The organism is Parendozoicomonas haliclonae (assembly GCF_900174585.1).
Classification (GTDB): domain Bacteria; phylum Pseudomonadota; class Gammaproteobacteria; order Pseudomonadales; family Endozoicomonadaceae; genus Sansalvadorimonas; species Sansalvadorimonas haliclonae.
Window position 1 is genome coordinate 288,358 of the sequence record NZ_FWPT01000003.1, and the last position, 115,343, is coordinate 403,700.

Genomic DNA, 115,343 nt, shown 5'->3' on the forward strand with positions numbered 1-115,343 from the left:
GATCAGGCTTCTTCCTGACCCAGGCCACGGTACTCTTTTTCCAGACGCTTCATTTCCTTTTTGGAAACACCGCCCAGAACTTCAACCGCATGACGCAGACGGGCACGGGACATATCCGGGCCAAGAATCGCCATGGAGTCCACCACAGACCAGCTGTTTGGTGTGCCGGCGATAGCCACAAATACTGGCTGCATGCAGTCACCGATCTTCAGGCCCATCTCCTTGGAGAGGGTTTTGATCTCGGCAAAGATATTGTCTTTATTCCAGACGCGCAGGGCTTCCAGGCGCCACAGGATGAACTGCACCAGCTTGCGAACGTCAGCTTCTTCCAGCTTCTTGTGAGCAAAGTCTGCAGCGGTCAGGTTCAGCTGACCAGAGAACATAAAGGCCGCCATTGGCGCGACATCGGTAAAGGTGGAAGCACGTTCTTTGGCAAATGGCAGGAACTGCTTGATAAACGCTTCGTTCATCAGCCAGTTGTGCAGGCGCTCGCCAAACTCATCCACAGACAGATTCTCACGAATCCAGCTGCCGTTCAGCCACTGCAGTTTTTCCTGATCAAAGATCGGGCCACCGAGGGAAACACGGGTCAGATCGAAGTTATCGATCATTTCCTGCAGAGTGAACTTTTCACGTTCATCCGGCATGGACCAGCCCATACGGCCGAGGTAGTTGAGCAGAGCTTCTGGCAGGTAACCTGCGTCACGGTAGTAGGTGATGCAGGTTGGGTTCTTACGCTTGGAGAGCTTGCTCTTGTCCGGGTTACGCAGCAGCGGCATATGGCACAGCACCGGCATATCCCAACCAAAGTATTGGTACAGCAGAATGTGCTTGGGCGCGGAGTTGATCCACTCTTCACCACGGATAACGTGGGTGATTTCCATATAATGGTCATCCACAACGTTGGCCAAGTGATATGTTGGCAGACCATCAGCCTTCATCAGTACCTGCATATCGACCTGTTTCCAGTCGATCTCAATCTCGCCGCGCAGCATATCCTGCACTTTGCAGATACCTTCCGCCGGAACCTTCATACGAATAACGTGCGGCTCGCCGGCAGCCAGCTTGGCCTGCACTTCGTCTTCTGACAGGTGCAGACAGTGGCCATCATAACCAGAACCGGACTTAGTCTCTTCCTGCTCTTTACGCAAAGCATCCAGACGCTCGGAGGTACAGAAGCAACGGAAGGCGTGGCCTTTTTCCACCAGCTCAGCTGCATGCTTGGTATACAGCTCGGAACGCTCGCTCTGACGATAAGGGCCGTGTGGACCACCAACATCGGGACCTTCATCCCAGTTCAGGCCCAGCCAGCGCAGTGAGTCGAGAATCTGCTGCTCGGACTCACGGGTGCTGCGCACCTGATCAGTGTCTTCAATACGCAGCAGGAACTGTCCGCCCTGGCTCTTGGCGAACGCCATATTGAACAAAGCGATGTAGGCAGTACCTACGTGTGGATCACCTGTTGGAGAAGGTGCGATACGTGTACGAACTGTCATAGTACTGTTCTGGATCAAGTCCGGTTCATTAAAATGGTGCGCATTATAATGTCATTCCGGTTCAGACTCACTCCCGGTGCGGAAAATTACCGTTTTCACCGGATTTTTAGGTTGAGTCTCATACTTGTGAATGTAGAATAACGACCCCATCGGGCAACTACCAGTTCAGGTAGCCCCTGGGGCCTACGGCCTCTGGCAATACGGCGCACATCTGTTTAAAAAACAGCAGTGTTGCTGTTTGCCCACACTGAAGTAAAAAGTACAGCATGCACAAACCCTGGAGGCGGCATTCTTTGATGCCTGCGGATTGTCGTGCTGTGTTATCTGGATGGCCTGTGTCTACGGACAACAACAATAATAGAAAGTGCGCCAGTGCCGAGAACAACCTGAAAGGGTTGTTATTTTTTGGATAGGATATGAAACATCGCCCCCTGCTGAACAAAGGACTACCCATATCCCTCATGGGACTTGTCGCAGCAACCACCCTTTTCTCCCCAGTGGCCATGGCGGCCTCCGGACCGGGTGATCTGACCGGCTACGGCCTGGCCTTCGTCTGCCTGTTTATTTTCACCATCGCTTATCTGGCGGTCATATTTGAAGAAAAACTGCACCTGAGAAAGTCCAAGCCGATGCTGCTGGCCTCCGGTATTATCTGGGCGCTGATTTCGGCTCTCGTAACCGCCGAAGGTCTCCCGACAGAAACCATCGAACAGGCCGTCATGCACGACCTGGAAGAGTATGCCGCTCTGTTGCTGTTCCTGCTGGTCGCCATGACCTATGTAAATGTGTTGGAAGAGCGCGGCGTATTCAATGCCCTTCGTGTCTGGCTGGTTGGCCAGGGTTTCAGTTACCGCCAGCTGTTCTGGGTAACCGGCACCCTCGCCTTCTTTATTTCCCCTGTTGCCGATAACCTGACCACTGCTCTGGTGATGGGTGCGGTGATCATGTCGGTGGGCAAGGATGAACCCCGCTTTGCCGTTCCTGCGCTGATCAACGTGGTTGTGGCGGCGAACGCCGGCGGTGCCTTCAGCCCGTTTGGCGATATCACCACCCTGATGGTCTGGCAGGCCGGTAAAGTCGAGTTCTTCGGCTTCTTCGCTCTGTTCCTGCCATCTGTCGTGAACTATCTGGTTCCGGCCCTGCTGATGACTCCGGCTATCCCGAACCACCGTCCGGAGCCGATCACCAGCAAGTTCCGTATGAAGAAAGGTGCCAAGGGCATGAGCCTGCTGTTCCTGGTGACCATCGGTCTGGCTGTAACCTTCGAGAAGGTGTTCCACCTGCCGCCATTCCTGGGCATGATCACCGGTCTCTCCCTGCTGATGTTTTACACCTGGCTGCTCAAGCTGCGGACCGGTGGCTATGTTCTGGCTCACCGCGAAGCACACCTGCGCAAGTACGGTCGTCTGGATACCTTTGAAAAGATCTCTCACGCTGAGTGGGATACTCTGTTCTTCTTCTTTGGCGTTATGTTTGCCGTTGGCGGCCTGAGCTACCTGGGCTACCTGCAGCTGCTATCCGTGAATATGTATGGCGAATACGGTCCGTTTATTACCAATGTGGCTGCCGGCATCATGTCTGCGGTAATCGATAATATTCCGGTGATGTTTGCCATTCTGGATATGAGCCCGGAGATGGATCAATTCCAATGGCTGCTGATCACTCTGACCGCCGGCGTCGGCGGCAGCCTGTTGTCCGTTGGTTCTGCGGCAGGTGTTGCTCTGATGGGTGTTTCCAAAGGTCAGTACACCTTTATGTCTCACCTGCGCTGGAGCTGGGCGGTTCTGCTGGGCTTTATCGCCAGTATCGGTGTGCACTGGCTGGTTAACGGCTAAGCTTATCTCCCACAATTAGCCACCGGCTAAAACTCTTTAAAGGCAAGCGATGATATCGTCATCACTTGCCTTTATTATTTATCCCGTCTCGTCTTTATCCGGAAATAACAAGAATGCCTGTACCAGCACCTGTCGCACCGAAAGTTGACCATATCATCAAGCAGCACGGGACTGAGCGTAACGACCCGTACCACTGGCTGCGCGATGATAACTGGCAGAAATTTATTGCCGGTGATCTGGATTTCGCCAACCCGGCCGTCAAAACCTATATCGATGCTGAGAACGCCTACAAAGATGACTTTATGGCGGATTACAAAGGCATCCAGAAAGACGTCTACAACCAGATACTTTCGCGCATCAAGGAAGACGACCAGTCCTGCCCTTTCAAAAAGGGTGAGTTCTTTTATTACTCACGGGAAGAAAAAGGGAAAAACTACCCCATCCTGTGTCGCAAGTTTCAGACTCTGGACGCTCCGGAAGATATCTACTTTGATGTCAATGCCGAAGCCGCCGACCATGAGCTTTATATGTTTGGCGACGCCCGCACCAATCGCAGCCAGACATTCTTTGCCTACAGCTTCAACCTGACCGGTTCCATGGAACGTACCATCAAGGTACGCGATCTCACCACCGGTAAGGATCTGAACTGGGAATTTGCCAACAGCACCGGCTCCTATCTCTGGGATGGCGAAGAGCACCTTTACATTGTCGAGCGGGATGAGAGTGCCCGTGGTCGCGATATCTTCCGGGTTAACATTCACAGTGGTGAGCGGGAGCTGATCTTCTCCAAGCCAGAGAAGTACGACAGCATGTTTCTAAGCCTGTCCCAGACGACAGATCGAAAGTACATGCTCGCTTACCTCTCCAGCGGTGCCTCACACTGTGTATTTGTCTCCAAAACGGGCACTCATACCTTTGATGAGTTTGCTTTTGGCAGCGATGATGTGTCCTTTTCGCTCGATCATTACCAGGGGGATTTCTATATCCTCACTAATGATGGCGATGCCACCAACTTCAAAATTATGAAGTGTCCGGTCGACAAGAATCATTGGGAGCGTGAGCACTGGCAGACGTTTGTCGCTGAACATAAAGAGCTGTGCCTGAACAGCCTGAGCTTTTACAACCACTTCCTGATCACCGAGCGCCGCAACAATAACAAAGCGCTGGATGAGCTGGTCGTGCTGGATATGAACTCCGGCAAAGAGCAGATCATCTCCATGCCGGATGAGGCTTACAGCCTGGGATTGATTGGTGACTGTGATGATCAGTCCACCATCGTGAAATTTGATTACGAATCCCCGACTCAACAAGGACAGGTGTTTGAACTGGATCTTGTCTCAGGTGCAACAACCAATATCTTCACCAAAGAAACACCCAACTTTGATGCCAGCCAGTACGTGGTTAAGCGGGAGTTTGCCAAAGCGCGGGATGGTGAACTGGTACCGCTGACCATTATCCACCGTAAGGATCTGCCTCTGGATGGCACAGCCAAAGCCATGGTTTATGGCTATGGCTCCTACGGTTTTGGCATGCCGGCCTTTTTCTCGGCCAAACGCTTCAGCCTGGTTGACAGGGGCTTTGTCTTTGCTGTTGCCCATATCCGTGGTGGCGATGACAAGGGCTACCAGTGGTACCTGAACGGTAAGATGCAGAAAAAGATGAACACCTTTAATGACTTCATCGACAGTTGCGAGCATCTGATTGGCAACGGTTATACACGTCAGGGACAGATTGCCATTAACGGCGGCAGTGCCGGCGGCCTACTGATGGGTGCAGTCACTAATATGCGTCCCGAGTTGTTTGGTTGTGTGATTGCCGATGTCGCCTTTTCGGATGTCATTACCACTATCAGCGATGCTTCTCTGCCGCTGACGCCTCCTGAGTGGGAAGAGTGGGGTAACCCCATCGAGAGCAAGGACGACTTTGACTATATCCGTCAGTACTCACCGTACGACAATATTACCGCCAAAGATTATCCGCCGATGCTGTTCAATTCCGGCATCTCTGATGAGCAGGTCACCTATTGGGAACCCGCCAAAATGGTGGCCCGCCTGCGGGAGCTGAAAACCGACAACAACCCGGTATTGCTCAATATGAAAATGCATGCCGGCCACGCCGGCGCCAGCAAGCGCTATGAGTGGATTGACGAAGCGGCGTTTGATTATGCCTTTGTGCTGAAATGCTTTGATATGAAATAAAGCTTTGGTATGAACTAAAACGCTGGGGCGGAGCATCTCTGGAGAAAAGCATCTCCGCCCCAACTTCTTCCCACGGGCTGAATCTATACGGCTTTCAACTGCGTAAAAGCTCCCAACAAGAGGAGAAATTTATGCCTAAAACCATTCTGGCTGTGGCCACTCTGCTGACCAGTTTTATCGTTGCCCCTGTTTCTGCAGAAACGCCTTCCCCCAAGACCAGTGAAGCTATCTTTGCCGGTGGTTGCTTCTGGTGCACAGAATCTGATTTCGAGAAGGTGAAGGGCGTACTGTCTGCGGAAAGCGGATACATCGGTGGCAAGGAAGAACAACCGACCTATCCACAGGTCTCTTCCGGCGTAACCGGCCATACTGAAGCCGTACGGGTCGTATACGACCCACAGCAGGTAAGCTACCCCGACCTTCTTTATGTGTTCTGGCGCAGTATTGACCCGACTGTTGAGAACCGTCAGTTCTGTGACCGGGGCGCCCAGTACCGCAGTGGTATTTTCTACAACTCTTCTGAACAACAGCAGGCTGCCGAGGATTCCCTGAAAACCCTCCAGCAATCAGGAAGGTTCGCCAAAATTTATACCGAGCTGACCGAGGCAGGCACCTTCTGGCCAGCTGAGGAATACCACCAGGATTACTACAAGAAAAACCCGATTCGCTATAACTTCTACCGCACCCGCTGCGGCCGGGACAGCCGTCTGGAAGACCTTTGGGGCAAAGAAGCCGGAACCCACCCGGCTTCCATGAGCAAAAACAGCTAACCGCCCGTCATGTAGAGCACCCCGTGGCCGATAGATAGGTCTCGGAGGTGCTTATGCCAATTACCTGGACCAATGGTTATCCCTTTTTCTACCGTGTTGTGGGCCGTAAAACCCAGCAGCCCCCGATTGTTCTGATTCATGGGCTGGCTTCCAGCCACAAGGACTGGCTTCTGCAAATGCCGGCTCTCTGCCAGAACCGCCAGATCATTCTGGTCGACCTGCCCGGCCACGGCCGCAGCGGGTGTAAATCCAGCTACAACATCCCGGCCATGGCCGACGATATTTACCGCCTTTTAAATGAGCTGGGCATTCCGCAATGTGATGTGATGGCGATCTCTATGGGGGGAATGGTGGCGATGTCTCTGGCCTCCGCCCGCCCGGCTCAGGTTCGCAAGCTGATTCTGGTGAATACCGCCCCGTCTTTGCAGGATCTGGTGCCTTCCATGCGTTACCTCTTGCCTCTGCGTAATATTATGGGTTTTATCCCCATGCCCATTCTGGCCAGAGCCCTGCTGCGCCATATGCTGCCGGGCCGAAAGCATGCGGCTGTTCGTCACCATGCTCTGAAATACTGGCAGCAGAATAACCCGACCCGACTGGCGCATATTCTGGGCTGCCTGACTGGCACCGATCTCTGGCCACAGCTTGAGGATATCCGGGCAGAAACCCTGATCATCCATGGCCAGCATGACAGTTTCAGCCTCGCCTCCGCTATGGCCATGTGCCGCACCATTCCCAAGGCGGAGATGATTACCGTCAAGAACTCCGGCCATGCCACCGTGGCTGATCAGCATGCTCGCTTTAATGAACTGATGACCGGTTTCCTCAACCATAAGCATCAGGTATTGGAGCCTTTTCTACCTTAGAAAAGATTCTTCCCCTGAAAGGGCAGTGTTATAGTCGCGCTATGACACTGCCTGATTTCACGCTTCCAGCTCCCACTGCCCTGCCGCAGTCCTCACCCGCTCCGAGCCACCAGCACACCAATAAACTGGGGGTCACCAGCGATCGGGATGCGCTTGCCCTGTTTTTACGTCGCGCCTCACGCCGCTCTGCGGAAACCCTGCGCCGCTACACCCGGGAGCTGGTCCGTTTCACCCTGTTCCTGCGCCGGGAACGCCTGAAGAGCTATCAGGATTGTACAGTGGCGGATATCGAAGTGTATGTGAATTTCCTGCACCACCCTTGGCCTCACTGGCAGCAGCCCGGCATGGATCAGAGCAATCCTGAGAAGGTGTTCTTCCCCAACGCCATCCGGCCCGGCAAGAGCACCGACCAGATCATTACTGTGCTGAACAGTTTTTTCAGCTATCTGCAGGCCACCGGTTATTTGTCCGGCAACCCGGTACACGGCTTTGATAAAAGTGGAGAGAAGGTTGCACGAGGCCATGGCGAAACACGCTTCTTCTATGAGGATGAGTGGCAGCTGATCACCCAGGCGATCAGCCACTACCCGGATCACAAGCCCCGCCACAAGCTGGAGAAAGCCCGGCTGGCCTACATTCTCGGCATTGCCTATGGGCTGGGTCTGCGACAGTCGGAAATGACCGGACACACCTGCAAGGACATAAAGCGTGACAGCTCCGGCCAGCTGGTGCTGGTGATTCACGGTAAAGGCCGTCGTCTACGACAGCTTCCAGTCAACGACAATGTATTGAAGACCATTATCCGCTATCGCTCCCTGCACGGACTGGAGCCGTTTGCTCAGGATGATTTCCCACTGGCGCCCTGCCTGCGACCGGTTGCATCTGATGGTAGCTTCCGCGCGATGAGCTCGCGCCAGATGCGTAAGTGGTTTACCCAATTTATGGAGCACTGTGCCGAACAGACCGATGAAGATGGCGCAGAACTGGCCAGCCGGTTGCGCAGTAAAAGCTTTCACTCTCTAAGGCATACGACGCTTTCCCATCTGGCCCGCAGTATGGATATCGAAGATCTGGCCCTGTTCGCAGGCCATGAGGCGATCACCACAACGCAGCAATATTACACGCCGGAGAAACAACGTCTGCGTGAATTAACCCGCGACCATGGACTGCTATCCGAGTGATAGATAACCGAAGCTTATTAACAGTCCGCTGTTTATCTGTTTTTTTCCCTTAAGGAAGCTACCCGCACCACTATCTTTCGTGTATTATCGCGCCCTCAAAACTTTTCGTGTAGTAACATCAGGACTCGACATGAACAAGAAAGAGCTGATTGAGGCAGTTGCCGAACAAGCTGATCTGCCAAAGAGCAAAGCTGAACAGGCTGTGAATGCGTTCCTGAGCGCAACCCAGACTGCACTGGTGAACGGTGAATCCGTTCAGCTGATCGGCTTTGGTACTTTCGCAGTTGCTGAGCGTGCAGCGCGTAAGGGCCGTAACCCTCAGACTGGTCAGGAAATCGAGATCCCTGCATCTCGCGTTCCACAGTTCAAGGCCGGTGCCAAGCTGAAGGAAGCTGTTAACGCTTAATCGTGTTAACAAAAACAAAAAAAGAGCATTTTATATGCTCTTTTTTTGTATCTGCTTTTTGATATCGGCAATGTGCCAAAGCGATCTGCGGATCAGTGCATAACCTTGATAACGTCCAGCAGGGCTTTCTTGTGGCGGGTGTTGAGGCGGGGCAGCATGCGGTTGATTTCATCATCCAGATCATCATCGCTGACTTCATCATTATTGGTGGTGATGTACTGGTTACCACGTCCTGTTGCCAGCCATTCAAAAGAGACTTCCAGCACTTCAGCCATCTTACGGAGATTATCCAGGCTGGGGCGGCTCATATCGGTTTCCCACTGCGCCAGAGCACTTCTTGAGACCCCGATCAAATCGGCAAGTGCCTGCTGAGACAGACGCTTCTCCCTCCGGGTCTTTATTAGTCGAATAGTCAGAGTCATAACTGCGCTCCCTTGATCCTTGTATGTGTTACAGCTCCTTCCAGCACTCCTGACTCCCCGACCCGTCTGACTCTTCCCTTATCCCTGCCAGTCTTCATCCAGCACAGGTCTGATCTATAGTCCAGAGACAAGCTTGTAACGGGTCAACCGGAAAGGCTGAAGCCATAAATCGCTCACAGGATTAGAATGCCGTTCGATCAAGAAGTTCCCTGCAGAAGACAGCGGCAGTCAGCCAAGCTGCTGATCTGGTTACTGTTACTGTCCCTCTGCCTGCCGGTCTGGGCGAACAAAGATCACCAGAAGGCGGCAAACAAACCGGATTCACTGCGCATCGGTACGTGGAACCTGGAGTGGTTTCGCCCTGACTATCGCCCTGATCAGCCCCAAAGACGCTCAAACAAGGACTTTCAGGCGCTGGCCGCGATTATCCATGAGATCGAGCCCGACATCCTGGCGATTCAGGAAGCCTCCTCTGAAACCTTTTTGGGGAAAATTATCAACCCCGACCAATATACGACGGTTCTTGAAAATAGAGACAACGACCAGCGGGCCGGGTTTCTCATACGAAAGTCTATAGCCTGGACCCGCCACCCTGATCTCAATCTGGATCTGGGTCATCAAGGGCTGCGCCGGGGTGTTCATATTGAAGTGCCGTTAAAACAGGGAAGTCTGCATTTGTTGTCTATTCATCTGGCTTCCGGCTGCTGGCAGGGCTCACCGGACAGCAGCAAGAAAGGCTGCCTGAGACTGAAGCGCCAGTTCCCGGCACTGAAAAACTGGCTCAGTTCGGCAGCAAAAGACACTGACCAGGTTGTTATCCTGGGTGACTTTAACCGTCGCCTTTCCAGGCAGGATACCCTCTGGAAACAGCTCTCCTCGGCGGCAAAATCACACCACAATCTGCAACTGTTAACGGAACAGATCACCAGCCACTGCCCCTCTAAAAGAAAACCCGGCCGGTTGATTGACCATATCCTGCTCAGCTCAGTATCCAAAACTGCCCCTCAGGTGATTGAATATACCTGGCCAGCCAGCCTGCACCGTGAGCGTCACCTGTCCGACCACTGCCCTCTTTATATGGACTTCCTACCTTGAGCCTCTGAGCTAGCCGCAAGAAGAGAAAAGGCGTAAGGTCAAAACTCACGACCAGATACGATTGTATAAAATGGATAATCAGACTGCGGCCCGTATTCAAATACGCGATCAGCTTATCGCCCTCATTTCCGCCAAGGACCATTTCCGGGAAGCGCTTCTGGCAGATCAATCCCTGCCAATCTGGCTTATGGAGGAGCACTGCGATGACGGTGGCGGTGGCGATGGCCATACCCGCAACGCAGATTTGCGAAGACATGTTGCGGATATCTGCCTGCGGCTGACCTATGCACCAGATCAGCCCGGGCAGGAAACCCAAAAGCTGACCGGTCTGGTTGGCATCTCCGCCTCAACACTGAAGCTGGGTGAAGACCTCAACACCAGCAAACTGCTGTTCAAAGAGTCCATCCAGGCCTATCGAAAACAGTTTGGTAGCAGTTTTGAGATGACCGACCTTAGCTCAAGGGAGCTACGGGAAACTATTCTCGGCCGCATGAATATTCAACATATTCATTTTGTGCAGTGCTACCGGCAGTTAAAGCTATTCCCTATTCCGCCAAAACGGGTTGGCTTTAGCTGGGCCAATGCCACCCATGGCAGTGTCCGACTGACGGCAACAAAAGCCATTGACCACCTGCGCAGCAAATACACCCCCGGTCAGGGATTGTTTGAGGATATTCAGATTTTGCAGAACCTGCCTGAGAATCAGGAAGTGGTTATCAAGCGGCCACTAGTACCCCACTTGCGAGCCAATCTGACCTGGCCAGAGGAGATCAAACGCCTTAGGGCCAACAACCCAGAGATTCGTAAGGACTGGCCAGGGCAGGTAAATGCGCCTCTGCCACTGTTTATGCAACTCGAAGAAGGAGAAGAGCTGCCGGCCTTTAACCAGATCAAACCCAGAGATCCGGATAATAAGCCGGAGCGCCAACAGCGCAATGATCGTCGGCTGGTACCACTCTCCAACCGACCAGGATCACTGATCTTTACCCGAATCGGTTAAACCCCTTCATCCAAGCGCAGACGGGTAAAAATAGCTTCGACCACCCCCCAGTCCTTATCCCAATACTCGGACTGGGTCTCGAAGGTAAACACATAGAGAGTTCCGGTCTGGGTATTGCGGATCAGCAGATTAAATTTACGCAGTGCCGCCGGTACCCGCTCCACATGCAGTGATGTGGCCGCAGTACTGCGTAAAACTCCCGATTTGTGGTTCCAGATATCCAGCACCTTGCCGTTACGGCCTAGCTCCTGCATAAACAGCTCGGTATGGCGTTCGGCAGAAAGACCAGTCTGCCCTTCCATATTGGTCAGAATATTAATGCGAATCTGGGGTGGAACCTTGCGATTGTGCTGGTCTGGCATCAGTTGATATTTCAGCACCTTGGCATTATCAAGCTGCTTCAGTTGCCAGCCATCCGGCACCAGAAAATAACATTCGATGGATTTACAGGCTTGCCAGGAGTAACCGGGAGGAGCCAGATCATTCGCCCCGGCAAAAGACCCGATTAAAGAGAGAAGAAAAAGAACAGGAAGACACCGTGCCGGCAATGATTGAGTCATAACACTTCCACTGTGTTTAATAGGCAGACGATGTTTTTAGTTTAGGGGCTAATGGCTTTTCTGAAAGTCAGCCGCAGTTCCCCTTCTTGAACTTACATCCTTCCCAACATGGTAGCGATTTCCATATAGGCGTAACGGCCAAGGAATAACCCAACGATACCCATAACACCAGCCAGAGCAGAAGGAGCAGGTATAGGCAGCTTTAACCAGCTAAACAGTATGCCAATAAAAAAGCCGGTCACTGTTGCCAGAAAAACATCATACCAATACATACCTGCCCCCAGTTTTATGCAACCAACCTCTTAAATAAACAGACCAGCCAACGCGCCACTCATAAGGTTGGATAAGGTACCGGCCAACACAGCCTTCAAGCCGAGCCCAGCGATATCGGCTCGACGATTCGGTGCCATAACGCCCAAGCCACCTAACAGAATCGCAATGGAAGACAGGTTGGCAAAGCCACACAGCGCAAAGGTGATAACAGCCTGAGTCTGTTGCGACAGGGTGTTTTTCACGTCGATAAAATCTATAAACGCGACAAACTCATTCACAATCAGCTTCTGGCCAATCATGCTGCCGGCAATATTGGCTTCACTCCAGGGAATACCCAGCAGCCAGGCCAGAGGTGAGAACAGATACCCGAGAATTTCCTGAATATCGAGCTCCTGCTGGCCAAACAGACCACCAGCCCAGCCAACAATGCCGTTTAACAAGGCGATCAGGGCAATAAACGCCAGCAGCATGGCGCCGACATTCACTGCCAGCTTAAGACCGGAAGAAGCACCTGTGGCGGCAGCATCCAGAAGATTGGCATGCTCAGCGGAATCCATAGGACCAATAGCATTCTGCGGCGTATCGGTTTCGGGAACGATAATCTTGGCCATCAGCAGGCCACCAGGGGCCGCCATAAAGCTGGCTGCAATCAGGTACCCCAGATCAACCCCAAGACTGGCATAACCGGCCAGTACCGAACCAGCCACCGAAGCCAGACCACCTACCATCACGGCAAACAGTTCAGAATGAGTCATGGTTGGAATATAAGGTCGCACCAGAAGCGGCGCTTCAGTCTGACCGACAAAGATATTACCTGTTGCAGAGATAGACTCGGTGCGACTGGTTGCCAGAAACTTCTGCAAGCCACCACCAATAAAGCGAATCACCGCCTGCATAATGCCCAGGTGGTAGAGCACCGAGATCAGGGCTGAGAAGAAGATAATCATCGGCAACACTTTAATGCCGAAGATAAAGCCCACCTTGGATGGGTCCGCCAGATTGCCAAACAGAAAGCTGATCCCGTCGTTGGCGTAATTCATCACGTTCTGCACGGCACCGGATAAGCCGTTGAGCACATCCCGGCCAAAAGGTACCGCCAGTACAAAGCCTGCCAGCGCCATCTGAATCAGCAAGGCGCCACCCACCGTGCGCCAGTTGATCGCCCTTCGATTCTCAGAGAACAACCAGGCAATAAACAGAAGTACCAGAATTCCAACCAAACTACTAAGGATCTTCATGGCGGGTATGGCTCACAGAAATAGAAGACCAGGGAAGGATTCAGGCTGGCAAACCACATCAACTGCCATAACCGACAGCACCAGACAGAACGACACAGCCGAATCAAACATCCACGCAGAATAATAAGGGGACAATATAGGTGGTGATTTTTGATTGCGCCTGCAAAAGGCATATTCCCGAAAGTTATCAGCCGAGATATCCGACTTGCACGGTGACAGCGGATCACGTACCGTCTTCCGATGACGCTGACGAGTTATCTAGACGAAGTAAGCTTTGATTCCGAGATCGGGGGCTGGGTGTCGTGCTTGTGGGAAACTTTCAGTTGCTACAAATAGAAATGTCGCTATGCAAATCTGCTCTAAGCTGGGTGTCGTGCTTGTGGGAAACTTTCAGTTGCTACCCAGACGAAGTAAGCTTTGATTCCCGAAATCAGTGGGGTCTTGGCAAGGCTATCACCCCTTTCAGTTGCTACCCAGACGAAGTAAGCTTTGATTCTCAAGGCTTTGGTTGATTCTTATAGGCCGGATGTCTTTCAGTTGCTACCCAGACGAAGTAAGCTTTGATTCATCCGGGGCTTCGACCTGAATATAACCTGGGTAGTTCTTTCAGTTGCTACCCAGACGAAGTAAGCTTTGATTCCGGCAACGAAGACGACTTCCTCGGCTGGTATACCGACTTTCAGTTGCTACCCAGACGAAGTAAGCTTTGATTCGGCCAAAGGCCTTCGTACACGCATTAACCAGGTGACTTTCAGTTGCTACCCAGACGAAGTAAGCTTTGATTCCTGGGAGACTCCAACCGAGAAGCTATGAGCCAGAAGCTTTCAGTTGCTACCCAGACGAAGTAAGCTTTGATTCCTTGGACACGCTGATCGGTATGGTGAACAAGACTTTCGCTTTCAGTTGCTACCCAGACGAAGTAAGCTTTGATTCAAACTTAATCCTGTTGGTAGTGACAGTATGCAAACTTTCAGTTGCTACCCAGACGAAGTAAGCTTTGATTCTGATTCACGCAGGCAACAGGGCGAAGCATGTTGAGCTTTCAGTTGCTACCCAGACGAAGTAAGCTTTGATTCCGGTGGCCCGCTGGGTTTTGCCTACCGTCCGGAAGCTTTCAGTTGCTACCCAGACGAAGTAAGCTTTGATTCGAAGGTACGGGCACCAATGGCAGCGTTTTACCCTCTTTCAGTTGCTACCCAGACGAAGTAAGCTTTGATTCAATCCAGTCCATCAGGCAAGCCCCGGGAATCGATCACTTTCAGTTGCTACCCAGACGAAGTAAGCTTTGATTCCCTGCGGCTAACCTCATGATTTGCAATGGAGAATTGCCAGAGTGGGGAGGGCAGTTTTCCGAAAATAGCCAGTCTGCACAAAATCATTGGTTATTTTCGGAAAAGGCTGCATAATGTTTATACTTCGTTTGGTATGCACTGAAATCACCAAAAGTCGCGATAAGCGAACCAGCTCTCCAGACTATCTGGAGCCCTCTGGAATGGCCATGCTGGTATTTATTTACAATTAGTCCCTATCGTTGCAGGTGTTCAGATACTCACAGGAACTGCACTGTGTGTTTGATTGCGCAGAGCTTTCTGGGAGTACAGAATCAGCAAGAGTTTGCTGAATCTGAGTCACCTTGTCTGCCACTTCCTGTCTTCTCTCTGCCGTCAGGTAGTAATGATGAACCTTTGCCTTTTTACCCGTTGCTACAAAGAATTCTGGACAGGGGAGAGCAAAGGTCTGCTCTGCTGCAATGGCATAGGCTGCGGCCTGAAGAATCTGGCCAGGCACTGGCTTTCCTTCTCCTAGTTTAAACTCCACTATCTGGACCCGATCTTTTCCTTTCAGTACAAGGTCTATTCGTCCATGTATTGAAGGATTTTCGCATCCTACGGGTTGGTCAAACAGTAGTTCGGCATCTTCTGTACTGTAGCGGGATAGCTTCCTCCTTCTCGACAAAAACTCCTGCCGGGCATGATAACCTTGCCCCTGTGTCACCCAGATAGGTCTGAGCGGTTGCATGGCTGCCACTTCCTGCAGCCAGGGAATGCGTGGGCAGAACAAAAACTGCCGCAGGTGGCGGATCGGCAGGCTGTTAGAGGATGTCATAGGCTTGTGGCTCCTTGATATCGGTCGGAACAGTACCCGCAAACTTATTCAGCTGTTTGGTCAGGTTGGCGCGGATTAGAAATGCACGGTCCGTTTTCTCCAACAGTTCCTCATAAATACGCATAACTGCACTTTGTTCTGCTTTACTGAGATAGCCCCACATCACTGACTTTTGTATGGGTACCAGCCCCAGATCTTTAAGCTGATCCACCAGCTTGTTTCGGTTCTTATTGTTGGTCACATCGTATGCTGCGAGCATTTCATCCCGCGTCCCCATAATTCACCACCGGAAGAGATAAGGTTTATAAGTTTTTTGCCCGGAAAATTCACCGGCTAACCGGTAAACCTGGCGCTGTAAAATTGATTCCAGAGAAACTTTCCTATTCTTGTATGGGTATTTTTTGCGGAAAGTCTCGTGAATGGATGCCCCCAGTTTGCGTTTGAGTTTACTGTCGAAGCCGCGCTTCTCACTGGCCTGGTCTCGAAGCTTGATAACATTTCTGTCCACCACCCAGGGCCGGTACTCCTCCATAATATCCAGCACAAGAGAGGGTTTGCCGGGCCGCTCAGTGTGCAGGCCCCCGGCGAATCCCTCCAGCCCGGCATTGATAACACAGTGCCAGATATAGGAAGACAGAATGGCATAGCCATAATTGAGCATAATGTTGCCAACATCCGGGGCACTCCTGCCCAGTCGTCCAGGAAAACTAGCGGGCAGCAAGCTGCACTCCCTTAAAATCTGCCAATAGGTTTTTGCGGACTGCCCTTCATACCCCATAAGTTGGCTACGCCAGTCGCTACGAGGCCCCAATCCCAGCTTTTTTACGGCGTCGGTATACCTTGCGAGCGAGAGAGCGCCATCATCGATAGTCTGTTTCACTACCGGATCACGGGCGCTGTATTTGCCGAAATATTTCAGGACGCCTCGCTGGTTTTTGATTTTCCCAATGATCATCTGCTTGCAGAGGGAGAGCTGATTCTCTGGTTGCCCCAGATACTCAAACTGCTTTTGCCGAATCCGGACAACGGCATGTTGTTGTGAGCCTTGCAGACAGACAATCCCCCTTGGTCGCCAGTCCAAAACAAAGAGTTTGATACCCCTCAATGCGCAGGCCGTTATCAGATTGCTGGAGATGCTAACACCTCCCTTGGCCACGCTGATGGTTTTGATTCGGCTAAGAGGATATTCCTGTATACAGTGGCCTTTTTCGCTCACTGTGAGGCGGGCACTGGTGACACCCAGTGCCTGGCCATATTCCGAAATAGTTATATGCATTCCGGTTCGCCTTGTTCATAGGCTTGTTGCAATGCTTTGTTAGCCTTTGAACTTGCAAAATATTCAATAAGAACTGTTTTTCCTAAACGCAGAAACCTTGCTTTGTGTTTGTTTGGTTTCTTTGTTTCAGTCCGAGGCTTTGGTAACAATGGGCATGAAAATATATCAAAACCAGCTAACTGCACATTAGGAATTTCCATGGGCAACTCCCAGCTAGACTTATATTTTGAACCACTTGCTGCATTGATCTTTTTGATAAACTGACTTTCCAACATCTCAAATCGAATGTAAGGTCGACCTACTGTTCCAGGTGCACATGCAACCTTAATGACCCCATTCGGCAAAGCATCTGCTAAAGCACATAAGCTACGCCACTCATCAAAATATGTGATGCTTTGAGGATTCTTTTCTAGTGAACGATTAAGGCTATGTAGATTTTTGCTTTTAGCAAAGTGAGGTATTTCAACAACCTTATTCCATTGGGTTTTGCCATCAATTTTTGCGAAGCCCGCCGCCCCAAAATCACCTACTGACATTCTTTGCCAGACCGAAGCTCCTTCAGGTGTATGTCGCCGAACTCTATAGCTGCCCTCTGATATTTTTAATGGTAACGAATAGACCTTTCTAGTCTTCTTGTGTTGGTGGTCTTCGTTATGGATGGAAGGAAATAACGAGCTGCCAAAGTTGCGCCAGAAGTTATTAGGCAGCGTTTGTTTGGTGCCTAGAAAATTTTTCAACTCATCAGTATCACAAAGTTCTACCCACGCTTGCTTGAAGGGTAGAGTAAGATCCTTTTTCTCAATACGGGCAACAGTGCGGGGGAAAATAGGTCTGTTATTTTTATGGGTTTCAAAAATAAAGAACTTGTCGGCCAGAATATCCTCATCCTTTTTGAAGGTCTTTTTATCCTTATTATAGATATGTGCATCAATCTTCTTTTTCTGGACACAATAAAGTAAGGCTTCAATCGCGAGACAGTTGTCATTATGTGTGGGGGACTGACCAAACTCATGCAGGTAGGCAAAGGCTTTTTGCCGATTTATATTTAAAATCTGCCTTTGGCCTAAAGCCAAACTTTCCTGTAACTCCGCAAGGGTGGAGGGCAGCTCGTGAGAATCCTTGCAGACCAGAACGGGCCGCAGCAAAGCGTAGAGATTGTCGGCGTGATCAAGGACTTTGGCACTGTTGGGCAAGGTAAAGCCAACCCGCAATTCGTCATTCATAACCAGCAGAGGCAGGAATCTTTCACCATAGAGGCCGGCTTTGAAGAGTGGTGAGCTTGCCGGGGCATCTTTACGGTAGAGTGGTTTTTTCCGCAAAATTTGAATATCAATCGTCTCTGGCAACAGCCCCTTCAACCATTCGGCTTGGGTGGTGGTATCCACGGGGGCTAAAGACAGACTGCGAGCAATTGCGGGCTCCATCAACAAACTGCCACTGACCAGTGCTGCATCAATCGCGTGGCTGGCCACGGGTTGGGGTGATTGCTTCGCCATGGCTGGGAAGCGGGAGGCCAGAACACCTCGGCAGAAGCGGACAGAGTCTGTAGGAACCTTGATGATATCGAATTCAATCGTTGCGCTGGCCCCCTGTCGAATATGATGGATAATCCGCTTGGCCAACCATGCCTGGGTGCCATTCACTTTGGCCTTACGCTGACCTGCCAGCAGTTGTAAGACTTGGTCCCGTAGTCCGGGAACAAACAGAGCGTGGCGGATCATGCGCTGTTCCTGAAGGCCTAGATTATGAAAACCGATCAGTTCACCTTTGGTCAGGAAGGGGGTTACAGCATCCTGGACAGCCTGGGCGATCTGCTGCCTGTTTGTGCTGCCGAACTGGCTAGTGAGATAGCGATCATCAAGCTCTGCCAGAGTGTAGAGTTGATCTCTCTTTTGCTGATTACCTCGACTGCTAACAAAAATCAGGTTGGCTTCGCTGTTGAAGATTGCTCCGGTTCGTTTCTGGGTGTAGGAACGAGGGATAATATGGTCGAATTCCCCATACCGGCCTAGATCTTCGCCGGTATAGGCACACATCCCCTTGCTGGCCTTGCAGATGCGTTGCTCTTTATCTTCAAAGCGTATGAAATCACTTTCACAGGACTTTTGGGCATCCTTCTTTTTACGGGTGTTTTTCTTGATCGTTTGCAGGTCTTCAGCGAACTGGAAACGGTTCTCCTCAATCAGGATTGGAACCCTTACTTTGGCACTCGTCATCTCGTGGCTTTCAATTTGTTTGAGTTTTCGTTTGGCAATAGAATAAGCCTGTTTTTCCAGAATTCGGCTGAGCATGCCATCAAATGGACGGATGCTGTCTGCGCTCAGGACACTGGCGCGTGCGCAGTCCTTCCCATCAACGCTCTGCTCATACTGCATACGCCAGAGGTTTTCGTGGGCGGAGGGTTTGGACACATGGCTAAAGCCTGAAGGGTCGGACTCCAGCAGGTTATAGATTTGTGCCAGGGAGAAGGGATTGGCGAAGCGTGCGCTATTTTCTGCAGCAAGCCCCAGCCCTTGAGCGATAAAACGAGCTACGTCTGGCAGAGCAGCTTCAAGGGCAAGCAGTTTTTTGGCCTCTGGTAGAAGCTTTTCTTCCGTATCCCCAGCTTTGATTCTGGCCTGTAGTTGTCGGTAAGAACGAATTGTCTCTTTCAGCCCGTTGCCAAAGTCTTTTTGTGCCTCAGCAGCAAATTTACACCAGCCTTTTGGTGTGCGAGCCCCTTTGATAACGCCTCGTTGGGACCACTGTTGCTTGAGCGACTGGATATGCTCCTGCCCATGACTGCCAAGGTCACCGACTATTCGACCAAGCAAGGTGGGCAGCTGTCGAGCTTTGCGCTGGGGTGTCCTGTTCAGGCAGAGAAGTAAGGAATCTTCTTCTACCCATAAACCCTGCCGTGCTTCATTAATCTGCAGGTAATAAGGACGGGCAATGCTCTGTATAAACGGTTCAGCATGCTGGTTGAGTCGCAGACGCAGATTCTCACTGGCAACCTTCAGCTGGTTGCCTCTATCGGGCCTTCCCATTGCCAAAGCTCTGATTTTGTATAGATCAAGACCTGATGTGCGATCCAGCATCCGTTGAAGAAGAATGCAATCCTGATCCAAGGCTGCGTCCATGTGAGCAATGGTAGAAGCATGGTCGCTATCCAGCTCGGGATGGGCTGCGACAAGGCGCTTTACAATTTCTCGCCAGAGCGGGTAAGCCTTATTCAAGGCAACAGGGTTTAAAAACAGGGTTTTATCTTTCGGTGGTCGCCGGTTGTTCTGATCTTCATAAGGGGGAATGGTTAACTCAGGCTGAACCGTTAGCATCAGCTTGAATACGCTTCCGCCCTTTTTCTTGAATTTGATCAGCTCATGCCAGCGGCTTTTTGTCTGTTCATCACAGTGCCAGGATTTGATCCAACGCCAGAACTGCTTGCTGAAATGATCTTCACGCCAGGCGTCAGTCTGTCCGTTTTGCGGTTTAGCGTTTTGATCATTGAAGTAGCGCCTGAGTACACGCAGTTGCAGATTGCTGATATGGCCAACAAGGTTGGCGAATTGATCGGGGGTAATGCCAGAGTTTGTTTGGAATAAACTCGCCAAACGTCCATGTTGCTCAAGGATAATATCGGCTGCGATATTGCGCAGGTATTTACGACGATGAAGATGTCCTTCCTCACTGGCGTTAATGCTGGTTTCAAGGAAATGAATAATATGTTTATGGGTGGCTTCGATAGATTTTTTTTCTTCTTTCCATATCTCAGGAAGCGTTTTCAAAAACTCTCGAGTTCTTCCAAGTCTTTGTAAAGCCAAGCGGCATTCTGCAGCATTTTCAGCCAGAGCCTGCAACCATTCCTCAAGGCCCTCATAGCCAGCGATATCCGGTAGCACGCTCTCAAAGACAGATAGATCACAGAACTCAATTTCAATAAGACTATCATCATCAAATCTGTTAAAACCCCGGCGGTTAATCAGCCCAAATAAAAATTCGCGATTCTTTACCGGCCATTGCCAGACATCCTGATCAAAGCAGTCTTTCAAGATAACTATAAGTAGGCGACGGGCTAGATCTTGGCGCTTGTAATTGCGGGACTGATGCCTTTTTTGGGTGCGGCCAACTTGAGATAACTGAAGGTTATCATCATCCATTACCAGCACACAGCCCGTGTTTTGTACACTCCCCCTGGGATCCTCACCTTCGAGATAGTGCATGTTATGGATGCCAGTGTATTTGGCACCAAAATCAATCGATATTGGGGAAATGTATCTCATTGCTCATACCTCAAGGAATCGTAAGGGATTCCAAATTATTATCGTTATTACGTAGGGCAAATTAGTTTTGTAACCATAGATCCCCCCATACACAAACCTGATAGATAGTCTTTTCTGGAGAAAAGCATACCGCTATCACGCTTTTGAACTATAAAGTCTGCCTATGTGGAACTTTTCCTATATTACATACTTTCAATCGCCACTCGAATGAGATGAACGCAATCATTAACAGTCTCAGGCTTTGTTGTATAAATTGAACGTCTTAAGGCAACCCTGTGCCAATTAATCTACATGCAGCGAAATAATCAAAAGTCGCGATAAGCGAAGCAGCTTTACAGGAGTATCTGGTGCCCTCTAGATTGGACATACTGACACCTGCAAATACTCAACAATTTTCAGATAGATTGGCATTGGTGGATAAATAGATCGTTAATTGAAGTAAGCTCTGGTCTGCCGAAAGTTATGAGCAGAGACATCCCTCTTGCACGGTGACAGCGGATCACGTACCGTCATCCGCCTTTGTTGACTAGCTACCCATACGAACACCCCATGCAGAACTCCGGCCAACTACAGCCCGCCCCTCTGAGTCGTCGCCTTTCCGTGGCCCCGATGATGGACTGGACTGACCGTCACTGCCGCTACTTCCTGCGTCAGATTTCACACAGCACGCTGCTTTACAGTGAGATGGTGACCACCGGTGCCCTTATCCATGGTGACCGGGAGCGTTTCCTGCAGTACAACCCGGAGGAACATCCGCTGGCGCTGCAACTGGGTGGCAGTGATCCTGCTGAGCTGGCCCAGTGCAGCAAAATGGCGGAAGAATGGGGCTACGATGAGGTCAACCTCAATGTCGGCTGCCCGAGTGACCGGGTTCAGAATGGTCGGATTGGTGCCTGTCTGATGAAAGAACCGGCTCTGGTCGCAGACTGCATGAAAGCCATGCAGGATGCCGTCTCTATCCCGGCTACTATCAAGCATCGTATCGGAGTTAACGGCCATGAGAGCTGGCAGGAGCTGGTTGACTTTGTTGGCCAGATTGCCGATATCGGCTGCAAAACCTTTGTCGTCCATGCCCGCATCGCTATTCTGGAAGGTCTGAGCCCCAAGGAAAACCGGGAAATTCCGCCACTGAAATATGATTGGGTCTATAAACTGAAGCAGACCTTCCCGGAACTGGAAATCATCCTGAACGGTGGCGTGATGACGCTGGATGAAACCGAACAGCACCTGCAACACGTGGACGGTGTCATGATTGGTCGGGAGGCCTATAACAATCCATGGATCCTCGCGGATGCTGATCAGCGCATATTTGGCGGTTCGGCCAATTCACAAACGCGCCACGATGTGATTGAAAAGATGATACCCTATGTGCAACAGCATATTGCTGACCACGACAAGCACACTTTGAGCCATGTTTCCCGCCATATGCTGGGGCTGTTTAACGGTATGCCGGGAGCCCGGCGCTTTCGTCGACTTTTGAGCGAAAACGCCTACAAACCCGAGGCCATGGCAGAGCTTCTTCGCGAAGCCAGTGCTTTTTGCGTGGTCGAGTAGGCCGATTCAGGATTGATACATGAGTAACCAGCTCGAACAGCTCAAGAAATACACAACAGTTGTTGCCGACACCGGAGATATCGAGGCGATTCGCCGCTATCAGCCGGAAGATGCGACCACCAACCCAACACTGTTGCTCAAGGCAGCCTCGCTGCCGACCTATAGCCACCTGTTGCAGGAAGCAATCACCTATGGAAAGGTGCACGGCCGTGGCAACACCGACATGCTCCACAACGCCACTGATAAATTTGCCGTCCTGATTGGCCGGGAAATTCTTCAGCTGATCCCGGGTCGTGTATCCACAGAAGTGGATGCCCGCCTGTCGTTCAGCTCCCGTGGCACCTTTGATAAGGCTCTGCGCCTGATTGATCTTTATGAACAATCCGGCATCAGCAAGGACCGGGTTCTGATCAAGATCGCCTCCACCTGGGAAGGCATCAAGGCAGCTGAAAAGCTGGAACGCCAGGGCATTCAGACCAACCTGACCCTGCTGTTCGGCTTTGCCCAGGCTTCTGCCTGTGCCGACGCCGGTGTCTACCTGATCTCCCCGTTTGTTGGCCGTATTCTGGACTGGTACAAGAAGAGCACCGGGCGTGACTATGCACCGCATGAAGATCCAGGTGTTGAATCCGTGACCCAGATCTTTAACTACTACAAGTCCCGTAACTACAACACCGTTGTTATGGGTGCCAGCTTCCGCAATACCGGTGAGATTCTCGAATTGGCCGGCTGTGACCGTCTGACCATCAGCCCGGCCCTGCTGGAAGAACTGGAACAGAGCAATGATCCGGTGATCCAGAAACTGGATGCCAGTAACCCACAGCCGGTTGTTGATGGTCACTCTCTGGCAGAAACAGCATTCCGCTGGGATATGAACCAGGATGCCATGAGTACCGAGAAGCTGGCAGAAGGTATCCGTAACTTCGCCGCAGATCAGGTGGCTCTGGAGCAGACTCTGGCGGCACTGGCGAAAGCCTGATAGCTCTTTAACTTGAAGAGCAATCCATAAAAAATGCCGCGCAATTTGAAATAAATTGTGCGGCATTTTTTTGTAGGTTTGTTTTTGGTTCAGCTGGCCTTACGGCCCTTTTCCAGCTGCTGCACCAGATCTTCAAACTCCAGGCGGTTACGATCGTTCATATCCATCAGGGTTTTATGGGCACAAAGCACCTTGTCCATCACATCCTGATCGGTACTTTCTTCACAGCAGGGAAGGTCATGGAGAACAACCGGATCACGCCCCTCTTCCGCTTCTGTGACAATCACAAAAACCTGATCGAAACCCATGGTAATCAACACCCGGTTAATATCTTCATTGGTGGACAAGATCGTAGGCACAAAACCAAGAAGGCTGCGGGACTGCAGCGACAGGCGAGCCAACAGCCCAAGCGATGTACTGTCGATACACTGGGCGTCACTCAGGTCGATAATCACCGACTCTATGCCATCATGACCCAGTATGGCTTCCAGCTTTTTGTCGAGAGCTGAACATAGCGTCAGCCTGACATCACCGATAAATTTGAGAATAAATGCGCCGTTTGCTTCGGCGTACTGAATTTTTCCTGAACTCATCCAGCGTTTCCGCCCAACACCAGCAAGGCAATATCGTCCGGTGCTTCCCGCAAAGAGTTGACGTTCAACCCGGACATAACCGCATCTGCTGAGTCAGCTTGCTCGTTAATGACTGATAACAGGTACTGTTCTTTTTCTTTCAGAGTTTCCTGAGGCAACACCTCAAGAATGCCATCTGAGAAGATAGTTAATGTAAACGGACCGGACAAGTCAATGGTTATGTCGGTGTAGTCCACATCGGGGAACAGCCCTACCGGCAACCCCCGGTCTTCAAGATACCGGGATTGCCCTCCCATAGACAGTATGGGCTGGGGAAAGTGCCCGCCAACGGAATAGGTCAGCTGATTGGTGCGGGTATCCACGACCCCGCCAAAGACGGTGACATGCTTACCCAATTCGCTGGCCAGTAAATTTTTATTAATGGCTGACAGCACCACGGAAGGCCGGGCCAGCCGATCCATGTCACCCGCCTGAAACTCCTGCAGCAGCGACAGCGACATATGCTTCAGCAGAACCGTAACAAAGGCAGAAGAGGCACCATGCCCGGAAACATCCGCCAGATAGAAACCAAAGCTGTGTTCATTAATGGCGAAGTAATCAACAAAATCACCACTCAGGTAGAGTGATGGCCAGATCTTGTAATCGATGAAATAGTTGCCCATAAGAAAGGGCTGCGGAGGGAGCATCTTCAGCTGAACCTGACGACCAGCCTTCTGGTCTTCCCGGAGAACATCCAGACTTTCCCGCAATGAGGCGATGGCATCTTCCAGGCTTTCACGGTAGATCTGGTTCTGACGCACCAGCTCAGCATTATCCAGCGCCCGGTTGACCGCATGCTCAAGCACTTCCAGATCAACAATCGGCTTAATGATGTAATCACTGGCACCAAGACGCAGGGCTTCAACCACATCGGCCATCACCCCGGCACCGGACACCACAATAAAGGGAGTATCCGGAGACTCTTCACGAACCCGGCGCAGCACGCCCAGTCCATCCAGACGGGGCATACGCAGATCGCAGAGAATCAGATCCGGCGTGTGCTGCTGGAAGACTTCCAGGCCATGCTCACCATTTTCAGCTTCCAGCACCTCAAAGCCACTGTCCTGCAAATAGGCCACAATGCTGTCACGAACTATCGCGTCATCATCAATCACCAGCAACTGACTGTTGGCTTTGCTCATAAATCTGCTGTTCCGTTAACTTTCACAGACCTTACTCCCCCAAAAGGCTGCCTGCAACCGGCAGCAAGTGAAGGCCAGAAACGAAAGAAGGGCAACCAAGTGCCCTTCTGATCTTTCCTGTGAGAATTTTAGAAATCATCCCGCGGCGCTTCGCCGGTAATCAGGAAAGCGCGACGCTGCAGATAGGCATCACGAATAAAGGTGTATTTGTCACCGACAACCAGTCCTTCCTTATCCAGCAAATCAGCCCGGAAGTTCACGGTATCAGTCACCTGCAACCAGGTTTTATCATGACTTGGCGTTACATAAGTCACAGGGTCCGCGGCAGAATCCGGCAGCAGACCAGCCGTTGAACGCACGGTACGAGGGCCAAGCACCGGCAACACCACGTAAGGACCGGACGGCACATGCCAGCGGGCCAGAGTCATGCCAAAGTCGTTGTACTTGTGATCCATGCCCACAGCGGTACCCACATCCACCATGCCCAGCATACCGACAGTGCTGTTCACCAGAAAGCGACCGGTCGAGACACCGGCCTCTTTCAGCTCAAACTGCAGCAGAGAGTTGGCAACATTACGAATCTCACCGAGGTTCTGGAAGAAATTGGTTACCAGCCCCTGAACCGGCTTGGGAGTGACGGTATCGTAGCCTTTGGCCACAGGCTTCAGCACCCAGGTATCCAGCGTATCGTTAAAAGCAAAAGTGGCACGATTCACCTTTTCCCAAGGATCGTCGTAAGACACAACATCTTCACTGGCCTGTACTGAGGCGCCAGCGGCAACCAGCATAAAGCATCCCGCTCCCAGCCAGCCACGTAAATTGTTCAGCATACTTAACCTCTCCACAGACCGTTTTCTCGAACAATAATATCGTCCTGATATCTCCGAATTATACCGACAAAGCCCTCTGCGGACAGTTTTTCATGCCAGACTGCCTCAAATTCCTACAATTGCCCGCACAAAGACACCATTTGACACTTCTTTGACGAAATCAGACATGTGCGTAGAAATTCTTATCCTTGAGAGTTGGTCTATATATGAGGGCGCACTGAAACAAACGTACAGATAAAGCAGATGAGTATATTTAGCGGCTGGCGATTCCTACCTTACCTATTCACCCCATTATTTTTCTTTCCCCTTTGGGCTCAGTCACAACTGACAACCTTCCAGCGTTACAAGGTCACCCAGAGCCAAAGTACAGCAAACAGCACCGCCACCAGCCTCCTGCAGCAATATGTAAGACCGTCCGGCACACAACAGCCTGCAACCGTCGTTCATGGGGGAGTCGATACGGAAAATCTTGCTGCTCAGCTGGCGACACTGGTCATGGAACTTAAAAACAGCAAAGGTAACAGGTTCAACTTACAACCCGTGGGGACTATCCATTCTGATACAACTCCACTATCGCAGGCAGGAGCAAATACCCTGCCGGTTCAGGCAGAGCCTGCTGTATCCCTTACTCCCGAGGAAAGCGTCAACCTAAAACTGGAACGCATTACGCTTTACCATCCAGGCAAAGATCCCAGTCTTAAGCCAGACTGGTTCAGCTCTCCAGATCTAACCGTTCAAATGGTACGCTCATCTGGTGGGTTTTCGGGATCATCCACCTCTGCCCCCGACCATAAGCTGTATGTTGAGCATGGCAAGGATTATGCGACTGCGGATAGAAAATACCGTCAGTACATGCAGGTCAGTGAATCTTTGCCGCACCTGACCACAACAACCAGCGATCAATCACTGACCTTTGATAAGCTCAGACTCAGCCATCTTGCAGGATCAGCAGCCACACTGGCCATGACTGACGATAAAACCAAAACCGCTTACCACAGGCTGACCGAGTTCTCGGGAGACTGGTCCAAGCACCTACATGCCATAGGTCTGATCAATGACTGGCTTACCTCCGATACGCCAGTCTCACAAATATCCCTGCTGTTTTTAAGCGAACCTACCGCAGAGTTGCTTGATACGGTAACAGTTGGTGAAGGCACCGGACACATCACCGCCGACGCTCATGAACTGTTTAAGACCAAACTGACCTTTCTGGGGCTGGAATACATCTATGCCACTCAAAATGCAGAGGCAGGAGCCTCGGCATCACAAGCTCAGGAAGTTTATTGGGATATAGAAAAATCAGTGCAAGAGAAACTGTTCGCAGAGGTGAATAATGTCGAACTCACCCAAAAGCGCAGTCGCGCGCTGACCAAAAATGCCGAGATGATGCGTAAAGCCCGCGTGGAAAGAGGATCCCAGAAGCATCGCTTTGATAGACAACATGATCTTGCCAGTGCAATAAAAGCCAGGCTTCAGACGGATTCAGAGGAAAGCAATGGCCTAGCTGACACGGTCAGTCAGTTTGCACTGACCAAAACACCCACACCATCCCCCAGAACATCTCCGGGGGAGAACAGAAAGCACAGGCCTGCTCCAGTACAGTCTTCGCTGATACCTCCTCCCGCCCATCCGGGAGTTCAGTCTCACTCTTCGTCACTACAGGTGCCCAAGCAAAGATAAACTGTCAGCTCAACGGTTGTTCCATGGAAATGCTCAGCATATCCAGCACCGAGATAATGCCGATCAATCTTTTATCTTCTGTCACCAGAACACGATGAATATGAGCCCGCACCATGGCATCGGCAATCTTGCTTAGAGGCATACTGGCATCCACGCTGAATGCTACCGGCGTCATAATATCTGCAACCATGGCCGTTTGATCAATATCTTCATGGAACATACTCATCTCGTCAGCAGACAGTGGGCTATCCTGCAGACCAATACCCAGCTCACGGCTGTATAAGGCACGCTGGTTGGTATCGAGAATACCGTTAGCGGTGTGATGAACAATATCAGTCGCGCTGACCACGCCACATAGCAGGCCGGACTCATCAACGACAGGCGCGCCGGAAATATCGTGATCAGTCAGAAAAGATGACAGCTGCTCCACACTCCAGTCCAACGGCACGGTATAGACCTTACGGGTCATAACATCTCCGGCGGTCAGATTGTGCCAGACAGGGTTATGGGGGTGATGGGCAAGACCTGATGAGGCAGGAACAAGAGAGGCATCAGGAGTAACTGTTTGCATGATTATAAACTCCTCAGGAAAGCACTCACCGGGAGCCATAAAATTATTTGCGTTGTCCCGGATAACGTAACAACCAGTTACGTATTAACCAGTATGCCCAACGCAAAACAGGCTTTATTGATACGCATCAATAAAGCCTGTTGGAATGTGCTGCCAAACCGATAGCCGGTATCAGGCCGTGGAGTCTTCACCAATTCGGCTGGCTACGGCACTCTTCTGGCCTTTGTATTTGGCGTTATCACGTTTGTTGTAGGGCTTCTCACAAGGGCTGCTCAGGGTTTCAAAGTTAATGGCACCAATCTGCATTCCCGGCCGCAGAGCGAGAGGCAATTTGCCGCCATTGAAGAACTCCAGAACAATCTGCCCACTCCAGCCCGGGTCAATCCGGTGTGCCGTTACGTGCACCATCAACCCCAAACGCGCCAGGGAAGAACGCCCGTCCAGCCAGCCCACCAGATCATCCGGCAGAGTAATGGACTCCTGGGTAACAGCCAGCGCCAGCTCACCGGGGTGAAGGAAAAAAGCATCGCCCTTATCGAGAATAATCTCGGTACTCATAATCGAGTTCAGGGTGCCTTCAATCGCTTCCCGGTTGCCGGAAAGATCCACATAAGGAGCCACATGGTCATTAAAAACCCGGAAGCTGTTACCCAGGGTCAGATCCAGACTGACACCGGAGATATGATCATTGCCGGGCCGTGGGTCTACCACGATTTTGCCGCTATCCAGAGCCGCTTTAATATCGCGATCACTCAGTCGCATAGTATCCCTCGCCCCAGAGTCAGACCGGGGCAGGGAAATCTGAGCAACCCCGGTCAGCCCTGGTGATTGTCAGTCGTCAGATATTGTTATGGTCGGGGCCGGAGCTGAGTCCCGGTTCCGGGCAGCCAGCTGAGCAGCGGTACGACGGGCCATATCCAGATACAACTGGGTTTCTGCAGAGTCTTTCGCAGAATCCCCCTTAAAGGCTGCTACCGTTGGCAGGCCGGCATCGGCATGCTGACGGATAGACATAGAAAGAGGCAGAGCACCCAGCAACGGTGTCTTGTATTCATCCGCCATACGACTGCCGCCGCCTTCACCGAACAGATGCTCGGAGTGGCCACAGTTGCTGCACACGTGCACAGCCATGTTCTCAACCACACCCAGAACCGGCACATTAACCTTATTGAACATTTCGATACCCTTGCGGGCATCCAACAATGCCAGATCCTGCGGCGTAGTCACAATCACACTGCCAGCGACTGGTACTTTCTGAGCCAGAGTCAGCTGAATATCACCGGTACCCGGAGGCATATCCACCACCAGGTAATCCAGTTCACCCCACAGGGTCTGGTTCAGCATCTGCAGCAGAGCACCACTGGCCATAGGGCCACGCCATACGACCGGGGTCTGTTCCGTCACCAGGAACGCCATACTGTTGGCCTGAAGACCCAGCGCTTCAACCGGCTTGAAATACTGCTGACCGCCGACTTCGTCCACACCCGGACGTTCGCCATCTTCCACACCCAGCATCTTGCCAATGCTTGGGCCATAGATATCCGCATCCAGGATACCAACGCGAGCACCCTCGGCCGACAGTGCCAGGGCCAGGTTCACTGCAGTAGTGGACTTACCTACACCGCCCTTACCGGAAGCCACAGCGACAATATTCTTGACCGCTTTCAGGCCCGGCTCATCACTTTGCCGCGGTGCCGGAGCCACCTGAGTTGTAAAGGTCACAGCAACCGGTGCCGGTCCGGTCAGCGTTTTCAGCTTGTCCTGAACCAGACGCACCAGCTGCTCCTGACCACCATCGCAGGCGTACTGGAGAGCCAGTGTCAGCCACAGGCCATCATCGGTAATATTCAGAGACTCAATCTCCGCTACCTTCAGCAGTGAGTCTTCCAGCCAGGGATCCTGGAGTTCACGCAGCGCAGCGACAACACTGTCTCGGGAACAAATAGCCATCGTCGTAATTACATCCTGATCAGACATTGTTCATAAGGCGTTTAAAACACTACAGGTCTGACAGGGTCTTCAGAAATTCAGCCCGACCACCGTCCGGATTGATTCCATGCTCGACCATGTCATGACGTAACTTTTGCTCTGCTGCCATATCGGCCTGACGCTGGGCATCACGGCGGGCATGGTTTTCCAGCCCCTTATGAATGCCATCATCCAGGTTTTCACCCGCCATCAGGCGGTTGCAGAGAATCTCGTAGTTTCGCTCGAAGATCGGGTAAACCACAGTTTGCGGCTCACCTTCCAATAACTGCCAGCCGGTTTCCCGCGCTGCAAGATAGACAGCAATATGGCTCCAGAAACCTTCGCGGGTGCGGTTCGTGGCACCGCAGGCTTCATAATAGGCCTGCAGCGGGTCTTTAAGACCAAGATCTTCGTAACGATGGGTAGAAGAGAGTCGGCGCAGCTCACTCAGGCTGGGCAGGAACTTGCTCTCTTTGATAGCCCGGATGGCGGCTTTCTTGATCTGCTGCGGATGCAGATCAGCCAAACCTTTGGCCCAAAGGCTGCGTGCCCGATCCCGGGTATCCTGGGTAGGAAAGGCATTAATAAACTGCTGTGGAAAGGCATCCCGCATCAGCATAAAGACAAAGTTCACCGCATCCAGCACATCGGCCTTGCTGGCCTGCTGGTTTTGCGGCTGGGCATGCTGACCGTCTCCGGCATCAGTCAAAGTCGAAGTCGTACCGGTCGGCCCAGCTGCGGTCTGTAAGTTCCTGAGTTGTTGGCTGGCTACGTGCTGTCCTTTCTTCACCTTGACCCTGACCTCTCTCCCTCTGCCACTGATAGATAACATGCTTCACGAAGCGATAGTCCCACGCCTTGCGGGCTTCTCCCGTGCTCAGCCAGTACATTTTAAAGTCTTCCAGCTGTTTGTGCGCATATTCCTGGGGAATCCCTTCATGCTGCTGCAGCTTCTGAAAACACCAACCCGCAGGCTGATAGTTTTCGGGCAGCGGGGTGACCCGGGCCTGCGCCGGGACGTTGGCCCGCTCGCGGGTTCGGGCCAGAATATTCTGTTGCATTCGGGCCGGCATACCACGCAGCCCCTGATTCGGTGCCGCTTCAGCAGGCACTTGCGCAGGCATTCTTTGTGGAACAGCCTGGGCGGCGGCCTGACGTTGCTGTTCCTGTTGCGCCTGCTGCTGGCGCAGGTCATTCTGAAGCTGCTGACGAGCCGATTCCATCATTTGACGATGGCTGTTTAATTCATCCTGCTTTTTGCTGAGCTGGTTCTGGTGCTCCTGCAGCTCAGCCCGCTGCTCGGCCAGCTGTTGCTCCAGCTGACGAATAAAAGCTGAGGTTTGCTCTACCGCATGGGTCAGGCCTTCTACAGTTTCCGAGAGCTGGCCTTCCTGCTGTTCCAGACCTGCGACACGCTGTCGGCTGGCCTGAATATCGGGCAGTGGTGCGTAGTCTGCACGCAGATCAGTCGACACCTGTTCAACAGGTGCTGACGGCTGATTCAGGAACGCCGGCTCACCACGATCCTGCACCGGCTCCGCACGAAAACCGTCAGACTCCAGCTCCCACAGAGCTTTGCCCTCACGGTTAATTCGGCGATTCCAGCTGTAAGAATCTCGGTCACCCATAAACATTCCCGGCCTGCACCACGCATCAGAAGAAAAATTAGAAACAGTATTCTTTAGTTTACTGCTTATCGGACACAGTAAGCCACCCGTATTTGCCTCGAGACTCCCGCCAAATCTTCCACTGTCGTTTACCGGCAGGCATTGCGGGTTGAACGCGCCTATCACGGCAACTAACCAGCCTGTTATCAGGCAACGGTTTTGTCACGAACCTTTGCCGAATGTAACGCTCTGAAGAATGATCCCGCCACGGTAGACCAAGATATGTTCAAACAACCAGGGACAGACGATAAAGACGGAGAGAACACCATGACCAGATTAAAGAATATTGCCCTTGGACTGACAACGGTCCTGGCGTTAACGACCCAGACGACACAGGCAAGCTTTAACATAGAAGACGCCGATACCCATCCTCAGGCACTGGAGCTGAACAGTGAATTGCATCGCCTGGATCCTGTCCGGCTGATCAATCTTGGCATGAAGATCTCCACTTCTGAGGGGAGGACCGCACAACTGGAAATTAACAAGGTGCGTGCCGGCCTGCCAGGATACTTTCAATGCGCAAAGGAAAAAGGTGATGCTGGCCTGCTGGATTATCTTTTCCACCAGCAATTTGTTGACTGCAGTATTTATCTGAATCCCGATCATCATCTAGATGCTGCACGCTATATGCTGAGCTCTGCACTTAGAAACAAAATGAGCGTGACCGATGCCCAAATGCTGAAGATATCCCCTAGTAGATACAGCCAAAAATATCAGTCTGCGCTCGCCTTCCTGAAGCCTGGATACAAAACCCAGCTGGCTCTTGACGAGGGCCCGGTACAACTGGAAACCACACTAACAAATCTTCTGGAGTTCGGTGCCTCCACACCCTACTTCTTTGTGGAGCTGATTTTTAACGACCAAAACATCCGAAAAGAAACCTCTATTTTTCACTATTTGATCCGCTATCAGAATGGTTCTCTCGAGGTTTACAGCCCGAATCTGCCTGGTGTTTACAAGATGACGCCTGCCACCTTCCATCAGCAGTTTATTAAGGAACTGCACGACAAATGGCTGGGCACTCCGGTTCACAGCCTGGCCATTAGTCCTGTTAACTCGTAACTATCTCCCGCCATCGGGCTGGTACCAGCCAGCCCGATCAGCAAACCCTAATCATTTACAGCACCTACCTACTGCAAATATGCTTGCTTCTGGCCGATAAAAATCCTGCAAACAAAATATACAGGGAACACATAAGTGCTGATCAGCAATATCGAAATCGTCCCCGGCAAAAAAATCGTCAAACATCTGGGCATGGTGCAGGGCAATACCGTCCGAGCCAAGCATGCCGGTAAGGATATTCTTGCGGGACTGAAAAACATCGTTGGCGGTGAGCTCAAGGCCTATACCGAGCTGCTGACCGAAGCCCGGGAAGAAGCCACCCAGCGTATGGTGCAACAGGCTGAAGCTATTGGCGCCAATGCAATCATCAACGTTCGCTTTTCGACTTCATCGGTGGCCGCCGGCGCAGCAGAGCTGTTTGTTTACGGCACCGCTGTCGTTCTTGAATAACCCGCCTCGCACTGATGACCGGAGCCGGTTATGTATGATCTGATTATTTTTCTGGTGTTGCTGACCATCGGCTTCACCTTTGGCCGTATTGCCGAGAAACGACACTTTCAGTCCATTATCGAACGGGAAGAAGAGCTGCGGGACATTCTGACCTTCAGCGAACGTCTGCCACCACCGGGTTTCTCATCCGCCCGGACTGAACTGGTCAGTGGTAATGTGGTGATATCCATCGACTACTTCAAACGGATTGCCGCCGGCCTGCGCGGGATTCTCGGCGGACGGGTGACCGCCTACGAAACCTTGCTGGAGCGGGCGCGCCGGGAAGCCATTCTGCGTATGAAAGAAGAAGCTCGGGTCTTTGAAGCGACCCATATCGTCAATGTGAAGCTGGAAACCGCTTCTATTACCAAAGGTCAGCACAACCAGACGGGCTGTGTGGAAGTCTATGCCTACGGCACCGCCCTCACGCCCATAAAGCAAGAGCCAGAGAAGAGCTGACCCGTGAGTTATAGCAATCCGAAAATCCCTGAAGGCATTAATGTGACCGACGAACATCCCCTTAAGGATTTCGCCGCCATGCTGCTGGGAATCGGACTGGCTCTGGCTGCCATTATTTTTGTCCTGACCCTGCTGGCCGGTTATCTGGTGCGCTATGTGCCGTTCAGCTTTGAGCAGCAACTGGCCGAGCGCTTTTCAGAGCAGCTGCCGGCCAGTGAGAACTCACCGGAACACCAACAGCGCCAGGAATACCTTCAGAAACTGGGCGATAAGCTTGCCCGGGCGCAACAGCTTCCGGAAGAGATGACGATCACTGTCCACTATCTGGAAGACGACACGGTTAATGCCTTTGCCACGCTGGGCGGACATATCTTTATTTTCAAAGGGCTGCTTGATCGCATGCCCAGTGAAAATGCTCTGGCTATGGTGATGGCCCATGAGATTGCCCATATTAAGCATCGGGACCCCATGGTCAGCCTTGGCCGCGGACTGACAGTCTCTCTGGCTGCACTCAGCCTGCTGGGTGCCGGTGATGGCTCTCTGGCCCAGAGTTTGGTCGGCCAAATCAGTCTGCTAACCACCCTGAGCTTCAGCCGGGGTATGGAAGAAGATGCCGATCAGGAAGCCCTGCAGACTCTGGCCCGCCATTATGGCCACACCCACCATGCCGACACTCTGTTCCGCATCCTGCAGGACGAAAACCAGAGTCAGGATGTGCCTGCCTTTTTCAGCACACATCCCCTGAACGAAGAACGTATCAAAGCCATACAGCAATATCAGTCTGAGCAATCCCCAAAGTCCTTAGAGACTGTGCCTTTACCCGCGTGGGCAAAACCAGAGTAAACGACTCATTTTTCGGGACTCTTTACAGGCAAATCCTGGTCAGCCCGATTTCCAGTTTCCTTTGATCCCTTTATAATGGAGGATTGAATTTTTATCGGCCCGATCAAATATCGGTCCGCATCCCGACCGGAGACGTTGTTCCCACATGTCTAACCACACATCTGCGTCAGCACGCAAAATCCTGGTTACCAGCGCCCTGCCTTACGCCAATGGCCCTCTGCATATGGGTCACATGGTGGAATATATCCAGACTGATATCTGGAGCCGGTTCCAGAAGATGCGCGGCCACATGTGCACCTACGTCTGCGCAGACGATGCCCACGGCACCGCGATCAGCCTACACGCTGAAAAGCAGGGTATTACTCCGGAAGAGTCCGTTGCCCGTATCCATCAGGATCGTCTGGCCGACTTTGGCGATTTCCATGTGCAGTTTGACAACTACTTCTCCACCCACAGTGAAGAGAACCGTGAGCTCTGCTCCGAGATCTACCTGAAGTTGAAAGAACGTGGCCATATTGCCAGCCGCTCTATCGTTCAGGCTTATGATCCTGAGAAGAAGATGTTTCTGGCCGACCGTTACATCAAGGGTGAGTGCCCGAAGTGTGGCGCCAAGGATCAGTACGGTGACAACTGTGAAGTCTGCTCCGCCACCTACAGCCCAACCGACCTGAAGAACCCGTACTCCACCATCTCCGGTGCGACGCCGATCGAGAAAGAGTCCGAGCACTTCTTCTTTAAGCTGACTGATTTCCAGGAGTTTCTGCAGGGCTGGACCCGCAGCGGCACCATCAAGGATGAGATCGCCAACAAGCTGGCCGAGTGGCTGGATACCGGCCTGCAGGATTGGGATATCTCCCGTGATGCGCCTTACTTTGGTTTTGAGATTCCGGGTGAGCCAGGCAAGTTCTTCTACGTGTGGCTGGACGCGCCTATCGGCTACATGGCCTCTTTCAAGAACCTGTGTGATCGTACTGAAGGTCTGAACTTCGACGAATACTGGAAGAAAGACTCCACCGCTGAAGTGCACCACTTTATCGGTAAGGACATCGTCAACTTCCACTGCCTGTTCTGGCCAGCCATGCTGCACGGTACCGACTACCGCACCCCGACCAAGGTGAGCGTACACGGTTACCTGACCATCAATGGCGAGAAGATGTCCAAATCCCGTGGCACCTTCATCACCGCCCGGACCTATCTGGATCATCTGGATCCGGAATACCTGCGTTATTACTACGCCGCCAAACTGTCCAGCCGGGTTGATGATCTGGACCTGAACACCACTGACTTTATCCAGCGCGTAAACAGCGATCTGGTGGGCAAAGTCGTCAACATCGCCAGCCGTAACGCCGGCTTTATTGCCAAGCGTTTCGACGGCAAGCTGTCTGAAACTGACTGCGCGCCTGAACTGACCAAAGCCTTTATGGATGCGTCTGAAACCATCGCCAACGCTTACGAAGAGCGTGAGTTCGGCAAGGCCATGCGTGAAATCATGGCACTGGCTGACAAAGCCAATGCCTGGATCGACGACGTGAAGCCATGGGTTGTTGCCAAGGAAGAAGGCAAGGACAAGGAGCTGCACGATATCTGCTCCACCGGTATTAACCTGTTCCGCCTGCTGACCATCTACCTGAAGCCGGTTCTGCCAGCCATGGCCGAGAAAGCCGCCGCCTTCCTGAACGTGGGCGAGCTGGAGTGGGAACACAGCCAGCACCTGCTGTTCAACCATGGCGTTAACAAGTTCAAGCCACTGATGACCCGCGTTGAGCAAGCCAAGGTGGATGCCATGATGGAAGATTCTCAAAAGCTGGCTGCAGCCATGAAAGCTGCCTCGCCTGCCAAGGAAGGAGACAAGCCTGTGTCTGAAGATAACGCACTCGCAGAACCGATTGCCGACACCATCGAGTTTGGCGACTTTGCCAAGGTCGATCTGCGTATCGCCAAGATCGTAAATGCTGAATTCGTGGAAGGTGCCGACAAGCTGCTGCGCCTGACTCTGGATATCGGCGAAGGCAAGACCCGCAATGTGTTCTCCGGCATCCGTGCGGCTTACGCGCCGGAAGCGCTGGTGGGTAAGCACACGGTGATGGTCGCCAACCTGGCGGCTCGCAAGATGAAGTTCGGCATCAGCGAAGGCATGGTTCTGGCAGCCGGCCCTGGCGGTTCCGATCTGTGGATTCTTGAGCCACACGACGGTGCCAAGCCTGGTATGCGCGTAATGTAATCAGCCATCGTTGCTGATCAACAGAAACCCGAGCGGAGCGATCCTCTCGGGTTTTTCTTTTTAGTCACCCCTCTTCTATAAAGAGTGATTGACCTGTCTACAACTTCATACTTTATAGTGCGCGCCTATAAGCTTTGATGACTCTAACTGTAGAGCTGTGACTATCTTGAAAAACTCCGTTATGAAGATCAGACTGGAATCCCCTGCCGATATCAGCGCTATTGAAACGCTGACCTATCAGGCCTTTGAAAACCACCCACACCATGAGCCCGGTGCCAAGCCTACCGAACACCTGATCGTTAATCGCCTCAGGGAGAGCGGTAACCTGACACTGTCGCTGATTGCGGAGGATGAAACCGGTGTCGTCGGACATATTGCTTTTTCACCGGTAGCTATCGCTGGAAAATCATCCAAATGGTTGGGGCTTGGTCCGGTGTCGGTTATACCGAATCGCCAGAAAGAAGGCATTGGCAGCCAACTGATCAACGAAGGGCTGGCACAGCTGAAAGAAGCCGGAGTCGAAGGCATTGTCCTGTTAGGCGAACCGGACTATTACCAGCGTTTTGGGTTTGCTCAGGATGAACGCCTGACACTGGCTGGCGTTCCCCCAGAATATTTCTTAATCAAGCCACTGGCCGTTGAACCGGACGCAATCCCATCCGGTGAAGTGACCTACGACCCGGCCTTTTTTGAGTAAGACCAGCTGAGCTGATAAACGACAGCGAAGAGATCAATATCATGCTGCCGGTCATATACGAGCGCTGATCGGCCGATGGTATAATTTCCCGGCAATTGTCCAACGAAAACCCGACAGGTGTGCACCTCTCGGGTTTGTTTATTTCCCCTGTCTTTTGAGATTGGCACCATGGATAAGTTAGCCCAGCAGTTGTCATTTATTCTGGAACTGGATCGCCTGAAAGCGGTTCAACGCCAGACTCGGGTCAAGCCCGATAACGGCCGGCAGGAAAACAGTGCCGAGCACAGCTGGCATATTGCCCTTGTTGCCCAGGTTCTGCAGGAATATGCCGAAGAGCCGATCAATATCAACCGCATTATTGGCATGCTGTTGATTCACGATATTGTCGAGATTGATGCCGGGGATATGTTTGCCTATGCCGAGCAAGGCAGCCATAAAGAGCAGGAACAAAAGGAGCTGGCCGCCATTGACCGGATCTTTGGTCTGTTACCGGAGATGCAATACCATTTTTACAAAAACCTGTGGCTGGAGTTTGAGCAGGCAGAATCTGCCGATGCCCGCTTTGCCAAAGCCATGGACCGCATCCTGCCGGTTATGCAGAACATGGCCGACAATGGCGGCACCTGGGCTCGCCACGGAGTCACCCGTTCGCAGGCGCTTAAGCGAAACGAATACCTCAAAGTCAGCGCGCCAAAACTGTGGAATTATGTGGTCAGTCAGATCGACCTTTGCGTCGCTAATGGCTGGCTGAAGGACGAGTAAACCCACCCGCAGTCAGCATGACTGTCAGACTGGTTATGGTTTTCCTGACGAAGGGCTCCAGAATGATTTGATTCACTGGAGCCTTCGTTATGATCCAATTTACTTGTTCCTGGTATACCCTTCCGCCGCCGACCATCAAAGAAGCAGACGGCAAGGTATCCATCCAGGCCGACCGATGGTTGACCTATACGCCGCACCCGGACAACTGGGAAGAACAGCGTGTACAGGTAAGAACCACAGTTCATTGCCAGGCTCTCTCCCGGCAGTCCGCAGACAAGATGCAAGGAATTCTGGCTCACTGCTTTGAAGCGCTTTGGGATCACAACGCCATGCCTCCCCTGGCGGCTGGCACCTTTGGCATGGTCAAGCAGGTGCCTTGCGAAGGCCTGGTATTCAAAGTCAATCACGACCCTCTTGATTACGACAATGCGATCAATGAGGGCAAGACCCAGTTTGCACTCAACCATAAAGCCCTAATGCCTTGCCTGGGTTATGTACTGGCACCCGACGTCCAACGCTGCCTGCTGTTCTATCCCATGGCACACTGCACACTGGCCCAGCGAATAAACAGTATCCCTGAAGTTCCTTTTGTCTGGCTGCACCGGCTGGAAACCTTTGTCGGGATTACCGAAGGGGTTCAGTATCTGCACAACAACAATCTGGTGCACAACGATTTGCACTATCCCAATGTCATGCTGACCGAGCGTGGGCACCCGCTGATTTCCGATTTCGGAGCCATGGCACTACAGGGCACACCTAACGACAATGTCACACCATCTAGTGAAAAGTTCATAGCACAGTTTAATGGCTTACCCGTTAAGCGAGAGCTGACCAGCAATCACCTGCATCTGCCACCGGAGTTTTACACCGGCCCAACGCTGGAATACACGGCTGATATATTTATGCTCGGCGTGCTGTTAACGGGACTGCTGGAAGGCACGCTGTGTGAGCTCGCCTGGACTAACCATCCAGACTGCAAGTTCAATAACTGCCCCGCCGAATGCCGACACTTCCTGTGGCCAGCCCCCCAAAGGCGACAAAAGCTCCGCTGCTATCCGGGCCATAGAAAGATTCGCGTAGATTCGGACTTGCATGTGCAGTATCCGGAAAATGCCTTAAAAGCCAGAGAGCTGGCCAGCCACTGCCTGAAAGTCTCTCCGCAGGAAAGACCGAGTTCAGCCATGGCTGTCGGTCAGGTTGTCGAGGAGATTCTGATCAGTGAACAGCCCAGCCACCAGCTGTTTTATCGGGATAAACTCCGCCCGGCTCCAGTCTGGGTTTAAGGGGCTCCGGGATAGTTCAGATAGGTATTCAGATACCGGCTTTTGGCATACCAGACAAAGTTCTCATTCAACACCGAGAAGTAGATATAACTGGCTTTGCTGCCAGCGACTTTTTCAAACGTTCCGGAGCGTAGATCAACCTTAATAAGATCGCTTTTATGGCTATTGCCACTTCCCACCGTTCCGGAAGCAAAGGCAAACATCCCGCCGGGCGCGACTTTCATCTCGCTCAAATAACCAAAACCACTGTTGACCGTTAATATTGTTTTGCCAGAGCTAACATCAATGACAAACAGCGTGCCTTCCGAGGTGGCAGCAACAATCTGTTCACTATTGAAAGACAGGTGCTTAACACTATCGCCCTGAGCCCCAAGGTTGATCGTCTTTTTATAAAGTGCAGCGACCTGATGTGCATTGGGGCGCGAAAAACTAAGCAGATGTATATCACCATCCCAGGTACCTATGGCAATAAGCGGCTGGTCTGGACTTTGCTCAATACGAACAACAGCAGCATCGGCATTCCAGACCGGATACACCTTGCCAGTCGTCACATCATAAACATGCACATCTTCGCGTCGGCTCAGCCAGAGCAGATCGCCCTCCGGACTGAAACTTTCCACCATATAATCATCCAGCCGCGCCAACTCTTTACCATTGGTGGCATCACTGATCACCACAACCCGGGGCTTGCCACGGTGACCATAAGAACCTGAAGCTACGAGTGTGCGCTCACGGTTAACGACTACCCGATCAACCGCATTCTGGTGAGCCTTATTTTCTACCAGAACATGGCCACGACCAGGATCCATAAAATGCACACGGCCATAATCATCCCCAAATATCAGCAGACCATTCGCGGAATGCACCAGATTATTGGGACTTATTTTCTTTTCCTTTCTTGTTTTGCCAAATACCGGCCGGAATGATGCCAATCCTTCAGGAGCAACAGACAGCCACCAGGCCTGTATTCGTTTGGCTTTTAAAATGCCCTTCTGTTTTCTGTCCTGTGCTGAATAACATTCCGCCATCGGGTCTGCGGAACTGCTATCCAGTTCACCAGCAGCCAGTTGTGCCTGACAAAGGTTATCTCGCACCTCCAGCCACTGCTGGTATTCCTGCTCAAGCACTTTGCGCTGCTCGTTGGAGACAAAAGACAGCAACAGCTGCTGCTCCTCAAGAAGAGCCTGCGATACTGGAACTACAGGTTTGGAATCTCTGGAACAACCGCTAACCAGTCCAAGTACGATAAAACCGATCAGGAAGGCTCTCATGGCTCAGCCCTCCCCAAACACATCATCAAACCCAGGTTTCGTACAGGCTTTTCGCTGTGCTTCAACCGTGTCGAGCCGGCGCTGGAGTTCTTGCCTGGTTTCCGTATCAAACAACATGGTGGGCAAAGTGAGAAAGCTGGCACTGTAGGTACCGAATGTACCTCCGAAGACAGTCAGACCGGTATCACGCTCGATACCAGCCAGATCATCCAATCCACTGCGCCCTTCACAGTGGAAACGTCCATTCATGCAACTGCAGCTCGGCACAATCCGATAATTACCCACCCGTGTTTTCAATGCCAGCAAAGGCACATCACCATCCAGATCCCCGGTGACCGTACTGCCTTTGGCATGGCTGCCAAAAATAACTGCACGAATATCCGCCTTGCCGGGGTTAACGATATGCCAGCTGACCGGCCCGTAGGAACTCAACAGTAACACCACGGGTTTCTGGTGATTGATAACAGACACTGTGGTGGTTAAATCGGCGGACTTACTTTCATACAGGGCAGCATAAAGAATACTGGCATCCCCAGCATTCAACCCTTTAAGCACACGTCCAATGTCTTTGATATCGTGCTTTTGCACCAGCGCCTGCCGGGTAAACGAGAACTCGGTTGTGTGCCAGTTATTGATGTACTCAATTTCTATGAGGTGCTCGCCGGCAGTAAAGGTGAAAGGAATAGATTGATCACTGCCACCTTCATAGACCACAGCCTTATTAATAATCAGACGAACTTTCGCCCAGCTCAGTGAAAGCTCAAGGGTTTGAGCCGTGTCACGATCAAAGGCCACACGACCTACCCAATAGGCGGCAAAGGTTTCAGAAGGAATACCAAAGCCCTTGTCGTAAGGAAAGTTCAGAGCGATCTTGCCGACTTCTGCTTCCTGTGCAGGACGGTCAGGTTTGGTACTTTCAAAATAAAACGCCTTAAAACTGTCAAGGGGTGCTTCACCGCCAGGGTTTAAGCGATCGCCCCAGGTTTTCAGCTTCGGTTTTGCCGGTACAGAAACGCTGACTGCAGGAATTCTGTCGGACAGAACCTTGATTCGCTCGTCGGTAAATTCGATAACACACAGCGCCTTGCCATAATCGCTGGCCAGCTGTTTCTGCCAGTCGCTGCGCTGCATCAACGCACTATCTAGCTGACAATAGGTGTTACGCCGCTTTAGCCAGTCTCGCTGATCCTTTCTTAACGCGGCATGCTGAGTCGATTCGGAAAGATCCTTCAGGGTTGAATAGACATTATTAAGCTGTTCATCGCTGTTTCGCAGACGCTCACCAATGGAGCCAATCAGTGCACTTTCACTGTTCTCACTGCCCTGAACCAACGGCACCACAAAACTCAACGCCAACAGCAACCGACCTAAATAACAGGGAGCCTGTTTAATCAACCTGACCACAACACATCCTTTGTCGTTTTTATTAAGCATGGAATTAAAATTATAGTGCCGGGATTATATGACAGTTCATGCCTTTGATGAGCAAGTGTTTGGCTTGCCTGAGAACCGGTTCTCTGTTGTCATTGGCGTACCGATCCACATAGATGAGAGAACCATGCTCGACAAATACTTCCCCTATATTATTGCCGCCGTCTGTATTGTCGGCTTTCTGATCTATCAGCAGCGCCAGAACACGGCTCATGCTGCCGAAGTGGGTCCTCGCGTCGAGCAGGAGCAGGCGTGGATGGCGGAAAACAAAAACAAGGATGGGGTCAAGACCACCGATTCCGGTCTTCAATACCTGATCCTGAACGAAGGTGATGGCCAAACTTACCCATCCGCCAAAGATAAAGTGCGTGTGCACTATCAGGGTACTCTAATTAACGGCACCGAGTTCGACAGCTCTTACCGCCGTGGTGAGCCGATCTCTTTTGGCTTGAATCAGGTGATTGCAGGCTGGACGGAAGGGTTGCAGTTGATGTCAGTGGGCTCCAAGGCTCGCTTATTTATTCCACCTGAGCTGGCTTATGGCGCTCGTGCCATGGGCAAGATCCCGGCCCATTCCACGCTGGTTTTTGAAGTTGAATTGCTGGGTATTGAGTGACACTGAAAAAGAGTGCTTTGGGGTTAATGACTTTGAAGCACTCTCGGACCTTTCCACTGGCCTCCGCAAGATTTACGAAAACACTGCACTCCTCCCCGGCCACCAAAGGCTTACTGGGAAAGCTGCGAAGCCGGCTGAATTATTAACCTCTTAAAATATCAGCAGAAATATCGGCTATCTCCTGCAGAATATCTGAGCATAACCACCAGTGTGTCTGTTCTTCCTCATGAAGCCCCTTGAACCGGGCGAGCGGCTCCTTTATCCGTCCGGGCAACTGTGCCCAGTGTCTCTCCTGAAAGCGACTCAGGGTTGTCGAGATTTCTCCCAGACGTGTTGCATACCCATTAAACAAAAGTATGCCGACTTCACTGAATCCATGCACAGTATCCATACGCCTGTGTAAGGTTTTTAATGCTTTCCCATCCTGAATATTTTCGGGGACTAAATTATCGCGCTGCTCCCCCAGATGTAACAGCAACAGATTCATAAAGTCACTCAATGGCTGCGTGGTGTTACGCAGTGCTGGCGCCATATAGAGAAACAAATGCCCAAGATGTTCGTTCAAAAAAAATGCTCGACCGAAATGCTCGGTAGAGCGAACCTCCTGACACTCCATGGCAATCTCTTTAACCCCCAGCAACAATGCTGCTCGGTAACCGGCGAAGATGTCTTTCTGCTCAGGCGAAGGTGAGTGATCCGAAGGCAGAAGGTCATCCGGAACCAGATTATGCAAACCAAAATCCAACATATCCAAGGCATCCGGATCATGATCCTCCTGCAACTCACCCACCTTAATGGCCCGCACCACTTCCCGCTGGGTTTTGGCCATAGCTGTTTCCAGAAACCGTTGTCGGGAACGCCCTACTTGCTCCATAGCGGCCTTGCTTAAGCGTGCACTGTCGCCAAGTGCATCCATAACAGCCTGGCTGCGTTCTTTTACCTTACATCCGTAACGATCAAGCCGCGCTCTTATGGCGGGCTTGATCAATTGATAAAATTTGACGGCCTGTTCCAGCACAGGATCACTCAGAAGCTCCAGATCCAAAGTATCCAGTCCTTCCAGAAAACTGTTAATCTGCAAGTGTTCCCGCCAGACAGTATCGGGATCTGCCTTCGCAGTCACAGGCTGTACCAGCCGAGACTGCGATGTTTTTTTTGCGGGGGTTATAGAACCACCTGCTTTTTTTTCTCCCTTTTCCTTTTTTCCCTTCCCCTTTCCTTTTCTTTTTCCACGCGCCTGCTTCCGACGTGGACATTCTTCAAGAGCCGGTAAATTTGGAAGCTCGGATGGTAAGGGCGGCAAATCTGGCAACTCTGAGGATGGTAAGAGCGGCCTGACCAGTGGCGGATTTGATGGCCCGGCTGCGACAGCGATCCAATAGGGCAATGGCGTTTGAGCAAGGTATCCCTGAATCTGCAGATTAAACCGTTCATCACCCGGATATTCCGGATACACATCCTGCCCCCGACAAAGCAAAGGTATACGCATCACATTCTCGGCGGGCGACAAATGCATGTGATTGATACGCACAGCCACACAGCTGCCCCCTTTAGCGGCAGGGAGTTTAATAAAGCGGGTTTCCTGAATATCCAGAGTAAGGTGGGGGTAACAGTAACCAGCGGGTATGATCAGCGCATGACGGAGAGAGCTGACATAGAAAGGCACCTTCTGCCCAGGCTGTTTCTCCAATCCGGCAGTCCAGGCTGCTTTGGGAATGTAGCAATAACCCCGTTCATAAAGATAGGTTTTTCGACCTTTAGATTTCCCAGGTATCGTTGCCTCACAAGGTGGCTCACCAACAACTACCTGCTTTTTCGTATCCTGGGCTATAGCTGAGGCCTGCACACGGAGCTCCCGGTTAAAAGCTTGTCAAATTGCGATAGAACACGAACGAAATCACTAACCGAGGTGTTAGTTGTGGTGAATGATGCAGCTCAGTGAATCTGGGAATCCCTCATTATTTCTTCAGCAATATCCGCGATCCCCCTGAGAATGTCTGAACATAAGGGCCAGTGCGCCGGCACTTTTTCATCCAGCATTGCCAGCCGCTCCAAAGGTTCTTTTATTCTTTCAGGCAACCGGACCCAGTGAGCATGTTGAAAGCCGCTCAAGACGGTTGATATTGCCCCCAGCTGCGTAGCGTAATCATTAAATAACTGTATGCTGGTTTCACTCACCCCATGCACCTCTTCCATACTGTTATGCAGGGCCTTTAACGCCACACTGTCTTTGATAATATCCGGTCTTAAAGCGTCTTGTTTTCTCATAAGGTGCCCCTGTAATCGGGCCATAAAGACTTCAAGCGGCCGAACGCTGCTCTTCAGCGAGGGCGTCATAAAGGCAAGCAGAAGGCCAACATGTTTACTCAAAAAATAAGCTCGACCAAAATGCTCCGCACTACGGATTTCCTGACACCGCATAGCAAGGTCTTTCACTCCCAGCAGCAGTGCCGCCCTATAGCCGTCAAAAGCCTCCACGTGACTGGGTAAAGGTGCCTGGCTGTCCGGCAGAAGATCCTCCGGAAGCAGGTTATGCAGCTCAAAGTCGAACATATCCAGCGTATCAGCGTCATACGGCTCCCGTAACTCACCAACCTGGATAGCCCTCACAACTTCCCGGCGAGTCTTGGCCATGGCCGTTTCCATAAAGCGATGACGAGAACGGCCGTCCCGGGTCAAAGCCGTTTTGCTTAAACGGACACTATCACCGAGCGCATCCATAACCGCTTTGCTGCGCGTTTCGACCTTATTGCCATAATCATCAAGCCGCAGATCAATGGTCGGTTTTATCATCTGATAAAAATGAACGGCCTGCTGTAAAACCGAATCATCCAGGATGTCCAGATTCAAGGTGTCCAGCCCTTTCATAAAATTGCTGACTTTAAGCTTTTCTCGCCACACTGTATCCGGATCAACCGGAACCGGCAGGCAACCCCCAGGCCGGCCCGGTGATGCGCCTTTGGGAGGCTTTACTCTGGCACGAGCTTGATGGCCTTTTTTCTTTTGCCCTTTTCCTTTCCCTTTGCCTCTTGCCGATTTCAGCAGCGTTGGAGCAGAACCAGAATCTGGCGAACCCGGCAGGGGCAAAAGCTTTGTTTGCAGAACTTCGGGGGGAAACTTATGTGTCACGGGGGGTATTAGCTGATAGGGCAAGGGAGTTCTTCCCAGATAAGCCTGAATCTCATGGCAAATAGCTTCCGGCACAGGATATTCCGGGATGATGTCCAGACCATGGCAGACAAACGCAATGCGCGGGAAGTTTTCCGCCGGTGACAAATGCATATGATTGATCCGGACAGCCACACATTCCCCACCTTGACTGGCAGGGCGGGCGATAAAACGGGTCTCCTGAATATCCAGTGTCAAATGCGGGTAGCCATATCCGGCCGGAACAATCAGTGCATGGCGCAGAGAACTGACATGGAAAGGTATCTTTTGCCCCGGACGTTTTTCCAGACAATGTCTCCAAGTCTCTTTGGGGATATAGCAATACCCTAAATTATAAGAATAGGTTTTCCGGCTTTTCTCTTTAACGGGCTGTGGGGCTGACACAGGCTCATCCCGACAGGGAGAACCTTTGCCTGAAAAAGTCTGGATTGCCCCTGATGATTGCACCGCAAGCACCCTGCTGAAAACCAGCCAGCGTGGATAATCATGCAAATAAAATCACTGACCGAGGTGTTAGGGCCTGGGGGTTAATGACTTTGAGGCACTCTTGGCCCTTTAAACCAGATCTTGTGTAACTGCCGCATAACCATCTCACCTTGAATAGCGGTCAACCGCTTACTCGCATCCGGCTCAAAAACAGCGTAGAGAACTTCTTTGAGGGTTTCCTCATAGATGGCCGCCTGCTCTCTGGTCAGATAGCCATCCACAATTTCATCAATGCCCTGATGGATGTTGGCGCGTAGCTGGCTTTGTTCCTCTTCCGTGAGCAACTTAAACGGCTTATTACCATGGCTGTAATCATGGAAGCGCCCCAGAAACTCACTTTTGGGATCAAGCAAAACATCCGGGTTCATCATCGTTAATAGCGATAACCCGGCGGCCCAAATATCAGAAGCCGGCTGCGGGTTTTCAAAATCCGCATGAAAGGGTTTCAGCTCCTTGGAGCCAGCCACACGGTCTGAAGGTTTCAGCGCTTTTCCATCAATCCCTACGGAGGCAAAGCCCTTATGGGACGTGGTTTCGCCAAAGTCCGCCAGCAACAACTTGCCATCCTTGATCAATAGATTGGCCGGCTTAATATCCTGATGAGTCAGGGAGAAACTGGCAAGACAGGACAGGCCGGCAAACAAACCACGCCCATAATCCAGTACCTTATCTAGTGGGAGAGGGCCTGATTCCAGCTGCTTTTCGAGACTCCCTTCAGCGCGTCCCAGATAAATTAACGGCTCTCCGGACTTGCTCACACCGGCACCCAGGAAAGGGACAATATGAGACAGGCCTGGATGATTGCCACCCAGCTTATTCAGCCCAGCCAGCACCCCCACTTCCCGCATAATCCCGTTGGCATCCGGGTACATTACCTGACCACTGACGGGATCGAGAAGCAGGCAATAACTGCGCTTGGCCACTGCGGGCACGCCATCAACCGTGCAGGCTTCTACACAACCATTGGAGCCGCTCGCCAGACAGCGGGGCAGCAAACGGGCCTGATCACGGGAAGAGATAGGCTTACCCAGCCGCTGGTCAGACTCAACACTGGATGCCGTTCCGGTAAACACGGTATTGGTACCAAAATCGGTCAACTGGCAGCGTATCCCACCATCAATATGTTTGGGGATCACCAGCCTCTTCTTGTGCCAGTCAAAGACGGGCAGCTCTTCGAGAACCGAGACATTGCGATCCAGCACGGCTGCGGAGGGCTTACGGACCGAAGCCGTCTCTTTCTGGTTAATCTGTGGAGCCGGCTGTGCGGTGGCCTCAACCTTTTTGCCTGCAGACTGCCCAGTCACAGGCTGGCTTTGGTTCTTTTTACGACGGGAGAACAGAGCGGCAATGCTCCAACCCTTGCTGCTCTCGCCGGAAACACCCTTTCTGGTTGGCATATCCCACCCTCGGTTCCTTCAAGGGATTATCGTCTTCACCACAAGGATCATTATGGTTCCATCCCGGTTTTGTCACAGTTCTGACATATAACTTTCACACTGAGGTAACAGAGGCTGCTTATGTTGGTCATCACTCTGTCATAAAAACCCGAACGAACTAGGAGCCTGCCATGCGTAGCACACTGAAGACACTGACCCTCTCTGCCCTTGCTGTAGCCACTCTGGCCGGCTGCCAGTCCATGATGGATGACCAGACAGCAAAGGCCCCGGCAGCCCCAAAAGCCAAGGCGGTTGCTGCCCAAATCAATAATGATGATCTGTATGAAGTGGCCCACGAAGGCCGTTACTACGTCTTTGATGATATGGCGGTGTACAAGGACTTTATCGCTAACGGTGAAACGCCTTACCGCAAGGTCTACATCGGTGAAGGCCCGGACAATCAGACTCTGGTTTTCGGCCTGACCAGCAAAGACAAAAAGAAGACCTCCGGTATCGGCAGCATTGATCTGTACAAAGGCCAGCAGCAGGCCGCTGAGAAGTTTTACGGTGAGATGCGCAATGAAGATGGTCGTCTGTATGTATTCAGCACCCTGGCCGATATGGAAGCGGTCCGCCAGACGGGCGAAGCCGCCTATCGCTTCACCCAGATTGGTGCCGGCCCAAATGGCGAGACTGTGGTCTTCGTTCTGAACAAAACCAACAAAAAGAAAAAGCCTGTTGCCCTGATGGCGGAGTTTGCCGCCCGCAATCAATAATTCTGAACAGACTTTGTCTGCTCTCAAAAGCAGCCTCCCCGGCTGCTTTTTTTATGCCTGATTGTCAGCCTGCCTAACCAGCCGTACAGCCCGACTAACCGCTCGGGAATAGGCTCTGTCCACCATGGTCAGTATCCATAACGAAGCTTTGTTGTTTACAGAGCAATTTTTCTTTCAGGACAGTCTTTATCAGGGAGATACCGGCTATGAACAGCTTACTGAATTTCTCACACCTTCCCGGTGGCAACGATCTATTTGGTGGTTTAGATATGGATATAGGCGTACCACCCTGCCTTGGCTGTGAGAACCCAGACTGCCTGAGTTGCCTTATGACTTCTCTGCCCGTAGAAGGGCTGGCCCAACCAGTACCCGGCATGTCTCTGCCACCTTCACAGACATCAATTATGGATCGTGGCGTTACCTCCGTTTACTCGCCGACGAGCCCGATAATGGGCAACGGTGGTATGTCCATGCCTTTAAACAACACAGCAGCCGGTCTTCTAAGGGAACCGACCGAATATGGCAATCAAGACGGCATGCCGATGATGTATAACAATGGATCCCCGGGCTCTTCGGATTCGGGTCTGGGCATTGAGAGCAGTCCGGATACCATCGGTTTCTTTCAGGATTCCCCCCTCAGCCCAGCACCCTCAATCCCGGCTACAGATACAGGAAAAGTGAAGAAAGCCAAAGGGCGGGCAGATTCCAAACCTTATGGAGATCGGCCATCCAGAAGTAGAAAGAAACAGGGCAAGTCTGCTGCCATAACCAGACCAACGACACACCGGGATTTGGAAACAGAGATTCTGCCACTGCTACTTGCCAAGCTTCCCGAAGGTCAACGTAAGGTAGATACACTCTCTACAATGGAGGTCGATGACTTTAACGCCCTTATTGTTCTCGAAGAGTTCAGCCCAGCAGAAGAGCACGACATCATAGAGCTCCGTCGTCGTGGCAAAAACAAAAATGCCGCTCAGATTGCCCGGACGAAGCAACGAACTGAGCACGAGGAACTGGATGACGAAGTCGCTGCAATGCGAAAAACAAAAAGGCAGTTAGAAAAACAGGTCAAAAGTCTGCAGACAGATGTCGCAACCCACCAGCGGAGCTTCCTTCAGAAAGTAGAGGCGATGTATCAGGAGAATCAACAACTCCGTCAGGAGAACGCGACTCTGAGATCGCAACTCTTGGGAATGAACAATCCAATGGGCTTTCACCAATACTGATTGCACCGTGAAATTAACGGCGATACTCTTTTTCCATGAAGAGGCTCGCCGTTACCACACTGCCCAATACCGAAACCCAGCACAGCCATGAACACCACCAGCTGGTGATTCCGGTGGCCGGTCTGGCTGACTTCACCATTGAAGGGCAGAAAGGCCGGATTACCCACAGTGTCGGCTGCGTGATCCCAAGCCGTGCCGAGCATTCCTTTGCCGGCAAAAGCGGTAATGAGCTGATCCTGCTGAACGTTGATGATGAAGACCTGAACCCGGAAACCCGTACCATGTTTGCCTGCCCGGCCTGGTTCCGGATCGACCGCTCCCTGATGGAGTTGATTCTGCAGGTCAGCCATGAACTGGCACGCTTCCCGGAAGATGAACTGTTAAGCCAGGCCCTATGTGATGGTCTGCTACAAAGTCTGCGCCTGCGCTTTGCCCAAAGCTGGCAACCAGTGGCCAGTGCGACTCTGGCCATGGATCAGATCTGCGAATATATTGCTTCGCATCTTGATAAGCCGCTGCGGGTTCCGGAGCTGGCAGCCATGGCCGGCATGGCGGAAAGCCGATTCTACTCTGCCTTTCGAGGCTTTACCCATCAGACACCCCACCAATATATCCTTGAGCAACGCCTGGCCAGTGCCAGCCATCTGCTGGAAGCGACGAATACCTCCCTTGCCGATATCGCCGAAATCACCGGTTTTAACAACCAGAGCCTGATGACCCGCGCGATGCGGGAAAAGCTCGGCATCACTCCGCTGCAATTACGAAAGCAAAGTCTTCTGGCGCTCGAAAATGAAGTTTTTGCATAAAAACAGAAAGTTTTTTTAAAGATTCTGTGAATCACAAAGCGGTAATGTCCCCACATAACTAACTTTTTAATAACGAATAAATAATAACCAACAGAGGAAGTGGGTATGTTTCAAGCCAGTGACGCGTTCGCTCCCGCTTTTATGCAACAATCCCCTGATACCATCTGGAAAGCCATCTCACCGCTCTACTGCGTTGATGAAGAAGCCTGGCTCCAGCAACTGCTCCCTCAACTGGACGACACCAGTGAACAGCGCACCGCCATCAGCAACCGGGCAACCAGACTGATTCAGGATGTCCGCGCCAGTGATAACGCCATTCATATGATCGACGCGCTGTTGCTGCAATACAGCCTGGATACCCGGGAAGGTATTCTGCTGATGTGTCTGGCCGAAGCCCTGCTGCGAGTGCCGGACAAGGAAACCGCCGACGCTTTGATACGCGACAAAATCAGTGTGGCGGACTGGAATAAGCACCTGAGCCAAAGTGACTCCCTGCTGGTCAATGCTTCCACCTGGGGACTAATGCTGACCGGCAAGGTCGTCACCATGGACAGCAAAGACGATGGTCGTCCGGCCAACGTCATCAGCCGTCTGGTGAACAAGATGGGCGAGCCGGTTATCCGTCAGGCGGTGAATCAGGCCATGAAGATTATGGGCAAGCACTTTGTCCTCGGCCGCACTATTAAAGAAGCCCTTGGTAACGGTCACGACTCCCGTAAACAGGGTTATACCTACTCGTTCGATATGCTCGGTGAAGCGGCATTAACCGCCGATGATGCTGCCAAGTACCATGCCGACTATCTGCAGGCGATTGAAGCTATCGCCGCCGATCCGGAGATTGAAGGTTCTCCCAAGCCGGGCATTTCCATCAAACTTTCAGCACTGCATCCCCGCTATGAGGTTGCCCAGAGCGAACGGGTGATGGACGAACTGCTGGAATCGGTAATGATCCTGATTCGTGCGGCCCGTGCCGGTGATGTGGCCGTCAATATGGATGCCGAGGAGCAGGATCGCCACGAACTGTTTCTGCAGTTGTTTGAGAAGCTCTATCGTCACCCTGACTGTCAGGGCTGGGGCAAGTTTGGTCTGGTGGTTCAGGCTTACGGTAAACGTGCCCTGCCAACCCTGTGCTGGCTCTCAGCCTTGGCAAAAGAGCAAGGCGATATTATTCCGGTTCGTCTGGTCAAAGGCGCCTACTGGGATACAGAGATCAAGCTTTGCCAGCAGAACGGCTACCCGGGTTATCCGGTTTACACCCGCAAAGAGGCGACAGATGTTGCCTATTTAGTCTGTGCCAAATTTATGCTGAGCGATCAGGTCAAGGGGACGCTTTATCCCCAGTTCGCCAGCCATAATGCCCACACTGTGGCCAGCATTCTGACCATGGCCGCAGAGGTGAATAACAGCGAATACGAATTCCAGCGCCTGCACGGAATGGGCGATGCCCTTTACAATCTGGTGCTGGAAGGTGAACAAAAGACCGTGCGCATCTACGCGCCGGTGGGCAGCCATCGTGACCTGCTGCCGTACCTGGTGCGTCGCCTGCTGGAAAATGGTGCCAACTCGTCGTTTGTGCACCGTCTGGTTGATGCCAAGACTCCGGTGGAATCTCTTGTTCACCATCCGGCTGATGTTTTGGCCGGTTATGAACATCTCTCCAACCGCCGGATTGTGCTCCCGCTGGATATTTACGGCGAAGAGCGCCGTAACTCTGCCGGGGTCAATATCGATATTGAATCCATCGTTCATCCATTCCATAACAAAGTACAAGAATTCATGGACAAACAGTGGCACAAAGGCCCGATTATTAACGGCCAGCAGGTAGAAACTTCCGAGTCTTCCGAGATCACCAGCCCTTACGACACCCGTGCCGTTGTTGGCCAGATGCATTGGGCGACAGAGACCGAAATAGATCGGGCGATTGATTCTGCCTCTGCCGCATTCAAAGGCTGGAACCGGACACCGGCGGCTGAGCGTGCCACTAAACTGGTTGCCCTGTCTGACCTACTGGAAAAACATCGTGAAGAGCTGGTCGCGATCTGCCATAGAGAGGCCGGCAAGACTGTACACGATGCGATTGATGAGATTCGTGAAGCTGTGGATTTCTGTCGCTATTACGCCCTGCAGGCCACAGAGAAATTCGGCGCTCCTCTGGTACTGCCTGGACCAACCGGGGAATCCAATGAGTTGCGTCTGACAGGCCGCGGTGTGTTCTTGTGCATCAGTCCATGGAACTTCCCGCTGGCGATCTTCCTTGGTCAGATCACTGCGGCACTGGCAGCGGGTAACACGGTAATTGCCAAGCCTGCTGAACAGACCAGTCTGATAGCTGCCCGCACCATCGAACTGATGCAGGAAGCGGGTATTCCGGGTGACGTTATCCAACTGCTGCCTGGCGACGGTGGACGTATTGGTAATCGACTGGTGTCTGACCCTCGTATTGCCGGTGTCGCCTTTACCGGGTCCACTGAAACTGCCATGGTGATTAACCGGGCTCTGGCCAACCGGGACGGTGCCATTATTCCTCTGATTGCTGAAACCGGCGGTCAGAATGCCATGATTGTTGACTCCACTTCCCTGCCGGAGCAGGTGATTCAGGATGTAGTACTCTCCGCCTTTGGCAGTGCCGGCCAGCGCTGTTCAGCCTGTCGGGTGCTCTATGTGCAGGACGATATTGCCGATCGGGTGTTGGACCTACTGAAGGGTGCCATGGCTGAGCTGGTCATTGGTGATCCGAACCTGCACTCTACTGATGTTGGTCCGGTAATTGATGAACGTGCCCGTGCCGGCCTGCAGGCTCACGTAGATAAGATGAAAACCGAAGCCACGCTGATTGCCGAATGCGAGCTGCCGGAGATGGCCGACAATGGTTACTTTGTTGCCCCGGTGGCCTTTGAGATCCCGGGCATCAAGGTGCTGGGTCGCGAACAGTTTGGCCCTATCCTGCATGTGGTGCGTTATAAGGCCAGCGAGCTGATGGATATTATCGACGATATTAACAGCACTGGTTATGGTCTGACGCTGGGTGTGCACAGCCGTAACGAACGCACCTCAACGTTGATTCAGGAAGAAGTGAATGTCGGTAATGCTTATATCAACCGTAACCAGATTGGCGCGGTGGTAGGAGTACAGCCATTTGGTGGTCAGGGACTGTCCGGTACTGGCCCGAAAGCGGGTGGACCTCACTACCTGTATCGCTTTGCTACCGAACGTACGCTGACTATCAATACGACAGCTGTCGGCGGCAATGCCAGCCTGCTGTCGCTGGGTGGTGAGCACTAACATCTCATACCCTGCGTTACTCTCCCGGCAGGCCACCTATGGCTTGCCGGGGCATTCCCCCCTTGTTACTGTTCTTTATTCAGGTCCTATTCAAACCATTAGATATTAATAAAACCAACATAATTTTCTGACATGTTCTTTTTCCAAAGCATATATTACCTCGTTGTAAAATATGTCGTTCGGGTCACAAGGTTAGGCGTCAGAGCCCAGGCCAGGGAGGCAACAATAATGATGAACAAGAATTCTAATAAACCAACGGCAGCCTATATCGCCGCAAGCTGGGGCGCACTGGCGATAGGTGCTCTGGGGTATCTCATCGGTTTATGGAATGCGCAGATCGAATTTAATGAGAAAGGCTACTACCTGACCGTCTTTCTGTTCGCAGCGTTTTCTGCGGTAACTTTGCAAAAGACCGTTCGCGATCGAGACGAAGGTATTCCGGTCACAACCCTGTTCCTGGGAATGTGCTGGGCGGCTTTATCCATCTCTGTTGCCCTACTGGTTATCGGCCTGTTTAATGCCAACATGCTGCTTAGCGAGAAAGGCTTCTACGGAATGTCGTTTATTCTCTGCCTGTTTGCAGTGATTACCGTGCAGAAAAACACCCGGGATTACACCAATGAATACGGGGAAACGGATTCAGCAGCGTTCCCAACCATTGAAGAAAAGGCCGATAAGGTGCTGGATGTCGCCGATATTCTTTAAAGGGGCACCAGCCACATAAGTTAAAAGCCGGCATTTTGCAGTTGCCGCTGCCAGCCCTCCATCGCGCCCCCATACTGATTCATCGCATCATAAACATCCATGCGCTGGTTGGGGTCAGGGTTCAACATACTCCACAACATCGGCCGAATCGGCCCCAGCTGCTTGGGGTAGTTATCAAGGCAACGCTTGATCGCACCGTTGATCACATCAGGATGCAGACGGTAAGGCATGTTCGGGGGACCAAGCCGCTCATATTCCTGCTTGATAGCCGGATCATCCCACATCGGATTCATCCCGGTCAGAACATTGATCAGTGTCAGGGCCGTACTCCAGCTGTCGTGCAAATTCGCATCAACATAACGGCCGGAATGGGTTTCTGGCGGACAGAAGCCGGCATTAAATATTCCGCTCTGGTCCACACCCTTCGGGCTGATCGGCTGTGACAGACCAAAGTCACTGACTTTGATACCCTCGCCTTTTTTATAAAGAATATTGTCCGGTTTTAAATCCAGATGACCAACACCTTGCTGGTGCATATAACGCACCGCATCCATCAGCTGCAGGCAGCAACGAACACGTTCCGAGTGCACCATGTTATCCATGTGTTTATCAAGCCCGCCATCAGTCAACTCCATCTGCAGCCCGGCAATCTCGTTCTCCTGCACGGAATCGACAAAGACAAAGTCATCATCAATATCATCGATCGGCTGATTATTGTGATCACGGTGGTCGCCAAAGGAGGTGCGCAGATAACCGTCACGATCAACATACATATCCCGTTCCTGTACAACCACAGTATTCCGGGCAATAGGATCACGGCCGGCGTGCAGAATATGTGGGTGGTTCAACTGAGCCATATACTGCCACTCCTGCGCCATCTCGCGGAGCTGTTCGTGTTCAGGGGTTTGACCGGTGGTTTTCGGGTTAGGAATTTTACGTGCCCGCACTTTACCGGGTGCGGTTTCTATCTGGCTGACCAGTCCACCAACGCCCTCCCCCAGTTTGCCCATCTCGCGAACCACGGGCGCGCCACGGATCTGATCCTGACCACTGGTTTCAGCAGCGTCATCACCCTGCATGGCGTGTTGAGCACTGTCTTCCGCAAGCGATGGCTGAACAGGGCCTCGTTCCGGAGTTATAGGTGGAGAAGGCTCAACCTTGGGTGGCGCATCGTAATGTGCCAGAGCCTTCTCCAATGGCTCCAACGCTCTCACACTCTTTCCGCTACTCGACCTTGAGGAGATAGCCGTCAGTGCCCGCATGGTTTCCAGCTGGCTGTACATTTTCCCGACAAAAGCACTGTAGCCTTCATCCAGACTGGCCAGCTGGGTCATTTCCTCTGCCAGATCGGATAACAGCTCTGAATACTCCCCAAAAGACGAACCTTCAGAACTAACAGTGTGAATGAGAGCTTCGCAACGGCTGAGAATATGTTGCTGACGCTGCTCACGAATTTGCTGAACATCAGCGGTCAGAGCATCACGACAGTGTTGCAGTGCCGGACTGGGCGGCCATTTCTCGGAGTGACGCAATAACTGTCCAGCAATAACGGCGCGATCCATCGGTGTTTTCAAACGTGCCAGCGCCTGATTGATGGAACTCATCACACCCTCTGGGTCTGCCTGATTGAAAACCACATCGCCAAGCAGCTGCTGGCACTCCTCCCCAACATAGAGAGCAGAGTCCTTTAACTCCAGCATCGCAAAAGAGAGGGTCAGGGCATCCAGACGGGAATCATCGACGTGAACCGGGCTGACACTGCGTTCATGGAAGCCGCGCATCTGGCAGTAGCGGTTGGCACATTGCTGCAGCTGGTTCAGTTCAGAGCGCAGGTTTCTGGTTTGCTGATCGGAGTGATTCAGGGTCATGACCCGCTTGCCATCCCCGCTCAACCCAACGGTGGTATCACCATCGGGTCGTTCATTCATAATCCGGGTGGATTGCCGTGATAACTCATTGATACGCGCAAATACCCGCGCATCAGCCATGACACCGCGGTTCTCCATGATTCATCCCTGATTCCAGCCTGCCTGCTTAAAAGATTAGGCGCTGATAGCGTCTCCCTCCATCAGACACTGGCCCTGCAGATCGGTAATCCAGAGTCGTCCGTCTTCATACCAACCCACCGACGCCTGAGAACCACCTTTGGGCAGAGTGACAGAGCCGGGGTTGAACAGTGTTATACCCTGATGCTGTTCCAGAACAGGAATATGGGTGTGACCAAAGCAGAACACATCGCCCTTATTTAGATAGGGCAGCTTATCCGGATGCCAGAGATGGCCATGGGTCAGAAACAACTGCCGGTTATCCACCAGCACCAGGGCGTAGTCACCCATCACCGGAACATCAATCAGCATCTGGTCTACTTCACTGTCGCAGTTGCCCCGTACGCAAGTGATGCGCGCGGCATTGGTGTTCAATAATGCTGCAACCGCCTGTGGATCATAGTCTGGAGACAGTGGGTTTCGGGGACCAGGATTTAACAAGTCCCCCAAAACAATAATACGGGTGGCCTGCTCGCGATCAGACAACTTCAGCGCCTGTTCCAGCCCGGACGGGCTGCCATGAATATCTGAGATCAGCATTAACTTCATGCTGGATTACCTGCTCGAAAAAGGCGGAGCATAAATCAGTTGTAACAATTTTTGGAACGACTCTGTGAGAGCTCTGCCATACTCCCCTCCCCGCCAGATCGCGACGAGGGTCTCATGAAACCCCGCAAGCCGTTTCTTGTTCTCGGGATGCTGTGTCTGATGGCATCCTTTGTTGTGCAAGCTCAGCTCACCGCCCTCAATGCCGACGCTTGGCTGGATGTAAACTCCGGTGACCTGATCAAACCGGCACGTATCCTGATCGATGGTTCGTCCATCCGGTCTATTAATGCGCAAGAGATAGTAGATGCCATTGAAATCGATCTACCGGGGTACACCCTCTTACCCGGTCTAATCGACAGCCACACTCACCTTACCCGGGATATTACCCCGGGCTGGCGGGAGCAGCCGGTAAGGGAAAGCGAGGCCGACTGGGCACTGCGCGGTGCACGAAACGCACTGCTGACCTTGAAGGCGGGCTTTACCACCGTTCGGGATCTGGGCTCTTTTCGTTTTGCAGATATCTCCCTGATGAACGCCATCAATAAAGGCTTTGTGCCTGGCCCGGATATGATCACCTGCGGCCATATAATCTGCCGTACCGGAGGACACTGTGACTTTGGCGGTTACGTGCGGGAGATTCTTACGCCCCAGCCGGAGTTTGGTATGGCCGATGGTCGTGAGGAAATTATCAAGGCTGTGCGTCATCAGGTGCGCCGGGGGGCCAAGGTTATCAAGGTTGCGGTCGGCGGCGGAGCAACCTCAGAGGCAGCCTTTAAATCACCGGATATCAGCGATGAAGAGCTGGAAGCTCTGGTCACCGAGGCCCACCGGCACAATCTCAAAGTGGCCGCCCATGCCCATGCGGCCAGCTCGGTGATCGCTGCCGTAAAAGCCGGCGTGGATTCGGTGGAGCATGGCTTTCTGCTGACACCGGAAGCCATTGAACTAATGGTGGAACGCAACACCTGGCTTGTGCCGACGATAGCTCTTCTTAAATTTTTACCCTCGGCCGGCCTGTCGCGAACCGGCGAGAGAAAGGCGGCCGCGCTGGCACCCTACGCCAGAATCAGCCTGACCGAAGCCATTAATGCCGGTGTCCGGGTGGCCTTTGGCACAGATGCCGCCGTGGTTCCCCATGGTCACAATGCGGTGGAGTTTGATGAACTGGTTGAGCTGGGTATGAGCAATCTGGATGCCATACGCACAGCCACTGTCAATGCTGCCGAGCTGCTGGGTCTGCCCGATCGGGGCCAAATTACTCCGGGATACCGGGCCGACATTATTGCCGTCAAAGGCAACCCGCTGGAGGATATCTCGCAACTGCACAGTGTGGAGTTTGTGATGAAGGCCGGTGATATCTACAGCCAACCCTGAATCTGCCTTACTGACAACTTATATAGCCCTGCGCCTTCAGGCCGACATAACACAACAGAACCTGCCTTCACGAGAGTCCTGTTATGTTCAAATCCGGCCTGTATCTTCTGATTCTACTGTTTGCTACCCCATCCTTTGCGGCCAGGGATGGTCAGTACTGTCTGGATAATAAACTGCTGCGGGTGGTGGGCGCGGTACTGCACAATGTTAGCGTCGGTGTGAAGATTTATAACGGCAAGGGCGAACCGGTTCTGACAGCGCCGGAAGGGGGCCCGCTGCACTTTAACTGGACCGCCGCAACATCCTGCTATCCCGCCGAGAAAAATGGTCAGCTAGAGCTGTTTTATCGTGACAGTGAAGGCGAATGGGCCAAGATGCGCACCTACCGGACTGACTGGCTGGATGGCATCGACGTGATTTTCCATAAAGAGAAAAAATGGGTGGCCGGCGAAGGTTACGGCATCAACCTCAAGTTCACCCGCGATGCGGAACAGGACATCAATCCGGAACGCTGGATGACCGAACTCTTTGCCCGGCAGTCCGACCTGCATTTTCGTGACCTTTGCCTGATCGGCAGCCATATCACCGGTTCTTATGGGCAAGGCAAAAAGAGTCTGTTTATCCCCAAAGGGGCACCCGCCGGATTTATTCCATTTCAGCAGTGGGTCAAAAAGCAGAAGACCTTCTTTGAACGCCCGAAAACCTATGTTCTCAGACAGTGGGCACAAACCCAGGATCTTACCGTCGAAGAACAGTTGCAGGCCGGCGTACGTTTTCTGGATATGCAGCTAACCCCGACCTTTTCGCCTTATGCCGAAGACGACTATCTCTCCACCTTTGGCATGTCCGGTGCACGGCTGTCGGCCATGCTGGCGGATATCAATGCCTTCCTGAATACCAACCCTGACGAGCTGTTGGTGCTGAGAGTCAATCTGGTCACGCCCAAAGCCCTCTACTTTTCTGATCTCTACGAGCTTCTGGAAAACACTTTGCAGAAAGAACGTTTGATCAGCCCGGACCAAGGCGTTGATTTTTCAATCGCCGAAATCCTTGAAACTCAGGCACGGATCATCGTGATTGCCGACAGTCTCGGAGAAGCACCAGCCTGGCTGTGGAACAGTAAGGACAATCTGGAAATTTTGGCCGGAAAGGCACCCACGCCTCTTAATGAAACCCGTCTGCGCCGTCTGGATATCACCGGTAACCTTCCTGACCAACCGGGAAAGCTCAACCTTGCGCCAGTTTATCTGGAGCCTGCTCCAGAGGATTACAGCACGCTGCCTCACAAGGTTAACAGTCGCTATGCCCTGAACCGGACTCTGCTGCACACCTCCGGTCTGACTCGTTATGTGGCCAATGCTTTGCGTAGCCAGGGGCTGCCTCTGAATCTGGTTAATCTGGAGTTTGCCGGTGAAAGTGACGTACTGGATGTCTGTCTGGCAGAGATGAAGCGTCCACGCTTACCCGGGAAACCCAAAGCCAAGCCTCAGCCGCCGCCGGTAGAGCCTGAAGTCACTCCTGAACCTGCTCCAGAACCAGCGCCTGAGCCGGAATCGTCCCTACAGCCAAATCCAACGGAAGAGCCGGTAGCCGAACCTTTGGAAGAACCCGTTTCTGAGAGTCGGGAACCCGGGCAGGAAAACCCGGAGCCTGAACAATCCGAATCTCAGCCAGAGGAAAATGCACCGGCAAGTACCGATGCGGATGAACCTCAAAGTCCTGATGTACCGGAAGAAGACAACCTCACAGATACAGACTCTGACAACGACATCTGATCACGCCGCGCGAAACTGCAACTCAGCCAGACGCCGATAAAGAGGTGACTGGCTGAGCAGCTGATCATGGGTGCCACTGGCCACCACTTTCCCCTGATCCATCACCACAATACGGTCAACATGGGCAATCGTTGCCAGACGGTGAGCGATCACCAGTGTGGTGCGCCCTTCCATCAACTGATCCAGTGCCTGTTGAACCTTGTATTCACTCTCAGCATCCAGAGCACTGGTGGCTTCATCCAGCAACAAAATTTTCGGGTCACGCAAAATGGCACGAGCTATCGCCAGCCGCTGCCTTTGCCCACCAGAGATTTTCACACCCTGTTCACCCAGAAGACTGTCATAACCTTCCGGCATCTGGCGGATAAATTCATCGGCATGGGCAGCAATGGCCGCCTGCTCAATCTCTTCATCCGTAGCATCAGGTGCACCATAGCGAAGGTTCTCACGGATGCTGGCACTGAACAGCACCGGCTGTTGTGGAACCAGGGCAAACTGACTGCGCAGCTCATCCAGAGCCAGATCCTTGAGCGGAGCGCCATCAAGCGTAATCAACCCCTGCTCCGGATCCCGGAAGCGCAGCAACAGATCAAACAGGGTGGACTTTCCGGCACCAGATGGCCCGACTAGGGCAATCCGTTCCCCGGCCTTGATATCCAGATCAAGGCCAGACAGGGCCAGAGACTCCGGCCGTGAAGGGTAACGGAAATCAATATTCTGTAGCGACAGCCGCCCCTGAACCTCATTAACGCTATGAGGCTGTGACGGAGACTGAATCTCCGGATCAACCGCCATCAGTTCACGCAAACGGTCTGCAGCTCCGGCAGCCCGTTGCAGCTCACCATACACTTCCGTAACCGCAGCCAGAGAGCCAGCCACAACAATGGCGTAAAACAGGAACGCCGCCAGATCACCACCGGACAAACGCCCAGCCAGCACATCGGTGCCACCGATATAAAGCATCCCGCCGACAGCCCCCAGAACCAGCAGCATGACCAAGGCAATCAACACCGCCCGTTGTCGGATACGTCGCAAGGCCACTTGAAACGCACTTTCGACGCTGCCATTAAAACGTTCCGTCACATGAGGCTCACCATTAAAGGCCTGAACGATACGGATATGCAGCAGGCTTTCGCCGGCCCAGGCACCGACATCAGCCACCTTGTCCTGACTGTCGCGGGATAACTTGCGCACCTTACGTCCGAAAAAAAGCAGCGGGAAAATAACAACCGGTACGGTAAACAGCACGATCAGGCTGAGTTTGAGATTGCTCACCAGCATCAGTACCAGCCCGCCGACAAAGATCAGCACATTGCGCAACGCAAAGGACACCGAAGAGCCAATCACACTCTGCAGCAAGGTCGTGTCGGTGGTAATCCGGCTCTGGATTTCACCAGAAAGATTCTCTTCAAAAAACGACGGTGGAAGAGTAATAAGATGTTGGTAAAGCTGGCTGCGGATATCGGCGACAACCCGCTCCCCCAGCCAGGACACCAGATAGAAACGGCAGTAGGCACCAATGCTCATGGCAACCACCAGCGTCAGAAAGAAGAACAAGGCCTGCTGCAGACCTTCTACCGAGCCTTCCACAAAGCCTCGATCAATCATCAACCGAACGCCCTGCCCCAAAGCCAGGGTAATACCGGCAGTAAAAATCAGCGCGATCAACGCACCCACCAGCCTGAGTTTATAGGGCCGCAGCCAGGTCCAGATCCAGTTCAGCATTGTTATTATCCTTGGAAGATCAATCCATTATATCGACCCGACTGGACAAGGACATGGCTTAGGGCATGTTATTTATGGTCGATTATTTCGTGCCATAACCAAGACTGGATGCCGATTTCCCCATCGCCCCTGACTGCCGATTCAGATGAGCAGCATCCTGAATCGAATCTTGCCTCTGAGCAGAGCGTTCAACCTTTTGGCTTCTCACCCGCTCACTACGACGCAAATTAGCGGAGGTCGCAGTCTCCAGCTCAGCAAAAACAGGGCGCTTCAATACGACTTTGCTGAGCAGGCCGGCATCAGAAACCTTTTGCTTCAACGAGGTAAAATCGTCTCGCGTCAGCGGGAATGGTTGCTTCTGACCAGTCGTCAGTGGCCGTAGTTCCGCTTTCACATTCTGATGCAGACTGTGATCCGGGGTGCGCATAATATGGGTCATAGAGTGTGGATAAACACTTTCCATATTGGCCAGAAGTGCATGTTTATCCTTGGGCGCGCGGATGCGTGTTGGGCCAAAGGAGTAATAGCTGTACTCGCCTTCAATCAGTTCCCGCGGAATCGTCTGCTGATACCAGATCTCACTGGCATAGTCTCCATAATAACGGTAGGCATCCGCCTCTTCGTCCAGCTGGACAGGCGTGATATCAATAAATGCCTTTTTCGTGAGCGGCTTTTTGGCGACAGGAATTTTCAGCTTGTTCAAAGCTCCCGCCATGGTATTACGCGCCAGTGTGACCGTCATGGCCGGCCACTCCTGATCATCGGCAAAACATAACTGCATGCCTAATCCTGGAATCCGGCGCAGCTTCAATCCATATTGGGCAAAAAGCTCTGGATGCTGTAATAACGTATCGTAATCATCCAGTTTTACAGCGAAGTCCGCATCATCATCATGGGGCAGCTGCCCTTTATTTCGCAGCATGCCCAGCATGGTGCCACCCACAGGCAGCGCCTTGATATCAAGCTCCTCAAATATGCTGGTCAGCGCCATCACCATAAAATAAATATCCACCGCCCGTTCGTGGGGGATCGGCTTGTACAGCTTGAGGAAATCTTCGGTCGAGAGTTCCTGATTGTTCACGGGCAGATTATGGGGTTGTCGGGTTACATCTTCAGCCCAGCGGGCATGACGAAAATACGAGTGAGGCATCATGCTTTTGGCCAGCATAAAAAAGACCGGTTTCGGCAGGAACCGGATACCTGGCACACCAACAGCCGCTTGAGCCATGGAACAGGAGAACATCGCTCCCGCCAAGAGCAGGGTCATACAGGCCTTTCGCATCGTTTTCCCCTTCAAAAGCGCTAAAGCCTAGCCAAAACCCCTCTGCCCGGTGCTTTTTTTATTACCCCCCCTGCACGTATTCAAACAGCCACATTGAAGCCACAAATAAGTCATTCGCAGCCTGTTGTTAGGGATACTGACAGAACTGTTAGCCATTCTTCGTAACAATCCGGACGGCAGCGCTGTCTGAACTCAGGTAACAGGGATGTTAGGGATAACCGCCATGTCGGCAAGATGTAACACAATGCAGCTCTCCTGCATCCAGGATTCACTGGATCTGTCGTTGCTGAACTCAGTGAGCGATACGCTGGTACGCAGCCGCAAATGGGGGCGTTCCGTGGCTCACTCGGCAAAGACATCGACGGGCAAGGCACTGTTTGTGGGTGGCAAAACCATTTGTCGCTATCTGGACAAGGCCAGCCCGCTAACGCATCTGTTCCTAAAAGCCCCCAAGACCGTGCAGGTGCCAATAAAGTACATCGCCCTTGAGCTGAAAAGCTTCGTGACGGCTATGTTCTTCCCACTGCCGATGCTGTGTAATATTTACATGTATATCCTGAGCAGCCCATACCGCACCTGCCTGCTAGTCAGTGCCTGCGGCATTCCTGTGGATTCGACCACCATGTCGGCCCTCTGTTATGAGCATCACGCTTCAATGATCAATGAGGAATTCTCGGGCAAAAGACTGTTTCCAAAATCCGGGCAGGACCAACAGTTCCAGAAGGGACGCTGCCGTCTGGCGATTGCCATGCTGGAATGTATGACCACCGGTAAACAGAAAGCCGTCAGCAAGGCGATGGGCTTTAGCATGCAGCTCCTTGGCATTGTGGGACACCGCATTGTGAACAACACCATGAAGGAACTGCGTAAGAAGTCTAAAGAAACGGAACCCGCCGAAAAGAACAAGCCAAAAGCATCAACAGAGAGTGATGAGCAGAAATACACTCCCAAAAAGCGCAAGTCCTGCCGAAAACTGAAAAGAAAGCTGAGCTTTCCAACCGCTCGCCGCAGAAGCAGATAAGCCTGTTTTTCTCTTCCTTACCCTTTATAATGCCGCCCCCGGCTATTGCCTATGGGTCCTGAACTGGTCAAGACAGGCTTCATAAGCATATTCCCAGAAATCATTAATCCCGCGTCTTGATATGGTTGTGTGGAATAGCCTGCTCCTGAATAATACTTGCCCAGCCATGGCACTGAATGCCGGGAGCCTGATCAGGTGCATCAGGCCCACGCTGCAGATATGAGTAACACGATATGGAAACCATGACCGAGCTGTCCCTGATTCTGGTCAGCGCAATTCTGGTCAATAACTTTGTACTGGTTCAGTTCCTTGGCCTGTGCCCGTTTATGGGTGTCTCCAACCGTCTGGAAACTGCGGTTGGCATGTCTCTCGCCACCACCTTTGTACTGACCCTGGCCTCGATCTGCAGTTATATCACCTACGAATATATTCTGGTGCCGCTGGGCGTTGAGTTTCTGAAAACCCTGTCCTTCATTCTGGTGATTGCCGTTGTGGTGCAGTTCACCGAGATGGTGGTGAAGAAGACCAGTCCGCTGCTATACCGGGTTCTCGGGGTCTTTCTGCCGCTGATCACCAGTAACTGTGCGGTACTGGGTGTTGCCCTGCTGAACAGTAACCGCCTCAATACCTCGTTTGTGGATTCCGCCATGTACGGCTTTGGTGCCGCTGCCGGCTTCTCGCTGGTTCTGGTGCTGTTTGCGGCCATGCGTGAACGCATTGCCGCTGCCGATGTACCGACACCCTTCCGGGGCGCGGCCATTGGTATGATCACTGCGGGTCTGATGTCTCTAGCCTTTATGGGCTTTACCGGCCTGATCAAGTTGTAAGGAGGGCAGAGCGAATATGGAAATTGTAATTTACGCCCTGCTTGCCCTGTTATTGCTGGCACTGCTGTTTGGCGCGCTGCTTGGCTTTGCCTCCGAACGTTTCAAAGTGGAAGGCAATCCGATCGTTGACCAGATCAATGATCTTCTTCCCCAGACCCAGTGTGGCCAGTGCGGTCACCCCGGCTGCCGGCCGTACGCCGAAGCCATTGCCAATGGCGAAGATATTAACAAGTGCCCTCCCGGCGGCCAGTCCACCATCAACGCTCTGGCTGATCTGCTCGATATGGAGCCGATGGAGCTGGATGGCGAACATGGTGAAGAAAAGCCGCCGATGGTGGCAGTGATCCGTGAAGATGAATGTATCGGCTGCACCAAATGTATTCAGGCCTGTCCGGTGGATGCCATCCTCGGTGCCGCCAAGCTGATGCATACTGTGATTGCCGATGAGTGCACCGGCTGTGATCTGTGTGTCGAGCCCTGCCCGGTTGACTGTATTGATATGATTCCCATTGCCACGACTACCCGTAACTGGCAATGGCCACTGCCCTCTTCGTCTGCACCGATGCATTTGATTGCTACTGACAAACAGGGGGAAATTGCATGACTGCTGCCATCCCTCTGAAAACACTCCATGATTTTCCCGGCGGCGTACACCCTGAGGAAAACAAAGCGCAGTCCACCCGGACGCCGATCGCCACACCTCCACTGGCCAGCGAATATATTCTGCCGCTGAACCAGCATTCCGGTGCCGCTGCGCAGCCTTTGGTCGCAGTAGGCGACAAGGTACTGAAAGGCCAGATGCTGGCCCGCGCTTCCGGCTTTGTCAGCGCGCCGGTGCATGCACCTACGTCCGGCACCATCACCGCGATTGAAATGCATTCGGTGCCTCACTGGTCCGGACTGGAAGAGCCGTGCCTGATTCTGGCCGCTGACGGCAATGATCGCTGGTGTGAGCTATCACCCGTGGCGGATTACACTACTGCGGATCAGGAAGAACTGGTTCAGCGTATTCACGACGCCGGTGTTGTCGGTCTGGGTGGCGCGGGCTTCCCGGCTGCAGTAAAGATGGCCTCCCGTAAAGCCAGCAAGATTCATACACTGGTCGTTAACGGTGCCGAGTGCGAACCGTATATCACTGCTGACGATATGCTGATGCGGGAGCGTGCCGCACAGCTGATCAGCGGTATCGAGATTCTCCAGCATCTGCTCCAGCCTGAGCAGGTGATGATCGGGATAGAAGACAACAAACAGGAAGCGCTGCAGATTCTGGCGGAAGCCTGTGCCGACAAACCGGGCATTGACGTTTATTCCGTACCGACCAAATACCCGTCCGGTGACGCCCAGCGTCTGATCTGGCTGCTGACCGGCAAGGAAGTCCCTAACGATGCCCGCTCCGTGGATATCGGGATTCTTTGCTACAACGTCGGCACTATTGTGGCGATTCACGATGCCATTATTGAAGGCAAGCCGCTGATCTCCCGCATTACCACCATTACCGGGGAAGCGGTTTCCCAGCCTCAGAATGTCGAGGCCTTGATCGGCACCCCGGCTTACCATCTGCTCCGCTTTGCCGGACTGAATGTGGACGCCTTTGACACTCTGATTCAGGGCGGTCCGATGATGGGTCATACGCTGGATACTGATGCGGTTCCGGTCACCAAACTGACCAACTGTCTGATTGCCGGCACCCGTGAGGAGTTCCCTCCGGCACCGCCCGCCCAGGCTTGTATCCGCTGTGGACTGTGCGCCGAAGCCTGCCCGATCAGTTTGCTGCCTCAGCAACTGTACTGGTACGCAAAATCTCAGAACCACGATCAGCTTGAACACCACAACCTGTTCGACTGTATCGAGTGTGGCGCCTGCTCCTATGTCTGCCCGAGTTCGATTCCTCTGGTGCAGTACTACCGCGCCGGCAAGGATGAAATTCGCACTCAGAAACTGCGCAGCGAGAAGGCTGAACGCTCCCGGGTTCGCTTTGAACATCGTCAGGAGCGCCTCGCCACCATCGAGGCCGAGAAGGAAGCCCGCCGCAAGGCCAATGCAGAGAAAGCCCGTAAGCTGAAAGAAGCCAAAGAGGCTGCTGCGCAATCAGCGGCAACTGGAACCACAGAAGCAGCCCCTGCTGCAGTCGAAGATGATCCAGTCAAAGCTGCACTGGCCCGCGCTCAGGCCAGAAAAGCCGCCCGCACCGCAGGCGCAGAAGCAGCCCCTGCAGAAAAGCCAGCCAAGCCTCAACTGTCACCACGCCAGAAAGAACTGAAGATTCAACTCTCCATGGCCAAGGCTCAGCTGAAGAAGTCCGAGCGTGCTCTAGCCCAGATGGAAGCCGGCAGTGACCAGCATTCAACACTGCAAAGCACGATCACCCAGTTTCAGCAACAGATTGCACAGCTGCAGCAGGAATACGATAGCGCGGCAGAAGCGCCGGCAGTACAAACAAAACCGGCTTCAACAGAAGCTGTAGCCGCCAAACCGAAAAAGCCGGTTCTCAGTGATGCTGAGAAGAAGTTCAAGATTGAACTGGCTATGAAAAAGGCTGCAGTAAAGAAAGCCGAACGCGCTCTGGCCTCAGCTGAAGAGTCCAATAGTGATGATGTTGAAAGTTTGCGGGCCGATCTCGAACAGAAACGTCAGGAAATCACAGCCTTTGAACAGTCACAAACACAGGCACAGCCTAAACCTGAAGCCGCTGAACCTGCTCCCACAGAGATAGCACCTGCGGCTGAAGCGGCACCGAAAAAGCCATCCAAGCCTGTTCTCAGTGATGCCGAGAAAAAGTTCAAGATTGAACTGGCGATGAAGAAGGCTGCCGTAAAGAAAGCGGAACGTGCTCTAACAGCGGCTCAGGATTCCGGCTCCCCTGACCTGGAAGCTCTGCAAACCGATCTCGAACAGAAGCGCCAGGATATGGCAACCTTCGAGCAGACCGGAGGTTAAGACAGACAGTTATGGCACTGATACGACAAACATCTCCCCATACGCTGGGGAAAAACAGCACCGCGCAGATTATGAAGCTGGTGCTGATCGCCCTGATTCCGGCGATTGCCGCTCAGCTCTGGTTCTTTGGCTGGGGTGTGATTATTCAACTGCTCTGGTGTTCTCTGGTCGCCCTGGGAGCTGAGGCTGCGATTCTCGCGTTACGTAAACGCCCACTGTCGTTCTATCTGAAAGACAACAGTGCGCTGGTAACAGCCTGGCTGCTGGCCCTGGCCATTCCTGCCGGTTCCCCCTTGTGGCTGACCCTGGTGGGCGTCAGCTTTGCCATTGTCTTTGGCAAGCAGCTCTATGGCGGCATGGGCAACAATCCCTTTAACCCGGCCATGCTGGGTTATGTGTTGCTGCTGATCTCCTTCCCGCTGGAAATGACCAGCTGGCTGGCACCGCAGGGCGCTGGTATTGCTCAACCCAGCCTTATGGAAACACTGGGTGTGATCTTTGCCGGTCACAGCATTGATGCCTGGACCATGGCAACACCACTGGATCTGGTTCGGGAAAACAAAAGCCTGACCATGGCCGAACTCTGGGCCGAAAATGCCCGCCTGTCTGGTATTACCGGCACAGATTCCCTGTGGATCAATCTGGCATTTCTGGCCGGCGGTCTGTTTATGCTGAAGCAGAAAATTATCAGCTGGCATGCACCGGTTGCCATGCTGGGCAGTATTCTGGTGATGTCGCTGCTGTTCTGGAATGGCACTGGCTCCGAGTCCAACGGTTCGCCAATCTTTCACCTGTTTACCGGCGCGACCATGATGGGCGCGTTCTTTATTGTGACCGACCCGGTCAGCGGCGCTACGTCCAACAAAGGTCGTCTGATCTTTGGTGCCGGTGTCGGCATCATCACTTATGTAATCCGGGCCTGGGGCGGTTATCCGGACGGCGTCGCCTTCGCCACACTTCTGATGAATATGGCCGCACCCGCCATTGATTACTGGACCCAGCCGAGAACCTACGGCCACCGTAAACCGAAGCGCGGGATGGCGAAACCGGAATGAGCACAGAGAAATTACAAACCAGCTCTGTGCTGGCCAAAGCCATCAGTAAAAACAGCCTGACTCTGGCTCTGTTTGCCCTGCTGACTGTCGGGCTGGTGTCGTTCACCTGGCTGATGACCAAGGAACGGATTGCCGAACAGATTCGTCTAAGCGAACAAAAAGCTCTGTTTGAGGTTCTCCCGGCTAATCAGTTTGATAACAAGCTGCTGGATACCACCGTGATTCCTCCGGAGCCGGAACTGCTGGGACCGATCAGCGAACAGGCACGGGTCTGGGTTGCCTTCAAGCAGGGGCAACCGGCTGCAGTGATTCTACCCGTGGTCGCACCTGATGGTTATAACGGGCGCATCCAGCTGTTGGTCGGTATTACCCGGGAAGGTGTGATCACCGGTGTACGTGTTGTCTCCCACAAGGAAACCCCGGGACTGGGTGATGATATTGAAACCCGTGTCTCCAACTGGATTCTCGACTTCACCGGCAAATCCCTGCTCAATCCGGAAAACGATGGCTGGGCAGTCGAGAAAGATGGTGGTGATTTCGACCAGTTCACCGGCGCAACCGTAACGCCACGCGCTGTCGTCAATGCCGTTTACCGGGCCTTAAACTGGTTTGATGAATACCGTACCCAAGTGTTTGCCGAAGCCGGCGAACAACTTGCCGCCCAGAGCAAGGGAGACTGATGATGGCCACAGATTCCCGCGTGGATTTTCGCGAAAGAAGCCTGCAGGGGCTTTGGAAAAATAACCCGGCACTGGTACAGCTGCTAGGGCTCTGCCCACTGTTGGGGGTCTCCAGCAGTGTGGTGAACGCTCTCGGTCTGGGTCTGGCGACTCTGGTGGTGCTGGTGTGCTCCAACCTGCTGGTGTCCCTGTTCCGCCGCACAGTACCGGATGCAATCCGCCTGCCGGTATTTGTGATGATCATCGCCAGCATGACCACCTGTGTTGAGCTGGTTATGCAGGCCTGGGCCTATGAACTCTACAAAGTGCTGGGTATTTTTATCCCGCTGATAGTGACCAACTGCATCATCCTTGGCCGTGCCGATGCCTTCGCTTCCCGCAATGCACCGCTGCCAGCAATTCTTGATGGCGTGATGATGGGCCTTGGCTTTGCCGCTGTGCTGATCATCCTTGGTGGCCTGCGTGAATTGATTGGTCAGGGCACCCTGTTTGCCAATATGGACTTCCTGTTCGGCCCGACTGCAGCAAGCTGGGAGCTGACGGTGATTCCGGACTACAAGATGTTCCTGTTCGCCATTCTGCCTCCCGGTGCTTTTGTGTTTATGGGGCTGCTGATTGCTATCAAGAACATTACTGACGCCCGTCTGGAAAAAGCCCGCAAAGCCAGCCAGGACACACCTGCGACCGGCAGCAAACGGGTGCGGGTGACTGGCTGAGCGACAGAGCCTACATTAAGTAGATGACATTGAACTCCAGGGACGGAGTGAACCATGAGCATCGCTTCTGTAAGAGCCTCGGTTGCCAACCTGTTGCGCAACAATATTGCCCAGACCCGAAAGCCCGGCACCTTTCTGAACCGGCTGGCTGAGAGCATCAGCCCCCGTAAGCACTTCTGGCCCACCCGGGCTCGCTATCAGGCAACCCAGCTGTCCGATCGACAAGTCTCTATTGAAGAACCCTCTATCAAGGTCAAAGAAAAACAACTGGCATCACTCTACAAAGCCAGAAGCTGGGCCACCGGTTATCTTAAAAAGCATCCCCAACTTCTGGCTAACAAAGAAGAGCTGGTAAAAACCGGACTGGAGCTGATGAACCGTGGCCAACAGTTAAAAGCGGTTGCGCTGTTTGAACTGCACTATACCGAGCGCAGTGACCAGATCATCGCCCATGAGCTACCGGAAGGGAAAGGCGTGTATTTTGGCGGGATTCCTCAGGAGCTTTATGATCAGCAACAAGACCTCTACCAGCAAAAAATGGATGAAGCCGGTGACGAGCTGCAAACCCTTCTTGCTCAAAAGGCCGATGATAAAAATTACTCCCCAGTCGCTATAGACGACACATCTGAAGGATTAAGGCGATCACTGCGCAGTGCCATTGCCCGGGAGGAGTATCTCAATAACTGATTCTCAACACAGAGAAAGCTCCTCTCCAAAGATTCGCAAAACACCTGCAAAACCAGAGTTATCTTCACTCTTTCTGCGCACTGACTTATATTCACCGCAATCCAAATAACGGGTAACTCCCCGGCATTGAGACCCCTGCAATGAAAAAACTGACTCGTATCGCTCTGGCCCTGACGGCCGGTTCCATGGTAGCAGCCTGCGCCAGCGTTCAATCCACCCCGGTTTCCCCAGCCAGCCTCGAAGGCCGCACCTGGGTGCTGGAATCCGTAGACGGTGAAGGTCCGGTTTATGGCAAGCGCATCGTTATGACCTTCCAGCCAGAGAGCAGCACCAGCGGCAAAATGTACGGCCTTGGCCCATGCAATCGCTTCTTTGGTGGCTACACTCTGGCCAACAATGGCACCACCATCAACTTTGGTACCGTGGGCAACACCATGATGGCCTGCGAGCCAAAAGTGATGGATCAGGAACTGAAGTTTATGGCCGCCTTCGTGCCAACCCATAACATCAGTCTGCATGGTGATCAGCTGGTTATGACCAGCGAAGACAAGAGCAAAAGCCTGACCTTCCTGCCGGAATCCTCCCAGATTAAAGGCAAGCTGAGCTTCAAGGGTGAGCTGCCTGCAGGCAGTGAAATTGTTGTGCGTCTGGAAGACAGCAGTCTGATGGATGTTGCCGCAATCACCATCGCAGAAGAAGCCATCAAGCTGGATAAAGCCACCAGCAGCCCGGTGAGCTTTGATATGAACTACGCCCCACACCTGCTGACCCAGAGCCACACTTACACGGTGCGCGCTGAGGTGATCAGTCAAGGCATGCTGATCTACACCACCACAACCCGCAATCTGGCTGATTTCGACAAGCCAATGACTGTGAATCTGGACAAGCAGTAACCACTTGTCCTACAGACTCCCGCCCGCCGGGAGTCTGTGTTCAAACGGCGAAACGGGTATACTCTGCCCACACAGTCCTGCACATGAAAAGAACAGCCGTATGAACAGGGAAAAACGTCAGGAAATCTTTACCCGCCTGCGCGATGACAATCCCCATCCCCAGACTGAACTGGAATATAACTCGCCCTTTGAGTTGTTGATTGCCGTTCTGCTCTCGGCCCAGGCCACGGATGTTGGCGTAAACAAAGCCACACGCAAGCTTTACCCGGTCGCCAATACCCCACAAGCCATTCTGGATCTCGGCCTCGACGGCCTGAAGGAATACATCAAAACCATCGGTCTGTTTAATACCAAGGCCGTGAATGTGATGAAGACCTGCCAGATTCTGGTGGATCAATATAACGGAGAAATACCGGAAACCCGGGAAGAGCTGGAGAAGCTCCCCGGAGTTGGCCGCAAGACTGCCAATGTCGTGTTAAATACCGCTTTCAAGCAAATTGCCATGGCTGTGGATACTCATATTTTCCGGGTTTCTAACCGTACAGGCATTGCCAAAGGCAAGGATGTTCTGGAAGTCGAGCATCGTCTGTTAAGGCTGGTACCCAAAGAGTTTCTGCTGGATGCACACCACTGGCTGATTCTCCATGGCCGTTACGTGTGTAAGGCCAGAAAGCCTATGTGCGGGTCATGCCGCATTGAAGATCTTTGTGAGTTCAAAGAGAAAGACAAGTATATTGATTGAGGCTGGTTTGGGTTCTTGCCCATCAAACCATTCGCCGAAATTGGAATGCTCTGCCCGCTCCAGCAATACATCCCTGTATTGAGTCGCTCTCGGGGCATCCTGCCCCTTGGCAGAGCACACCAATTCCAGCTCTTTCTGTATCGTTTACTCTGCGCGCATCTATAAAGAAACTCGGTCGTGACGGGAGGCTCTGGTAACACTCTGTCAAAGGCCAGGATGGCCTGAGAGCGAACCAGGTCAGGGACAGACCTGCTGAGCGGACGGAGTGTTACCAGAGCCGGACGAAGGCACAACCTTAAGCACACTCCTAAAACAAAAAAGGCGAAGCCCCAAAAGAAGCTTCGCCTTTCTTTTACCCGTAATCAGTAAAGATTACATTGCCGGGTAGGTGTAAGGAGCCTGCAGACCCAGTGGCAGGCCCAGTGCCCAGTAGCCCAGCAGGAAGATCGTCCAGGCGATAAACAGAGCGATAGTGTATGGCATCATCATGGAAGACAGACTACCGATACCTGCGTTCTTCACATAACGCTGGGTGTAAACCACGATCAGCGGGAAGAAGACCATCAGCGGAGTGATGATGTTGGACACAGAGTCACCCACGCGGAAGGCCGCCTGAGTCAGTTCCGGGGAAATGCCCACAGCCATCAGCATTGGCACCATGATTGGGCCCAGCAGTGCCCACTTGGCAGATGCAGAACCGATCAGCAGGTTAACAGTCGCAGTCAGCAGAATCATAAAGATGATAGTGAACTGACCTGGCAGAGCCAGACTCTGCAGGAACTCTGCACCAGACAGTGCCAGCAGAGTACCCAGGTTGGAATCACCGAACGCCTTCAGGAACTGCGCACAGAAGAACGCCATCACCATAAAGCCGCCCATGGTCTGCATGGTCTTGCTCAGGCCTTTCACCACATCACCAGCATTCTGGAACTTGCCTACAGCGTAACCGTAGATCAGGCCAGGAGTGATAAAAATCAGGAAGATCAGCGGCACGATAGACTTCATCAGTGGCGCGCTGTAAGCGGTCAGTTCACCGCTGGCAGAACGCAGGGTAGAAGACTCAGGGAAAGCCCAGACTACGAACAGAGCGATTACCGCCAGCATACCCAGAGTAGCCTTCAGGAACGCCTTGTTTTCCAGAGCGGTCGGCTGACGGTTCAGGTCAGACTCTTCTTCATCGCTGTCCACTTTCACGTTAGCCAGACGCGGCTCAACGATTTTGTCAGTCACGAACCAGCCAACCAGGATAACCATGATGCTGGAAGCTGCAGTGAAGAAAATGTTGCACAGCGGGTTAACCAGATACGCAGGATCCAGCAGCTGAGCAGCAGACTGAGTGAAGCCCTGCAGCAGCGGATCAGTACCGGAAGGTACAACGCTCGCAGCGAAACCACCGGACACACCCGCGAAAGACGCAGCAATACCTGCCAGAGGGTGACGGCCAGCCGCCTTGAACATCATCGCGCCAATTGGAATAACCAGAACGTAGCCGGCATCAGCAGCGACGTGGCTGAAGATGGCAACAAAGATCAGCATAGGAGTCAGGAAGCGACGCGGGGTTACGTTCAGCAGCTTCTTCAGACCGGTGTTTACATAGCCGGCCTCATCAGCCAGACCAACACCCAGGATCGCAACCAGTACAAGACCCAGCGGCGCAAAACCAGTGAAGGTGGTTACCATGCCGGACAGGAAATCAGCCATGGCTGCACCGGTCAGTAGGTTGTTAACGACAACGGCTTCGCCAGTACGTGGGTTAACCAGATCAAAGCTGATACCAGACAGCAGGAAGGATGCGACCCAGACAATCAGGGTGGCATAGAGAAACATAATCGCCGGATCAGGCAGTTTGTTACCGGCCTTCTCAATGATATTCAAAAAGCGATTGAGCGCACCGGACTGACCACTTGCGGAGGGAGTGGCGGATGCTACCTGAGCTGAACGCATATTTCTCCTTAACTGTCGATTTATCAGAAAATATTCATTGTTTTCGATACTACAACCGACAGAAAGACTTGCGACTCAGTAATAACAACTAAATTATCACCACGATCAAACAATAACCGCTACATGAATAAGAAATAACCAGCATTCAGTAGCGGCGATCACAAAATAAACAACACATCCAATCTCGAGTTACACGTAGAAACAGCGGATTACGAAATCTTTACACTGCTCATCTCTACTTATCACTGTCATGCTGCCAGACAATCCCCAGCGCTTTTTCAGCAATCACCTCCTGCCACGGGAAGTCCTGATCCCGCTGAATTTCATGGAGATGCTGCACCATCACCTGCAGGGCAGAACGCAGGCTGCCTTCAATAGAACTGTCCAGACGGAAGAACTCCTCTCCCAGCTGGTAACCCTCTTTCCAGAAATCCACCGCTTCCTCAACCCGACGCAGCAAAGTCTGAACAGCAGCCGCTTCATCACGGTCTCTTAGCCGGGTATGCAGGGTTCTCAGGTAAGCCAGCATGACTCTTGGATCCTGGGCACAGCGTTTCTCCACCCACTCCAGCGTACGGGAGCGGCACTCCAGCATTCTTGCAGAGGTAATCTGTTCCGCTGAGAACAATCCGGCATTCCAGAAGTCCGCCAGCGTAACCGGCATCACCGCAGGTTCCCCAGGGCATCCTCGCAGGGTGCGCTCAAACACATCCTCAACCAGCCCCATCGGCAGGGTATCCACCCGCCACAGAGCCTCCTGGCACAATTCATCCGGTGATAACTGAACCAGAGCCCGGGCCTGCTCAACCTGCCAGTGTCTCAACCGCCCCCAGAAGCCCGATGTCCGCACCATCCCCCGGCTCGCGTCAAACTTCAGAAGTCCGACGGCCATCAGCGCCAGATCGGCCCTGCATTCCGCATCACGATGAGCACACTCATCACTCATGCCGGTCAGCCTGAGCCGCTCATTCACCAGCCCATGCTCCAGACAGGCCAGAGTCTTGCGGGTTAAACGGGAGCCGGTCAGATTCTCGATCGGGATCCAGGTCCCTTTATAACGGCTGGCAAACGAAAAATACCCGGCTGAGAACCGGGATGGGGACTGGCTGGATTCCATGGATAAGTACTCCTTGCAAGGGTTGGGTGCCCCTGACTGCTGATGCTCAGGCCGATAACCTCTGGGAAAGGGTTATCGGCCTGAGCCAGGAGTTTCTTATCCTGTTTATCGCATGGAGTGACTGAACTCTGCGTACTGTCGGACAAACTCACTCTTAAAGAAGGCCAGAGCCCTCTCAGTCCCCACCTGCCGCTCCAGCTTATGAAGTTCTCTCAAGAGTTCATCTTCATGAGAAAGAGGCCGCTGGCGCTGTGTGTCGCGTCTGGTTGGAAAAAGCTGTGCCAGTGTTTTTGCTGCGGTCTGGGCATAGGGGCGTATCTGACGCTCGACCGGACGAGTGGTCTTTTCCAGATACTCACCAGCGGCCATCATGCCCCGGACCGTGCCTTTGGCTGCATTCGTCGCCACTATTTTCAGATCCACGTCCTGCTCCACCTGAACCTGCCTGTGCCCATGGGACACTTTTGGGGAAGTTTGTGGAGACGCTTGCGGAGAGCCCCCATCTTCAGAACCGGAGTCCTCCGCTGGCGTCGTCATCCAGTTATACCAACTCCCTATATATTCCATTGTACTTTGCATAATGCGTCCTCCCACGTTCTGTTTTTCAAATGCTTAATGATCAATTTATAAACAGAACTTGAACCTGTATGTAGAACTTAAGTCCCCTTCTACGACGGAGGTCGTAGCTGACGGATTATTTTGCGGGCAATACACACAAACGGAGAGGAAAACAGTAATATAGGAAGGGCGTGAGGCGAAAACGGCTTATCAATCAGAATCCCCCCCTCACCCTTGATATTTTACCGCTACCAGAGAAGACAATGCTGCTGTCCAAATTCGGAGAAAAATTTACCAGCCATTCCGGGATCCTCTCGTTGATGGACGATCTGGGGAATGCCCTCGCGGGTAATGACCAGATGATTATGATGGGCGGCGGTAATCCGGCCCATATTCCGGAGGTGGATGCCCTTTTCCGACAGCGCCTGCAGCGTATTCTTGATTCCCAGTCTGAATTCACCCGTCTGGTGGGCACCTATGACCCTCCCGGTGGTGAGCAGACATTCTGCCGTGAGTTGGCGGCCATGCTGCGTCGCCGGTTTGGCTGGAAGCTGACTGAGCGTAATATCTGTCTGACCCAGGGCAGCCAAACCGCCTTCTTTATGTTGTTCAACATTCTCGGTGGCGAAGCGGCCAATGGTCATAACCGTCGTATCCAGCTCCCTCTGGCGCCGGAATATATCGGTTACAGCGATTGTGGCATTGGTGAAGACCTGTTCACCGCCGAGAAGCCGGATATCGAAGAGATCGACGCTCACACCTTTAAATACCATGTGAACTTTGATGCCCTGAATGTGAACGAGGATACTGCGGCTCTGTGTGTATCCCGTCCAACCAACCCGACCGGCAATGTGCTGACCGATCAGGAGATTGAGCAGCTCGACGGTCTGGCCAAAGACAATGATATTCCGCTGATTATTGATGGTGCCTACGGTCTGCCATTCCCGGAACTGATCTTTACCGAAGCTACGCCTCACTGGGATGAGCACGTTATTCTCTGCCTGAGCCTGTCCAAGCTGGGGCTGCCGGCTTTGCGAACCGGCATTGTGATCGCCAGCGAACAGATTATCTCCGCCGTTTCAGCCATGAATGCCATCACTAGTCTGGCGCCTAACAGTGTCGGCCCGCTGATGACTCTGGATATGGTACGTGACGACAGCATCATGACCATGAGCCGGGATATCATCAAACCCTGGTATGAAGACCGTATGCAGTTCGCCTGTCAGGAGTTCAAGCGCGAGCTGGGCGACTTGCCATGGGCCATGCACAAGCCGGAAGGTGCCATGTTCCTGTGGCTGTGGTTCAAGGGTCTGCCGATCACCAGCCTGGAACTGTACGAGCGTTTGAAAGAGCGTGGGGTACTGGTCGTCTCCGGGCACTACTTCTTCCCGGGTATAAAGGAAGAGTGGCAGCACCAGCATGAATGCCTGCGGGTCACCTATACCCGCGACCGCGACACTGTACGTCGGGGTATTGCCATTATTGCTGAGGAAGTCCGCAAGGCTTATGCCAGCGATTCTGTCTGATTGATTTATCCCTCCGTGACATCCACAGATCGGGAGTTTCTGCTGATAAGAAACTCCCATTCTCCCCTCTCATAAGTTTTGCTAATAAGTATTTCACACCAGAGGCATTCAACGTTCCTCTATAGGCTGCACCGCCGCAAAAAAATATGATGGGATGTCCCATATCCAATCTGAGAGTTCGATGACACAAGCAGTTCCTCTTTCCGCGGAAAACGCAGTAACAGCCAGCAACAAGAAAAAGCTTGGGGTCTGGATGTGTTCCGCACTCGTCGTCGGCAATATGATTGGTTCCGGCATATTTCTGCTGCCTGCAACGCTGGCCAGCTACGGTACCATCAGCCTGGGTGGCTGGCTGTTTACTGGTGCCGGTGCAGTACTTCTTGCGCTGGTCTTCTCCCGCATGAGTCAGGTGGTTCCTTCCACGGGCGGTCCTTACACCTACAGCCGTGTAGGCCTGGGTAAGTTTATGGGCTTCCTGATTGCCTGGGGCTACTGGATCGGTCTGTGGTCTGGCAACGCCGCTATTGTTGTGGCCATGGTCGGCTATCTGGGGATCTTCTTCCCGCAGGTGGTTGAAAACCCGATGCTGGGTGCCGGTGTGGCTATCTCTGCGATCTGGCTGATCACCTGGGTGAACTGCCGTGGTGTGCAGTCTGCAGGCAAGTTCCAGCTGATCACTACCATTCTCAAGCTGCTGCCTCTGGCTCTGGTGACCTTTGCCGGTCTGTTCTACATCAACCCGGAACACTTCAGCGCAGCAAACTTCAACATCAGTGGTGAAGGTAACTTTGCAGCCCTGAGCTCTACCGCAGCCTTGTGCCTGTGGGCATTCCTGGGTCTGGAATCTGCCTGTGTGCCTTCGGAAGATGTTGAGAATCCAAAGCGCACAATTCCTATGGCGACCACTCTGGGTACCCTGTTTGCAGCGGTGCTTTATATTATTGCCACCGTTTCCCTGATGGGTCTGATTGATCCTTCCACTCTGGCAAACTCTACCGCTCCATTTGCAGATGCCGCTAATCAGCTGGTTGGCCCTGCCGGTGCCATGATTGTCGGTCTGGGTGCGATTATCTCTTGTCTGGGTGCGTTGAATGGCTGGACCCTGATGGCGGCACAGATTCCTATGGCTGCATCCCGTGATGGTCTGTTCCCGTCAATTTTTGGCAAGCTCTCTTCCAAGGGTGTGCCGGCCGGCGGCATTATTATCTCTTCGATTCTGGTGAGCCTGCTGGTTGCGGCCAACTTTAATAAAGGTCTGGTTGGTGCGTTCAACTTTATTATCAGTCTGGCGGTTATGACCACTCTGCTGCCTTACACCATGACCACTATCTCCAAACTGGTTCTGATGATGGGTCGTCATGACAAGAGCGGTAAGCCGATGCTTGAAACCAAGGATATTGTTATCACCAGTCTGGCCTTCCTGTACTCCCTGTGGGCACTGGCCGGCAGTGGTCAGGAAACCGTTTACTGGGGCTTCCTGCTGCTGATCGCCGGTATCCCTGTGTATGCCCTGATCGAATGGCAGAAGCGCAAGGGGCAATCGGAAGAGTTTGTGCTTCCTGCTGTGACTCTGCAGGATTAAACCGGAACAGATAAAAGACAACAGTCATTCTTCGGCGCTGGATTTTCCCTGAAACCCCTTCTAAGTTTCAGCGGTCGATCCGCCTTCCGCGTCGAGGAATGACTATGACATCCCCCCGTCCTTCGCGCATGTTCAGCCGGCTGCTGATTGGCAGCCTGCTTGCAACATCCGCTTCATTACTTGCCACACTCCCGGCCCATGGGGCTGATACCCCGGCCAAATCGTCTCCACCGGCCACCAGCCTGAATGAAGACAAAACCCTGCGGCTGGAAAAAGTGGTATCAATTGCCAGAAAAGCGCATCCAGGCATGCGCATTCTCAACACCTTTGAAGAAACCGAAAACGGCCAGGAAGTGGATAAGGTGTTTTATATTCTGCCGGACACCAAGCAGACCCGGATAATGACCATCAACTCCCAGACCGGGCAGATTCTTCGCGACCGGGCCTACAGTGTGCCGGAACGCCAGAACAGTATTCCTCTGGAAACCTTGCTGTCCCAACTGCGCAGCAAGTATCAGATGACCAAAATCATCCGCACCCGCCTTGCCCAGAGAGATGGGCGGGATGTCCGCATTATTATTTATGTGGATAAGTTCAATCAGCAGCGGCTGATGATTGTGGATACCAAAACCGGTGAAGTCATCTCGGACAAAGCCCGGAAAACCAGCTGAACACACCTTTCAAAGACACAGCCAGGCTTGAATTCGTCAGCGCAGATAAACCAGTGGCAATCAACAGCGTCTTCAAGCCTGCCCCCTATCTCTCACCCTGCCTCCATACCCCGCCATTTTGGAATCCATTACGAACACCTCCTAGTCTTAGAGGTAAGCTTCAGGTAGCCGCAGACCTGACACCGGCTACAGCACGTTAAGGACAACATGCATGCCTAAACCATTGGGTCCCGTCACTACCAGTACAATCCAGCCATTATCTGAACCCACCCAGAAAGAAGGGAGCGGCACTACAGGTACAAGTCAGGGTAAGCGTGTACGTGCTGTCCAAACTCAGAAAACCATGCCGCACAATCGGTCTGGAAAGTTGGAGCTACGTCGTTTGGGAAGTAAGCCCTTATCGGAGCGCACAGTGTCCTCACTGCCCTCATCCATAGGGGCCACCAATGAAAGTACGCCATCCACCAGCCGGGCTCCGGTTATGGCGGTACTTGGAATCACACTGGATGAATCCCTCAACCAGGAAGAAGCGGAAAGCATTATTGCCGAGTTTGGTAAGGGAACATCACCGGTTCTGGATATCCACAGCGAAGAGACCATTCGCCTGCTATCGGCACTGAACAAAACCGGCCAGCGCCTGACACTCGCCCCCACACTCTACAAAAAAGCGCTCCGGGAATGTCCAGAGCTGATCTGGGGACGCTTTGTTATCTCGGAGAATGATATTGTCAGTAACCATCTCTCCAAAAACCCACCCAAGATCTTCCTTGAACATGGGACCCACCCGTCATCCATTATGTCCAGCATGCTGGAGATCCTTACCGATCAGCCGGGCCATACTCAGCTCTGCCTGGAAGAAAGACAGAGCTATTACGAGGCCATGTTGGTTACCGCCATCCTGAACGGATACGAAGACAGAAGCGGAGATAACTCCGAGCTGACAAAAAAATTTGAGGATATTCGTAAGCGTGGAGAAGTGCTCGACCAAAGTCCGGATAGAATCTATGCCGACAACCCCATGATTAACGCAGAGCTAAGAGCCAGTAAGCGTGAAGAGCTGCTGGCTTTAGCCAGGGAAGTTAACCCGGAGCTGACCGAACAGGGGCTGGCGATTACCCACTATCTCAGCAACCCTTTGAACACCCTTCCCGAACTGGCTCATATTGGTCAGAAGGTCATGGCCAACTTTGAAGCGCAGGCGGAAAAAAACGGCGAGCCAGATACCCGCTTTCCACATCATTACTTTGATCAGGAGTTTACCTACGATCGGCTTAACGATCGTACGACCGACAACATCAAGGAAGAACTGTTAGGAATATCGCCACGGTTCTCCGAAGTGCAACATCTGGCACTGGATAAACGCAGCGAGGGTGTTTTTTATCCTTATCCGGTTATGAACCGGGATGGCACCAGCAAAATGGATACCTGGATTGGTCAGCACAAGCTCCACCAGAGTCTGGCCCTGGCGACAGGCAAAGACGGCAAGGTCAGTCCACAGTTTCTCGGCTTTGTTGAGCCCGCACGTGCCAATCAGGTTGTTATCAGCCATGGCAGTTTCCGGGACCATGCCCTTTCAGACAATATACTTCATACCAAGAACGTCCATGATCTGCAGATGGCGCTTTTACGCGACAAAGGTCTGATGGATGAGGAGTTCCAGAAAAAAATGTTTGCTGCATCAGGCACCCAACTCAGTCTCTGGCAGGCTCTGTTCGACAGAAACTGTATATCGCCCAGTGCAGATGCCTATATCGGCGATCACGCTATTCAACATCCCTGCCTGTCACTGGGCGCACCGAGTTCACTCTACCCATTGCTAAGCTCCCAGCAGATATCCCGCTCCCTTACCTTGTTTGCCGATCAGGCTCCTCTGGAAACACTGGCACCGCTTTACCAGAAACTGCACCCGGATGCGGCTGTGAATACGGAAGAGAATATGCGCAGCGCCCTGCGTACCATGGCAGAACAGATTAATGCTGTGGAAGTGGCCATGATCTCATCGAATTACAAGGATCTGGTCAAAGCTGGAAACGAAACAGCACCGGCGTTTGCAGAGCGTTTTGAAAGTGAAGGCAAAGGCTATCGCCAGCAACATCCAGCCCTGAAGGCCATTGAGATGTATGGCAAGGTCAGCAACCTGCACAGCTGCAATTTTATTGGCGATGAAGAGATGGCCGACCTTGGCAAGAACGTCTACGAATCCAAGGTGCTTCGGGATGAAAACGGCGAGATGATGGAAAATGCCGACGGCAGCTGTTATCTGCTGCCCGACGGACACCTGATCACCAAAGACTTTACGATTCTCTACAAGGTACGTTCCTTATCGTAATGGCATGCATTCAGAGACGATGACTAAGGCTCCATCATCACCCCAAGGCTTAAACCCGCTAAGGTCAGCAGCGTCATAATCACTGCCAGCGGAATCACAAACGCCAGCCATTTATTGTAGGGCACACGGGCAATGGCCAGCCCGCCCATAATCACCCCGGAAGTTGGGGTAAAGAAGTTCACCACACCACTGGCCGACTGAAAAGCCGTCACCACCAAATCACGCGCCACGTTGGAAAAGTCTGCCAGCGGTGCCATAACCGGCATGGTCAACACAGCCAGCCCCGATGTTGACGGTACAAAGAACGACAGCAGCACTTCAATCCAGAACATGACATTAATAAAAGCCACTCTGGGCAAACCGCTGATCGCCTGTTCAGCCCAGTAGAGAAAGGTATCTGTGATCAGACCATCATTCATCACTACCACAATACCCCGGGCAATACCGATCACCAGTGCCACCCCCAGAAGATCAGCGGCCCCGGCCACAAACGTATCGGTAAAGCTTTTCTCGTTCATACCACCGACAAAGCCGATCACGATACTCATCACCATAAACAGCGCTGACATCCGGGCCATCCACCAGCCCATGCCGGACACACCGTAAATCATGATCACAAACGTCAGCAGAAACAGAATAAGAATAATTTTTCTCTGGCCTGTCAGTTCAGGCACGTCCTGATCGGCCGAGGCCAGAAAGTGCTTACGATTCTCCTCTCGCATATCTGCAACCAGAGAAGAATCCGGCTGCTGTCTTATACGACGGGCATAACGCATCACATAGAAGATACAGATCACCAGCCCGGCACCATACATGGCCAAACGCAGACCTATACCATTGGTAAAAGGAATGCCGGCCGCATCCGATGCAATCACTGTTGCAAAAGGGTTTACCGTTGAGGCATACACGCCAACACCGGAACCCACCAGAATAATCGCCGCAGCCGTTACGCTGTCATAGCCGGCAGCGATCATCACCGGCAATAACAGCAGATAGAAAGGCAGCGTCTCTTCTGCCATCCCGAAGATAGTTCCTCCGAGGGAGAACAACACCATCAGGATTGGTATCAACCATTGCTCCCTGCCTTCAAGTGCTTTCATCGCCGAAGCGATACCGGCATCAATGGCCCCGGTCTTGGTGACCACAGCCAGAAAGCCGCCAATAAACAACACAAACAGCGCGACATCCATGCCATTGACCCGGTTGGTATCCGGGTCATAAAAACCACTGACCGGAGCCAGTACTACATCTTCAAAGCCCTGAGGATTGGCATCTACCTCATGATAAGTCCCGGCAATGGGCACTTCTCTTCCCAACGATTCATTCATTTGCGTCGTATATTGCCCGGCTGGAACCAGCCAGGTGAGGATGGCTACACACACGATGATGGCAAACAGAATCGTATAGGCACTGGGAAAGCGGAGAGAGGTCATCGGAAAGATCCCGAACAGAGAACGGGATAGTTATAGTCAGGCTCACAGGAAATGCACGACAGAGAAGCTTTCCTCTAACATGCACGACCACATCCAAATGTTCCTCAAGTTAGTCGCTCCTGGTGATACAATACGCGCCGGATAACAACTTCCAGAACAACAACTTCCAGAACAACAACGCCCAGAACAACAATCCTGAATACAGGAGAGGCTGATAATGTCACGGTTTTATGTTGGCTCCGAAGTCGGGCAGCTGCGCAAGGTGCTTCTTCATCGCCCGGATCTGGCTCTTAGACGACTCACTCCAACCAACTGCGAAGACCTGCTATTCGATGATGTTCTGCGTATCGAAAAAGCCGGTGAGGAACATTTGGCCTTTCAGCAGGTGCTACGCAAGGAAGGCGTTGAGGTTCTGCTGCTGAAGGATCTGCTGACTGAAACCCTCGCCAACCCAGCCGCCAAAGCCTGGGTTCTGGATCGCCAGATCAATGAATACCGTTATGGCCCGGCACTGGCGAAGGAAGTGCGACTGTTTCTTGAAAACATGGACGATACCGAGCTGGCCTCTTATCTGCTTGGTGGTCTGACCGTCAATGAACTGCAATCCACATCGGGCAGCCCGACGTTGGGAATGCTGCAGCAGACTGACTTTATCCTCGACCCGATTCCCAACCACCTGTTTACCCGCGACACATCCTGCTGGGTGTATGGGGGCGTATCCGTTAACCCCATGGCCAAAGCCGCCCGCAAACGGGAAACAGTGCATCTGCGGGCAATCTACAAGTTCCACCCACTATTTCAGCAATCCCCGTTCCATACCTACTATGGCGATACTGATCGCAACTATGATCAGGCGACACTTGAAGGTGGAGATGTGCTGGTACTCGGCCGGGGTACCGTTCTTATCGGCATGTCCGAACGCACCACACCGCAAGGGGTTGAGAATCTGACCCGTGCCCTGTTCAAAGCCGGGCAGGCCAGCAAGGTGATTGCCCTGCAACTGCCCAAGGCCCGCAGCTGCATGCATCTGGATACAGTGTTCACCCAAATGGATGTGGATTGCTTTACCTACTACCCGGATATCATGAAAGGGAATAACTGCTGGGAGATGACTCCCGGAGATAATGGCGAGATCGCCTTCCAGCAGATCAACGATGGCTTTATCAAGGCCATCTCGCGGGCGCTGGATCTCGACACATTACGCATGGTACCCACCGGCGGAGATGTGTTTGAAGCCGAGCGGGAACAGTGGAACGATGCCAACAATGTGCTGGCGATTCGTCCGGGCACCGTGGTGACTTACGAACGCAATGTTTACACCATCGAGAATATGCAAAAGGCTGGGATCGAGGTACTCACTATCCCCGGTGAAGATCTGGGCCGTGGCCGGGGTGGCGCACGCTGCATGAGCTGTCCGCTGGAACGGGACGATATCTGACAGCGGCGCTTATACCCCATCAAAAGAAATCACTGCTTTAGGGCTGGCGGTCTTCCCCCCAGCCCTTATGATTGAAAGAGCATCTCTATCAGAGGTGCAGCATAACAACAAAGAAAAGACAAAATCATTCTGGAGTGCATAGATGGCTGTTAACCTGCGTAACCGCAGCTTTCTCAAATTACTGGATTTCACCAGCGCTGAAATCCGTCATCTGCTGACCCTCTCGCAAGATCTCAAGCGAGCCAAGTACTCCGGCACCGAACAGCGACGTCTGGAAGGTAAGAACATCGCCCTGATTTTTGAAAAGGCCTCCACCCGGACCCGCTGCGCGTTCGAGGTGGCTGCTTTCGATCAGGGTGCCAATGTCACCTACATTGGCGGCGGCTCCCAGATGGGCAGCAAAGAGACGGTAAAAGACACTGCACGAGTACTGGGCCGCATGTATGACGGTATCGAGTTCCGTGGTGCCCGTCAGACGCACGTAGAAGAGCTGGCGGCTTATTCCGGTGTTCCGGTATGGAATGGCCTGACCGACGAGTGGCATCCTACCCAGATTCTTGCCGATCTGCTGACCATGATCGAACATGGCCGGGGCAAAGAGCTGAATGAAATGTCGTTCTGCTATCTGGGCGATGGCCGCAACAATATGGGCAACTCCTTGATGGTGGGTATGGCCAAGATGGGCGTGGACTTCCGTATGGCCGCCCCCAAACAATTCCAGCCTGAAGCCTGGCTGGTTGAAGAGTGCCAGAAGATCGCTGCCGAAACCGGCGGCAAAATTACCCTGACGGAAGATGTTGATGTCGCCGTAGCAGGCTGTGATTTCCTTTATACCGATGTCTGGGTGTCCATGGGCGAGCCACCGGAAGCCTGGGATCAGCGGGTTGCTCTGATGAAGCCATATCAGGTCAATATGGAAGTACTCCGCAAAACCGGTAACCCCCATGTGAAATTCATGCACTGCCTGCCGGCCTTCCATAACGATGAAACCGTCATCGGCAAAGAAGTTGCTGACAAGTACGGTATGAATGGTCTGGAAGTTACCGAGGATGTGTTTGAGTCCGAGTACTCCATCGTCTTCGATGAAGCGGAAAACCGGATGCACACCATCAAAGCCGTTATGGTCGCCACACTCGGAAGCTAACCTCCTCTTTCTTTCCAGCCTGCAGATAAATGGAAGGGCGTATTTTGCGCCCTTCCATTTATTGTCTATAAAGATACCGACTTAATTATTCCCGACGCCTTATAAGTCATCTGCCTTGTAGGCACGGATTGACTGTGTCTGTGCCTGACATTTGTTGATCCGCATGACCAGACCATCAAGGCCGGGGAGCGTTCGGCTTTCATCCCCCGGCATCTGCTGGCTGACACACGGGAAAGCCGGCAAAGATTCAGGAGGTCGGCTTTTATGCTCGTTGTCATTGCGCTGGGTGGTAATGCCATGCTGCAGCGGGAGCAACCGGTTGAACTGCATGTTCAGCGGGAAACCCTGCGTCAGGCAGCGGATGCCATTGCCCAGATCGCCAAGGAGCATCAGGTCGTCCTGACCCATGCCAACGGCCCCGAGATGGCCCTGCTCTCGTTAATGAACGAGGACTATGAAGAAGTGAACAATTATCCGGTCAATGTTCTGGGCGCACAGACCCAGGGCATGATCGGTTTTGTCTTCGAGCAGGAACTGCGCAATGCCATGGCCGATGAGCAGATTCTGGCGGTCACCACCCACACACTGATTAATACCCGGGATCCTGCCTTTCTGGATCCGGACCATGCTGTTGGTCCGGTGTTTACCTATGACCAGGCTCAGGCCATCCAGAACGCTAACCCTGAATGGATGTTGAAGGCAGACGGCAACTACTTCCGCCGGGTCGTGCCATCTCCGGCTCCGCAAAGCATTCTGGAACTGGCCAGCCTCAGACACATTGTCGCCTCCGGCAATATTACCCTGCTCTGCGGTGGCGGCGGGGGGATTCCGGTGCGCAGAGACTCCGAAGGTATGCTGCACGGCATCCCGGCAGTGATCGATAAAGACCGCACATCATGCCTTCTGGCAGAAGGCATTGAAGCCGATGCGCTGGTCATCCTGACCGATGCCGATGCGATTGAAACACAGTATCAACAACCGGGTTCACGCAGGATAAAACGCTGCACACCGGAGGCTTTGGAACAACATGAGTTTGCGGCAGATACCATCGGCCCTAAGGTGGAGTCCGTATGCCAATTCGTAAGAGCGGGTGGTAAGTTTGCCGCAATAGGTGCGCTTGATCGCGCAGTAGACATACTGGCTGGCGAGTCAGGAACCCATGTAATGGTGGATGTTCCGGACGGTATTACATATTACGACTGACAGGCGTGGTGATTGCGGCACAAATATACGACTAGGCGCGAATAAATTTACATTTCCTAGACCATACCGAAACGGTCTATCCGATACTATTCGGCCACCCACAGATATTGAACTGTGAAGTTCTGTGCCCCTACCCATTCTGCCGCCGCTGTAGTGAATATTGCTTCAGGTGAAAGCATCTGGGGCAAGCCCATAGCCGGGGCTGTTTCTGCTGAGTGCAGGTCAGCTGAAGAGCTTGCTCCACAAGACTCCTTTTTCAGGACAGGAAGAAAATATGTCCCAGAGCCTCATACGTTACACCAACATACTCAGTATTGTCGGTGACATCATCCGGGTGGAAGTACCCAACCTGGATGGTGCCCGCTCACAGGCCCGCAATGGTGACCTTGCCCTGATTGAGCAGGATGGTCAGCCGTACTCCATGGCTCAGATCATCCGTCTGAAAGGCAACGAAGTTTCCCTGCAGGTTTTCGCGGGCACCAAGGGTCTGTCGACCCGCTCTGCGGTCTGCTTCCTGGGTGAGCCTATGCGGGCTATCTACTCCCCGAACATTCTGGGTCGTATCTTCAGCGGTGCCGGCGAGCCTATCGATGGCGGCCCATCACTGAGCCAGGATCCCAAAGTGGTTATCGATGGCCCATCCGTTAACCCAACCCAGCGGGTTCTGGCTTCCCGTATGGTGCGGACTAACGTACCGATGATCGACGTATTCAACACTCTGGTTGAATCTCAGAAGATTCCTATCTTCTCCGTGTCCGGCGAACCGTATAACCAGTTCCTGGCCCGTATCGCTATCCAGGCGGAAGCGGACGTGGTGGTGTTCGGTGGCATGGGTCTGATCTTCGACGATTACCACTTCTTCAAGACCGCGTTTGAAAACGCCGGCGTATCGTCCCGTACCGTGATGTACTCCAACCTGGCCTCTGACCCGACCGTAGAACGTCTGATGATTCCGGATCTGGCGCTGGCCACTGCCGAACACTTCGCGGTAGCGGAAGGCAAGAAGGTACTGGTGCTGCTGACCGATATGACCTCCTACGCTGACGCGATGAAGGAAATCGGTGTGGCCATGGACAAGATCCCTGCCAACCGGGGCTACATGGGTGACCTCTACTCCCAGCTGGCCAAGCGTTATGAGAAGGCGGCCGACTACAAGGGTGCCGGTTCCGTAACCATCCTGGCAGTAACCACCATGCCGGGTAATGACGTAACTCACCCGGTACCGGATAACACCGGTTACATCACTGAAGGTCAGTTCTACCTGCACGATGGCGTACTGGATCCATTCGGTTCCCTGTCCCGTCTGAAGCAGATGGTAGCCGGCAAGGAAACCCGTGAAGACCATCCGCAGATCATGAACACCATGATCCGTTTCTACTCTGACTCGGTGAACGCCAAGCAGAAACAGGCGATGGCCTTTGAACTGTCCGACTACGACTTGAAAACTATCAAGTTCGGCGATCTGTTCCGCAAGCGCTTTATGAGCCTTGATGCGGCTATGTCTCTGGAAGAGGCACTGGATGCCTGCTGGTCAACGCTGGCGGAATGCTTCTCTCCGGAAGAGACGTTGATGAAGCAGAGCATGATCGAGAAGTACTGGCCGGACTACCGGGTCGCTGCCACTAATGAGGCGGCTGCCACCGCGGAGGCCTGAGAATCATGGCCACCAAAGTATCACTGAACAAAAGCTCGCTGAACAAGGAGAAGGCCAGCCTCAAAACCTTCAACCGCTATCTGCCTGCGCTGGAACTGAAACGCCAGCAACTGATGGCAGAGCGCAAGAAGGCTGAGATTGCCCTGACCGAAGCCCGCGAGCGTATCGAACAGATCGAGAAGGATATCGCGGCCCAGCTGCCTATGCTGGCCTGTGAAGATATCAATGTCGATGGTCTGGTCACGGTGACCAATGTTGTGCTCGGCGAGCAGAACATTGTCGGCACCAGTGTCCCGGTACTCGAAAAGATCGAGGTTGTCGTCAAACCGTACAGCTATCTGACCAAACCCCACTGGGTGGATTTTCTGGTCGAGAAGCTAAAAGAGATGGCGGAACTGCACGTTGAGAGCCAGGTACGTGAACTGCGTTACCAGGAGATCAGCGCCGCAACCCGCACCACCTCCCAGCGGGTCAACCTGTTCTCCAAGGTACTGATTCCCCAGACCAAAAAGAACATCGCGCGCATCAAGATCTTCCTCTCCGACCAGGATCGTGCCGGCGTGGTTAACGCCAAGATCTCCAAGTCGAAGATGGATGCTGCTGAAGCCCTACAGGCCCGCGAGCGCGAAGCCGGCAAGGTAGCGAATGCCGCTCAGGGGAGAGACTGACCATGAGTATTAAAGCGCTCAAAAAGATCACCCTGTACGGGTTGACCAGTGAGAAAGAGGAACTGCTGCGCGGCCTGCAACATCTGGGCTGCATGCACCTGATTCCCCTGATGCTGCCAACCGACAGTGATGGCGAGTTGAGTGAACCCCAATCCGCCAAGGAAGCCCTGCACTGGCTGACCAGCTGCCCGACCAAGCGTCGTGAAGCCCGTTCGACCGGTGACCACACGGCGAATGCCATCGTTAATATGGTGCTGGATAACCGTGTCCGTCACCGTAAGGCGGCGGACCGTCGTGACGCCCTGATCAAACGGATCAAGGAAGTGCAGCCCTGGGGCGATTACAGCTTCCCTCCACTGGAGGAGATGGCCAACGTACGACTGTGGTTCTACGTTGTTCCGCTCAAGGAAATGACTGAGGTTCAGGCGCTGGAACTGCCTTATGAGGTAGTACACCAGACCAACAAGAACGCTTATGTGGTGGTGCTGTCCGAGCAGGAACCAAGTGCGGATATCCTGCCGATCAAGCGTTCCCACGTCGGCAAGTACTCTTTGTCTGAGTTGGAAGCCCGTCTTGAAGAGGCCGAAATGGCGCTGGAAGACATTCAGGGTGAACGAGAAAGTCTGACCCGCTGGATCTACATCATCTCCCAGGCGGTCGCCCGCTTTGAAGATGAACAGGCCCTGCGTGAAGCCAGCCGTTCTGCACTGGAAGATGACCAGTTCTTTCTGGTCTCCGGCTGGATGCCGGCTGACCGAGAACAGGATGTCCGTGCCTTCGCTGATGAACGACTGGCCGCAGTGACCTTTGAAGAGCCGGAAGATGCCGACAACCCGCCTACGCTGCTGGAAAGCTCCGAAGGCACCGGTGGCGGCAGCGAAGCATTCAGCTTCTTCCAGATGCCTGGCTACCGGTCCTGGGATCCGGGCAAGATGGTGTTCTACTCCTTCTCCCTGTTCTTCGCCATGATCATGAGCGATGCGGCTTACTGCGCCATTCTGGGCGGTATCCTGTTCCTCTATCGCGGCAAGCTCAGTGCATCAGAAGGCGGTCGTCGTCTGCTGAATATGGGTTACTTCATGTCTGCCCTCGGCATTATCTGGGGCGTAATGATTGGCAGTTACTTCGGTGTTGCACCGGAGCCGGATACCTTGCTGGGCAAGGTCGCCTTTATCAACCTCAATGATTACGGCGCCATGATGGCTCTGTCGATTGTGGTGGGTGTCGGTCATCTGGTGATTGCCAACTTTATGAACTTCTGGATCAACCGGAAGCGCAGCACCTCTCTGGCCCATCTGGGCTGGTCGGTGACCATGCTTGGCGGTCTGGGTCTGTACCTGGGCAAGAGTTCCTATCTGCCGGCCGTATTCGCCGATCCGGTAGGTCCTGCACTGATGATTGCCGGCGCGGTGATGATCTTCCTGTTCAGCAGTGAACGTAAGGTCGGCTCCGCCAAGGATTTCATTCTGCGCATCCTTGATGGCTTGAAGGGCATCTACAGCGTTACCAGCGCCTTTGGTGACATTCTGAGTTACATGCGTCTGTTCGCGCTCGGTCTGTCCGGTGCGTCTCTGGCCATGACCTTCAACAATCTGGCTCACGATGCTCTGAACACCAGCCCGGTTACCGGTGTCCTGTTCGCTGGCGTCATTCTGCTTCTCGGCCATGTCCTGAACTTTGCCCTCTGCATCATGAGTGGCGTGGTACATGGCATGCGTCTCAACGTTATTGAATTTGTTAACTGGGGTATGTCCGACGAAGGCTACCCGTTCAAAGCTTTTCGCAAACAAGAGGATTGAAAATGGAACAACTGATCATTGCTCTGGGCTGGGTTGGTGTATTTGCTCCGGTGGCACTGGGTGCCGTAGGTTCCGCTATCGGCTGTTCCGTTGCCGGTCAGGCAGCGTGTGGCGCCATGCTGGATGTTGAATCCGGATACGGTAAGTTCGTGGGTGTGTCCGCGATGCCTTCCTCCCAGGTTATCTACGGTATCGTAATCATGTTCACCCTGTCCGGTCTGGGTGTTGCGCTGGCTACTGCTCCTGGTCTGTTCGGTATCGGCCTGCTGACCGGTATCGCACTGATGTACTCCGCGATCTACCAGGGTCAGGCTGTTGCTGCATCTATCAACGCTTCCAAGAACAAGCCGGAAGTGTTCGGTCTGTCCATCGCTCCTGCGGCGATCGTAGAAGGCTTCGCGGTATTCGCCTTCGTATTCGCTCTGGTTATGGGTCAGCAGATCGCCGGTTAATCCGGCGACCTGACGACAACAGGAGATCGTGATGAGCGTAACAACTGAACAGGTATCCGTGGGTGTTCAGCAGCTGATTGAAAAGCTGCGCACTCAGGGCGTGGCCACCGGCCGGACCGAAGCAGACCGTCTGGTTGCTGAAGCCCGCGACGAAGCCGCAAAGATTCTGGCGGATGCCCGTAAAGAAGCAGAAGCCATTACCACCAAGGCTAAAAAAGATGCCGACTTCACTCTGAAGTCCGGCAACGAAGCCCTGGAACTGGCTGGCCGCAACGCGGTGCTGGAGCTGAAAGGCTACTTCATGGAGAAGTTCTCCCGACGCATTACCGAAGCCGTTGGCGAGGATATGCACGATGAAGACCTGCTGACCAAGATGATTCTGGAAGTTGCCGGCCGCACCCGTCTGGATGGCGAGCAGAACATCCAGGTGATTCTGCCGGAGAAGGTTGTGGGTGTTGATGACCTGCGTACCAACCCGGAAGAACTGAAGGAAGGCACTCTGGCCTACTTTGTTGCCCGTCAGGGTCACGAAATGCTGGAAGAAGGTATTACCTTCACCGCCAGTAAGGCGCAGAAGACCGGCATGACTTTCCGTCTGGTCGACAAGAACGTGGAAGTGGAGCTGGATGAAGACGCCGTGAGCGAAATGCTGCTCAAGCACCTGCAGCCACGTTTCCGTGCCCTGCTGGAAGGTACGATTAAGTAAGCTGGACAAGCGGCAAGTAAGCGCTGCTTTCAGCACTTGATGTGACCTGAGAGGGCAGCCCGTTCCGGGTTGCCCCTTGAATTTACGGAGCTGTTCGGTGAACAGTTCTTACGGAGCAAGCCATGGCAGAAAGTGCCTACTACACATTACTGACTTCGCTGCCCCATATTGATTCGCTGTTCAGCAGCAAGATGACGCCCATCTCCCGCTTCCAGCTGGACAAGCGTCTGTCCATGCTCGGTACGGAAGACCAGCAGAAACTGGTTGCCATCGAGAACCTGCTGCACTGGGATCATATGGGTGACGAGGTTGATGAGAAAGCCCTGATCCTGCAGGCCGACCGGCTCAAAGCCTCCCTCGGCAACCAGCACCTGATCGATCTGATCAACTGGCGTCTGGATATTCGCACGGTCACGGCCGCTCTGCGCCGCAAGCATGCCGGACAGCAGGCCCCTTCCGAAGCCAAGTGGAGCTACGGCACCCGCTACGAATACATCCGCACCCACTGGACCTCACCGACACTGGGCCTGAGTGGAGCTTTCCCCTGGATTCCGAAAGTGAATGAGTGCCTGCGGACCGGTGAGTGCGTTGCTCTGGAAAAAGTCTTGCTGCAGGCCGCATGGAATCATCTGACCCATATGTCCATGAAGCACCGCAATGACTTTGTGGCCGTGGTGATCTACGTCATGCGCTGGAATCTGGTCGCACGCTGGACTGCCTATGATACCGAACAGGCACGCGTGCGCTTCCGTGACCTGGTCGAACGCAGCCTTGGTGCTTTCAAGGACCAGCTGCCGGCCAGCAACCACTGAGCACAACAGGTAGAACGTTTTCATAAGCCGGGCGGGCTGTTAACAGCCCGCCGGTTGAACAGAACATTATGAGCACTCTTTTATGAGCATGAGCGAAGCAACTGAACAGCAGGCAACTGCCAGAGTCATCGCGGTAAACGGTGATATCCTCACCATCGAAACCATCACGCCTGACGCCAGCCTGGTCAAAAACGAGGTGGTTTACGTTTCTCCGGGCCGCCGCGAGAGCGAAGAGATTGATGAACGCCTGATGTCCGAGGTTCTGCGTGTTAACGGCAAGACCGCTGACATTCAGGTGTTTGAAGATACCAAAGGCGTGGGCGTTGGTGACCTGGTGTACCAATCCGGCGAACTGCTCTCCGTTGAACTCGGCCCGGGCTGTCTGAGCCAGATCTTCGATGGTCTGCAGAACCCGCTGGAACGTCTGGCCCAACTGCACGGCACCTTCCTGAAGCGTGGTGTTCAGGTGGACGCTCTGGATCGCTCCAAAGAGTGGTCTTTCGTGGCGACTGCCCGTGTCGGTGACAAGCTGCACGCCGGTGAAACCCTGGGTACCGTGCAGGAAGGTCGTTTCACTCACAAAATCATGGTGCCGTTCAACACCCGTGGTTCCGTGACTATTGAGTGGATCCAGGAAGGCTCCTTCAATGTGGATACTGTGATTGCCCGTGTACGCGATGAGCAGGGCAAAGAGATCGGTCTGAACATGATTCAGCGCTGGCCGGTAAAACAGTCCATCGCCGGCACTCTGGGCCGTAACGGCAAGACTGCCCGCCACTACCCATCCGAGCCTCTGATCACCCAGCAGCGTCTGATCGACACTTTCCTGCCAATCGCCCGTGGTGGTACTGCCTGTATCCCTGGCCCGTTCGGTGCCGGCAAGACCGTACTGCAGCACACGCTGTCCAAGTACGCGGCAGTGGATATCGTAATCGTTATCGCCTGTGGTGAACGTGCCGGTGAGGTGGTAGAAACCATCACTGAATTCCCGCATCTGCAGGATCCAACCGGCACCGGAACCCTGATGGATCGTACCACCATCATCTGTAACACCTCCTCCATGCCGGTTGCGGCCCGTGAAGCCTCCATCTACACCGGTATGACTCTGGGTGAGTACTACCGTCAGATGGGTTACAACGTGCTGCTGCTGGCCGACTCCACCTCCCGTTGGGCGCAGGCGATGCGTGAAACCTCCAACCGTCTGGAAGAGATTCCGGGTGAAGAAGGCTTCCCGGCTTACATCGACTCCGCGATCAAGGGCCTGTACGAACGTGCCGGTGTGATCACCAACGAAGACGGCGACAGCGGTTCCATGACCATGATCGGTACCGTATCTCCGGCCGGTGGTAACTTTGAAGAGCCGGTAACCCAGTCCACCCTGGCAACCGTGAAGTGCTTCCTGGGTCTGTCTTACGATCGTGCCTACAAGCGTTTCTTCCCGGCTGTAGACCCACTGATCTCCTGGTCCCGCTATCTGGATCAGCTGGCTCCATGGTACAAGGAGAATATCTCCGAGAACTGGGTCGATGACGTGAAAGAGATGCAGGGCCTGATCGTATCCGGTGAAAGCATCAACCAGATGATGCAGGTAACCGGTGAAGAAGGTGTCACCCTGTCGGATTACGTGACCTACCAGAAAGCCCTGTTCCTGGACATGGTATTCCTGCAGCAGGACGCTTTCGACAAGATCGATTCTGCCTGCCCGATGGCTCGTCAGCGTTTCAACTTCAATATGATCGTTGATATTGCCCGTCGTGGCCTGCGCTTCTCCGACAAGAAGGACGCCCGTGACTTCTTCGTGAAGCTGACCGGTCTGTTCAAGAACCTGAACTACGCACACTACGAATCCAGCGAGTACAAAGAATACATCGCCAAAATCGAAGAGCTGCGTGATCAGTACAGCATGGCTTCCAAAGCCGCCTGATGTTGATGTGTTAAATAAAAAAGCCGGCTCTCATGCCGGCTTTTTTATTGTTAATTTCAGGAATAGTTACAAAATCAACTGCGTTACAATTCCGATGTTTCTTTCAAATAGAAGACCTTCAGCGTCTATTCATCATTCTTAAAAAGAATAACAAACCTCAGAATTAACAGTTCTTATAACAAAAGAAATTAACTCACCGCTTGTTTCTGACTTTTTCTGTCCATTTCTTGCAAGACTGTCATCCCCTGCTAGATATACCTCGAAAATTTTATATGCATTTTTCTTAGACCAATCTGCCGGAGCATTGCAGAGGAATAATTATGCCGGGTATACAGAATCCGAAGATTGATTCAGGCCGTTTGTTGTTGTCCGCCAGCATTGCAGCTGTTGCTACTCAGGTAACTGCGGATCCTGCAACCCATATGTACGCTATGGGAGGTGCGCTGGCAGGCAGTAACAGCTACGCATTCTCACCAGCGACCCACGATACGATTAAGCAACACCCGGAATGGCACTGGCTGCCCGGATACAAGTGGAACAGCCTCTCCAAAAATCCGTACTCCTTTGCAGACCGTACCTGGGAAGCCCTCTCCGGCGAAATTGGCCCGGTGGTTTCGGTCTTTGCACTCCACTACCTCTCCAAACGTCTGGGTACCCATTATCAACTGCTGACAGCTGAGAATGGTGATGATGTTGCTGATTACGTCTGGCGTCTCGGTGAAGCCGTTGGCGACTACGCCAGCAGTGACAGTACCTCCGAGCTGCTCTGGAGACTGTTTGCCAGTAACGTCGACAAGCTGAACGTCAGTGATTATCTGGATCAATCCGATTCCAGCCGCATGGGCAAGAATGTATTCTGGCTGTTCAAGCGGGCTCTGGCCTACGCCCCAATGATGAAGAATGCGATTCCGGAAACTCTTCGTCAGCACGTTCTTCATTCCGTAGGCTTTGCCGGTATCGCCTTTGATACGCCGGTACTCAATGAACACTTCGCCCTGACCTTTATCAGCTCCAGCTCCGCCGATGATCCAGGTCGTCCGAAGAATGCTTATCTGGATCTGGACTTTGTCAGAAACAAAACCCCGTTCGCTGATCCAGAAGGTCGCTTTGAAAATGCTCTTGCTGAACTGGAAAAAGCCAGTGCAGAAAACAACGTCACCCGCGTTCGTTTCTACCCGGCAATCCTGGGTGACCAGCGTCGTGGCGGTAAGCTGGCGCTATTCGTTCGCTTCTATGTCAACGATCAGCCAAGCTCTCTGATTCGCTTCCCGGCTGAATTTGGTTCCAGCCATGATCGCACCTGGTGGACCGATGCCGTTGACCGGGGCATTCTGCAGGGCGTTTACAACAGTGACCAGTACACTGTTGTTAAGATGTTGAATGAACTGGCCAGCTACAAGAAGAACCTGATCACCCCAATCTCTGACCGGGTTCTGGAAAAACTGCCGGCATTGATGAAGTGGGCTGCAGAACGTCCACCAGCCAATGACCACGGATTCAAGTTTGAACAGCAGATGCACACGGCTCTTGAGCCGGACATCATTACTGTTGATGGCGGCATTAATCTTGGTCTTCCCGACAAGCCCAAGCAGTCTGTTCACCACACCGCTATTAATGCCGGTGACAACGGCTTCCTGTTCATTGATGACTACTTCAGCCAGCGGGTTGAGCTGCCCATCATGACCATGGTGACCCGCAGCCGTTATGGTGACATCAAGCCTGATGACCTGCTCAAACTTGAGAAGCATCTGCCTTGGCAGAACTACCGTGGCTCAAACAAGCTGGCAATGACCTTCATGAAGAATCAGGCCTACACCTGGCTGGTCAGCAATCTGATGAAGGCGCGTTCTGAAGAGCTGAAGGAACACCGGGAGAAGACCAAGAAGTACTCCGCTCTGCTGGGCACTTCTGATGCCATGGTCATCGACATGCTGCACCGCTTTGAAGAGCAGCTGGTTGAAGAAGGCAAAGATCTGCAGACTGCTTACGATGAACAGCTTGATGCTGTTAAAACCAAAAACAAGAGTACGCAGAAGCAGTACAACAAGCTTAAGAACGAGTACGGCAAGCTAAAAACTGAACATGCCAAATCCGTGAAGAATCAGGATCTGGCAGATAAAGCTCTGGAAGCCGCCAAGAAGACAGAAAAGGATGGTGAAGGGCGTATTGAGGAACAGGTCAAGGCTCTGCCGAAAAAAGGCAAAGAGAAGTTTGAAGAGCTGAAAACACGTCTGGCTGCCGTTGCGGATGCACAGGAAGCTAACGACAAGAAGGCACTTAGAGAAGCCAGAGCCAACCTGAAAGATCTGGTTGCCGACAAAAAGCTGAAACTGCAGCCTGTTCAACAGGCTCTCGAAGGACAGAACAAGCTCAAGCAGGCAACCACAGCCGCTCAGGAAAAAATTGAAGAGAACAAAGAAGATATTAAGAAGCACCAATTGGATATGGATGCCAAGAAGTCTGAGATGATGGCGGTTGCCAAAGACAATAAGGAAATTGCCAAGCTTGCAGAACTGGAAATCCTGCTGAACATTAGCCGTGCCGCTGAACGTGACAATGTGGATGCAGAAGATCTGCAGAACAATATCGAAGAGTCCAAGAAGCTGGGTAATATCCTCAAGCTCAGCACTGGAAACAGCGTGGTTGATGTTGTTAAAGAGTCCGTTGGCACTTTGATGAAGGCTATTCCAAACCCTCTGCCAAAATCAAAAGCCAAGAGCTCAGCTTCAGAAGATCAGGACGATGACAAAAACAAAGGCAAGAAAGCCAAGAAAAAGGCCGAGGATAAGCCTGAGGGAAGTAAGCGCCCAGTCCGCAGCAAAGGGAAAAAAGTAGCAGATCCGGTAGAGTCATCGGAAACTCAGGAGTCCACTGCTTCTGAGCCGCAGGAATCTTCTGCACAGGAAAGTTCACAGGAGAGCAGCGAGGCAACACCGCCACCTAAAGGTGGCAAGAAGCCTGCAGCAAAGGCAACGCCTAAGGGTGGAAAAAAGCCAGCTCCTAAAGCAGCACCAAAGGGCGGCAAAAAAACTGCAGCCAAAGCAACACCAGCAGGCAAGAAGCCCGCAGCAAAGGCAGCACCTCCTAAGGGCGGTAAAAATCCAGCCCCTAAAGCAACGCCAGAAGGTGGTAAGAAGTTACCAGCCAGAGCTGCAAGAGGGAAAAAAGCCGTAACACCTGAAGAGTCTTCCGCTGAAGAATCCTCAGCAAAAGAGTCCGCTGTTAAAGAGTAATATCAAGGGTTGGCTTGTGTAATAGGAAAAGGCAGTGCTTAACAGCATTGCCTTTTTCTTTTGTGTACCGGTTCTGGAAACTGCTGATACCGCATCTTACAACTTCCGCTGCCTCCCTCTCTGCACCTGTCTGGTCAAGCAGCATCATTGATGGATACAATGATTGACCAGAATAAAAATCACCCTGACAGGCATGTCGTGGACAAGAACCTTCATTTCAGTCAAAGACTCTCCTTTCGCCAGACCCGATATGCCCTGACTGTCGCCTTTATTATTGGGCTGGTATTCAGCACGTTGAATATCACTATCGATTACCGCCAACAGGATCTGGCCATTGATCAGGAGGTGCGCGCCCTTCTGGAAATCAGCACCGCCCCTGCGGCCCGTATTGCCTACAACATTGATACTGAACTGGCACAGGAACTGTTAAATGGCCTGCTCAGCTATCCTGCCCTTTCTCATGCTGAACTGCGTGATGAGTTTGGTAATCAGCTTGGCAGCGTATCGAGGGAACTGACTCAGGATAAAGCCCGCGGGATTGGCGATTTTCTTTTCGGTCGCAGCCGGGTTTACCGACAGGCACTACGGGTCGATTTTGATCCTGATGCTCTGCTTGGCTATCTGCAATTTGAAATTGATACCTATTCGTTTGGCGAGGCGTTTATACAGAGGGCTTTCCTGTCGTTCCTCTCCGCCCTGCTCAAAGGCTTTTGCATGGCCCTGATTCTGCTGCTGCTTTTCTACCGGATGCTGACTTCACCTCTGACAGCCATCAGTCGAACTCTGAAAGAACTGCGCGGTAATAACAACACTAACAATACGGCACTGGTTCAGATTCCCTGCCCACCAGAACATCAGGAAGACGAAATTGGCAAGCTGGTCGATGAGATTAATAACCTGCTTTATGCCACCCGCAGCAACGAGAAACGACGATACCGGGCCGAGCGTCAGCTGCGTGATCATTTGATAGCTCTGGAAAACAAGGTTGCGGATCGCACTGCGGAAATGACCCGCCACAACCATCTGCTGAGTCAATCCAACGAAGAGCTGGCACGTGCTAAAGAGAAAGCGCTCCAGACAGCCAAAGCAAGAGCTACGCTGATGGCCAGTATGAGCCATGAGATCCGTACACCGTTGAATAGTGTTATGGGCATGGTCGATCTGGCTCTTTCGGAAAGTCAGGACCTCAAACAGTGTGAACGCCTGCAGCAAGCCCATGATGCCGGCCAGCAACTGCTGGAACTGTTAACGGATATTCTCGATTTCTCCCGCTTTGAATCAGGCAAGCTGATCTTTGAAAGCACCCCGTTCAACCCTGAAAACATTCTTGAACGAACCACCGCCATGTTTGCCCAGCAGGCAGAAAGTAAAGGGCTATGTCTGCAAAGTACGATTTATGATTCTGTCCCCCACCAGCTGGTCGGCGACCCAACCCGCCTCCAGCAGATCATTGTTAATCTGATCAGCAATGCCATTAAATTCACGCCATCGGGCTATGTCTCTCTGGAAGCCAAAACAGAGACAGTCAATGATGTCCTGATGCTCAATGTCTTTGTACGTGACAGCGGCATCGGTATCCCTGATTCCTCACTGGATACGGTTTTCGACTATTACTCCCAGGCCAGCCAGGATACCAACCGCCTGTTTGGTGGAACCGGTCTGGGTCTGGCGCTGTCCCGTAATATGGCTGAGGCTATGGGCGGTAAACTGCAGGTTAGCCGCAACAGCAACGGTGGCAGTACCTTTAAACTGGTGATCCCCTATGCCGGCACAGAACGCTCAGGTAATCACGGCTCCATAAGTACAGGTTCGGTACTGGAACGCATTCCCCATCCGGTACAGATCCTTGCACCACCAAAAACAGCGCAGGCTCTTTCCGTCTACTGCCAACGTTTGGCTACCTCCGTGACAGTTCTGCCCTGGTCAGGACCATGGCCACCTCAGGAATTTATTCACTCGGACCGTACGCTTCTGATTGCTCCACAGAGTTTTGCAGACTTCCTGCCCGATACGCTGCGCCACACTTCGCCGGAGAAAATTATTTACCTGAAAGATGGCTCCGGGGTCGAGGTATCACCTTCATCTACCCTCGTCTCGCAACCTATTCGACGAGAACGGATACAGCAGGCACTGAGTTCTGTGGCCAGTGAAGCCAAACCATCTCTGGATACGTCCGGAAACAAAAACCTTCACGGCAAAGCCAACCAAGGTACAGCCCGCATTCTGGTTGCAGAAGATAACCCAACCAATCTGTTGATTATTGAAGAAGTGTTACTTCATGCCGGCTTTGAGGTCATAACCTGCAAAAATGGACAACTGGCGGTCGAGGCCTGTGAACAGTCTACCAACGAACAACCAGCCTACGATCTGATTCTTATGGATTGCAATATGCCGGTGCTCAGCGGCTATCAGGCCAGCGAAAAAATCCGGGGCATGCCGAAATATCATCATGTTCCCATCATTGCGCTCACCGCCAATGCCTTTGAACAGGATCGTGATCAGTGTCTCTCTAACGGCATGCAGGACTATCTGAGCAAGCCCTTCGATCATAAAACGCTGGTCGCCAAAATTGAGCACTGGCTACAGGACGATGGTGATTACTCCGTATCGGGGTCAGCAGCAAAGTTCAGGGAAACCGAGTTAACGCAGTAACGCAGTCCGGTTGGAGGTGGGCCATCCGGAAACACATGCCCCAAGTGGCACTCACAATGGGCACAGAGTATTTCAGTGCGGGACATACCCAGTGAGTTGTCTTCACGGTAGAGAATGGCGGCATCATCCACAGGCTGCCAATAGCTGGGCCAGCCACAGCCACTGTCAAACTTGGCATCCGAGCGAAACAAGGGCCTCAGGCAACCGGTGCAGCCGTATAAACCCGCGTCCTTATGGTCAACATACTCGCCAGAAAAAGGACGCTCCGTCCCGCCTTCCCGGCAGACATGGTACTGCTCAGGTGTGAGTTTCTGACGCCATTCGTCATCAGTTCGCACCATCTTGGAGGATCTTTCCGTCATTTTGTTATTCCACAAGAAGTAATCGTGTCGCACCCTAATGCACCGGTGTATTATAAGGCAGTCATCAATGAAACTGGCACTTGATAGTCACCATGCAGGATATCCAGAAGTCGAGCAAGCTGCTCAATGTCTGCTATGAAATTCGCGGGCCTGTTCTCCATGAGGCCCGTCGGCTCGAAGAAGAAGGTCAGCGCATTCTGAAACTGAACATCGGCAACCCGGCCCCGTTTGGTTTTGACGCACCAGAAGAAATTATTCAGGACATGATCCTGAACCTGCCTTCGGCCCAGGGTTACTGTGATGCCAAGGGGCTGTTTTCCGCCCGTAAAGCCGTTATGCAATACACCCAGCAGCGCGGCATTGCCGACGTTACCATCGACGATATTTTTATTGGTAACGGCGTCAGTGAACTGATCGTGATGTCCATGCAGGGACTGCTCAACAACGGTGACGAGATTCTGGTTCCGGCGCCGGACTACCCGCTCTGGACTGCGGCCGTAACGCTTTCCGGCGGCAGTGCTGTGCACTATATCAAGGATGAACAGTCTGACTGGTACCCAGATCTGGAAGATATGCGCAGCAAGATCACCAGCAAGACCCGCGGTATTGTCGTTATCAACCCGAATAACCCGACAGGCGCCGTTTATCCACGGGAGATTCTTGAAGGCATTGTTGAGCTGGCCCGGGAGTTCAACCTGATCCTGTTTGCCGACGAGATATACGACAAGATTCTTTACGATGATGCCGAGCATATTGCTCTGGCTTCTATGGCACCGGATGTCTTGTGTATCACCTTTAACGGTCTGTCCAAATCCTGGCGGGCTGCCGGCTTCCGCAGTGGGTGGATGGTCATGAGCGGTGCGAAAGACGCTGCCCGAGATTACCATGATGGTCTGCAGATGCTCGCATCCATGCGTCTGTGTGCCAACGTTCCGGCCCAGCATGCCATTCAAACGGCACTGGGGGGCTACCAAAGTATCAATGATCTGGTTCTTCCCGGTGGTCGTCTGAAGGAGCAGCGGGATGTGGCCTGGGAGAAGCTTGTCGAAATCCCAGGCGTCAGCTGTGTTAAGCCTAAAGGCGCGCTGTATCTGTTCCCTAAGCTTGATCCGAAGATGTACCCCATTGAGGATGACGAACAGATGGTGATGGATCTGCTGAAGCAGGAGAAGATTCTGTTAGTTCAGGGAACCGGCTTTAACTGGCCAACCCATGATCACGTTCGTATTGTTACCCTGCCTCGGGTTGATGAACTGTCAGAAGCCATTGAGAAGTTCGGGCGCTTCCTTGATCGCCTGCATCGCCGAACCAAGCCTCGGGTTTTCACCTCCTGATACCCTTTTGCCTTCATGCTGCACAGCATGAAGGCTTTTCTTTAAGCCACTCTTCCCATCTTCCGCGCATCCTCTGGTCAGCCATCTATAGTGTCATCCCCATAAATCAAAAGACCTGACACTATGGCCCGCCACTCTCGCTTTACTCTTGCACTCAGTCTGCTGATGGCATGGCTCACGCAGCCGGTTTTGGCTGCCAATACCATGCAATACAGTGAACAGACGGCAGAACGCTACCTGCACTTTAACTGGTTGGCGAAAAGCCTGCTGGAGCCGGTTCTCCAAAAAGCCCTGCAAGACTACCATCCGGCAACGGATACCGCTCTGGCTCTGGATTATGGCTGTGGTACCGGTATTGCTATCCCGTATCTGAAGAAGGCCGGATACCGGGTCGAGGGTGTGGATATTGAGCCGAATATGCTCGCAGCCGCCCTGACCGCACACATGGATGTACCTTTTACCCGCATCACTTCCGGCAAGATTCCCCGCCCTGAGAATACCTACGATCTGGCACTGGCCAGTTACGTGATTGTTGAGATTGGCGACCGAGATGAAATCATCAACATCTTTAAGGATATCTATCGCACCCTGAAGCCCGGAGGCGTTCTTGTGGTTATGGGTAGCTCCGATGAACGCCACAATCCGGACCGGCAATGGGCCAGCAAAGACGTGGACTTTCCGGAAAACAGAAACCGGGTCAGTGGCTCACGGGTTCACTCCCGTTACAGCAAACAGGATCTGGATTTCTACGACTACTTCTGGAGTACAGAAGACTACCGAGACTTCTTCACCCAGTCCGGATTCAACCTTCTTGAGCACCAACAACCATTGGCAACGGATGATGGACGGGGTTACTGGAAAGACGAGCTGACGATCCCCGCCACCTCGCTCTTTGTTGCCCAAAAGCCATACTAGAAACGTCATTTGAGACAATTCGGTACAATTTCAGGATTGAATATCCATGCCGAAGTCTCCATAAAGGCAGTGTTGTCCCACGATATTGGAGAATAAACAGGGCATGAAACGCATTTTCTTATTCCTGGCTACCAACCTGGCAGTTGTGCTGGTACTGGGTATTGTCACCAGCCTGATTGGACTGAACACCCGGACCATGGGCGGTCTGATGGGATTCGCCATTATCTTCGGCTTCGGTGGTGCGTTTTTCTCACTGGCCATATCCCGCTGGATGGCGGTGAAGTCCACCGGTGCGCAGGTTATTGAACAACCCCGCAATGGCACTGAGCAATGGTTGATGGAAACCGTTGCCCGTCAGGCTCAAGCGGCCGGTATTGCCATGCCACAGGTGGCTATTTACGACTCCCCTGATATTAACGCCTTCGCAACCGGCCCCAGCAAGAACAAAGCGCTGGTCGCGGTGAGTACCGGCCTGATCCGCAGTATGAATCAGGACGAAGCGGAAGCGGTTGTGGGTCACGAAGTTTCCCACGTTGCCAACGGAGATATGGTGACCCTGACCTTGATCCAGGGTGTTGTGAACACCTTCGTGATCTTTATTGCCCGCGCAATCGCCATGGTGATTGATAACTTCCTGCGCAGTGATGACGAAGAAGGCGGTGGTCTGGGCATGTTCGCCTATATGGGTGTGGTCTTTGTTCTGGAAGCGATTCTGGGAATCGGTGCCAGCATGATTGTCGCCTGGTTCTCCCGTCAGCGTGAGTTCCGTGCCGATGAGGGCGGCGCCCAACTGGCTGGCCGTGAAAAAATGATTGCCGCACTGGAGCGTCTGCGCCAGAGCCATGAACCGCAACTGCAGGGTTCGATGATGGCATTCGGCATCAACGGTGGTCGCAGCATGGCAGAAATGTTTATGAGCCACCCGCCACTGGAAAAGCGGATCGCTCACCTGCGTAGCCTCTGATCCTCATAGCACTCTCAATAGAGAACTCTCAATAAGGCCATCCCATGATGGCCTTATTTCGTTATGGGCGTTCGTTGTTTAACCCATATCTGTGCCGCGCGCTCTGGCTTCACAAAAGCGCTTCTGCAAGCTCTTCAAGGCTTCCAGATATTCTGCAGGTGATATGCGACTTTGTGGCACCAGATGCATAACAGGCCGAATTAGCTGTTCCTTCATGGCTTTTTGCACAGGCGGGCTACCAAAAGGCCCATCTGTTCGTACCCGGCCACGCAGTTTTGGAAGCTGATGCACAATCATTTGCCGATGATAACGTCCGCCATCATGCAATGTATCAAAGTCATGGATTTTCCCATCCTGGATTTCCCAGCAACACTGAATACCCAGAAATTCATACATCATTGTGGACGTGAGGTAGCCTAGACCGTAGCTGTCGGTCTGACTTGTCAGTGGCGTTGTCGATAACACCTTGTATTCATAGCGCCCATCGTCAGCCACCCAGTAACCGGACAACTCCGGAGGCAGGTAAAAACAACTGGGATCATAGGGCAACATTCCGATACGCCCCAATGGCTCTGAAATACCAAAGTCAGTCAGCTTACAGCGCTGTTCATGGGTCAGCAGAATATTGCTCGGTTTGATATCAACAAACAGCCAGTTTTGCGCATTTAGAAAGCAGACTCCCTCGGCCACATCCCGAAGCTGCTGCAGCCTGAGAGATAGAGATACCGCCTCTTTCATGGCAATACTGTCGCTTAACGCGCGGGGGAGACGTTCCATTACCAGAATCTTGTGTCCATTCAGTTCAGCTGTCCCCACAAAAGCCACAATATTGTCAGGCTGCAAAGGGGTAACGGCAGAAAAGATCCGACACTCTCGCTCAAACTCGGCATGATGCTTAGAAACAACATACTTGCCTCTGTTTTGCACCAGGTTCAGAGAATAGATTTTCAAAGCAACCTGACGCTGCCCAAAACGGCCCTCGTATACCTCAGACTGAGCGCCCTTGCCTATCCGGGAGCCCATCACAACCTGAGGGGATTCCGTTTGTCTATGCGGTGACCTTGAGCGGTGCGCACTGCAAGGTTGTCTCTGTCGGCCACGGCCACGACCACGGGATGCCCGTGGTCGCTGAGACGGGGAGGGACTGGAAGGGCTGACCTGCATGTTAACTCTGCTCTCGGAAGACCGGTTCAAACCACTAAAGAACCAAATTTCCGTCAGAGGTTCCCGAAGCGACTAACCAACTGGGCAGAGTGCCGGTTCCGGGCGTTAATGTGAGGTCAGCGGATAGAGAACAGCATCATGGTAACCAGTGATCACCTTGATGGTGCCTGATAAACGACGATCCAGCTCCGGACTGCCGGAGTCCACCAGCAAAGGGCGGCCTTCCAGAGCTTTCAACTTGGTTTTGGTAGCCACCACCTGCAGACCATCCATCCCCTCCTTTTGGAGGACGGCTTCAACAATCGCTGCGCTTATCTGCTGATTGCCCCGTCCCAGAATATGCCCCTGCCCACCAATAGCGGTAATCAGGATTCTGACCGGACCAGCACCGCTGGCAAGATGGTGTTCGAGATGTTTCCACACCGCCTGCTCGCTGGCATCGGCGGCCAGACATTGGCCATTGCAAAACACATCTACGCCCAGCAAGGTACTTTCCAGCCCCAAACACTCAAAGACACCTTTGGTAGTAGAACCCGGGCCGGCAATCAGAAGCATATGATCTTCCAGCGTCTCGTTGAGATCATCGGCAATATCCTGCAGAACCAGCTCTTCGACTTCTCGACCGCCCTGCTTGACGTTCTGCAGAAACTGGCCAGCTTCCGGCACTAATAGTTCACCATAATGGCGGGCTTTAACCCGCCCTTCCCGAAAGGCCTGCTCATCCAGATCACGAACATCACGACTGCGGATATCGGTCAGCTGTCCGGTAATCAGCCCCCGCACAATTTCCCCTGCAGCTCCCGGCGTAACCCCATACACACCGGAATGGATTTTGACGCCAGCCGGAATACCCAGCACCGGCTGACCTTCGGGAAGAACATCACAAATATTTCTGGCGGTGCCATCCCCACCGGCAAACAGCAGCAGATCCACACCCTGTGCAGCAATGGCTTGTGCGGCTTTCAATGTATCTTCAGCACAGCTTTGCTCGGCGCTGGCATGTCCAAGAACCTTGTGAGCAAAGCCCATATCGGCCAGCAGGTTTTCCCCCATATCCCCGCCCCAGGTCAGAAACTGCACCTTATCGGTCAGGTTCTGGAACTTCTCCAGCGCCACACGAGTTCTTTGTTCGGCTTTCGGCTGCGCACCACTGGCCAGAGCCTTGGCAACGGTTTCAGCGCCGTCACTGCCTTTCAGCCCAACGGCACCACCGATGCCGGCCAGAGGATTAATAATCAAACCAAGGGTCAGAGTCGCCATATGCTGTTCTTCTTGATGACTTATTATTTGCCAGACTCAATACTGAATCCGATTCCTGCCAATTCTCTCTCCAGAGCGTTTGCCGTCTCCGGCACTTGCACAGTCAACGTATTAAATTCCCTGCGCTTGGGGTAGTGACGCCGCAACTGGTCAAAGCCCTTTACCAAAGCAGACGTATCATCTCCTGCAGTTTTCGCCAAAGCTCTCAGACAATGATCATCACGACGGATGTCGTACAGAAGCCGAATAGATGCCGCTGTGATTTCAGCAATATTCTCTCCAGCCGCAGACAATGTCTGCAGCGCAGGAACCGGAGCAATCGTATCTAAAGAAATATCTGCAGGCGTATTCAACCACTGACACATGGCCTGATAGATCATTTCCGTACCACGCACCTTGCCATCCACGCTGTAACCGGCAATATGAGGCGTGCCCAGGGCCACCAGTTCCAGCAGTTCAGTGGACAAGGCAGGTTCATTCTCCCAAACATCCAAAACAGCCGTGATCGGACTATCAGACTGAAGTCGCCTGATCAGAGCCACATTATCGACAACTTCACCACGGCCAGCATTGATCAGTACTGAGCCTTCTTTCAGACGTGAGAGCCGCTCACCATCCAGTAGGTGCCAGGTTGGCTCCTCTCCGGACTGAGTCAGCGGTGTATGCAACGAGATGATATCCGCGCCTTCTACCAGCTCATCAATGGAGACCTGATCAGGCGTCTCTTTAAATGGATCACAGACCAGACACTTTATGTCCAGTTGCTGCAACCGAGTATAAAGACGGGAACCCACCTGACCATAGCCAACAATCCCAAAGACCTTGCCTTCGATATTCAGGCCCTGTCCGTCCGAAAGAGCATTGAGAGCGGTAAAGACATAATCGACAACCGCATCTGCATTACAGCCCGCCGCAGAGGCAAATCCGATCTGGTTATCCTCAAGCCACTGGGTATCAATATGGTCGGTGCCGCTGGTTGCAGTGGCGACAAATTTTACCGAACTTCCCGCCAGCAGATGCTCGTTCACCTCGGTGACAGAGCGCACCAGAAGCACATCCGCATCGGCAACATCAGCAGGCGTCATGGACCGGCCCGGCAGCTTTCGGATACTGCCAAAGCCGGCAAAAAATTCATTCAGTAGGGGAATATTCTCATCGGCAACAATGGTTAATTCTGCGCCCGAGCTCTGTTTTGGCATTCTTTCTTGTCCAGAAGCTTTGCGGTTGTGCAGGATGGTATAATGCGCCCCAACAGAATCGCAACTAAAGACCACCCGCTGCTTTATGGCGCACACTATTTACAACATCAATAACAAGATTACCCAGCATAACGATCAGGATCTGATCAGGATCTTTAATAATTGTTTCCACAATTCCTACAACACGATCCTGCAGGGCGGTGCTCCCGAGCCGCTCTATACGCCTGCGGACGAGGCTCAGCCTGCCCGTATTGATTACCGGGATGACTATTTTGCCAGCGCCCTGCATGAGATTGCTCACTGGTGCATTGCCGGAAAGCAGCGCCGTCTGCAGGAGGATTTCGGTTACTGGTATGAGCCGGATGGCCGCAGTCACGAGCAACAGGCTTTGTTTGAAAAGGTCGAGGTCAAACCGCAGGCCATGGAGTGGATATTTTCACTCTGCTGCCGGGCTCCATTTCGGATCAGTGCCGACAATCTGATGACCGGTAACAGCTGTAGCGACACCTTCAGGCTGGCTGTAGAACAACAGGCTCGGAACTATCTGATGAATGGTCTGCCAGAACGAGCCGGTGTGTTTGCCCGGGCTCTGGCTGACTTTTACAGGAGCGGCGAGTATCCAACACTGGCCGAGCTTCCTCAAAAGCGTTCTGTGCCGGCTTAAAAGACAATCCCGACCAGCCAGTAGGACAGCAGCCCAATAACCACAATACCGGCCAGATTCAAAATCAGACCACTGCGCAGCATCTGCCGAATGCTCAGCATGCCGGAGCCAAAGACAATGGCATTCGGCGGTGTAGCAACCGGCAGCATAAAGGCACAGCTGGCGGCCAGGGTCGCAGGAATGGCAAGTAAGGCAGGTGGAATATCCAGAGATAGAGCCAAGGCTCCCAGCGGCGGAAGAAACGCCGCAGTGGTGGCAGCATTACTGGTAATTTCGGTCAGGAAGATAATCACGGTAACGACCAGCAGGGCAGCAGCCAGCTCGGTCCCGCCCGGAATGACCGACATCTGGGTGGCTACCCAAGTGGCCAGCCCGCTCTTCTGAATCATCGCGGCAATACTCAGGCCACCGCCAAAAAGTAACAGGACATCCCAGGGCAGCTTCTTCATGGTCTGCCAGTTCATCACGAACTCCAGGGAACGCATCTGCACAGGCAACAGGAATAAAGCCATTCCGGCAATAATTGCGATCAAGGTGTCGGATAAGGGTAAGCCTGGAAAGAGCTGTATCAGTAACGGTCGGGACAACCAGCTCAGAGCCGCCAGTACAAACACAACCGCAACCATCTTCTCACCGCGATTCATACGCCCCAGCTGCTGCATATCGTCCTGAAGCTGCTGCCGGACCGCCGGACTCTGGTCCGCACTCAGCTGATAGCCGCCACGACTTAACCACCAGCCGGTAATCATCAGCATCAACAGGGAAACCGGCAAACCGACGGCCATCCACTGGGCAAAGCCAATGGTCATGCCGTAATTGTCTTCGAGAAAGGCTGCCAGCAAGGCATTGGGAGGCGTGCCAATCAAAGTTGCCATACCGCCAATGGAAGCGCCATAGGCAATGGCTAATAACAGGGCCGGAGGGAAACCTCGGGAAAGCGCCCCTTCTTCTCTCAGCATCTGGATGACCGAAACCCCGATAGGCAGCATCATTACAGCGGTCGCGGTATTGCTGACCCACATACTCAGAAAGGCTGTAGCCATCATAAAGCCGATAACCAGCCGCTGCTCACCGGTTCCGGTTTTGAGCATCACATGAATAGCAATGCGGCGGTGCAGTCCCCAGCGCTCCATGGCCAGCCCGAGCATAAACCCGCCCAGATAGAGAAAGATCACCGGATGGGCGTAAGGAGCCGCAGCCACATCCAGCTTCACCAGCCCCAGCAAAGGCCCCATAACCAGCGGCAGAAGCGCTGTAATGGCAATCGGCATGATCTCCAGCGCCCACCAGACAGCCATCATCAAAGCCAGCCCTGCACAGCGCCAGGCCGCTTCTGACAAGCCCTCCGGCGCATCAATAAACAGTGGGATCAGCGCAAAGACCGGGCCCAGCACAAAGCCCAGCTTCCAGAGCATATGGTTCTTTTCTTCGACCGGATCTTCAATTTGCGGGAAGTCAGTCACGGTTCTGCCCTGTCGCGTTATCGGGGAGGAGCACTCTTCTTAGGTATCGTCACAGGCGCTATAAACCGTAATCTGGCGCGGCTTATCGGCGTAGGGGTTTTCAAATTGTTTTGAATGATTAAACTATGCTCCGCTTATAGGCACATCCCACTGATACCCCATTCTCGCTATGGTGCTCAACTCCGGGTATTACGTTTGGATGTCATCTCTCCTTAATGAATAACCATAACTCTACAGTTTCCCGCTTTTTTGCGGAGTGCCGTGCTCTGCTTGTTTTGTCGATGCCGATCATTGCCTCACAACTGGCAACTGCGGCAATGAACTTTGTTGATACCACTATGGCTGGTCAGGTCAGTGCTCAGGACCTTGCTGCGATTGCGGTAGGCGGCAGTCTCTGGATGCCGGTCAGTCTGCTGTTACGTGGCATTCTTATGGCACTCACCCCAATGATCGCCCACCATCGTGGTGCGGGTCTCAGCCTGCCGATCACCAAAGACCTGGGCCAGACCGGTTGGATAGCCCTCATCTGCAGCATCATCCTGATTGCCTATCTGCTGATGGCGAAACCCATTCTGGTGTTTATGGATGTCGCACCGGAGATTGTTCCAATTGCCAGCGACTACCTGTTGGCTCTGGCCTTTGGCGTACCCGGCATCGCCCTGTTCTACACCTTCAACAGTTTCTGTGAAGGCATGAGCAATACCCGTGCGCCGATGCTGATTGCCATTGCCGGCCTGCTGCTGAATATTCCGGTGAACTATGTGCTGATTTACGGCAAGTTTGGCCTTCCCGCACTGGGCGCCGTGGGCTGTGGCTGGGCAACCAGTCTGGTGTTCTGGATCATGGCTGGTCTGATGTATCTGTACCTGAGCAAGCATCATGCTTATCAGCAGCATCTGGACAAACGGGAAATGAAGCCTGATCTCTCCCGCATGGGCGATATCTTTAAGCTGGGTTTCCCGATCGGTATCAATATCTTTGTATGCGGCAGTATCTTTGCTGTGATCGCACTGCTGATCGGTAAGCTGGGGGCGAACAATGTGGCGTCTCACCAGATTGCCCTGAACTTCTCCAGCCTGACCTATATGATCCCGATGAGTCTTTCCTTTGGTATCACCATCCGGACCGGCTTGGCACTGGGCGAAGGCAGCTTTAACGAAGCCCGTTTGCGAGCCATCACCGGGATTATTCTCGCAGCCTGCTGTTCTTCGGTTTCCGCCACCTTCATTCTGCTGTTCCCGGAAGTCATTATCAGCCTCTACACCCGCAACCCAGAGGTTGCTCACGGTGCAGCTATGCTGCTGGTTTATGCCTCGGTGTATCAAATCTCCGATGCGCTGCAGTCTTCTGCCAACGGCGTTTTACGTGGTTTTAAGGACACTAAAATCCCGATGTTTCTGGTGACCTTTGCCTACTGGGGTGTGGCTATGCCGGTAGGTTACTCCCTCGGTCTGACAGACCTGATCGTACCAGCCATGGGCGCAGCTGGATTCTGGATTGGCCTGATTACCGGACTGACCGTTGCTGCAGTACTGTTAATCAGTCGTCTTGTTTTCGTTATGAAGAAAACGGCTCGCAGTCAGGCTCTTGCTTAGAAGCTCCTGAAGAAGCTGCACCTGAAGAAGTTGCTATTGCGAAGAACATGACAGCCTGACAGTTCACCAACTACGCTAAAAGTTAGTCTTTAAAAAATTCAGAGTGACAAGGATGTTGCTCTGCAGAAGCCTTCTTTTTGTGACAGGGATGTGACATGTCGAAAGCGGATAATCCGTCCAACAAAAATAATCAGTCCGATCCGAAATCCCCTGACAATGTGGTGGATATCTTCACCCGTCGTAAAGTCAAAGATCCTGAGAACAATCCCATCGTGCGGCTGGCTCCCGAGCTGGATGGCATCGAGATGCTGTACAGCAATGATGTGAATAAGGAAAAGATGTTCAGCATGAAAATTCTGTGCTGGGCATTGCGCAGAAATGGCGAAGTAGAAGCTATGGTGCCCTGGCTTAGCCGATTGGTATCAGCAGCCAATCTGAAAGACCCATTGAACGGACATTGGGAAGGTTATTACGACAGCCGCCACGAACGCCTGTTCTATGAAGCGCCTGTTCATAAAATTGTTGAGCTGGAAGGCGCTGCCAGCTACTTCCATGAAATCGAAGAAAAAGCCGAAGAGAGTACCGTGATTCAGGAGATTCCGGACAATATCGGAACCCATGCGGTGATGACCAGCAACTCCTTCCAAAGCGTCACTCTGACCCAGATCACCAGCTGGCGGCTGTTTGCTGATGGACAGATCAAAGCCATGATTGCGGATACGGAAAAGATTGATGCCACCCCGGTTCTGGCAGGAGATGAGTGCCTTTACCCCATCCAGGAAAAACCAGAATTTAAATACTTCTTCCACCATATCATCGCCAACAAGATCAAGGCGGGGGATCCTGAGGCGATGGCGGCGTTTTCCCGGTTACTGGATCAGTGATTCCGCCAGCTGGCCCGACCACTCACTCGGCCAGTACCATCATTATATCGACGGACCTCGGGCTGATAACGGCAAAAGTCTTCCGCCTGAAGTATACGGTAATCATCAATCGTGCTTTGAACATCGGGGCTATTGGCAATATTAAAGGCAATACTGGCAGCCTCCCCCCAGTGTCTTGCCCTGTTAACAGGGTCAGGCAGTTCCCGTACATACTGCCGGAAGGGGAATAACTGTTCTTGTTGAGCGAGATCGTTGGCATGATGACCTAATGCGTTCCAACCCGCCCTCCAACCTTCTGGAGCAGATAAAACAGCGGCTTTGATCTTTTCAAAAATGCGTTTCTGAAGCGTTATAACGGCGGTACCCTCACAATCTCGCATAAGAGAATTCATGGTAAGAGCATATTCGTTAAGCATCGCATAAATGCCTGTTGAGTCAGCTTCGGTCAGTTGCTGATAAATTTCACAGGCTTCAAGCAATCGGCCTTGACTGGAAAGATTCTGGGCTCTTAACCGATAACCCAGCGTTGCTTTGCCACGATATTGTTTTAAAGCATGTTCTGCCTGTTCCCGGTCCCCCATGGCGACATAAAGCAAACCAGCAACAACCCAACAGCGGGACCTGTTATGGGGGGCCAAACGGGTCAGATTTTCTGCGTACTCACTTAGCTCCAACCGCTCATTATCACCCAGGGTGATAGGTGCAAATAGACTGTCCGATCCTCTGTTTTTTTTAATCTCGGATAGTCGGGCTTCCGCTTTAAGACGCAGTATTGAAGAGGTTTCCACGGACACATAATGCCGAAGGCTATACATTTTCTCGATAAGTTCAGGAATTTCCTCCGCCCGTCCCCAGCTTAACAACACATCGCCGAGATGAATCAGCACCCTGCTGATCAGTCGTTCATAGCGCCCCTGATTATGTCCCCGCACATACAGCTCTTCCACTGGATCACTTTCAAGCTCAGCAAGCAGTGACCGGGCTTTCTGCTCATCATCCGGTGATTCTTGCAAAAGCCATACAGGCAGACAGATAACCCGAGCCTGGTAAAACAGAAAAATCGGGAGCCAGTCGCCATGCGTGCGGGCCTGTGCGAGCACCTTGACAGCATCTTCACAGAGTTGATCAAGCAACTGACCAATAATCCTGGGGGATGACGTATCCTGCATCTGGGAAACACTGAGCCAGCCAAGATAGCAAGTCCAAAAGGTAAAGGCCCCGAAAGGGTTGCTCTCCAGAGCCTGCAGATACCTGTCTCGCATATCCCCGCCTTCAATCCATTCCAGACAATGATCGGCAAAAGACAGCTCTTGAAACTCTATGGCATACCAGAACATACAGGAGAGATACTCAGCCTGGTGCTCAGGCTCCATAAGATTGAACGTATCCCGATCGGAAACAACGTCCCGAAGAAACTGAATGC

The 115,343-nt window shown here is 52.8% G+C and carries 95 protein-coding genes and 1 CRISPR repeat array (1 of these 96 running past the window's edge); of the genes, 59 read left to right on the top strand and 36 right to left on the bottom strand.

The window, feature by feature from the left end; translation table 11 throughout:
• Window positions 1-2 precede the first annotated feature (2 nt).
• Entirely contained in the window at window positions 3-1,496 is a 1,494-nt protein-coding gene (gene gltX, locus EHSB41UT_RS07755; RefSeq protein WP_087108463.1) for a glutamate--tRNA ligase, read from the bottom strand.
• Window positions 1,497-1,957: 461 nt separating this feature from the next.
• On the opposite strand from gltX, the gene nhaD reads away from it, so the two are divergent.
• From nhaD to EHSB41UT_RS07785, 6 genes are all read left to right on the top strand, one after another.
• The gene (gene nhaD / locus EHSB41UT_RS07760) at window positions 1,958-3,331 is read left to right on the top strand and encodes a sodium:proton antiporter NhaD (protein ID WP_087108465.1); all 1,374 of its coding nucleotides are present in this window, start codon (window positions 1,958-1,960) and stop codon (window positions 3,329-3,331) included.
• Between the two features lie 113 nt (window positions 3,332-3,444).
• On the top strand, window positions 3,445-5,529 hold the full coding sequence (locus tag EHSB41UT_RS07765) for a S9 family peptidase (protein WP_087108467.1): 2,085 nt from the start codon (window positions 3,445-3,447) through the stop codon (window positions 5,527-5,529).
• Window positions 5,530-5,660: 131 nt separating this feature from the next.
• The gene (gene msrA, locus EHSB41UT_RS07770) at window positions 5,661-6,299 is read left to right on the top strand and encodes a peptide-methionine (S)-S-oxide reductase MsrA (protein WP_087108469.1); all 639 of its coding nucleotides are present in this window, start codon (window positions 5,661-5,663) and stop codon (window positions 6,297-6,299) included.
• A 53-nt stretch (window positions 6,300-6,352) separates the two neighbouring features.
• A complete protein-coding gene (locus EHSB41UT_RS07775) occupies window positions 6,353-7,165 on the top strand; it encodes an alpha/beta fold hydrolase (protein WP_087108471.1) in 813 nt (270 codons plus the stop codon).
• A gap of 41 nt (window positions 7,166-7,206) precedes the next feature.
• Window positions 7,207-8,346: a tyrosine-type recombinase/integrase gene (locus EHSB41UT_RS07780; protein ID WP_087108473.1), complete on the top strand. Its 1,140-nt coding sequence runs from the start codon at window positions 7,207-7,209 to the stop codon at window positions 8,344-8,346.
• 130 nt (window positions 8,347-8,476) lie between these two features.
• The gene (locus EHSB41UT_RS07785) at window positions 8,477-8,752 is read left to right on the top strand and encodes an HU family DNA-binding protein (protein ID WP_087108475.1); all 276 of its coding nucleotides are present in this window, start codon (window positions 8,477-8,479) and stop codon (window positions 8,750-8,752) included.
• Between the two features lie 92 nt (window positions 8,753-8,844).
• Here EHSB41UT_RS07785 and EHSB41UT_RS07790 read toward each other — a convergent pair whose 3' ends face one another.
• On the bottom strand, window positions 8,845-9,174 hold the full coding sequence (locus EHSB41UT_RS07790) for a helix-turn-helix domain-containing protein (protein WP_087108477.1): 330 nt from the start codon (window positions 9,172-9,174) through the stop codon (window positions 8,845-8,847).
• Between the two features lie 186 nt (window positions 9,175-9,360).
• Between EHSB41UT_RS07790 and EHSB41UT_RS07795 the strand changes: the two genes are divergently transcribed.
• On the top strand, window positions 9,361-10,269 hold the full coding sequence (locus tag EHSB41UT_RS07795; RefSeq protein WP_087108479.1) for an endonuclease/exonuclease/phosphatase family protein: 909 nt from the start codon (window positions 9,361-9,363) through the stop codon (window positions 10,267-10,269).
• Window positions 10,270-10,339: 70 nt separating this feature from the next.
• A complete protein-coding gene (locus EHSB41UT_RS07800) occupies window positions 10,340-11,269 on the top strand; it encodes a DNA replication terminus site-binding protein (RefSeq protein WP_087108481.1) in 930 nt (309 codons plus the stop codon).
• Here EHSB41UT_RS07800 and EHSB41UT_RS07805 read toward each other — a convergent pair.
• From EHSB41UT_RS07805 to cas9, 7 genes are all read right to left on the bottom strand, one after another.
• On the bottom strand, window positions 11,266-11,829 hold the full coding sequence (locus EHSB41UT_RS07805) for a hypothetical protein (RefSeq protein WP_087108483.1): 564 nt from the start codon (window positions 11,827-11,829) through the stop codon (window positions 11,266-11,268). The genes EHSB41UT_RS07800 and EHSB41UT_RS07805 overlap by 4 nt on opposite strands.
• Before the next feature lie 92 nt (window positions 11,830-11,921).
• The gene (locus tag EHSB41UT_RS07810) at window positions 11,922-12,101 is read right to left on the bottom strand and encodes a XapX domain-containing protein (RefSeq protein ID WP_087108486.1); all 180 of its coding nucleotides are present in this window, start codon (window positions 12,099-12,101) and stop codon (window positions 11,922-11,924) included.
• 30 nt (window positions 12,102-12,131) lie between these two features.
• Window positions 12,132-13,340, bottom strand: a complete 1,209-nt coding sequence (locus tag EHSB41UT_RS07815; RefSeq protein ID WP_087108487.1) for a NupC/NupG family nucleoside CNT transporter — start codon at window positions 13,338-13,340, stop codon at window positions 12,132-12,134.
• 387 nt (window positions 13,341-13,727) lie between these two features.
• Window positions 13,728-14,632: a CRISPR direct-repeat array (repeat unit 37 nt; unit sequence CTTTCAGTTGCTACCCAGACGAAGTAAGCTTTGATTC).
• 226 nt (window positions 14,633-14,858) lie between these two features.
• On the bottom strand, window positions 14,859-15,446 hold the full coding sequence (cas4, locus tag EHSB41UT_RS07820; protein ID WP_087108489.1) for a CRISPR-associated protein Cas4: 588 nt from the start codon (window positions 15,444-15,446) through the stop codon (window positions 14,859-14,861).
• Window positions 15,433-15,723 (bottom strand): CRISPR-associated endonuclease Cas2, encoded by a 291-nt coding sequence (locus tag EHSB41UT_RS07825; RefSeq protein WP_087108491.1) that lies wholly within the window; start codon window positions 15,721-15,723, stop codon window positions 15,433-15,435. The genes cas4 and EHSB41UT_RS07825 overlap by 14 nt, the downstream gene beginning before the upstream one ends.
• 3 nt (window positions 15,724-15,726) lie before the next feature.
• The gene (gene cas1, locus EHSB41UT_RS07830) at window positions 15,727-16,722 is read right to left on the bottom strand and encodes a CRISPR-associated endonuclease Cas1 (protein ID WP_087108493.1); all 996 of its coding nucleotides are present in this window, start codon (window positions 16,720-16,722) and stop codon (window positions 15,727-15,729) included.
• Window positions 16,713-20,981: a type II-B CRISPR-associated RNA-guided endonuclease Cas9/Csx12 gene (cas9, locus tag EHSB41UT_RS07835; protein WP_087108494.1), complete on the bottom strand. Its 4,269-nt coding sequence runs from the start codon at window positions 20,979-20,981 to the stop codon at window positions 16,713-16,715. The genes cas1 and cas9 overlap by 10 nt, the downstream gene beginning before the upstream one ends.
• 549 nt (window positions 20,982-21,530) lie before the next feature.
• Here cas9 and dusA point away from each other — a divergent pair.
• On the top strand, window positions 21,531-22,535 hold the full coding sequence (gene dusA / locus EHSB41UT_RS07840) for a tRNA dihydrouridine(20/20a) synthase DusA (protein WP_087108496.1): 1,005 nt from the start codon (window positions 21,531-21,533) through the stop codon (window positions 22,533-22,535).
• Window positions 22,536-22,554: 19 nt separating this feature from the next.
• A complete protein-coding gene (gene tal / locus EHSB41UT_RS07845) occupies window positions 22,555-23,514 on the top strand; it encodes a transaldolase (RefSeq protein WP_087108498.1) in 960 nt (319 codons plus the stop codon).
• Between the two features lie 89 nt (window positions 23,515-23,603).
• Here the strand turns inward: tal and EHSB41UT_RS07850 are convergent, their stop codons facing one another.
• The 3 genes from EHSB41UT_RS07850 to EHSB41UT_RS07860 all read right to left on the bottom strand — a co-directional run bounded on the left by EHSB41UT_RS07850 (window position 23,604) and on the right by EHSB41UT_RS07860 (window position 26,118).
• Window positions 23,604-24,107, bottom strand: coding sequence for an STAS domain-containing protein (locus tag EHSB41UT_RS07850; RefSeq protein ID WP_087108500.1), 504 nt, complete (start codon window positions 24,105-24,107; stop codon window positions 23,604-23,606).
• Entirely contained in the window at window positions 24,104-25,288 is a 1,185-nt protein-coding gene (locus tag EHSB41UT_RS07855) for a response regulator (protein WP_087108503.1), read from the bottom strand. The genes EHSB41UT_RS07850 and EHSB41UT_RS07855 overlap by 4 nt, the downstream gene beginning before the upstream one ends.
• Window positions 25,289-25,416: 128 nt before the next feature.
• A complete protein-coding gene (locus EHSB41UT_RS07860) occupies window positions 25,417-26,118 on the bottom strand; it encodes an MlaA family lipoprotein (protein ID WP_207626590.1) in 702 nt (233 codons plus the stop codon).
• Window positions 26,119-26,361: 243 nt separating this feature from the next.
• Here EHSB41UT_RS07860 and EHSB41UT_RS07865 point away from each other — a divergent pair, with 243 nt between their 5' ends.
• Window positions 26,362-27,798, top strand: coding sequence for a hypothetical protein (locus EHSB41UT_RS07865; RefSeq protein ID WP_087108505.1), 1,437 nt, complete (start codon window positions 26,362-26,364; stop codon window positions 27,796-27,798).
• A 4-nt stretch (window positions 27,799-27,802) separates the two neighbouring features.
• Here the strand turns inward: EHSB41UT_RS07865 and EHSB41UT_RS07870 are convergent, their stop codons facing one another.
• From EHSB41UT_RS07870 to EHSB41UT_RS07890, 5 genes are all read right to left on the bottom strand, one after another.
• Entirely contained in the window at window positions 27,803-28,369 is a 567-nt protein-coding gene (locus EHSB41UT_RS07870) for a CBS domain-containing protein (protein WP_165767185.1), read from the bottom strand.
• Window positions 28,370-28,540: 171 nt separating this feature from the next.
• Window positions 28,541-29,131 (bottom strand): dCTP deaminase, encoded by a 591-nt coding sequence (dcd, locus tag EHSB41UT_RS07875; RefSeq protein ID WP_087108509.1) that lies wholly within the window; start codon window positions 29,129-29,131, stop codon window positions 28,541-28,543.
• A gap of 69 nt (window positions 29,132-29,200) precedes the next feature.
• Window positions 29,201-30,319, bottom strand: a complete 1,119-nt coding sequence (gene apbC, locus EHSB41UT_RS07880; RefSeq protein WP_087108511.1) for an iron-sulfur cluster carrier protein ApbC — start codon at window positions 30,317-30,319, stop codon at window positions 29,201-29,203.
• 49 nt (window positions 30,320-30,368) lie between these two features.
• Window positions 30,369-31,046, bottom strand: coding sequence for a replication protein P (locus tag EHSB41UT_RS07885; protein WP_087108513.1), 678 nt, complete (start codon window positions 31,044-31,046; stop codon window positions 30,369-30,371).
• Window positions 31,039-31,965, bottom strand: a complete 927-nt coding sequence (locus EHSB41UT_RS07890) for a DnaT-like ssDNA-binding domain-containing protein (protein ID WP_133060434.1) — start codon at window positions 31,963-31,965, stop codon at window positions 31,039-31,041. The genes EHSB41UT_RS07885 and EHSB41UT_RS07890 overlap by 8 nt, the downstream gene beginning before the upstream one ends.
• A 306-nt stretch (window positions 31,966-32,271) precedes the next feature.
• Here EHSB41UT_RS07890 and EHSB41UT_RS07895 point away from each other — a divergent pair, with 306 nt between their 5' ends.
• The 8 genes from EHSB41UT_RS07895 (at window position 32,272) to EHSB41UT_RS07930 (ending at window position 39,820) form a co-directional block, all read left to right on the top strand.
• Window positions 32,272-33,066 (top strand): hypothetical protein, encoded by a 795-nt coding sequence (locus tag EHSB41UT_RS07895; protein WP_133060435.1) that lies wholly within the window; start codon window positions 32,272-32,274, stop codon window positions 33,064-33,066.
• 135 nt (window positions 33,067-33,201) lie between these two features.
• Window positions 33,202-33,516, top strand: coding sequence for a YbjQ family protein (locus EHSB41UT_RS07900; protein WP_087108518.1), 315 nt, complete (start codon window positions 33,202-33,204; stop codon window positions 33,514-33,516).
• A gap of 30 nt (window positions 33,517-33,546) precedes the next feature.
• Entirely contained in the window at window positions 33,547-34,014 is a 468-nt protein-coding gene (locus EHSB41UT_RS07905) for a YbjQ family protein (RefSeq protein WP_087108520.1), read from the top strand.
• A gap of 3 nt (window positions 34,015-34,017) precedes the next feature.
• A complete protein-coding gene (locus tag EHSB41UT_RS07910) occupies window positions 34,018-34,857 on the top strand; it encodes a M48 family metallopeptidase (protein WP_133060436.1) in 840 nt (279 codons plus the stop codon).
• Window positions 34,858-35,002: 145 nt separating this feature from the next.
• The gene (gene metG / locus EHSB41UT_RS07915; protein ID WP_087108524.1) at window positions 35,003-37,078 is read left to right on the top strand and encodes a methionine--tRNA ligase; all 2,076 of its coding nucleotides are present in this window, start codon (window positions 35,003-35,005) and stop codon (window positions 37,076-37,078) included.
• A gap of 181 nt (window positions 37,079-37,259) precedes the next feature.
• Window positions 37,260-37,775 (top strand): GNAT family N-acetyltransferase, encoded by a 516-nt coding sequence (locus EHSB41UT_RS07920; protein ID WP_087108526.1) that lies wholly within the window; start codon window positions 37,260-37,262, stop codon window positions 37,773-37,775.
• 168 nt (window positions 37,776-37,943) lie between these two features.
• Window positions 37,944-38,537, top strand: coding sequence for an HD domain-containing protein (locus EHSB41UT_RS07925; protein ID WP_087108528.1), 594 nt, complete (start codon window positions 37,944-37,946; stop codon window positions 38,535-38,537).
• An 89-nt stretch (window positions 38,538-38,626) separates the two neighbouring features.
• Window positions 38,627-39,820 carry a protein kinase domain-containing protein gene (locus EHSB41UT_RS07930; protein WP_087108529.1) on the top strand — a complete coding sequence of 398 codons (1,194 nt, stop codon included), beginning with the start codon at window positions 38,627-38,629 and terminating at the stop codon, window positions 39,818-39,820.
• Here EHSB41UT_RS07930 and EHSB41UT_RS07935 read toward each other — a convergent pair.
• Together EHSB41UT_RS07935 and EHSB41UT_RS07940 are read right to left on the bottom strand one after the other, a co-directional pair.
• A complete protein-coding gene (locus EHSB41UT_RS07935; protein WP_087108531.1) occupies window positions 39,817-41,091 on the bottom strand; it encodes a WD40 repeat domain-containing protein in 1,275 nt (424 codons plus the stop codon). The two genes, EHSB41UT_RS07930 and EHSB41UT_RS07935, sit on opposite strands and share 4 nt — an antisense overlap.
• Before the next feature lie 3 nt (window positions 41,092-41,094).
• On the bottom strand, window positions 41,095-42,495 hold the full coding sequence (locus EHSB41UT_RS07940) for a lysozyme inhibitor LprI family protein (RefSeq protein ID WP_165767186.1): 1,401 nt from the start codon (window positions 42,493-42,495) through the stop codon (window positions 41,095-41,097).
• 58 nt (window positions 42,496-42,553) lie between these two features.
• Between EHSB41UT_RS07940 and bamJ the strand changes: the two genes are divergently transcribed.
• Window positions 42,554-43,138, top strand: coding sequence for a BamJ family beta-barrel-assembly machinery protein (gene bamJ / locus EHSB41UT_RS07945; protein WP_087108535.1), 585 nt, complete (start codon window positions 42,554-42,556; stop codon window positions 43,136-43,138).
• A 142-nt stretch (window positions 43,139-43,280) separates the two neighbouring features.
• Here bamJ and EHSB41UT_RS07950 read toward each other — a convergent pair whose 3' ends face one another.
• The 3 genes from EHSB41UT_RS07950 to EHSB41UT_RS07960 all read right to left on the bottom strand — a co-directional run bounded on the left by EHSB41UT_RS07950 (window position 43,281) and on the right by EHSB41UT_RS07960 (window position 48,189).
• A complete protein-coding gene (locus tag EHSB41UT_RS07950; RefSeq protein WP_087108536.1) occupies window positions 43,281-44,984 on the bottom strand; it encodes a hypothetical protein in 1,704 nt (567 codons plus the stop codon).
• A gap of 89 nt (window positions 44,985-45,073) precedes the next feature.
• A complete protein-coding gene (locus EHSB41UT_RS07955) occupies window positions 45,074-46,690 on the bottom strand; it encodes a hypothetical protein (RefSeq protein WP_133060437.1) in 1,617 nt (538 codons plus the stop codon).
• A 143-nt stretch (window positions 46,691-46,833) separates the two neighbouring features.
• The gene (locus tag EHSB41UT_RS07960; RefSeq protein ID WP_087108539.1) at window positions 46,834-48,189 is read right to left on the bottom strand and encodes a protein kinase domain-containing protein; all 1,356 of its coding nucleotides are present in this window, start codon (window positions 48,187-48,189) and stop codon (window positions 46,834-46,836) included.
• Between the two features lie 170 nt (window positions 48,190-48,359).
• Here EHSB41UT_RS07960 and EHSB41UT_RS07965 point away from each other — a divergent pair, with 170 nt between their 5' ends.
• From EHSB41UT_RS07965 to yiaA, 5 genes are all read left to right on the top strand, one after another.
• Complete coding sequence (locus EHSB41UT_RS07965; protein WP_106408275.1) at window positions 48,360-48,944, top strand: hypothetical protein; 585 nt, start codon at window positions 48,360-48,362, stop codon at window positions 48,942-48,944.
• Window positions 48,945-49,150: 206 nt separating this feature from the next.
• Entirely contained in the window at window positions 49,151-50,170 is a 1,020-nt protein-coding gene (locus EHSB41UT_RS07970) for a hypothetical protein (RefSeq protein ID WP_087108541.1), read from the top strand.
• Between the two features lie 35 nt (window positions 50,171-50,205).
• Entirely contained in the window at window positions 50,206-50,976 is a 771-nt protein-coding gene (locus EHSB41UT_RS07975; protein ID WP_087108542.1) for an AraC family transcriptional regulator, read from the top strand.
• Window positions 50,977-51,081: 105 nt separating this feature from the next.
• Window positions 51,082-54,258, top strand: coding sequence for a bifunctional proline dehydrogenase/L-glutamate gamma-semialdehyde dehydrogenase PutA (gene putA, locus EHSB41UT_RS07980; RefSeq protein ID WP_087108544.1), 3,177 nt, complete (start codon window positions 51,082-51,084; stop codon window positions 54,256-54,258).
• A gap of 228 nt (window positions 54,259-54,486) precedes the next feature.
• On the top strand, window positions 54,487-54,963 hold the full coding sequence (yiaA, locus tag EHSB41UT_RS07985; RefSeq protein WP_207626591.1) for an inner membrane protein YiaA: 477 nt from the start codon (window positions 54,487-54,489) through the stop codon (window positions 54,961-54,963).
• 20 nt (window positions 54,964-54,983) lie between these two features.
• On the opposite strand, the gene EHSB41UT_RS07990 is transcribed toward yiaA, so the two are convergent.
• Window positions 54,984-56,969 carry a protein kinase domain-containing protein gene (locus EHSB41UT_RS07990; RefSeq protein ID WP_087108546.1) on the bottom strand — a complete coding sequence of 662 codons (1,986 nt, stop codon included), beginning with the start codon at window positions 56,967-56,969 and terminating at the stop codon, window positions 54,984-54,986.
• Between the two features lie 36 nt (window positions 56,970-57,005).
• Window positions 57,006-57,557 (bottom strand): phosphodiesterase, encoded by a 552-nt coding sequence (gene yfcE / locus EHSB41UT_RS07995; RefSeq protein ID WP_087108548.1) that lies wholly within the window; start codon window positions 57,555-57,557, stop codon window positions 57,006-57,008.
• Window positions 57,558-57,716: 159 nt separating this feature from the next.
• Between yfcE and EHSB41UT_RS08000 the strand changes: the two genes are divergently transcribed.
• Complete coding sequence (locus EHSB41UT_RS08000) at window positions 57,717-58,931, top strand: metal-dependent hydrolase family protein (protein WP_165767187.1); 1,215 nt, start codon at window positions 57,717-57,719, stop codon at window positions 58,929-58,931.
• Between the two features lie 83 nt (window positions 58,932-59,014).
• Window positions 59,015-60,706 carry a phosphoinositide-specific phospholipase C-related protein gene (locus tag EHSB41UT_RS08005; RefSeq protein WP_087108552.1) on the top strand — a complete coding sequence of 564 codons (1,692 nt, stop codon included), beginning with the start codon at window positions 59,015-59,017 and terminating at the stop codon, window positions 60,704-60,706.
• On the opposite strand, the gene EHSB41UT_RS08010 is transcribed toward EHSB41UT_RS08005, so the two are convergent.
• Together EHSB41UT_RS08010 and EHSB41UT_RS08015 are read right to left on the bottom strand one after the other, a co-directional pair.
• Window positions 60,707-62,431, bottom strand: a complete 1,725-nt coding sequence (locus EHSB41UT_RS08010; protein ID WP_087108554.1) for an ABC transporter transmembrane domain-containing protein — start codon at window positions 62,429-62,431, stop codon at window positions 60,707-60,709. It lies immediately after the preceding gene.
• An 82-nt stretch (window positions 62,432-62,513) separates the two neighbouring features.
• On the bottom strand, window positions 62,514-63,713 hold the full coding sequence (locus EHSB41UT_RS08015) for a LicD family protein (protein WP_087108556.1): 1,200 nt from the start codon (window positions 63,711-63,713) through the stop codon (window positions 62,514-62,516).
• A 223-nt stretch (window positions 63,714-63,936) separates the two neighbouring features.
• On the opposite strand from EHSB41UT_RS08015, the gene EHSB41UT_RS08020 reads away from it, so the two are divergent.
• From EHSB41UT_RS08020 to nth, 10 genes are all read left to right on the top strand, one after another.
• Window positions 63,937-64,734 (top strand): hypothetical protein, encoded by a 798-nt coding sequence (locus EHSB41UT_RS08020; RefSeq protein ID WP_133060438.1) that lies wholly within the window; start codon window positions 63,937-63,939, stop codon window positions 64,732-64,734.
• Window positions 64,735-64,976: 242 nt separating this feature from the next.
• The gene (gene rsxA, locus EHSB41UT_RS08025; RefSeq protein WP_087108560.1) at window positions 64,977-65,561 is read left to right on the top strand and encodes an electron transport complex subunit RsxA; all 585 of its coding nucleotides are present in this window, start codon (window positions 64,977-64,979) and stop codon (window positions 65,559-65,561) included.
• A 16-nt stretch (window positions 65,562-65,577) separates the two neighbouring features.
• Window positions 65,578-66,165 carry an electron transport complex subunit RsxB gene (gene rsxB, locus EHSB41UT_RS08030; RefSeq protein WP_087108562.1) on the top strand — a complete coding sequence of 196 codons (588 nt, stop codon included), beginning with the start codon at window positions 65,578-65,580 and terminating at the stop codon, window positions 66,163-66,165.
• Complete coding sequence (gene rsxC, locus EHSB41UT_RS08035; RefSeq protein ID WP_087108564.1) at window positions 66,162-68,498, top strand: electron transport complex subunit RsxC; 2,337 nt, start codon at window positions 66,162-66,164, stop codon at window positions 68,496-68,498. Before rsxB ends, rsxC begins: the two co-directional genes overlap by 4 nt.
• A gap of 11 nt (window positions 68,499-68,509) precedes the next feature.
• Window positions 68,510-69,553, top strand: coding sequence for an electron transport complex subunit RsxD (gene rsxD / locus EHSB41UT_RS08040; RefSeq protein WP_087108566.1), 1,044 nt, complete (start codon window positions 68,510-68,512; stop codon window positions 69,551-69,553).
• Window positions 69,550-70,233 carry an electron transport complex subunit RsxG gene (rsxG, locus tag EHSB41UT_RS08045; RefSeq protein ID WP_087108568.1) on the top strand — a complete coding sequence of 228 codons (684 nt, stop codon included), beginning with the start codon at window positions 69,550-69,552 and terminating at the stop codon, window positions 70,231-70,233. Before rsxD ends, rsxG begins: the two co-directional genes overlap by 4 nt.
• Window positions 70,233-70,949, top strand: a complete 717-nt coding sequence (locus EHSB41UT_RS08050; RefSeq protein WP_207626592.1) for an electron transport complex subunit E — start codon at window positions 70,233-70,235, stop codon at window positions 70,947-70,949. Before rsxG ends, EHSB41UT_RS08050 begins: the two co-directional genes overlap by 1 nt.
• A gap of 54 nt (window positions 70,950-71,003) precedes the next feature.
• The gene (locus EHSB41UT_RS08055) at window positions 71,004-71,636 is read left to right on the top strand and encodes a hypothetical protein (RefSeq protein ID WP_087108570.1); all 633 of its coding nucleotides are present in this window, start codon (window positions 71,004-71,006) and stop codon (window positions 71,634-71,636) included.
• A gap of 140 nt (window positions 71,637-71,776) precedes the next feature.
• Window positions 71,777-72,529: an META domain-containing protein gene (locus tag EHSB41UT_RS08060; protein ID WP_087108572.1), complete on the top strand. Its 753-nt coding sequence runs from the start codon at window positions 71,777-71,779 to the stop codon at window positions 72,527-72,529.
• A gap of 100 nt (window positions 72,530-72,629) precedes the next feature.
• On the top strand, window positions 72,630-73,271 hold the full coding sequence (gene nth / locus EHSB41UT_RS08065; RefSeq protein ID WP_087108574.1) for an endonuclease III: 642 nt from the start codon (window positions 72,630-72,632) through the stop codon (window positions 73,269-73,271).
• Between the two features lie 372 nt (window positions 73,272-73,643).
• Here the strand turns inward: nth and EHSB41UT_RS08070 are convergent, their stop codons facing one another.
• The 3 genes from EHSB41UT_RS08070 to EHSB41UT_RS08080 form a co-directional block, all read right to left on the bottom strand.
• On the bottom strand, window positions 73,644-75,215 hold the full coding sequence (locus EHSB41UT_RS08070) for an AbgT family transporter (RefSeq protein WP_087108576.1): 1,572 nt from the start codon (window positions 75,213-75,215) through the stop codon (window positions 73,644-73,646).
• A gap of 235 nt (window positions 75,216-75,450) precedes the next feature.
• Window positions 75,451-76,332: a hypothetical protein gene (locus EHSB41UT_RS08075; protein ID WP_087108578.1), complete on the bottom strand. Its 882-nt coding sequence runs from the start codon at window positions 76,330-76,332 to the stop codon at window positions 75,451-75,453.
• Window positions 76,333-76,437: 105 nt separating this feature from the next.
• Complete coding sequence (locus EHSB41UT_RS08080; protein WP_087108581.1) at window positions 76,438-76,911, bottom strand: hypothetical protein; 474 nt, start codon at window positions 76,909-76,911, stop codon at window positions 76,438-76,440.
• A 242-nt stretch (window positions 76,912-77,153) separates the two neighbouring features.
• On the opposite strand from EHSB41UT_RS08080, the gene EHSB41UT_RS08085 reads away from it, so the two are divergent.
• The 4 genes from EHSB41UT_RS08085 (at window position 77,154) to EHSB41UT_RS08100 (ending at window position 82,998) form a co-directional block, all read left to right on the top strand.
• A complete protein-coding gene (locus EHSB41UT_RS08085; RefSeq protein WP_087108583.1) occupies window positions 77,154-78,416 on the top strand; it encodes a valine--pyruvate transaminase in 1,263 nt (420 codons plus the stop codon).
• 181 nt (window positions 78,417-78,597) lie between these two features.
• A complete protein-coding gene (locus EHSB41UT_RS08090) occupies window positions 78,598-79,998 on the top strand; it encodes an amino acid permease (protein ID WP_087108585.1) in 1,401 nt (466 codons plus the stop codon).
• A 104-nt stretch (window positions 79,999-80,102) separates the two neighbouring features.
• The gene (locus EHSB41UT_RS08095) at window positions 80,103-80,669 is read left to right on the top strand and encodes a PepSY domain-containing protein (protein WP_133060439.1); all 567 of its coding nucleotides are present in this window, start codon (window positions 80,103-80,105) and stop codon (window positions 80,667-80,669) included.
• A 211-nt stretch (window positions 80,670-80,880) separates the two neighbouring features.
• A complete protein-coding gene (locus EHSB41UT_RS08100; protein WP_133060440.1) occupies window positions 80,881-82,998 on the top strand; it encodes a hypothetical protein in 2,118 nt (705 codons plus the stop codon).
• A gap of 23 nt (window positions 82,999-83,021) precedes the next feature.
• Here EHSB41UT_RS08100 and EHSB41UT_RS08105 read toward each other — a convergent pair whose 3' ends face one another.
• On the bottom strand, window positions 83,022-84,431 hold the full coding sequence (locus tag EHSB41UT_RS08105; protein ID WP_087108591.1) for a YfcC family protein: 1,410 nt from the start codon (window positions 84,429-84,431) through the stop codon (window positions 83,022-83,024).
• A 217-nt stretch (window positions 84,432-84,648) separates the two neighbouring features.
• Here EHSB41UT_RS08105 and arcA point away from each other — a divergent pair, with 217 nt between their 5' ends.
• The 12 genes from arcA to EHSB41UT_RS08165 all read left to right on the top strand — a co-directional run bounded on the left by arcA (window position 84,649) and on the right by EHSB41UT_RS08165 (window position 102,116).
• Window positions 84,649-85,869 (top strand): arginine deiminase, encoded by a 1,221-nt coding sequence (gene arcA / locus EHSB41UT_RS08110; protein ID WP_087108593.1) that lies wholly within the window; start codon window positions 84,649-84,651, stop codon window positions 85,867-85,869.
• A gap of 142 nt (window positions 85,870-86,011) precedes the next feature.
• Window positions 86,012-87,013, top strand: coding sequence for an ornithine carbamoyltransferase (gene argF, locus EHSB41UT_RS08115; protein WP_087108595.1), 1,002 nt, complete (start codon window positions 86,012-86,014; stop codon window positions 87,011-87,013).
• Between the two features lie 264 nt (window positions 87,014-87,277).
• Window positions 87,278-88,216, top strand: a complete 939-nt coding sequence (locus tag EHSB41UT_RS08120) for a carbamate kinase (RefSeq protein ID WP_087108597.1) — start codon at window positions 87,278-87,280, stop codon at window positions 88,214-88,216.
• Window positions 88,217-88,490: 274 nt separating this feature from the next.
• Window positions 88,491-89,870: a V-type ATP synthase subunit B gene (locus EHSB41UT_RS08125; protein ID WP_087108599.1), complete on the top strand. Its 1,380-nt coding sequence runs from the start codon at window positions 88,491-88,493 to the stop codon at window positions 89,868-89,870.
• A gap of 5 nt (window positions 89,871-89,875) precedes the next feature.
• Window positions 89,876-90,538, top strand: coding sequence for a V-type ATP synthase subunit D (locus EHSB41UT_RS08130; RefSeq protein WP_087108601.1), 663 nt, complete (start codon window positions 89,876-89,878; stop codon window positions 90,536-90,538).
• Between the two features lie 2 nt (window positions 90,539-90,540).
• On the top strand, window positions 90,541-92,337 hold the full coding sequence (locus tag EHSB41UT_RS08135; protein ID WP_087108603.1) for a V-type ATP synthase subunit I: 1,797 nt from the start codon (window positions 90,541-90,543) through the stop codon (window positions 92,335-92,337).
• Between the two features lie 2 nt (window positions 92,338-92,339).
• On the top strand, window positions 92,340-92,789 hold the full coding sequence (locus tag EHSB41UT_RS08140) for an ATP synthase subunit C (RefSeq protein WP_087108605.1): 450 nt from the start codon (window positions 92,340-92,342) through the stop codon (window positions 92,787-92,789).
• 31 nt (window positions 92,790-92,820) lie between these two features.
• Window positions 92,821-93,495, top strand: a complete 675-nt coding sequence (locus EHSB41UT_RS08145) for a hypothetical protein (RefSeq protein WP_087108607.1) — start codon at window positions 92,821-92,823, stop codon at window positions 93,493-93,495.
• A 122-nt stretch (window positions 93,496-93,617) separates the two neighbouring features.
• Window positions 93,618-94,307, top strand: coding sequence for a DUF2764 family protein (locus EHSB41UT_RS08150; protein ID WP_087108609.1), 690 nt, complete (start codon window positions 93,618-93,620; stop codon window positions 94,305-94,307).
• Window positions 94,308-94,389: 82 nt separating this feature from the next.
• Window positions 94,390-96,231, top strand: a complete 1,842-nt coding sequence (locus EHSB41UT_RS08155; RefSeq protein ID WP_242667262.1) for a V-type ATP synthase subunit A — start codon at window positions 94,390-94,392, stop codon at window positions 96,229-96,231.
• A gap of 320 nt (window positions 96,232-96,551) precedes the next feature.
• Window positions 96,552-99,464 carry a hypothetical protein gene (locus EHSB41UT_RS08160; RefSeq protein ID WP_087108612.1) on the top strand — a complete coding sequence of 971 codons (2,913 nt, stop codon included), beginning with the start codon at window positions 96,552-96,554 and terminating at the stop codon, window positions 99,462-99,464.
• Window positions 99,465-99,614: 150 nt separating this feature from the next.
• Window positions 99,615-102,116, top strand: coding sequence for a hybrid sensor histidine kinase/response regulator (locus EHSB41UT_RS08165; RefSeq protein ID WP_087108614.1), 2,502 nt, complete (start codon window positions 99,615-99,617; stop codon window positions 102,114-102,116).
• On the opposite strand, the gene msrB is transcribed toward EHSB41UT_RS08165, so the two are convergent.
• Window positions 102,062-102,478: a peptide-methionine (R)-S-oxide reductase MsrB gene (msrB, locus tag EHSB41UT_RS08170; RefSeq protein WP_087108616.1), complete on the bottom strand. Its 417-nt coding sequence runs from the start codon at window positions 102,476-102,478 to the stop codon at window positions 102,062-102,064. The two genes, EHSB41UT_RS08165 and msrB, sit on opposite strands and share 55 nt — an antisense overlap.
• A gap of 92 nt (window positions 102,479-102,570) precedes the next feature.
• Here msrB and EHSB41UT_RS08175 point away from each other — a divergent pair, with 92 nt between their 5' ends.
• The 3 genes from EHSB41UT_RS08175 (at window position 102,571) to htpX (ending at window position 105,691) form a co-directional block, all read left to right on the top strand.
• Window positions 102,571-103,812 carry a pyridoxal phosphate-dependent aminotransferase gene (locus tag EHSB41UT_RS08175; protein ID WP_087108618.1) on the top strand — a complete coding sequence of 414 codons (1,242 nt, stop codon included), beginning with the start codon at window positions 102,571-102,573 and terminating at the stop codon, window positions 103,810-103,812.
• A gap of 123 nt (window positions 103,813-103,935) precedes the next feature.
• The gene (locus tag EHSB41UT_RS08180; protein ID WP_087108620.1) at window positions 103,936-104,727 is read left to right on the top strand and encodes a class I SAM-dependent DNA methyltransferase; all 792 of its coding nucleotides are present in this window, start codon (window positions 103,936-103,938) and stop codon (window positions 104,725-104,727) included.
• 103 nt (window positions 104,728-104,830) lie between these two features.
• Window positions 104,831-105,691, top strand: coding sequence for a protease HtpX (gene htpX, locus EHSB41UT_RS08185; protein WP_087108622.1), 861 nt, complete (start codon window positions 104,831-104,833; stop codon window positions 105,689-105,691).
• Between the two features lie 78 nt (window positions 105,692-105,769).
• Here the strand turns inward: htpX and EHSB41UT_RS08190 are convergent, their stop codons facing one another.
• From EHSB41UT_RS08190 to pdxB, 3 genes are all read right to left on the bottom strand, one after another.
• The gene (locus EHSB41UT_RS08190; RefSeq protein WP_087108624.1) at window positions 105,770-106,855 is read right to left on the bottom strand and encodes a serine/threonine protein kinase; all 1,086 of its coding nucleotides are present in this window, start codon (window positions 106,853-106,855) and stop codon (window positions 105,770-105,772) included.
• A gap of 105 nt (window positions 106,856-106,960) precedes the next feature.
• Window positions 106,961-108,115 (bottom strand): ATP-NAD kinase family protein, encoded by a 1,155-nt coding sequence (locus EHSB41UT_RS08195; RefSeq protein WP_087108626.1) that lies wholly within the window; start codon window positions 108,113-108,115, stop codon window positions 106,961-106,963.
• A 23-nt stretch (window positions 108,116-108,138) separates the two neighbouring features.
• Complete coding sequence (gene pdxB, locus EHSB41UT_RS08200) at window positions 108,139-109,314, bottom strand: 4-phosphoerythronate dehydrogenase PdxB (RefSeq protein WP_087108628.1); 1,176 nt, start codon at window positions 109,312-109,314, stop codon at window positions 108,139-108,141.
• Window positions 109,315-109,399: 85 nt separating this feature from the next.
• Here pdxB and EHSB41UT_RS08205 point away from each other — a divergent pair, with 85 nt between their 5' ends.
• Window positions 109,400-109,978 carry an elongation factor P hydroxylase gene (locus tag EHSB41UT_RS08205; protein WP_087108630.1) on the top strand — a complete coding sequence of 193 codons (579 nt, stop codon included), beginning with the start codon at window positions 109,400-109,402 and terminating at the stop codon, window positions 109,976-109,978.
• Here the strand turns inward: EHSB41UT_RS08205 and EHSB41UT_RS08210 are convergent.
• Window positions 109,975-111,441, bottom strand: coding sequence for an SLC13 family permease (locus EHSB41UT_RS08210; RefSeq protein WP_242667263.1), 1,467 nt, complete (start codon window positions 111,439-111,441; stop codon window positions 109,975-109,977). The two genes, EHSB41UT_RS08205 and EHSB41UT_RS08210, sit on opposite strands and share 4 nt — an antisense overlap.
• A 215-nt stretch (window positions 111,442-111,656) precedes the next feature.
• Here EHSB41UT_RS08210 and EHSB41UT_RS08215 point away from each other — a divergent pair, with 215 nt between their 5' ends.
• The gene (locus EHSB41UT_RS08215) at window positions 111,657-113,036 is read left to right on the top strand and encodes an MATE family efflux transporter (RefSeq protein ID WP_087108632.1); all 1,380 of its coding nucleotides are present in this window, start codon (window positions 111,657-111,659) and stop codon (window positions 113,034-113,036) included.
• 155 nt (window positions 113,037-113,191) lie between these two features.
• Window positions 113,192-113,920, top strand: coding sequence for a hypothetical protein (locus tag EHSB41UT_RS08220; protein WP_087108635.1), 729 nt, complete (start codon window positions 113,192-113,194; stop codon window positions 113,918-113,920).
• Here the strand turns inward: EHSB41UT_RS08220 and EHSB41UT_RS08225 are convergent.
• Window positions 113,914-115,343: the 3' portion of a hypothetical protein gene (locus EHSB41UT_RS08225; protein ID WP_165767188.1), read on the bottom strand. 586 nt of this gene lie beyond the right edge of the window; the window shows 1,430 of its 2,016 coding nt (coding positions 587-2,016); the start codon falls outside the window, past its right edge; the stop codon is at window positions 113,914-113,916. The genes EHSB41UT_RS08220 and EHSB41UT_RS08225 overlap by 7 nt on opposite strands.

What these genes read in the sequence shown, in the direction of transcription:
- gltX (WP_087108463.1), bottom strand. Translation starts at nt 1,496, where the DNA reads ATGACAGTTCGTACACGTATCGCACCTTCTCCAACAGGTGATCCACAC.
- nhaD (WP_087108465.1), top strand. Translation starts at nt 1,958, where the DNA reads ATGGGACTTGTCGCAGCAACCACCCTTTTCTCCCCAGTGGCCATGGCG.
- EHSB41UT_RS07765 (WP_087108467.1), top strand. Translation starts at nt 3,445, where the DNA reads ATGCCTGTACCAGCACCTGTCGCACCGAAAGTTGACCATATCATCAAG.
- msrA (WP_087108469.1), top strand. Translation starts at nt 5,661, where the DNA reads ATGCCTAAAACCATTCTGGCTGTGGCCACTCTGCTGACCAGTTTTATC.
- EHSB41UT_RS07775 (WP_087108471.1), top strand. Translation starts at nt 6,353, where the DNA reads ATGCCAATTACCTGGACCAATGGTTATCCCTTTTTCTACCGTGTTGTG.
- EHSB41UT_RS07780 (WP_087108473.1), top strand. Translation starts at nt 7,207, where the DNA reads ATGACACTGCCTGATTTCACGCTTCCAGCTCCCACTGCCCTGCCGCAG.
- EHSB41UT_RS07785 (WP_087108475.1), top strand. Translation starts at nt 8,477, where the DNA reads ATGAACAAGAAAGAGCTGATTGAGGCAGTTGCCGAACAAGCTGATCTG.
- EHSB41UT_RS07790 (WP_087108477.1), bottom strand. Translation starts at nt 9,174, where the DNA reads ATGACTCTGACTATTCGACTAATAAAGACCCGGAGGGAGAAGCGTCTG.
- EHSB41UT_RS07795 (WP_087108479.1), top strand. Translation starts at nt 9,361, where the DNA reads ATGCCGTTCGATCAAGAAGTTCCCTGCAGAAGACAGCGGCAGTCAGCC.
- EHSB41UT_RS07800 (WP_087108481.1), top strand. Translation starts at nt 10,340, where the DNA reads ATGGATAATCAGACTGCGGCCCGTATTCAAATACGCGATCAGCTTATC.
- EHSB41UT_RS07805 (WP_087108483.1), bottom strand. Translation starts at nt 11,829, where the DNA reads ATGACTCAATCATTGCCGGCACGGTGTCTTCCTGTTCTTTTTCTTCTC.
- EHSB41UT_RS07810 (WP_087108486.1), bottom strand. Translation starts at nt 12,101, where the DNA reads ATGTATTGGTATGATGTTTTTCTGGCAACAGTGACCGGCTTTTTTATT.
- EHSB41UT_RS07815 (WP_087108487.1), bottom strand. Translation starts at nt 13,340, where the DNA reads ATGAAGATCCTTAGTAGTTTGGTTGGAATTCTGGTACTTCTGTTTATT.
- cas4 (WP_087108489.1), bottom strand. Translation starts at nt 15,446, where the DNA reads ATGACATCCTCTAACAGCCTGCCGATCCGCCACCTGCGGCAGTTTTTG.
- EHSB41UT_RS07825 (WP_087108491.1), bottom strand. Translation starts at nt 15,723, where the DNA reads ATGGGGACGCGGGATGAAATGCTCGCAGCATACGATGTGACCAACAAT.
- cas1 (WP_087108493.1), bottom strand. Translation starts at nt 16,722, where the DNA reads ATGCATATAACTATTTCGGAATATGGCCAGGCACTGGGTGTCACCAGT.
- cas9 (WP_087108494.1), bottom strand. Translation starts at nt 20,981, where the DNA reads ATGAGATACATTTCCCCAATATCGATTGATTTTGGTGCCAAATACACT.
- dusA (WP_087108496.1), top strand. Translation starts at nt 21,531, where the DNA reads ATGCAGAACTCCGGCCAACTACAGCCCGCCCCTCTGAGTCGTCGCCTT.
- tal (WP_087108498.1), top strand. Translation starts at nt 22,555, where the DNA reads ATGAGTAACCAGCTCGAACAGCTCAAGAAATACACAACAGTTGTTGCC.
- EHSB41UT_RS07850 (WP_087108500.1), bottom strand. Translation starts at nt 24,107, where the DNA reads ATGAGTTCAGGAAAAATTCAGTACGCCGAAGCAAACGGCGCATTTATT.
- EHSB41UT_RS07855 (WP_087108503.1), bottom strand. Translation starts at nt 25,288, where the DNA reads ATGAGCAAAGCCAACAGTCAGTTGCTGGTGATTGATGATGACGCGATA.
- EHSB41UT_RS07860 (WP_207626590.1), bottom strand. Translation starts at nt 26,118, where the DNA reads ATGCTGAACAATTTACGTGGCTGGCTGGGAGCGGGATGCTTTATGCTG.
- EHSB41UT_RS07865 (WP_087108505.1), top strand. Translation starts at nt 26,362, where the DNA reads ATGAGTATATTTAGCGGCTGGCGATTCCTACCTTACCTATTCACCCCA.
- EHSB41UT_RS07870 (WP_165767185.1), bottom strand. Translation starts at nt 28,369, where the DNA reads ATGCAAACAGTTACTCCTGATGCCTCTCTTGTTCCTGCCTCATCAGGT.
- dcd (WP_087108509.1), bottom strand. Translation starts at nt 29,131, where the DNA reads ATGCGACTGAGTGATCGCGATATTAAAGCGGCTCTGGATAGCGGCAAA.
- apbC (WP_087108511.1), bottom strand. Translation starts at nt 30,319, where the DNA reads ATGGCTATTTGTTCCCGAGACAGTGTTGTCGCTGCGCTGCGTGAACTC.
- EHSB41UT_RS07890 (WP_133060434.1), bottom strand. Translation starts at nt 31,965, where the DNA reads ATGGGTGACCGAGATTCTTACAGCTGGAATCGCCGAATTAACCGTGAG.
- EHSB41UT_RS07895 (WP_133060435.1), top strand. Translation starts at nt 32,272, where the DNA reads ATGACCAGATTAAAGAATATTGCCCTTGGACTGACAACGGTCCTGGCG.
- EHSB41UT_RS07905 (WP_087108520.1), top strand. Translation starts at nt 33,547, where the DNA reads ATGTATGATCTGATTATTTTTCTGGTGTTGCTGACCATCGGCTTCACC.
- metG (WP_087108524.1), top strand. Translation starts at nt 35,003, where the DNA reads ATGTCTAACCACACATCTGCGTCAGCACGCAAAATCCTGGTTACCAGC.
- EHSB41UT_RS07920 (WP_087108526.1), top strand. Translation starts at nt 37,260, where the DNA reads ATGAAGATCAGACTGGAATCCCCTGCCGATATCAGCGCTATTGAAACG.
- EHSB41UT_RS07925 (WP_087108528.1), top strand. Translation starts at nt 37,944, where the DNA reads ATGGATAAGTTAGCCCAGCAGTTGTCATTTATTCTGGAACTGGATCGC.
- EHSB41UT_RS07930 (WP_087108529.1), top strand. Translation starts at nt 38,627, where the DNA reads ATGATCCAATTTACTTGTTCCTGGTATACCCTTCCGCCGCCGACCATC.
- EHSB41UT_RS07935 (WP_087108531.1), bottom strand. Translation starts at nt 41,091, where the DNA reads ATGAGAGCCTTCCTGATCGGTTTTATCGTACTTGGACTGGTTAGCGGT.
- bamJ (WP_087108535.1), top strand. Translation starts at nt 42,554, where the DNA reads ATGACAGTTCATGCCTTTGATGAGCAAGTGTTTGGCTTGCCTGAGAAC.
- EHSB41UT_RS07960 (WP_087108539.1), bottom strand. Translation starts at nt 48,189, where the DNA reads ATGCCAACCAGAAAGGGTGTTTCCGGCGAGAGCAGCAAGGGTTGGAGC.
- EHSB41UT_RS07965 (WP_106408275.1), top strand. Translation starts at nt 48,360, where the DNA reads ATGCGTAGCACACTGAAGACACTGACCCTCTCTGCCCTTGCTGTAGCC.
- EHSB41UT_RS07970 (WP_087108541.1), top strand. Translation starts at nt 49,151, where the DNA reads ATGAACAGCTTACTGAATTTCTCACACCTTCCCGGTGGCAACGATCTA.
- EHSB41UT_RS07975 (WP_087108542.1), top strand. Translation starts at nt 50,206, where the DNA reads ATGAAGAGGCTCGCCGTTACCACACTGCCCAATACCGAAACCCAGCAC.
- putA (WP_087108544.1), top strand. Translation starts at nt 51,082, where the DNA reads ATGTTTCAAGCCAGTGACGCGTTCGCTCCCGCTTTTATGCAACAATCC.
- yiaA (WP_207626591.1), top strand. Translation starts at nt 54,487, where the DNA reads ATGATGAACAAGAATTCTAATAAACCAACGGCAGCCTATATCGCCGCA.
- EHSB41UT_RS07990 (WP_087108546.1), bottom strand. Translation starts at nt 56,969, where the DNA reads ATGGAGAACCGCGGTGTCATGGCTGATGCGCGGGTATTTGCGCGTATC.
- yfcE (WP_087108548.1), bottom strand. Translation starts at nt 57,557, where the DNA reads ATGAAGTTAATGCTGATCTCAGATATTCATGGCAGCCCGTCCGGGCTG.
- EHSB41UT_RS08000 (WP_165767187.1), top strand. Translation starts at nt 57,717, where the DNA reads ATGGCATCCTTTGTTGTGCAAGCTCAGCTCACCGCCCTCAATGCCGAC.
- EHSB41UT_RS08005 (WP_087108552.1), top strand. Translation starts at nt 59,015, where the DNA reads ATGTTCAAATCCGGCCTGTATCTTCTGATTCTACTGTTTGCTACCCCA.
- EHSB41UT_RS08010 (WP_087108554.1), bottom strand. Translation starts at nt 62,431, where the DNA reads ATGCTGAACTGGATCTGGACCTGGCTGCGGCCCTATAAACTCAGGCTG.
- EHSB41UT_RS08015 (WP_087108556.1), bottom strand. Translation starts at nt 63,713, where the DNA reads ATGCGAAAGGCCTGTATGACCCTGCTCTTGGCGGGAGCGATGTTCTCC.
- EHSB41UT_RS08020 (WP_133060438.1), top strand. Translation starts at nt 63,937, where the DNA reads ATGTCGGCAAGATGTAACACAATGCAGCTCTCCTGCATCCAGGATTCA.
- rsxA (WP_087108560.1), top strand. Translation starts at nt 64,977, where the DNA reads ATGACCGAGCTGTCCCTGATTCTGGTCAGCGCAATTCTGGTCAATAAC.
- rsxB (WP_087108562.1), top strand. Translation starts at nt 65,578, where the DNA reads ATGGAAATTGTAATTTACGCCCTGCTTGCCCTGTTATTGCTGGCACTG.
- rsxC (WP_087108564.1), top strand. Translation starts at nt 66,162, where the DNA reads ATGACTGCTGCCATCCCTCTGAAAACACTCCATGATTTTCCCGGCGGC.
- rsxD (WP_087108566.1), top strand. Translation starts at nt 68,510, where the DNA reads ATGGCACTGATACGACAAACATCTCCCCATACGCTGGGGAAAAACAGC.
- rsxG (WP_087108568.1), top strand. Translation starts at nt 69,550, where the DNA reads ATGAGCACAGAGAAATTACAAACCAGCTCTGTGCTGGCCAAAGCCATC.
- EHSB41UT_RS08050 (WP_207626592.1), top strand. Translation starts at nt 70,233, where the DNA reads ATGATGGCCACAGATTCCCGCGTGGATTTTCGCGAAAGAAGCCTGCAG.
- EHSB41UT_RS08055 (WP_087108570.1), top strand. Translation starts at nt 71,004, where the DNA reads ATGAGCATCGCTTCTGTAAGAGCCTCGGTTGCCAACCTGTTGCGCAAC.
- EHSB41UT_RS08060 (WP_087108572.1), top strand. Translation starts at nt 71,777, where the DNA reads ATGAAAAAACTGACTCGTATCGCTCTGGCCCTGACGGCCGGTTCCATG.
- nth (WP_087108574.1), top strand. Translation starts at nt 72,630, where the DNA reads ATGAACAGGGAAAAACGTCAGGAAATCTTTACCCGCCTGCGCGATGAC.
- EHSB41UT_RS08070 (WP_087108576.1), bottom strand. Translation starts at nt 75,215, where the DNA reads ATGCGTTCAGCTCAGGTAGCATCCGCCACTCCCTCCGCAAGTGGTCAG.
- EHSB41UT_RS08075 (WP_087108578.1), bottom strand. Translation starts at nt 76,332, where the DNA reads ATGGAATCCAGCCAGTCCCCATCCCGGTTCTCAGCCGGGTATTTTTCG.
- EHSB41UT_RS08080 (WP_087108581.1), bottom strand. Translation starts at nt 76,911, where the DNA reads ATGCAAAGTACAATGGAATATATAGGGAGTTGGTATAACTGGATGACG.
- EHSB41UT_RS08085 (WP_087108583.1), top strand. Translation starts at nt 77,154, where the DNA reads ATGCTGCTGTCCAAATTCGGAGAAAAATTTACCAGCCATTCCGGGATC.
- EHSB41UT_RS08090 (WP_087108585.1), top strand. Translation starts at nt 78,598, where the DNA reads ATGACACAAGCAGTTCCTCTTTCCGCGGAAAACGCAGTAACAGCCAGC.
- EHSB41UT_RS08095 (WP_133060439.1), top strand. Translation starts at nt 80,103, where the DNA reads ATGACATCCCCCCGTCCTTCGCGCATGTTCAGCCGGCTGCTGATTGGC.
- EHSB41UT_RS08100 (WP_133060440.1), top strand. Translation starts at nt 80,881, where the DNA reads ATGCCTAAACCATTGGGTCCCGTCACTACCAGTACAATCCAGCCATTA.
- EHSB41UT_RS08105 (WP_087108591.1), bottom strand. Translation starts at nt 84,431, where the DNA reads ATGACCTCTCTCCGCTTTCCCAGTGCCTATACGATTCTGTTTGCCATC.
- arcA (WP_087108593.1), top strand. Translation starts at nt 84,649, where the DNA reads ATGTCACGGTTTTATGTTGGCTCCGAAGTCGGGCAGCTGCGCAAGGTG.
- argF (WP_087108595.1), top strand. Translation starts at nt 86,012, where the DNA reads ATGGCTGTTAACCTGCGTAACCGCAGCTTTCTCAAATTACTGGATTTC.
- EHSB41UT_RS08120 (WP_087108597.1), top strand. Translation starts at nt 87,278, where the DNA reads ATGCTCGTTGTCATTGCGCTGGGTGGTAATGCCATGCTGCAGCGGGAG.
- EHSB41UT_RS08125 (WP_087108599.1), top strand. Translation starts at nt 88,491, where the DNA reads ATGTCCCAGAGCCTCATACGTTACACCAACATACTCAGTATTGTCGGT.
- EHSB41UT_RS08130 (WP_087108601.1), top strand. Translation starts at nt 89,876, where the DNA reads ATGGCCACCAAAGTATCACTGAACAAAAGCTCGCTGAACAAGGAGAAG.
- EHSB41UT_RS08135 (WP_087108603.1), top strand. Translation starts at nt 90,541, where the DNA reads ATGAGTATTAAAGCGCTCAAAAAGATCACCCTGTACGGGTTGACCAGT.
- EHSB41UT_RS08140 (WP_087108605.1), top strand. Translation starts at nt 92,340, where the DNA reads ATGGAACAACTGATCATTGCTCTGGGCTGGGTTGGTGTATTTGCTCCG.
- EHSB41UT_RS08145 (WP_087108607.1), top strand. Translation starts at nt 92,821, where the DNA reads ATGAGCGTAACAACTGAACAGGTATCCGTGGGTGTTCAGCAGCTGATT.
- EHSB41UT_RS08150 (WP_087108609.1), top strand. Translation starts at nt 93,618, where the DNA reads ATGGCAGAAAGTGCCTACTACACATTACTGACTTCGCTGCCCCATATT.
- EHSB41UT_RS08155 (WP_242667262.1), top strand. Translation starts at nt 94,390, where the DNA reads ATGAGCATGAGCGAAGCAACTGAACAGCAGGCAACTGCCAGAGTCATC.
- EHSB41UT_RS08160 (WP_087108612.1), top strand. Translation starts at nt 96,552, where the DNA reads ATGCCGGGTATACAGAATCCGAAGATTGATTCAGGCCGTTTGTTGTTG.
- EHSB41UT_RS08165 (WP_087108614.1), top strand. Translation starts at nt 99,615, where the DNA reads ATGGATACAATGATTGACCAGAATAAAAATCACCCTGACAGGCATGTC.
- msrB (WP_087108616.1), bottom strand. Translation starts at nt 102,478, where the DNA reads ATGACGGAAAGATCCTCCAAGATGGTGCGAACTGATGACGAATGGCGT.
- EHSB41UT_RS08175 (WP_087108618.1), top strand. Translation starts at nt 102,571, where the DNA reads ATGCAGGATATCCAGAAGTCGAGCAAGCTGCTCAATGTCTGCTATGAA.
- EHSB41UT_RS08180 (WP_087108620.1), top strand. Translation starts at nt 103,936, where the DNA reads ATGGCCCGCCACTCTCGCTTTACTCTTGCACTCAGTCTGCTGATGGCA.
- htpX (WP_087108622.1), top strand. Translation starts at nt 104,831, where the DNA reads ATGAAACGCATTTTCTTATTCCTGGCTACCAACCTGGCAGTTGTGCTG.
- EHSB41UT_RS08190 (WP_087108624.1), bottom strand. Translation starts at nt 106,855, where the DNA reads ATGCAGGTCAGCCCTTCCAGTCCCTCCCCGTCTCAGCGACCACGGGCA.
- EHSB41UT_RS08195 (WP_087108626.1), bottom strand. Translation starts at nt 108,115, where the DNA reads ATGGCGACTCTGACCCTTGGTTTGATTATTAATCCTCTGGCCGGCATC.
- pdxB (WP_087108628.1), bottom strand. Translation starts at nt 109,314, where the DNA reads ATGCCAAAACAGAGCTCGGGCGCAGAATTAACCATTGTTGCCGATGAG.
- EHSB41UT_RS08205 (WP_087108630.1), top strand. Translation starts at nt 109,400, where the DNA reads ATGGCGCACACTATTTACAACATCAATAACAAGATTACCCAGCATAAC.
- EHSB41UT_RS08215 (WP_087108632.1), top strand. Translation starts at nt 111,657, where the DNA reads ATGAATAACCATAACTCTACAGTTTCCCGCTTTTTTGCGGAGTGCCGT.
- EHSB41UT_RS08220 (WP_087108635.1), top strand. Translation starts at nt 113,192, where the DNA reads ATGTCGAAAGCGGATAATCCGTCCAACAAAAATAATCAGTCCGATCCG.